We start from the raw sequence: 115343 nt of genomic DNA on the forward strand, positions 1-115343 counted from the left end.
AACAGCTCCCCAGAATTTGGGGATATCGCGCGCAAATCGACTTGATTCCGTGTTAGGGAAGTTAAGAAGCTGTTGCGAAATTAGTTAAACAGAGGCTTTAGGCGCGTCCAGCAAATTAAGGCGCAAGCCAAAGACAGGAATGCTTCGTGAACATGCGCATAGCGTTCGTAACGAATCTTGAGCCGTCGAAACGAGTGAAGCCACGCGATCGAACGCTCGACTGGCCAACGCGTTTTTCCAAGCCCACTGCCATGCGACGAGCCGATTTTTGCGAGCACTGGCGTGATGCCTCGCTCGCGCAAGCGCCGCCGATGGGGTTCGGAACTGTAGCCCCGGTCGCCCTGAACGATTTGCGGCTTGTGCAGGGGACGGCCCCGCTTGCCCCGGATGTGTGGAATGGCATCGACCAGCGCATCAAGCTGGGTAATGTCGTGCCGGTTCGCCGCGCTCAGGATGACCGCGAGCGGGATGCCTTGCGCGTCGACGATGAGGTGGTGTTTGCTGCCGAGCTTGCGCCGGTCCGTGGGATTCGGGCCGGTTTTTTTCCCGCCAGCACGGCGCGAATCGATGAGCTGTCGACGAGCGCACGCGAGAAATCGATTTCGCCACGGCGACGCAGTTCGGCGAGCAACGTTTTGTGAATGTGTTGCCAGACACCTGCCTTTTGCCACGCGACGAGCCGTCGCCAGCAAACTGTGCCTGAACCACATCCCATTCTTGCGGCAGAAGGTTCCACGCAATGCCTGAGCGCAGCACGAACACGATGCCGGTCAGCACCGCTCGGTCAGGTGTCGGTTGGCGGCCCGCAAACTGGCGATTGCGTGGTGCTCGCGCAGGCAGCAGGGGTTCGATGAGTGACCACAATTCGTCGTCTATCAGTTCTTTAGGCATCACTTCCTGTCAGGCAAAACAAGACAGGAAGTTAACACCAAGCCGGAAAAGGTTAAGGAAGGTCTGCACAACCCGCTTTGAAGCCGTACCTTTCGCATCGAGCGCGGCCTTGGCGTTCAGATCTTTGTTGTTGAGTTGATTGTCAGGTTTTTTCCGCAAGCCGGAGCGCTTCAACCAGACATGTGGCCTTCATCGGCCCGGTGTTTCAAGATTTGCGCAAAGCTCTGCGCGCCATCCACAAATTGCCCAAAGCAAACAGCGTGGTGATCTGGGCGGTGTTTTTCATCAAACCACGATAGCGGGTCTTCGTGTAATCGAACTGCCGCTTGAGGATGCGAAACGGGTGTTCGACCTTCGCCCGAATACCCGCCTTCAGGCGTTCGATCTGATCGTATATCGCATCCAGCGAATCATTCAGATCCAGTTTCCTGCGTTTTGCCGGTCACATTGCAACATGCCAACGAATCGCGTCTGCCTCACAACGCTTTTCGATACCCTGATACCCAGCGTCCGCGTATACATCCGTTTCTTCGCCGTGTAGCAACGCTTCGGCGACGGTGATGTCGTGCACGTTAGCGGCCGTTCCAATGATTGTATGAACCAGGCCCGAGTCGGCGTCTACGCCGACATGTGTCAACGCCGACTGAAACCTGCTCCACATTTCGAGGGTGGGGGTGCGGCTAAATACTTGGACTGGTTTATGCTGCAATTCCCAGGCTCTCCCGGTATTCGAGCGGGCTGAGAGCGCCTAGCGAGACCTTGATCCGCTTCGCGTTATACCAGCGTATGTAGGAGTCAAGTACCTCAATGAATTGCTCGACGGTCGTAGTCCGCCAATCACGGGAATGGAACCACTCCGTTTTGAGCCGCCCGAAGAAGCCTTCGCAGGCCGCGTTATCGGGTGAGCATCCTTTGCGTGACATCGAGCGAACTAGTTTGGCATCACGTATGCGTGCGAGCCATCCAGGCCAGCGATAGTGCGCCCCGCGATCAGAGTGGACCACAGGCCGTTTATTACTGTTGGCTACCGTCTTGATGCCCTCATCAAGCATGGTATTTACAAGTTCGGCATCCGGTCGCGTGCCGATTGTCCAACTCACCACCAGTCCATCGAAGCAGTCGATCAACGGAGACAGATACACCTTGCCGGCCGGGATCTGGAATTCGGTAATGTCGGTGAGCCACTTCTCGTTCGGGGCTCCTGCGCGGAAGTCACGATTGATGATGTTCTCCGGCGCAGGGCTTATTTCTCCGCCGTAGGAGCGGTAGCGACGTCGTCTTGCTGTGGCAGCGGTCAGCCCATCCTGCCTCATCAAACGTCGCATCACTTTCTCCGAGATAACGACCTTCTGCCTGCCCAGTGCAGCGCGTATCCGGCGATAGCCATAACACCGGTGATTGACTTCAAAGATGTCTGCGATGACTCGGCGAGCGCCAGCATACTTGTCGGCCACGAGCAGACGCGCACGATGATAGAAGTAGGAACTGCGAGCTAGCCCCAATACGGCTAAAAGCTCTGACAACGTGTAGGTGTTTTTCAGGGCATCAACCAGCATCGTCTTCTCCCGGTTGCTCAGGAGTTGCGGGACGATGCCCCTTCCTTTTTTTATCAGTTCGTTCGCCTTCTTCAGGATGTCGTGCTCGAGCTGCAGTTGCCGGACGTCGCGTCGAAGCGATTCGACCTGCTGTTCCAGTTTCGCACGCTCACTGTCAGGCGCTGGCTTCTTCTGGCGTTTCATGGATGCTGGGGCTTCACGACCGAGTAGCTGGTTCTTCCAATTGTAAAGCGTTGGCCTGCTCACGCCTGCTTTCTGCGCAAGCAGGCGCGCGCTTTCCTCTCTGGTGCACAGTTCGATGACTGCCGCCTGCTTCACCGCCGGCGATTTCGGAATGCTGCCAGTTGCTCTGCCGACAATGCGTTTTCCGATTTCGGGATGCAGTTCTTCGATCCAGGCGGCGAGCGTCCCGCGACTGGGATATCCCAACGCCCTCAAGGTTGCAGCAGCACAACGGCCCTGGCCTAAGTAATGATCGACGGCCACCTTCTTCCGTTCGGCCGAATATACCGGCCTGGAACGAACATAGCCGGTCTGCAAATCATGACATCGCTCGTATTCGAGATGCCACGATTTCAGAGAATTCTTGGTCGGATAACCCAGCTGTCGGATGGTCGCCCCGACGCGCTTACCCAACTTCAAATAAAGCCGGACCGCTCGCATGCGGTCTTCGTACGAGTACATGAACTACCTCCAGGTAGTCCAAGTTTTCGTCCGCAGCTCCTCCGCAGCTCCAAGGGGTCATTTTTACATCGGCGCTAACAGACATGCATTTTCATCCCAAAGTACCAGTTGCCACCTTTCTGCGTCGATTTCATTTCTGGATCCCGCGTGCCAGAGCCGTTCTTTGTCGAACTGGGCGCGGCAATCAGGGTTGCGTCAACCGCCGATCCAGCCTTAAGCATCAGGCCTTTCTCCGTGAGGATCTCATTGACCAGCGACAGCATTTGCGCCGCCAGCCCATGCGTTTCGAGCAGATGGCGGAACCGCAGTATCGTGCTTTCATCCGGCAGTCGCACCATGCCTCCGTCGAGACCGCGAACTCGCGATAAAGCGGCACTCATAGAGTGCTTCTTCCATAGCAGGGTCCGACAGACCAAACCATTGCTGCATGAAATGAATCTGCAGCATCGTTGCAACCGGGAACGGTGGTCGACCGGTTTTGCCCCTGGGATAGTGCGGTTCGATCAGCGCAATCAGCTTCAGCCAGGGCACAACGCGTCGCATCTCATCGAGAAATTCCCGCTTGCGCGTCCACTTCGTCGACAAATCCAGACCAAGACCAAGCTGCGTCATCATGTTGCTCCTCACAAAATCCGCTCCGTTTCCAGGATAGCTCGGCAGCAACACAATGCCAGGACTTTTGCAGACCCTCCTTAACAGACCCAAAATTTAATTTCGCAACAGCGTCTAAGTCATTACCACGTGCGCCTGGCTTTTTATGCCGGAAGAGGGGAGGGTTTCCAGCTGTAGGGATGGGCACCGCCCAAGCCTGAACAGCGCGTCTAAACATGGGTTTGCAACTGGCATGCGTTGAAGCTGACCAAACCTGATCATCGCGTTTAAAAAAACAGGTTCTACACGGTATATCTTGTAGGGATACCGGATGCGACTCTTATCAACTGGCGAGGCCACGGCAGAGCCGAGCGTCGCGGTGGGCACGCTGCTACGCTGGCATCGACAGGGCCCGCTGATGCCCCTCGGCCGCCCTCCAGATCATCAGCGACGGTGCGGGCCATCTGAGCGCTGTGCAAGCTATCGCAGGTAAGACCGCCTGTTACGCCCATGTTTCATCACGTGAGCAAAGCGAACAGTTCAGGACTTAGGCCGCAAGGCTCGAAGGATATTGGTGGACAGTAGAACGAGCAATCAGAAGAAAGGCTTGCAGCATTTGCCGCTGGATCTCCCTCGGGGTCGTGTCGCTCGACTGGTGCCGGTCACGAAGGATCAGTTACCGCACTTTGGTAGCGAGTTGACGTCGAAGTTATCGTTCTCGGCGCGGCACCGGATGCGAGCCGCGAACAGCTGTTCACCGAAGATTTGGTCGAAACCCTGACGGTTATATCGCCGCTCCTGTACGGCGTGCATTGCCGTAAGAGTCTGCGAGCACTGGCCGCCTGATGCAGTCGACAGCGCAGACCCGGCTGTCGCTGTCATCGGTCGACGCCAGCTTGCAGGACGAGACGACCGGGTTCTATAGCACGATGAAACGCAAGCGATACGCACACGCCACTGCCCAACGCTGCAGTCGCACAAGGCCGCCTGATGCTGTGAGCGCGGCATTTCAGTGCGCGCCTTCAACGCAGTGGCCGCCGAGCAGCAACCTTAAGGCACTTATGTTTCGTTTCTGCGGTTTGCAAAGCGACGCCGGATGTTGAAGATCCGCCAAACAGTGGGTGGAGCGTTCCAATTGCGTGCGATGCGTCGGCTCGCACAAGTTTGAGTACTCAAAGCCGGTAGTAGCGTTCTGGATACTACCACGCGAGATGCCTCAAATCGTGGGACGCCGACGCGTAGATTAGTTGATTATTAGGTCGGTAACATCTGCTGGATTATAGTTGATATCCACGGTTTTGATTGGAATGTAGGCGCTGATGTATAGCCCATGTAACCAAAAGTTAAGCAACTACATCCAAGCGTGCAAGCGCAATCTTTGGCTCGAATCAACACAATCAAGAGCATCTATTTGCGGTTTGAGCGATAATCAACAGCAAGTTCTTTGTTCGGGGAAATTGTGGACAGTTCACATCGACCATATCCGGCTGGATATCGCTTCTCGGAGCAAGTGGGCCACCTACTGCGCCGTGCCTACCAACGGCATATGGGCATATTCCAGCAAGCGATCCCTGACGCGCAACTCACTGCCGCTCAATTTATTACCCTCTGCGCGCTGCGTGAGTTGGGTGCGAGTTCTCTAAACGATATCGTTAAGTTCACGGCCATTGATCAGGCAACGTTGCGCGGCATAGTCGACAGACTGAAGGTGCGCGAGTTGATCACGGTCGCTGCAGACCCGTGGGATGGGCGAAAGGTGCTTGTGACTAACACGCCTGCCGGCGAAGATCTCATAGACCAGATCACCCCATTTGGCTTCCAGATATCGGAGCAAACGTTTGGAGAGTTGAATCCCGCAGAGCGGGTAGCGTTGCTGTTTTTACTAAGAAAAATGATTGAGACGGACTGATAGGCGCTATCACTCCCGTGCGCGCGGCGCGTCATCAATTGACTAAAATTGGGCGAATTTCTTCGGTAGGCCGCTGCGCCACCAGTCGGCTGTTGCGGTTTATCCGCTCTCCCTCAGCCAATCACTCTGCGAACCGCCGATAAGGCGCTGCCTAGGTCCTGTCAGGCCAGGCAGGTCGCCCTCGTACGAGTGTGTCGCATCATGTTTGGCGGCGCCAGTTTTTCATTGCTCAATTCTTCGTAAAAAGAACAATGAAAAATCGTTATCAGAAGATTTTGTTGGATTTATGTTTAACAATTATGCTTCAAGGGGCATATTAAATTGTTCGTGTTCTTGCGGAGATAAGGTGTATGCACTAGGATGTCGTGACGGGAACGTTCAGTTTCATTGATTCATTTCGCGTTTGTGCAGCACGCGGTGAACGAAGAAGATGTCGGCCACTGAGCTGGAAAACCAGCCGGAGCAAAGTCCGGAAAGCTCCATGAAAGAGCCCAGCCGAATGAATCAGTAAGCAATCGGTCATAAGCAGATTGAATCGGTAGGGATGTTTGTGTTGAATTGCGTCGTTGTTCAATTGGCCATGGACATAGCAGTGCGATGCGGGGAACCTTCTACGATACGAGCTGAAACATGAAGATGTCTGTTTGATCGGCACGCATCGCTGCGGCAAGGTCGAACTTGATAGCTGAGGAAGAAACTCGAATCGTTCTAGATGTTGCAGCGTCGCTCTTTTCTGAGTCCCGGCTGGCCACTTAGGAGTACTAATTGAGATCAATTTTCGATCTGGAAAGATCGGAAAAGTACTGGCGGAGAGGATGCTATGAGAGAAGATCAGCTAATCAGTGTCTGGCAACGTATTTTGGACGAGATTTGCTCAGCCGGTTACCCTGACAGGAAAGGCTCTAAGCGGATCCAACGGCTCAATGTTCGAGCAAAATGTGGTCGCCCACCTGGAAATACGGCACGTGACGAAGAAAGTCGAACGTGGGATGCCGGTGGAATCGCTGATATAGAAAGACGTAGCCGAGGCACTATCGCAATGGACTGGGCTGATGCAACGCTTGGCCACTATGGTGAACAACTCTGGTCTCTCGGTGTAGCACGTAGGAAGGCGACATGCGCGCTCTCTGGAGAACCAATTAAACGCGGCGACAGCATTTATAGACCACGTCACATGGGCGGAAAAGCTCCGTCGAATGCGACGGCAATGATCCTCGCTTCTTTCCTGGATGCACGTTATTTTTCGAGCAATAGATCGAAGGATTACATGGTGGCAAGTCGCTAGTCGTCGACTGATGTGTAGCTAGCTAAGCGAAATGGATGGGTTTACTGCGCTATTTTCGTGAGGCTGGCATACTGAACCAGCTCGCTTGCACAGGAGTATTTCATCCCCTCTTAGGCCCGCTCTTCTCGAGCGGGCTCTTTTTGCGCATCGTGAGTCGTATGTAGACGTTGATAAGAGCCGCCAATGCGAGGTTTGGACCGGTCAACGAAACAATAAAGTTATCTGCCGATCAGACTGAAGCTAGCGGTTGTTATTTTGTGGCAAGGAAAAGGTGTTGCAACTGACGCATGATTCTCATGCTATCTGACGGTTACGACCGAAGCTAACGTGTCCGATGATCTGTCGCGTGAGGAACGCTTTTCGTGCCTGCGAGTGTTCGTGTGATCGGATAAGCACAACCGACAGGAGTTTTGATGCAACGAACTCGCAGCAAGACAAGCCAAATCGTTAGACAGAAATAGGGTGTTTTATTCGGTTACCGCCCCCCCGTACATGATTACGAAGACAGCAGGATCTGAACTGACGATTGAGTGCCTGGAATTTGGTGCGAGCTCAATGTAGATCGCTCAAATGTATTTCAGGCGTCTGCTGGAGAGCGCGCGACAAGAAAGCGACCGCCAAACCTCAATTATCAGAGGCCAACTGCAGCACAAGCTTCGACAGAATGACAGTCTTCGACTCGTCGCCGCCAACCGGTAGTTCGTTGGTAGTTCGTCGTCACCGAAGTCCCCCATCTTGTTAGCTATCAATGCAGATACGTTGCGATAGAGAGGGTCTTTATTGCGCGGGGTTTGTGCCGCTTTGGGAAAAAAGGCGGGGATTTCTGCTTTAACTTCTAAACATCGCTAGGATCAGTAGGAAGCTGTTTCTTGATGCCGTTCAGCACGCTATGCGCGACAGGACTGAGACGTTACGCCTCCAAGCTGAAACGGTTAGGCGCGTTACTCAGAGATGTTGCCAACACTTGGAAAAATTCGCGTGTGACTTGCTCGTCGCCGACGACGCTGCCTGTTTCGCAGTGGGCGCTCACGAAAGAGGGGAGTTCACATTTGTCAGTTTGGCGGTCGGGTCGATGGGCTCGCTGGGCGGGTCGCGGGCCTACAGTTCAAGGTGTGTGTCGACATGCTTAAAGAATATGATCTTCGGTCAGATGTTCTCGATACACTCATTGGGTCTGCTGCGGTATCGCCTCGTCACGATCGGCTCCGCTCGCGCCTGGCGGAACGATTAAGTTTTGATCGAATTGCGTGTGTCAAGTCGTGTGCCCAGTATTCTCCACGACCTGGGCGGATACTTGATGCTAAGCAAAGAGAAGTCGCTGCTGATTTTCGAGCATGGTTACCAGGTGAGCTCGAGGCGCGGGGAGGCGATGTGGAGTCGGCCAGAAGCCATTTTCATCAGTCAGGTTTCGCCCTCACCGAGATACGAAGGGTGCTGCACTACTTTACGCACGACCGGGGCGGCGATCAAGATGACTTTGTGCAGTTTCGAGTGTGGGAAGAACAGGAGTTCCTCGCGCAGGAGCCATTTGAGCGCAAAATCTGGTGGCGGTACGGCGGAGTAGACGATTCTGAAATCAATGCCGAATACGGTCCCCAGCGATTCGCTAAAGTGCCGCTAGGTCCGCCCGGATATCGTCTGCATGATGCTATCGACATCAAAGTATTCAACCTCGTTGCCAATAGTTGGTATGCCTATGAGAGGGCGGTACGCAGTGGAACCTGCATCAATTTCTCCCCCATTGACGTTGCGGTGGTCTGTGCAGTGGCTAGGGAAAGTCCGAGGCGAGATTTTTATCGCTGCGCGAGGGATGGCCAACGATTTTTCGATGACTGGTCCCAGTCGAGTCTTGCTTCCGCTGGAGCGCGGGTCGGTAGTCGCTGGTGTTTCGATATTCTTGAGTACACGGACGCGCGTAACATCCGCTCTTTGACGTTTTTTCCTCAATGGACTCACAGACAAAATATTTCGTCGATAAAAAAATGCACTGCAAGCGACATTCGTGGCTTGTATGCACGCTTGCAACGATTCGACGAACGGGTGGGTGGACCGTTCAGCTGGTTTTTCTATGGACTGCAAGGCGATCTGGTCAAGCAGATGCAAATGGATCTGATCGGAAAGGGTGCGCAAGCTGGACTCATCGTTCTTCCGCCAGAGAATCGAGTCATCTTACAGCGGTGGATGGACCAGCCTTATGGGTTCTGACGTGCCGAAGCTGGTGCAATTTGGTCCTCTCGGGATTTCAAAGAACTGGCCTTGGGTCAATGCGTGGCTGTGGCAAGTGTTGACTATAAAAAAAATATCACGAGTTCGGCATCATTGGGCGGTTGCAGCTAGTATAGAACCACCCTCAATTTTTGGCGCTTTAACCTACCAATCTGAAAGGACGGCGTGATGAAGAGACAAACTTCTGGTCACGTAAAAAATCATCGCTGGGTTGGAATCACAAAAATTAGGGTGGAGCACGATGAGGCGCACCAAGTGCCGAGCGTAAGCTCAGCAGACGTTGAAGACCTTAGGCGTCGGTTGAGCGTGATGACCCATCGCCTTCAGGAAATTACGACGATGACGATAAAGATGGGGATGTTTGGCACCGAAATACGAGGCAATAAAAAATATGATGATCTCAACCGAGAGTACGATCGCCTTGTGAATGACTCGCAATCTGTTAGGGGGCAGTTGGCCGCGCTCAACGATGCGTAGCAGGACGCGATGGCAATGGCTTGCTCGGTTTCGGAGAATAAATACTGCGAGTGAGGGTGGTCGTGTCTATTCGGGCCTCGCCGGGCATGCAGGTGCCCCGCCGGAATTTGGCGGGCCGAACCGCGACGGAACTCTGCTTGAGGTCGTGGCGTGGGAGGAGGTGCATTCAATCCGATTGCGCCATCATTCCTCCGACTCGCGACCAATGCCGAGTGAATGTTGGCGAGCCGTAAGCAGCGAGTTTAGACATACCGGGCCACTCTCGTAGAGCGCAAGATCTTGGCAACGAGGATCTGTTCCGGCGCTGGACTATTCAGTCGTGGCATTCGATGTTAGGATTATGATTGCTTACTACAAGTGTTTACCTGTTTTGGCGATCAAAAATTGGGGCTGAGGGAGGCTTGTCGTGGCGTTATATCAAGATGTTAGCGTTGTAACTCAGATGGACGATGCTGCGTTTACGGCAACTTACAAGCCGGGAACGAGTGCTCCGTATGCGGGTATTTACCGGTGCACCAAGTGTAGGCATGAGATCGGGATTGCAGAAGGACATATACTTCCTACTCAGACACATAGCAAGCACCCGCCGGCGCTTGGCGACATCGTGTGGCAGCTAACAGTATTTGCGCAACATAACCGTTGATGTGCAAGGCCTGCGCGATGTTGGTTTCCCCCAAAAAAAATAGAGCCGCGCATCGGGGCGACAGGCTACTGCCACGATAACCCCGGGACGGGGCTTGACGACGGAGCTATGCTCTCGGCAAAGAGCCCATCAAAATACAACGCCCCCCTCAAGAACATCAGCGCTCTGCCGATATTGCGTGTAGGACGCTTTGATCGAAAAGTGCGCGTTGGCTGATCTGCGACAGACGGCACCTCGATGGTCGCACTAAACGCAACTCAATGTCGGAGAGTGGCACAAGCGTCACGTCTAAAAACAGAATACGACATTAAGAAGCTGTTGCGAAATTAGTTAAACAGAGGCTTTAGGCGCGTCCAGCAAATTAAGGCGCAAGCCAAAGACAGGAATGCTTCGTGAACATGCGCATAGCGTTCGTAACGAATCTTGAGCCGTCGAAACGAGTGAAGCCACGCGATCGAACACTCGACTGGCCAACGCGTTTTTCCAAGCCCACTGCCATGCGACGAGCCGATTTTTGCGAGCACTGGCGTGATGCCTCGCTCGCGCAAGCGCCGCCGATGGGGTTCGGAACTGTAGCCCCGGTCGCCCTGAACGATTTGCGGCTTGTGCAGGGGACGGCCCCGCTTGCCCCGGATGTGTGGAATGGCATCGACCAGCGCATCAAGCTGGGTAATGTCGTGCCGGTTCGCCGCGCTCAGGATGACCGCGAGCGGGATGCCTTGCGCGTCGACGATGAGGTGGTGTTTGCTGCCGAGCTTGCGCCGGTCCGTGGGATTCGGGCCGGTTTTTTTCCCGCCAGCACGGCGCGAATCGATGAGCTGTCGACGAGCGCACGCGAGAAATCGATTTCGCCACGGCGACGCAGTTCGGCGAGCAACGTTTTGTGAATGTGTTGCCAGACACCTGCCTTTTGCCACGCGACGAGCCGTCGCCAGCAAACTGTGCCTGAACCACATCCCATTCTTGCGGCAGAAGGTTCCACGCAATGCCTGAGCGCAGCACGAACACGATGCCGGTCAGCACCGCTCGGTCAGGTGTCGGTTGGCGGCCCGCAAACTGGCGATTGCGCGGTGCTCGCGCTGGCAGCAGGGGTTCGATGAGTGACCACAATTCGTCGTCTATCAGTTCTTTTGGCATCGCTTCCTGTCAGGCAAAACAAGACAGAAGTTAAGGAGGGTCTGCAAAAGTCCTGGCATTGTGTTGCTGCCGAGCTATCCTGGAAACGGAGCGGATTTTGTGAGGAGCAACATGATGACGCAGCTTGGTCTTGGTCTGGATTTGTCGACGAAGTGGACGCGCAAGCGGGAATTTCTCGATGAGATGCGACGCGTTGTGCCCTGGCTGAAGCTGATTGCGCTGATCGAACCGCACTATCCCAGGGGCAAAACCGGTCGACCACCGTTCCCGGTTGCAACGATGCTGCAGATTCATTTCATGCAGCAATGGTTTGGTCTGTCGGACCCTGCTATGGAAGAAGCACTCTATGAGTGCCGCTTTATCGCGAGTTCGCGGTCTCGACGGAGGCATGGTGCGACTGCCGGATGAAAGCACGATACTGCGGTTCCGCCATCTGCTCGAAACGCATGGGCTGGCGGCGCAAATGCTGTCGCTGGTCAATGAGATCCTCACGGAGAAAGGCCTGATGCTTAAGGCTGGATCGGCGGTTGACGCAACCCTGATTGCCGCGCCCAGTTCGACAAAGAACGGCTCTGGCACGCGGGATCCAGAAATGAAATCGACGCAGAAAGGTGGCAACTGGTACTTTGGGATGAAAATGCATGTCGGCGTAGACGCCGACTCGGGCCTGGTTCATACAACCATTGGAACGGCCGCTAACGTGCACGACATCACCGTCGCCGAAGCGTTGCTACACGGCGAAGAAACGGATGTATACGCGGACGCTGGGTATCAGGGTATCGAAAAGCGTTGTGAGGCAGACGCGATTCGTTGGCATGTTGCAATGTGACCGGCAAAACGCAGGAAACTGGATCTGAATGATTCGCTGGATGCGATATACGATCAGATCGAACGCCTGAAGGCGGGTATTCGGGCGAAGGTCGAACACCCGTTTCGCATCCTCAAGCGGCAGTTCGGTTACACGAAGACCCGCTATCGTGGTTTGATGAAAAACACCGCCCAGATCACCACGCTGTTTGCTTTGGGCAATTTGTGGATGGCGCGCAGAGCTTTGCGCAAATCTTGAAACACCGGGCCGATGAAGGCCACATGTCTGGTTGAAGCGCTCCGGCTTGCGGAAAAAACCTGACAATCAACTCAACAACAAAGATCTGAACGCCAAGGCCGCGCTCGATGCGAAAGGTACGGCTTCAAAGCGGGTTGTGCAGACCTTCCTTAACACCAAGCCGAAAAAGTTAACAGACCCAAAAATTTAATTTCGCAACAGCGTTCAAATCTATCTTCGTACGATACGAGACGCTGTGATTCAACATGGTCTTTTGGGGCTAGCGATATCGCTACTTTTTATGAGCAATGCTATCGCAGCAGGCCCCGAATGTTCGCGTTCGTTTGCGCTCGCGCTACACGATCACGGTCTGCTCTATTCGGCCGAGACCGGCACCAGAATTGACAGGGATTTTGCGAGCGAGTTGATTCGCCGTAGCGGTTGCTAGATCAGAGTTAGTCTCATGTCGCGGGCCCGGATCTGGAAGTTGATTGAATCAGGTGGGTTGGATTTCAGCCTGTCGCGCATTGCCGATGATAGGCGCAATGAGTACGCCGACTTTGCTTGGTATTTCAGGGACAAATACTATCTGTTGGTACGCAAGGATGTCATGCCTTCATGGACTTCCTATCCGAGCTTGGCAAACCGTCCCGGCGGGACTGGGCGGCTTTGCGCTGCACCTTAACACCTCCGAGGGCGCGACACTCTTCCTCCAACGCTGCTAACCGGTCCGCCGGGGTGGTGGCATCGCATGCGGCGATTGCGTCCAGCATGGTTGCAGTTGTAGCGGAATCGAAATCAAGGAATTCCTGTGACAGTTCTGCGAGCTGCGCCCGCGCTGCGCCTTGGTTTCGTACGGCTTCGACGTCGCTGGACAGATCGAGAATCCGGCTATCAAGCAGCAGGGACTGACGCGCCTGATTGGCTCCAGACTCAATCGAGCGCAGGCGCTGCACATAATCGACGGTCCTCTCACCGCCCAATACCGTTTGCGCCTCGGCTATCTAAACGTCGACTCGATCGAACATGAGGTCAAGAGGTGAGGCCGTGCGCCGTTTCGCCTTCCATACTTCAAACTTTGCTCTGCGCTGGAGTCTTTGAGCCGCGTATCCAGTAGTCGGACAGAGTCGTTGATGTCGTTTCGGGCTTTGCTTCTGTTGAATTCATGAGTGAAACTCCGCGTTCGATAGCTAATTCGAGCACCACACGAAGCATCATCCAGAAAACCGAAAACACGCTGGAGTGCCGTAATCCGGTCGGCTTCGAACCTGCCCGTTCGTCGTTGTGTATATGCTCCGTACGTTGTCAAGATTGCAAAAAAGGCAACTAAAGTCGGCCCGCGTGAGACGGAATATTCTGCCGTCGAGAGGACCAACTTACGGAGGCAGATGGTGCCATCTATCGACCCGCAGATTAATCCGCTAATATAGAGCATCATCTTTTCGAAAAGTGAGAAGCCGATTGGACCGCCTTGAGGCAATGGCTATGCTGCTCACTTCTGTTGAACGAGGGAGTTTTTCCGCTGCCGCTCGAGACTTGGGTATTCCGATCCCGACGCTCATCCGCAAGATTAATGACCTTGAGAGTGGTCTACGTACGCAACTCCTAGCTCGTTCGACCCGTAAGCTGACCCTGACAGATTCGGGGGCTGTGTACGTTGAAACGGCTCGTCGCATACTGGACCTCGTAGATGAGCAGGAGCGCGAGGTGACAGGCGAATTCAAGGCTCCCCGGGGGGCGCTTGCAATCGCTACCCCGGTACTATTCGGGCGTCTTTATGTGCTTCCCGTAGTTCTGGATTTTCTCGCACAGTTTCCGGATATTGATGTCACGCTTCTGCAATCGGACCGGAACGTTGACCTCATCGAGGATCAGGTTGACCTTGCAGTTCGCATAGGAAGGCTGCCCGACAGCAGTATGATAGCGACACAGGTCGGTTCGATGCGCACAGTCGTCTGTGCTAGTCCGTCACTCCTCCGTGAAAAAGGTGAGCCGCAAACACCAACCGACTTGGCATGCATGCCATGCGTGATGTTTAACGGGCCTCGGCTATCGCCCAAATGGCGTTTCCGGACGTCGGAATCAGATGCGCTAGCGACAATTTCAGTCAAACCTCGATTGCGTGCAGCGACACCGGATGCAGCCGTGGAGGCGGCGGCTCATGGACTTGGCTTTACATATCTGCTCGATTATCACATCGCTGACGCTGTCGACAGAGGCGAACTTCGCGTAATCCTTGAAAAGTACGAAGTTGATCCGATTCCTGTTCATCTTGTCCACGTTGCGCGTGCGCAAATGCCACTCAAGCTGAGGAGTTTCATAGATTTCGCGGTACCTCGGCTGAGAAAAACTCTATCGAGATTTGGCAAATCTTCGAGTTGAAGTATGCAGATTCCAAGCCGCCGGACATTGAAAAGATGGTGTGCGGCCTGTCATTCGTTGAGCTATGACAGCAATAACTTACAAGGAAGACAGGCGCAGTGAGCTCCTGCCCATCCGGCTTTGCAAAACTCCATAGCTGTTGTTTCTTAAATTTATGCATCATCGTCCTCAGCAACATCATTGGACTACGTTTTCAAACATACCGTTTGTTGCCCAAGGGGCGTTCGGGCGAAAACCGTCCGAATGGGCACCAGGATACGGCATCGCTTCACAGGGGCACCCGCTACCATCCTTTGTGCTCACGCGACAGCAGGTTCGCGATGAATGCCGAAATCCCGACAGGTCTGTCTTGCATGGTTAAATATGCGTCATGTCATGGGGTCTTCAGGGTGCAACAGGCAGAGGAGCTCATGCGGCACAACGCGCGGAGAAGAAGGCACGCGTGCGTGCGCTTCATGCAAGGATAATGATTCACGGAAAGACCAGCTGCACAAGCTTTCCACGGCGCTCGTCGAGGAGTACGGCGCTATCTTCATCGGCAACGTGAACGCTTCCGCGCTTGCGAGGACACGGATGGCAAAATCCGTGCTGGACGCAGGCTGGAACCTGTTCCGGACCATGCTGCAATACAGGTGCGATTACGCCGGCGTGTGGTTCGACGAGGTCGATGAAGCGTATTCAACCGTACCCTGTGGCAGCTGTAAACGGCGCACAGGCCCTAGCAGGCTGTTGAATTTGGATCCCGTGTAAACGGGGTTTGAGGGACGGGCGTTATGGATATCGTGTTCATGATTTTTGGCAGCGGATGCGATGCGCGGAATGGATGAGATGCAGGAACCCCTGTTCACGACAGTCAAGCTCGAGGACTTCGTCCCGGCGGATCACCCGGTGGGACCGATCCGGTTGCTGGTGAATGATGCGTTGAAACGGCTCAACGGGCTGTTCAGCGTCATCTACGCGGACACCGGCCGTGCCTCGATTGCGCCCGAGAAGCTGATGCGGGCGCTGCTGTTGCAGGTGTTCTACTCGGTGCGCAGCGAGCGCATGCTCATGGAGCAGATGCGCTACAACCTGCTGTTCCGCTGGTTTGTCGGGCTGGCGATTGAGGACACCGTGTGGGACCACTCGGTGTTCTCGAAGAACCGCGACCGGCTGCTGGAGCATGAAGTCGTGGAAGCGTTCTTCACTGAAGTCATGAGCCTGGCGGACAAGCGGGGCCTGCTGTCGAGAGACCATTTCTCGGTGGACGGCACGCTGATTCAGGCGTGGGCCAGTCACAAGAGCTTCCGCCGCAAGGACGGCCCGGACGATGGTCCGCCAGCCGGCGGTGGCCGTAACGCCGACACTGACTGGAAAGGCGAGCGACGTAGCAATGCCACGCACGAGTCGACTACTGATCCCGAGGCGCGATTGTTCAAGAAGAGCCACAAGAGCCCGGCCATCCTGTGCTACCACGGACACATCCTGATGGAGAACCGCTCGGGGCTGGTGGTCGGCGCCGTGGTCAGTCACGCGGATGGTTTTGCCAAGCGGGCGAGCGCGTTGCAATTGCTCGACTGCGTGCCAGGCGCTCATACGAAGACAGTCGGTGCCGACAAGGCGTATGACACCCGCGACTTCGTGAACGATTGCCGGGCTCGCAATGTAACGCCGCATGTCGCGCGCAACGATGATCGCCAAGGTGGTAGCGCGATCGACGGTCGCACTTCGCGGCATGCGGGCTACAGGATCAGCCAGATCATCCGCAAACGTATCGAAGAGCATTTCGGCCGGGGTAAAACGGTCGGTCGGATCCGGCAGACGGTCTATCGTGGCATCCGGCGCGTCGACCAGCACTTCAAACTGACGATGGTTGCGAGCAATCTGACCCGCATGGCCCGAATGCCAGGTGTGGTGCCGCAAGGAGCGACGCGTTGAGCCGCCACGGCGCGAAGACTGCGCGCCAGAAGGGCAGCATGCGCGCGCATGCCCCGCGCGGACAGCGCGGCAAACCGGTAATTCAGCGGGAAATTGCACGCGCAAGTCTCCTGAACATAGCTTCGGTCGTCATGACGGGGCGCTTTTCAACAGCCTGCTAGTCTTACTGTGTCACATAAGTTGTTGTGTGGTCTTTCGCTACCCAGGAAGAGTGCCATCGCCGCATGAGCCGTAGTCCAAGCAGGATGCGCAACGTAGTTATGGAATCAGGAACGTGACGTTGAGCGCGCTGGACTGCCCCGGGGGATGTAATCCGGGGGAAGGGAAGGCAGCGTGCGTTCAGCGACGTTTTTTTTACCGCGTTCATCCGAGCGCATCCTGAGTCGCTGAGCCATCAGAAACCCATATGCAGCGATACTCAGCGTGGCGTGGTGGTGAAAGCCACGCCAGCCTCGCCCTTCGTAATGGCCGAGTCCGAACTCCTGTTTCAGGTCCTGGTAGTCGCGCTCGATGCGCCAGCGCATCTTGGTTACGAACACGAGCTGCTCAAGTGTCGCCTCCTCAGGGGCGGTAGTGAAAAAGTACTTGAGTGGCTCCGCATCGCCGTCAGGCCATTCAATGAGCAGCCATTCTTCGTCGCGAACGGTACTTCGCCAGTAGTCGCGATGTGCGGGACGAACCCGTACGGCGGCAAAGCGTGAGGAAAGTGCTGAGTTGCTGCCTTCCCGCCAGGTTACGGTTTGCCAGGCGTTCACGGGCAATTGCATGGCCAGTTCCTTCACCGCGAGCGGTTCGTGGCCGGGTGCACGGCGCAACAGTGTCGGCGGCTTGCCGCGCCCGCTCCAGGGTTTGGGCGGAAGTGGCGCCGTACCGCGCGCCCACACAGAGGTGCCAGGCCGGATCCCTACCGCGTACAACAAACCCAGTTCAGTGATGCCATCGCGGAAAGCGGTTTCGTCGCCGTACCCAGCATCGGCCAGCACGATGCCCGGTGCAACGCCGGATGCTATAGCCTCCCGAAGTTGGGCCAGCGCAATCTCGGGCTTGGTCTCGAAGGCCAGATCGTCGGGAATGCCCGCACGACGGGCTCGTTCCCGGTCGTCAATCCATTCCTGGGGGACATACAGCTGCCAGGCGATCGGCAGGCTGCCGCGTTGCGTCGCAATCGACAGGCTCACGGCGACCTGACAGTTGTCTTGTTTGCCGAGTTGCCCACAGTACTGACGTGTCACCCCGACCGAATGACGCCCCTTCTTTGGAAAGCCTGTGTCGTCAACGATCCAGTAGTAGCCGGTTTCTTCTGCAGCGTGCGCGTCTAACGCGGGCATCACCCATTCGTGCACCCGCTGCAAGACAGCCCGGTCAGACCATTCTGCCTTGGCCACAAAGTGGTGGAGTGACTGGTGCTTCGCACTCGCGTGAAGTGGGTCAATATGCGCGGCCATCGGTTCGACACTCTTGCGTGACAACGGCAATACCAGGCCCGAACAGTAGCCCTTGAGGCCGGCATGGCGATCGGCGTGACCCAATACCTGCGTCAGATGGTTAAGATACGAATCAAATTCGTCGACATCTTCTCTCATCGCGATCGCCCGGAGTTTGCATTATTCAATAGTACCAGGTACCACGCCACTGCGAATATTCTTTATGACACAGTCAGACTAGGGGTCTGGAAGGTTTGCGAATAAGCGAATGGGCCTGTCATGAGTGTGGTGCGTATCATCACCGCGACATTAACTCGACAGACAACATTCTCGCGGCGGGACGTCGGCGTCTGGCAGTAGGAATCTGCGTCCTTCCCGCGTCTTGCGCGGCAGCCGTAGGCTGAGGGCGGGGAGGACGTCAAACAATGAATGGCGCTTGGTTGGATGACGTAAGGGCCGGTTCTGCAACTAGCCAGAACCGACGCACTTTCTGTAGGAGGTATCGTCGATTTTGCCGTCAGAATTGACGCCGCCATGGTGACGCGCGCTATATTTGAACCCGGCCATTGGCGCACTCCATCCGATCTCCTTTGGCGAAAACATGGCGTCGTACCAACCGTCTCCGCTGGTCAAGCGGTGGCGGCAGCTTTAATGCCTTTGGTGTTGGCAACCGCATTGATGCGCACGGTGGCGAGTTCCGAGACGAGTAGTGCAATGAGGACCATCACGCTTGCAAGGTAGCCAAGATTGTGGCTGCCAATAATCGGGATCGCTGCAGCGCCGATTACGCCTGCGATTGATACTCCGATGTATGTGCCCGAGGTGTTGAGTCCCACCAGCACCGGAGCCATCGCAGGATTCAATGTCACGAGGCGGAACTGTTGCGGGACAAGTAGGCCCCAAGCACAAGCGCCCCAAACAGTGACGGCGATTGCCGCGCTCCACAGGTGAGTCCCGGACCAAGGCATCGAAATAATGACAGCCATCACCGCGATGAGCATGACAATGATCACCTTGCGCGAGCCGATCCTGTCAAGCACACGGCCCGTAAGCAGATTGGTGACCGTTCCTGCCAAGCCCCACAACACGAGGAGCATCCCCATCATGGTGGCGCTGCCCCCGATTGCCCGGTCGAACACCACCGAAAAATAGTTATAGACGATAAAGGTACCGATCTGCGCAAGAACCGTTGTTGCGAGGACCATCACGACCCGCGAGTCAGTAAGCGGAGAAAGGCGTCTCCCTAGGGAAATGGCAGGCTGCAGCGGTACTTCTGGTAGGAGTGCCCAGATGCCAGCAAAGCCCACAGCGCCGAGTAATGCGACGAATAGCAACGGCCAGCGCCAGTCGGCAAGCCCGCCGATAACTGCGCCGATAGGAGTGCCTAGTGCGGTCGCGATCGTCAGACCGGCGACGATGATGGATAGAGCAAAGCCGCGCCGCTCAGGCGGAACCAGCATCGTGGCAGTCCCGCTCGCAGTGGGAGAAAACATGGCTGCGCCCACGCCTGCCAGTGCTCGGGTAGCCAAAGCAATACCGAAGCTCGGCGCGAAGATGGTCGCAAGATTGGAGATGACAAACAGCCCCATGCCGCCCATTAACAGGCGTTTGCGGGGCACGGCTGCCGCGAGTGCAGCGACGGTGGGCGCTAGAAGCGCGTAGGTGATGGCGTAGACGGTGGTCATCTGACCAGCCGCGCCGATGCTCACATGAAAGGCGCGAGAGATTAGCGGCAAGATTCCCGCGAACATGAAGCTGTCAGAACCTAGAGCAAACATGCCCAAGGCAAGTGTAAGGAGGCGGCGGTCCATAGCGATTTCCTGAAGCAAACAGATGCGATTAAGTTGCGTGACGAAACTATAGACAGCAGAGTTTTCTCACGCAACTATTTAAAATGACGAACAGTTTGTCGGAATCCGGTAAGTTGCATGATGCAACTAAGTATGGTAGAACGTCCTTCATGTATAGAAAACGCCTTGATGGAACGAACTGCTCGATTGCGCGCGCCCTCGATGAGGTCGGCGAGTGGTGGACGCTGCTGATCGTACGGGAGTGCACCCAGGGAACTGCACGCTTCGACGAATTTCAGAGCCAACTCGGCATAGCTCGAAACGTTCTGGCCTCTCGCCTGGAACGCCTGATTGAGCTGGGAATAATTGAACGCTATCCGGTGGCAGAGCGGGCCAATACTTACGCATACCGATTGACGGAGAAAGGCAGCGAACTATATCCCGTGCTGGTTGCGCTGATGCAGTGGGGCGATCGATGGCTTGCGCCAAATGGAAAGCCACCCGTCACTTTAGTTGAGCATTCCAGTGGTGACCCAATCCAATCGTTAATCGTGCAAAGCAGAGAGGGTCGACCATTGAGTTTTCATGAGGTGCGCTTCGCGGCGGGATCTGGCGCAACTTCGACTACCCATGCGGTCATCGACAATCGCAACCAACGGGTGCTTGGTAAAGCGAGCGGAGAATATTGACAGGTTTGCAGCAGGAAGCGTTAAGTCAGCGCAAACCTGAGCATCCCGTTTAAAAACGGGTCCTACATCCGGTATCTTATTGAGATATCGGACACGATTTCTATCAATTGGCAAGACGGCGGCAGAATTGGGTGTAGCGGCAGGCACGCTGCGGAGCGGGCATCGGCAGGGCCTGTTGATGCGTTTCGGCCGGACTGCCGGAGGCCATCGGCGATACCAGCATGACACGGTGCGCGCCACCATGGGTGCCGGGCCAGTCGTCGCAGGCAAGACCGTCTGTTACGCCCGCGTTTCCTCGCACTACCGGATCGGACAGCTGAAGTCGCTGGCGCACCGGCTCGAGCGCCATTGCATCAACTCAAGTTTCGCTGATATCGAGGCCATTACCAACCTGCAGCGGATGGAGGTGTGGTGTGCAGTGATTCGTCACCCAGGACGGCAAGCCGCGCCGAAGTGCGACAGGTACCACGGGCGGCGGTGACAATGTAGTCCCAGTCAGCAGGGACTGCCGTTATCCCTGCGACAACAATCTGCATGTGCAGGTTTGTGTGCCATTAAGCTAACGGTAGGCGCGCCTGCAAACCACCGGCTAAACCGAAGTCGATTCCGTTCGTGGTCCCGTCGCATCGCCAACGATGTTCGTTCTGGCCGGAGTCTGTTCACGACTACGCTTGACTGGCAGTGCATCAGCAATGTCTGCCTTTGAAGAATTATCTCCAAGCTTGAAGGTCGACACGATCTCGCGCAGCTTGCTGGATTGCGCTGACATCGATTGCGCCGCAGCTGAGGCTTCTTCAACCAATGCGGCGTTTTGCTGCGTCACATGGTCCATCTGCGCCACGGCAGTATTGACCTGTTCGATGCCAGTATGCTGTTCGAGAGAGGCGGCCGTAATCTCTCCCATCAGGTCGGCGACCCGCTTGACCGCCTGGACTATGTCGCCCATGGTCATGCCTGCTTCGCTCACCAGATCCGAGCCGACCTTCACCCGATCGCCTGCGTCTGTAATGAGCACTTTTATCTCTTTTGCAGCGCTGGCACTCCGTTGTGCAAGGGTCCGCACTTCGGCGGCGACAACGGCAAAACCACGCCCCTGGTCGCCCGCACGCGCCGCTTCTACCGCCGCGTTTAGCGCGAGAATATTCGTCTGAAATGCGATGCCCTCGATCACAGCAATAATATCGGTAACCTTGGCCGAGCTCTCCGATATCGCATGCATGGTGTCGATCACCCGGCTCATCACCCTGCCTCCACGCTGTGCGATACCGGATGCGTTTGCTGCTAGCGTGCTGCCTTGCTGGGCATTTTCGGCGTTTTGCCTGACCGTTGAAGTCAGCTCCTCCATGCTGGCTGCGGTTTCCTCGAGTGACGCAGCCTGTTCTTCGGTACGCCGACTCAGATCGACATTGCCGGCTGCGATTTGTGCTGCCCCCGTTGCAATGCTCTCGCTGCCATATCGTACTTGCCCAACCAGTTCTGCTAGTCTCGCATTCATATGTTTGAGCGCTCGCAGTAGCTGGCTCGCTTCGTCCTTGCCATTTACTTCGATTCTCGAGGTGAGGTCGCCTTGTTCAACCGTCTGGGCAATCTTGATGGACACACCAATTGGAACCGTGATGGAGCGAATGATGAAGAACGCAACAATGAGGCTCAACAGGATGGCTATTCCGATCAGCGCACACGTAAGCACCAGCGCTTTATGGAAGGCTGCTGCAGCGTCCGTACTGGAGTCGTCCGCTCCCTGACTGTTGAGCGCAATGTCCTGTGCGATGAGTGCAGTGACTTTGCCGAACGCGCGCGAAGACTCGCCTTCGGCGAAAGCCCGGGCGTTACTGAACTGCTCATCCCCGCTGTCGGAAAGCTCGTTCAGTTTTTTGTCCAGACCGAGATAGGTGTTCCATGCTGTCTTGATCTGGTTCGACAGTTGCAACTCCTCGGCGGAGCCGACCACTGCCTCGTACTGTGGCCACACCTGCGAAAGCTCCTTCAGTGCTGCGTCATCTCTTGCCCGCTGGGACTGACGTTCCGAGGAACTGGTTGCAATCAGAAAACTCAAGGAGGCTTGTCGGGTCTCATCAGCCAGTGCCCGGATATTGCCTAGTCGCTGGACACTGGGAAGCAGCTCCGTTGCAAGGTTCTGCGTGCCGTCATAAATGTGAGAAGCCTGGACCAGGCCCAACGCACCTATCAAGCATAGCAAAACAAGCATCGCGCCAAATCCGATGCCAAGGCGAACGCCGATTTTTAGGTTGCCAATAATTTTCACGATTTTCCTTCACGTATAGGTTGCGACGAGCGTTAAAAGGATCCAAGCAACACGTACAACCCATATTGACCAGGAAATTTGCTGTCCGGTGATGGGACTCCACCTTGCGCTCTTTCCGGGCTACCACCGCAAATAGAGCGAGCCAAGCAGGGCACCTAAACCAGCGGTTATGCTGATGCCCAGCACGTACCAGACACCCCAGAACGGTATCGACATCTCTGAACAGTAAAGGGAATACACAAGCAGACTCTGCGCACCAGCGAGCAGTCCGGCCCCCGTACCCGCCAGTATCAGACGGGTAGGAGCAAGTCCCTTCAACGCGTGCATCACAGCGGCAAGCGATGGCAGAGAGAGCAGAACAATATTCGCTGTGGTGACTCTCCACGTTGTACCCAACATCAGTTGCAGGCGATAGCCAGGCGGAGTCGCGAGCACTGTAAACGTGGCAACGAGCAACATGACAATGAATAGCAGTGTCACCGCGAACCACGCGAGTCTGACGGGTGCGCCGGGCCGCCCGAGACGTCCGGCGAGGTTCAATCCAGTGATGAGTGTCGCGACCGGAAACGCCAGCCGGACCCAAAACATCGTCGTAAGTAGTAATTCCGGCATGTCGCTGCGGATGCCGTAAAGCACCACCAGCAATGCCGTGCTGCTGGCCAGGCCAATACTTAGCGCATGATTGAGCCTTTTCGAAGCGTAATTCGGCTCAATCGGCGTCAGATTGTTACCGAGTCTGAGTATCAGATCTGAAGTTCTCATCTTGCTCAGTGGAAAACATTCTGACGCTCCGAAAGCGATACTCGGTGCAATACGGATGCACGATGTCGGACATGATCCTTGTTTCGGGCGCGTAATACTTCGAACCTGACGTTCTGGCACTGTACAGCCGTACGCTTGCCGATCACGAACACTTCGGGTCGGGATCTGAACGACCTGTCACCCAGCAGATAATCAATGGATATTCGACCAGGTCCCCAAGCAGCAATACCCAACGCCATTGCCACCCAGGTCAGGTGAATCGGCCAGCCATCAGGCACCGTCAGTTCGACGATGCAGGTCATGAAGATCAGGCCGGCTACGGCGAAGCGGGCTCCGAGGCCAAGCATGAGCATCAACGGGAACGTGACCTCGCCGCAGCCGGACAGAAATGCAAAAACTGTGGGTGCTGGAAACGGATAGGGACCGCTCGGCAGATGCAGCTGGAACTCCTGCGTGAACAAATCGATGGCCGTATCGCTAAGCTGAAAGAATCCATGCCATTTCAGAATCCCCGATTTCCAGAACGGCACGGCCAGTGCGAGCCGCAGCACGAGCTGGACCAGCCACGGTTGTGCGAGCGTCTGGATCAGCCTGTTCAACGCACTGATCGCGGAGACGAGTACGGCCGGAAGGGGCTGCTTCATGTTCTGTTGGTCCGACATTCTGGTCAATCTCCGTGTTGAATGCCGGTAAAGACGCCGGCTGAATGCATCCCTGCCAGGTGGCCTGGATATCAAAGGAGGGGGCCTCCTGAAGTGCTGCTGCGACCGCTTCGCCCAGTGACGCATCCTCAAGAAGATGAATCAGGAAGCTCGCGCCGCCTGCCGGCAGATGCGATATCAGCACCTCGTGCTCGGGGCGCGTAACGAGTGCATCTTCTGCCTCGCTCGAGCGCAGCGGCGAAACGGGACCATCAGCGCGATTCATCGCAAAGATTGAGATGGCGGGATAAGGCGAGCGTACGACCCGCGCAGCAGGGTGTGGTGTGAAACGTATTTCGGCGAGAGATGTCGGGTCGATCTCGGCTAACGCTTCGGCAGCAAGCACGGGCAGATCACCAGCGTGATAGGCATCCAGCCACGCTCGCTCGATGCGTGCGGTGTCCGCGAGCCAGGGCATTTCGCGGGCATATTCATAGGATTCGATGAACGCAGGGAAGTCCCGTCCATACTCGAACAGCAACGGAGAAGTTGGAGGCATCGCGCGGATATAAAAACGCGCCATCGCCCTGAAGAAGTTGACGCCAGTGATGCGTTGAATCGCAGGATAGACTGCTGCGAGCGCATCAATGAGGCTGACCGTAACGTTGTTGCGATACACGTTGTATCGCTTGATCACACGCTTACCTGGCGCGGCAACCACATCTTCTGGCGCTGTGATAGATGGGTCCATCAAACCCAGTGCAAATTCGGTGGCGTATCGGCGCGAAGAGTTTTCAGGCGGCACGGCTGGCCTCCGCCAAGAGCATCGGCTCTTGTACCGTCATGATTTGCCACGCAGCTAGCGCCTGAGTCCTCAACTCGGGCCGCGCAGGAAGGTTACTGTCCCATTCGAGCAGTGTCGGACGTGGGCCAATCCGTGCAATGAGATTGCGATAGAGGTTCCAGACGGGGTCGGAAATCGCGCAATCGTGACTATCGATGAGGAGCAGTTCGTCTTCGTCGTCGCGTTGCTCGCCATGTCCGGCGAGATGAATTTCGCCCATGTGTTCGAGCGGCAATCCGTCGAGGTACGCCTGCGCGGAAAAGCTGTGATTGGTTGCCGAAACAAAAACGTTGTTGATGTCCAGCAACAGGCCGCAGCCGGTGCGCTGAACGACTGCACGGATGAATTCGGTTTCGCTCATTATCGAAGACGCAAACGCAACATACGTGGACGGGTTCTCAAGAAGCATCGGGCGTTTGATCGCTTCCTGAACCTGGTCGATGTGTTCACATACGTTATCGAGCGTTGCTTTCGTATACGGCAAAGGCAGGAGATCATTGAAGAAGGCACCGCCGTGCGACGACCATGCCAGATGCTCGGACACCAGCATCGGCTCGTAACGCATCACCAGATCACGAAAGCGCCTGAGATGCGCGACGTTCAGCGGGTTGGGTCCGCCAATCGACATGCACACGCCGTGAACAGAGATTGGATATGCCTCGCGGATAGCCGCGAGCGCACGATGCGGGGGGCCGCCGGCACCCATATAGTTCTCGGCGTGAATTTCGAAGAAGCCATCTTTCAGCCCGTCCGCAAGAATTGCGGCTAGGTGTTCATGTTTGAAACTGGTTCCGGCAGGCTCTTGTGCGCCATGCATCATGCCATGGGAACGGCCTAGTTGACACACCACCGTTGGCCGGAGGACATCGTTCATGGCCGCTCCCGTTCATCAGGTCGTCGTGGTTTGAATCAGGACTTCAGTGCAGTGAGCGAGCCGTGACCACCGCCCGGCACTTCGATGCTCGTGCACGTGCCGCCCTGAACGAACTTCCACGAGTTGCCTTGGAAATCCATCGCGGACGTGCCTTGGCACGTCGTGCCGGGACCGGCGGCGCAGTCGTTCTGCCCCTTCAGGGCGACGCCGTAGCACTTCTCCTTGTGAGCAGCGATAGCGGCGGTCGCTTCGGCCTTCGTGAGCGGCGCGGCGTGTGCCACCGATGCGAGCAGGCTTGCAACGACGCCGGCGAGCAGCGTGGAACTAACGGTCTTTGCGGACATTGAAATTCTCCAGGTAGGGATGGAAGGTATTCCGTGGTGGATACAGATGTTAATTCTTGGGATAAGGGGATTGGGTTACAGCGAGGCGCAGATTTTTCTTCCTGCTGATGGCGTGCTGAGATCGGCCTTCAAATCAAGCGGGTTATATTGTCCCGTTGACAGTGCACCACTCACCAGCGAAGGAGTTTGGGACCAAGGATTGCCCCTAGCGCGGATGGAAGCAGCATGCCAGCCACATACCAGACGCTCCAGAACGCCGGGTTCATCTCAGGACAATGAAAGCAGTACGCGACTGTAGCAATCGAGCTCGCGAGCATTCCTAAGGAAGCGCCGGCGAGCCGTAGACTGATGGGCGCCAAACCTTTGACAGCCCAGAATACGGCGACGAAGCCAGGAGCAGCGAGCAGAAGAATATTAAACGGGCACGACCGCCAGGAGTGTCCGAGTATGGCAGGCAGCCGGTCCTGTGGCGTGGCGGCGACGAGGGTCAGTATTGCTGCGATCCAGACGGCAAGTACCGGTAACGCCATGATGAGCCATCCGGCTCCAACCTTCGCGCCTGGGCGCGCCAACCGTGCCGTTGCAATCAGGGCGCCGATTGCAATGCATAGCGGGAGCGCGAGCTTCTCCCAAAAAATCGTAGTTCTGACGACAGCGCCCAGATCGGGGCGGATGCCAAACACAGCAATCGTTAACATCGTCGCGCCAGCGCCAGCGGCGGCGATCGGCAGTGAGGCGCTGAGGCGACGATTCGCGCTGCCGCTTTCTACGGGCGTTATGCCTGTCGCGAGCAATCTGACAAGATCATCTGTTCTCATGCAATTCCCCGGACGTATGTGGCCAGAGCCTTGATCCCTCTATGGATACTGACCTTTACGGCCGACTCCGATAGCCCCGTCAACCGGGCAGCTTCGGCAACCGAAAGTCCCTGCAGCTTGACGTGTACGATCGAGAGTCGCTGTTTGTCTGGCAGGTGACCAAGCAGTTTCTCGATATCGCGACGTGCATCGGTTGGTTCCGCGTCGGACTCGGCGAAGATGTCTTCGTGTTCGTCAAGCGGCTGGTGCAACGACTCGCGCCGCGCACGTGTCCTGAAGAAATCCATTAGCTTATAACGCGCGATTGCGTGAACCCATGCGGTCAGAGGTTCATCCGGACGATACGTATGACGCGCACTATGCACGGCCAGCAGGATTTCTTGAACGATATCCTCGGCGTCGACGTGAAGTTCCGGAATCCGCCTGCGAAGATAGCCCCGAAGGTGGCCAGCCAGTTCGGACAGGAACGCGCGATACTCGGATGCGTTGCCTGCCAGCCCAACGACAAACAACGTTTTCAGACGCTGCTCTGCGGAATACACGAATTTGACTCCCGGATCAAAGGGCAGAGTGATCCCGGACAGCATCCTCAAGGTCGGCTTTCATTCCGGCAAAGCGTCGGTCCAGCGCAGAAGGATCGTTGTGATTCAGTGCAATCATTTGCGCTCGTGCCTCACCGCCCCGGATGACGTCGAATGCATTTTCTTCAAGCCCGCAGCAGATTGCAGCGGCAACGGCCAATGCCGGTTCACGTACGAAACCCAGTTCGACCCCGGCTCGCGAAGTCTCCATCATGGGTGTATCTGTTGCCCCCGGATATGCTGTCATGACGTGGATTCCTTCTCCGGTAAGCTCGCGTCGCAAGGATTCACTAAAGCGTGCGAGTCCTGCCTTGACTGCTGCGTAAGTCGTATAGAACGGCATGCCGATCAAAGCAATTCCCGAAGCGACGTTCACGACAGCGCTATCGCCGCTCTCACGGAGGCGTGGCAGAAATGGCTGGATGAGAAGGATGGGCGCCAGGAGATCGACTTCGATCATCGTCCGGATTTCGGATTCAGTGGTCTTCTCGAGCCTGCCGGCTCGCACGCCGCCGGCGTTGTTTACCAGTATATCGAGACCGCCGAGCGCTACGAGTGCCTCTGCAACGGTCACATCACGTCCCGACTGCGTGGTAACGTCAGCAACGATGCCTTTCGCTGCGACGCCTGCCGCGCGCAAGCTCGCGATCGCCGAATGGAGTCTGTCGTTCTGCCGGCCGCTGATCGCCACGTGTGCACCTTTGGAGCCCAGAACCTGAGCGAGCGCGAGACCAATGCCACTGGAGCCGCCAGTGATCAATACCCGCTTGTTCCTGATTTCCATTCCTCGTGTTCCTTGTTTGATGTGATTACTCGGGGCTATAGGATGGATTTCCCCTGCGATTACGTGCGTTACGGGGTTGGGTAGTTAGACGGGAAGAGGGCGCGTCGCGCATCCTCATCCATCTCCTGCTTGAACGCATGTCCGGTCCCAACCGTCCTTGCACGAATCGCCGCTGGGCGAGCGTCAATTTCCGTGAACCAGCGCTTGAGGTTGATGAATGGCGCCAACGGGTCATCGACACCGGGAAGCACGAAAGTTGCACGTGCTATCCAGCCCCACGCGGACATATCCGCGATCGTATAGGTCTCTCCCATCAGGTACTGGCGACGCGCGAACTGATCGTCTAGTACGCGGTAGTGTCGCTCCGCTTCGCGGCGGAACCGGTTGATCGCATAAGGCAGCTTCTCCGGCGCCGCGTGCTGGAAATGTACCGACTGACCCGAAAACGGCCCGACCCCTGAACTGATGAAGAAAAGCCAGGAGAGCAACTCCGGGCGATCAGTTGCCGCGCCGAGATACATCCCGGTTTTTTCTGCCAGATACAGCAGGATGGCGCTGGAATCGAATACCCTGGCTTCCTTCCCATCTGGGTCGGCCCTGTCGACGATTGCAGGAACCTTGCCGTTCGGATTAACTTTATGGAAAGCATTGAGATGTTGTTCGCCCTTCTTGGTGTCAACGGGTCGCAGTTCATACTCGAGGCCAGTTTCTTCAAGCATCAGGGCAACCTTTGCAGGGTTGGGCGCAGGGTGAAAATAGAACTCAATCATGATGTTCCTGTGCTTTGCGTTCAGACTGTCCGACGCGTACGCGATAGTTGTCGTAAGACCTCAGACGAGGTTTGATATCATCGATCGAGGCGTTTTAGATCAGATGATCTAGAATATCGTAACGTACTTGACGTTGCAATGTCGGCTGGCAAGACGCTACACAAGGCAGAAGTTAATATGGTTCGACCACGGGAATTTGATGAAAGCGCGGTCCTCGATGCAGCGGCCCACCAATTCTGGATTTATGGCTATGGGGCGACTTCCGTGCGCGATCTCGCGGGGAAGGCATGGGAATTACGGACGCAAGCCTGTACAACGCATTCGGGGACAAACGGTCACGATTTCAGCGAGCGCTGACGCGTTACGTTGAAAGAAGCTTCGGTGACCGGGTGTCAAGATTTGAGCAGAACCTGCCGCCCCTGGATGCCATCAAGGCATTCTTCGGAGAGGTTGTCGAGCGGTCTGTCTGCGACCAGGACCGTAAGGGATGTCTGCTGGTGAATTCTGCACTTGAGGTTGCACCGCACGACACCGACTTTCAGGTGATGATCGCAAATATATTGGTGGAGGTCGAAGCGTTTTTCCGGCGTGGTGTAAATGCGGGTCAGCAGACTGGCGAAATTTCGACTGCACAGCCTGCTGATGATCTTGCCCGGTTGCTACTGGGAGTACATCTTGGCATACGGGTGCTCGCCCGGACACGACCGGAGCGTGCGCTGCTAGAAGGCTTGTTGCGTCCCATCTATGCGTTGTTAGATGGGAAGTGCCTTTAGCGGTGACGGTTAGAAATTTCAGCGGTGATCTGTCCGTTAGTGTCATGGACGTCCGTTTCGCAGATGTCGTCGAATCTGCAGGTATAGCGCGCATCTTCCTATGCCACGCAAAAGTGTAAAGATCGGGGCGCGCATGCGTGCGCGCCTTAGCCAACGCATGTGGCAATGAAGTCAGATCCCTGCGAGGCCTTGCAGTGAAATCCTGGACAGCGTGTTTGCAGGTTGCTCGCCGATTTTTGTGAGTGAACCGTTGGTACCAATCGAATACTCGACAACCTTGTCATCGCCAGGAAAGTCTTCGTATAGATATTTGCTGTCGGGACTGACCCAAGAGTCTTCTGCAAGGCTCGTAACTCCGGGTGTTACTGGTGGCTCGCTTGCCGCAATTCCGTTGAGCAGGGTAAGGCGACCAGCCGAATCAATCGAGTACGAAGATATGATCCCGCTTCCATTGCCGACATATGCAAATCTGTTGTCTGGTGTGAGAGATAGCCAGCATGGTGCCCCGTTCCCTGGGACGACCAGAGGGCCGCTGATTACCGTTAAGGCGCCAGTGTCGCCCAATTGATACGACGCAGCGCTATTGCTAACAGTTTCGGCGGATACGACTGCTCGACTTTGTGCACCGCTGCCGAAGCGGGCGGCGAACGGCCCCTGACCAGTCGCGGGTGACGAGACTGCCGCGCCAAGCGTCCCATCTACGTTGATGGGATGGGCGATCAGGGTATTGTTCGGGGTGGCGGTTGCTCCACTTGCTAGGCTTCGAACGTCAACGAGAACGAACTTGCCGTCAGGTGATACTGCGACCTGCGTCGGTAGCACATTTGCCTGAACGGTCGCGTACTGCCCAATCTGTGTCAGTTTGCCGTCCGTGCCGACGCGGTAGGCACCCAGTTGTTGCGTTCCTTGCTGATGAGTGACATATAGTACGCCGTTCGCAAATGCCAGCGAAGTCGGAAGGACGCCACCCGTCGATGACGTGGCGAGTAACGTCGGATTGCCACCATTTTTGTCGATCGAAAATACACTGACCGTATTGTCCCCTGCGTTGGTCACAAAAAGACGTGACCCGTCGGAGCTGACGATAACGCTGTTGTCGCTCGTCAGGGAGTCCGGCCCGACTGTGCCTCCCGTCGCGAACGTCACGCCACCCGTGCCTTTCCCTCCTGTCAAGACTGTCGAGCCGGGGCTTAACGTTCCGTCCGGGTTCCGCGTGAAATGAAGTACCGCGTTCGCTGTATCGTTTGTTTGCGCGAAGAGCTGCGGCTTGACGGTGCTGCTATTCCCGTTGTTGTCAGAGCCGCCGCATGCGGCAAGCACGACCGACGATATCACTGCAGCTGTCACCGTTCTTTTTAGCATGGCCTTTCCTCGGAGTCTGGAGCGAGCCGGCCTTGTTCGCCATCGGGCGACAGCAGGCGGGTTCGCGATGAATGGGAACGTGACCGTGTCGTTGGATCACAACCGGTAATTCGTCTGATGAATTCGACCGGTTACGCCCGAGGTTGAATTTTTTGTTCTTAGTGGCCACAGGGCTTTCAAGGCAGGTGGAGGAACCGAGGCGAAACGAGGGGGCGCGCGCTTCGAGTGCCTTGCGGCCGACACAAAGCAGACTCTGCTCCCCGGCAGGAGACTCTTCGTGAAGGGGAGGCGGCACAACCAATGGTTGCCGAAGATCCCGATTTGAACGGCGCAAGAAGGCGACGATGCGGCGAGCTATCGCGCGATGTGGGAGGTCACGGGTGCATCGGGGGCACCGTCGGGCTTTCTCAAGCCAGATAGCGCTCTAGGCGTGTGACCGATCGGAATTTCCTGCATAGCGACGAACGGACGCTGGCGACGATTGCGCTGCAAGTTCACAGAAAGCACCTTCCGAGAAGATGTTCGCGAGCTCAACATCGAGCGCTTGCCAGCTAACGAGCGCCTGCAAGACAGAGTTTAGTCCAATCTCGGTCAGTGCAACGCGTCGGATCCGGCGATCTTCTGGGGGAGCACTGGTAGCGATCAACCGTCCTCTCGCCAGCAAGCTGACCTGGTCCGATACTCGTGACATCTCTAACTGGCACGCGGTCGCGATGTCTTTCACCGTTGGCGCGCTGTCGTCGAGAAGCATGGTCATGATGCAAAACTGCAGGACGGAAAGGCCCGTCGGTCGAAATGCATCTTCGAGTCTCTTTCCCAGATTCTTCATGCCGCGTAGAGCCAACAGATAAGTCTGGCCGAGGGTTTTGGCGTCGGCCAGTTGATCCGTTCTGACGGCGATCTGGTGCATTTTGATCCTTTCGACGTTATCAACTGCACGTGTCCAAAGGACCACGCTCACGCCCAACCTTGGTGTGAAAGACCCGTCTGCTAATCATAAGGCACATCGAAAGGCGGCGCTCAAATCCGCCGTGATTTCGACTACGGCTGTCCCAAACCCGACTGGCGGTTGGTCGACGCAGGAAGCAGGAGCCTCTGCAAGTCAGGTCCGCAGCTTAACCGTGCTCACCCGTCGGACGCCTGCGCTCGACGCTTCTAATCTGAGAGATGTCCGTGTGTCAATAGATATTTTGTTTCCGAGGCTGGTCCGAAAATGTTTCGATGATGTCATCTGGATAATATGTAGAATCCTGAGTTTTCCGACGTTGCTGTAGCGAATCCGTTCGAGGGCGCTGCGGTCGATATGGATACAGAGTGGCGCAAGCATGAGTGGCGAGCAGATTGACCCCGTGCCGATCCTGCTTCCGGGGGCGGGGCGGCACAGTGTGAGGAGACGAGCGTCGTACCAATGGCGCATCGGTTTTACCTAAATATTAATAACCAGGTTTAATTATGTTTCGCGAAATGTCGTTCAGGTCGAAGATTATTCTTCTCGTCGCAGTGGCAGTCACGGGCATTGTCGTCATATGCATCGGTAACTTTTTTCAGACGCGACGTCTCATCCTGGACGCACAGCGCGTCGAACTTCGAACTGCTGTCGAGACCGCTTACAACATCGTGGCGAACTACGAAGCGCTCGCAGCGAAGGGAGTCATGAGCCAGGAGGACGCGAAGCGCGCTGCAGCTGACGCGGTCCGCGCTTCCCGCTTTGAAGGAAAGGACGGAAAGACAGAGTATTTCTACATTTATACGATGGAAGGTGTGGGCGTCATGCATCCTTTCCATCCCGAATTCGTCGGTCAGGACGTGACGGACAAGATACGTGACGGCAACGGTCACCCAGTCATCCGAATTCTTCTGGATGCACTTGCACGATCGCCCAATGGCAGGGCATACCTCGACTCAGCGTTTTCGCGGCCAGGACAAACCGAAATCATCGAGAAACTGCAGTATGTGATGGCGGAGCCGGGCTGGAACTGGATGATCGGTTCTGGACTTTATATGGACGATGTGAATCGGCGGGTATGGCTCGGGGCCATCGAGAATTCAGCCGTCGGTGTCGTTATGCTTCTTCTCGTGATTTCGCTTGGCGCGCTGGTGTCGCGGTCTGTGCTGTCGCAACTCGGCGGTGACCCTCGCGTCGCCGTCGCATCGATGCGGAAAATTGCGCAACGTGATCTTTCAGGCAGACTGGAAGGATACCCGGCAGGCAGCCTGCTCGGCGAGCTCTCTTCGATGATGGACGGATTGCGGTCAACGGTATCGAGCATCCGGGAGAGCATCGGGACGATTGAGTCAGCGAGTACGGAGATCGCATCGGCCAGCGGCGACCTTTCTGCACGGACTGAGCGCGCTTCAGCAAGCCTGCAGGAGACTGCGGCTTCAATGGAGGAGATCACGAGTGCAGTTGCACAGGCTGGCGACTCGGCCAACTCAGCAGAAGGCCTTGCGAAAACGGCGCAGCAGTCCGCGATTCACGGAGCAGAGGTCGTAACAGGTGTTATTACCAGGATGCAGGACATCGATGAGAGCTCGCGACAAATATCGACGATCATCGGTGTAATCGACGGAATCGCGGCACAGACAAACATTCTCGCGCTCAATGCGGCCGTTGAGGCCGCGCGAGCCGGAGCACACGGCCGGGGGTTCGCGGTCGTCGCCGCAGAGGTTCGCGCACTGGCGCAGCGCTCATCGCAGGCCGCGAGAGAAATCAAGGTACTCGTGGCGTCGTCGGCGGAAGCCACGAAAGCGGGGGCCGAACTGGTTGGCTACGCCGGTGAAGCGATGAAGTCGATCGTAGAGCAGGTCGATGCAGTGTCGGCGCTGATCCGCGAAATTAATCGAGCCGCACTTGAACAAAAGGACGGCATCACCCAAGTGAACGCTGCCGTAGGACATATCGACAGCATGACCCAGGAAAATGCGTTGCTCGTGCAGAAATCGAGCTCGGCCGCCGATGACTTGAAGATTCTTGCCGAATCGCTTTCTGACGAAGTCTCGGACTTCCGGCTGCACTAGATCTGACTCCCATGTCGGAGCGACTGCCTCCGTCCGTTGAGTAGTGGTAACTGGCAGGCAACGTTCCGAAAGGTGCTGTTCCCTGCGCCGACTCAGGCGTTGACATCAAGTTCTGGCGCGCGATCAGGCAGGGTAGTCTCGCGCCATGATCTCTGTGAGAAAAGAGGCGACCGCGCGTATTCGCGGAACGCGTTGCAGATACAGGTGTGAACTCATCCACACGGCACGCTTCACGTCGATATGGTCCGCGAGTATCTGGACGAGACCAAAGCGCTCCGCCTTGGCGAACGCGGGCAGCATGACAATTCCGCCGCCAACCGCTGCCGAAAACATCTGGGAGAGCATGCTGGTTGAATGAAACGCGATAGGTGGATCAACAATTGCGTCGTCGAGCCAGCGTACGGCGTCGAGCTGGATGAGATCGTCGATGTAGCCGACAAATTGGTGGTCCCGCAAATCAGCGACCGTTGTTGGAACGCCGTGCTCCGCAAGGTAGTCTCCGTGCGCATAGAGATGCAACCGGAACTCGCCAATTTTCTCAATTCTCAGATTCGTTCCCTGGGGCTCGAAAAAACCGAGAAACAGATCAGCCTCACGATGGGAGATGCGCACGTCCGTCGCTGAAGTCACTAGCTCAATGGTGATGCCAGGCTGACGGCGACGAAATTCGACGAACTGCTCGCTGAGATAGAGGGACGCGATCCCCTCCATGGTGGCGATGCGTACGTGTCCGGAGAGGCCTGGCCGGTCACCGCTGAGCGTATCCCCGAGCGTCATGATGCTTGCTTCGACTGCTTCCACGTACTCCAGCATTTCCCGGCCTTGGGCGTTAAGCCGATACCCGAGCCGGTCGCGCTCGAAGACTGGTGTCTCAAGCGCAAACTCGAGCGCAGAAATGCGCCGGCCAACCGTCGCGTGGTCCATCCCGAGCATGCGACCGGCCTTCGAGAGATTGCCGGCTCGTGCGAGAGTCAGGAAAACCCGCAGATCGTTCCAATCCAGGTGATTGAGATTCACGGGAAGCCTCCACTGGCTGGGCATCCATTGTCCCTGTGCAAAATTGCACAGACCAGAGATTCTTTTCCGGTTCGCCGGGAAATCTGGCTTTCATAGACTTGGTTTCAGTCGCCGGGAGCCCCCGGCCCCCGACCTGCACAGGAGGAATTCATGGCTGAGACCGACGTGGACTGGGATGCGATCCTGTCGAGCGAGCGCTTCAGGCGCCTCGCCCAGAAACGACGAAACACCGCTGTTGTGCTGGGCGTCCTCGCCGCGATCTACTACTTTTCGATTCCCGCGCTGATCGCGTGGGCGCCGTCTTTCTTCAAGATTCGTCTGATACCGGGCATTAACCTCGGAACCATCTTCGCGGTTTCGCAGTACCCCTTCGGTGGCGCGATCGCCTACGCGTTCTTGCGGCGCACGGCACAGATCGACCAGGCAACGTCGGACGTCAAGGAGCAGGCGGCTCCGATTCCGGCAGCCGGGGAGCAGCGTCATGCGTACTAGGCACCTGCTCGCACTACTCATGGCGCTTTTAGCGCCAGCAGTTCCAGCCTTCGCGGCAGAGGCGGGACGAACCGCCGTCACCCATCACTTTCTGACTTTCGCGGTCTTTGGCCTTGTCATCGCCTCGACACTTCTGATCACCTGGTTCGCCTCGCGGAGCAACCGTACGGCGGGCGACTTCTACACGGCTGGAGGCGGGATAGGCCCAGGGAAGAATGGCCTGGCCATCGCCGGTGATTACCTGTCGGCCGCTGCGTTTCTCGGAGCGTCCGGTCTGATATCGCTGTATGGCTTCGACGGGATGATCTACCTCGTTGGTTTCTTCGCTGCTTTCATCCCCGTTCTACTTTTCATCGCTGAGCCGTGTCGGAATCTGGGTAAATACACAATCGGTGACGTGCTGGCGATGCGCAACAGCTTTCGCTCGACGAAGGCGGTGTCGGCTGTGTCGAGCGTTGTGGTGGCGCTTGCGTACATGATCCCGCAGATCGTCGGCGGCGCGGTCATTGTCCGCGCGCTCGTCGGTATCGACTACAACGTATCGGTTGTCGGTGTCGGCGCGCTGATGCTCATCTATGTCGCCTGCGGCGGAATGAAGGCGACAACCTGGGTACAGGTCATCAAGGCAGTGCTGCTCATCGGCGCATCCTTCGTTCTGGTCGTGCTCGCATGGCTTCCTTTTGGCTTCCAGGTTCCAACGTTCATGGAGGCGGTCGTTCATAGCCAGTTCGTGCAGGCGCATGTGAGTTCGATGGCTGCTGCGCGAGACTTGACGGGCGATGAGCTCGGCTGGCGCTTCCTCGAGCCCGGGTTGTTCCTGAACAAGCCTTTGGAGCTGTTTTCACTCGGACTCGCTCTCGTTCTCGGTACGGCGGCCATGCCTCACATCCTGATGCGCTTCTTCACCGTGAAAGATGCGAAGGCGGCGCGCCACTCAGTGATGTGGGCGATGCTCGGTATCGGTGCCTGCCACCTCTTCATCGTCGTGATTGGTTTTGCGGCCGCATATTACGTCGGAGCACCTCTGATTTCCCTGGCAGACAAGGGCGGCAACCTGGCGGCTCCATTGCTCGCGCAGGCACTCACTGGCGGCCCAGGCAGCACGGGCGGAGACCTGATGCTTGCCTTTATTGCGGCCGTCGCATTCGCAACCATCGTGGCGGTCGTAGCCGGGTTGACGCTAGCGGCCGCCTCATCAATCGCACACGACGTGTACGTCGGCGCCGTGAAGAACGGGGACGCCACGGATCGCCAGCAGGTTATCGCCGCGCGAATTGCGACCCTGGCCGTCGGGGCGATCGCGATCGCGGTGAGCATCATGGCGCGCGGCCAGAACGTCGCACAACTGGTAGGGCTGGGTTATGCGGTCGCTGCGTCCGCGAATCTTCCAGCTCTCGTGATGACGCTTTACTGGCGTCGGACCACAACGCAGGGAGTCATCGTTGGCATCATCGGCGGAACACTGGCCGCGATCGTGCTGGTCCTGGTGTCGCCGAACATGACGTACCCGGCATTGGTACGGCAGGAGGCGATAGCAACCGCGAAGCGAGTGGAAGCTCAACTGGCGGTCACGAACGATACAGGCGCCCGAAGCGCGCTTCTGGAGCAACACGGGCGCGCGCTATCAACGGCGAAGGCGATCTCTCCTGACGCGACCAGCGTCGTCGGGCTGCGCGAACCCCTCGTCACACTGCGTAATCCTGGCATCCTTTCCATTCCGGTTGGTTTCCTGCTTGTCATTCTTGTGTCGCTGATGACCCGCGATGCGGCAGCCCGCTCACGCTGGGCCGAGCTCGTTGTCAGACGCGAGACAGGTCTGGGCGCCGCGACGGCAAGCGACCACTAATCACAGCCAACTCCCTGAGCGAGAGCATACACACCATGTCCTATCTTCCGATCGTCAAGGTCGCAGCCGTTCATGCTGCGCCGGTATTTCTCAATAAGACCCAAACCGTTGCCAAGGCAATATCGTTCATCCGCGAAGCGAGTCGAAACGGGGCGCAGCTAGTCGCGTTTCCTGAGTCATACATCCCGGCGTTCCCGGTGTGGGCATCGCTCTGGGCACCCATTGACAATCACGACCTGTTCGAGCGGTTTGCCGGTGAAAGCCTGTACGCGAACGGTCCCGAACTCGAAGAGATTGCTGCGGAGGCGCAGCGTTGCGGCGTGTTCGTTTCGCTAGGGTTCAGCGAGAGATCCCATGCAAGTGTCGGCTGCCTCTGGAACTCGAACGTTCTGATCGACGATCAAGGCACCATCGTCAACCATCATCGCAAGCTTGTGCCTACCTTCTACGAAAAGCTCGTTTGGGCGGCAGGCGACGGAGCAGGGCTGCAGGTTACGGATACACGCATTGGCCGGATTGGTGGCCTTATCTGCGGCGAGAACACAAATCCGCTCGCACGCTACTCGCTCATTGCTCAGGGCGAGCAGATTCACATTTCCAGTTGGCCGGCGCTATGGCCGACGCGCCGCCCGGTAACGGGCGGCAACTTCGACAACGTCGCCGCGAACCGGTTGCGCGCCGGAGCGCATTCGTTCGAAGCGAAGGCGTTTGGCATCATCTGCGCAGGCTACATGGACGCCGAGATGCGGGACTATCTTGTTTCAAGAGATCCGGCCGCCGCTGCGGTGCTCGATGGCTCACCGAGGGCCGCCACCATGTTCGTCGATCCGACTGGCAGCCAGATCGGAGACATGCTGAGCGACGAGGAAGGCATCGCGTACGCCCAATTCGATCTGAACCGTTGCGTCGAGCCGAAGCAGTTCCACGACGTCGTCGGCTACTACAACCGCTTCGACGTTTTCTCGCTGGCGGTTAACCGGAAACGGCTTGAGCCTGTGACATGGCGCGAGGTCGCAAATGGTCCGACCGCCCGGACAGACGCCGCATCTGCGTTGCCCGTCGAAGGCTAGCGCCAGGATCGTGTCTGTGAGCCACCGTTTCTCGGTCGGTGGCCCGCAGACACTATCGATAAAGCTGATCGCCCTCCGTCGCTCGTTAACCGCTGGAGCGTCGCCTCCGAAGGAAGCGTCTCCGACGGGACGAGTACGGGAATTCCTTGAAGGCGATTCGCGGAGAAGTGGGCCGTAAAGCGGATGGACTCTACGATCAGCGACAGACGTAAGGGCAACAGCAACACGCGGAAAAACCAGATGAGAAACAACGATCTCGGTCACTTAAGCGAAGGGCTCGCCAGCCTGATGTAGGCGCATGCACTCTCGAAGAATTCCGATGAATTGCTCCGCTGCCCGTGATTGCACCGAGAATTTCGCGCAAACCAGATTCACATTGAAGGTGATCGACGCCGTAAGCGGCCTAACCACCAATCCTGCCCAAAGGTCGTTGGCTACGGAGAATTCATCGACGATTGCAACGCCGAGCGCACGCTTCGCGAGGGCACATGCGAGCTCCGCTCTGGGGACATCGATGGTCGGGGTAATGTCGATGCCGTGAGCTTCGAGCGTAGAGTGAATGAGCCTGCCGAAAGCGATGCTCGGTGACAGAAAAATCGTCTTGTGCGCGCCAAGATCATCAAATGTGATGGCTTTCCGGGACGCGAGGGGATGATTATCTGGCATCGCACATACCATATTCCCCGTTCCGAGTTTTTCCACAGTCAGATTCGGGTTGCTCAGCGGTAGCACTGTAACGGCAAGGTCAATTTGCTTGCTGAGCAATTCATTCGGAACGTCTTTCGTCAATGTGGTGTGAAACCGGATCCGGGTCTTGGGACTTCGCTGGTTGAAGAGTTCGATAACGCGTGGCATCAGGCTCAGACCGAGACTTGGGCTGCAGCTTACGCCAATTTCGGTGGTAGGTCGGCTCGCCAGATGTTCCACAAAGCGGTCGACGCTTAACGCCGCATCATAAACCTGCTGTACTTCTTCGAAGAGCGAAGCCGCTGCGGACGTAGGAAGCAGCTTGCCGCCTGTTCGTTCGAACAATTTGATGCCCAGGCTCGTCTCGGTATGGTTGAGTAGCCGGCTGACGGCAGGCTGCGAAACATACAACATGCGCGCTGCGCCACTCACTGTACCGGTGAGCATCACGGCGCGGAACACTTCCATCTGTCGCAACTTGAATTTCACCGAGTCTCCCTCGCTTGACTTTTTCAGCTGTGTCCGGCGCACCCATGACCGGCCAACCGGTCCAAAATGCTCCAGTGCTAGACGGCCCTAAGCAATCGGGATATTCCTGCATGTCGCGCGTCCGTTAATCGATCTCCCACCCGATATTTGCCCCATAACCTTTAGGCATGGGTGCACTTATATCGGCATAAATGGCAAGACGACCCGCTGCTAACATCCATTTAACCGCTGTGCCGACGTAGTGCTCGATCCCGGCAACGCGCAAACAAAATGGAGACAAGCACATGAGTACGACCCACATTTTCCACGTCGATAGCGTACCGGCTATCAGTCGGGGAGGCGGCGTCACGACGACACCGCTCACGACACATTTCACAGCGCCAGAATCGCGCTTCACGACCGGTATGAGCGTTTATCCGGTCGGGAAGGGTGCACCGCTGCACGTGCACAACTGCGACGAGCAGGTGACGTTGCTGGAGGGAATTGGCGAAGTCGAAATCGAAGGGAAGATCACGCCGCTCAAGCAGTACGACAGCACTTATATCCCGGGCGGTGTGGTGCACGCGTTCAGAAACAAAGGGGACGTTCCCATGCGCATCCTGTGGATCTACGCGGCGTCGCGTGTCACGCGAACATTCGAGGGAAGCGACGAAGAGGTTGAACATCTGTCCGCAAAGGACATGATGATCAAGGCATGACACGCCGATGGGCACGAACAGGCTGAGCGTCAACTTGTCAACGCTTTTCACAGAGGCCCCGCTCGCGCAGCGATTTGGACTTGCGTCTGCGTCAGGCTTCGCTTGCGTGGAAATGCAGTACCCATACGAACTTCCTGCGCATGAGGTAAAGCAAAGGCTCGATAATTTCCATCAGACGGTAGCACTCGTCAATGCGCCACTCGGTTCTGAGCCGCAACGGCGTGGACTGGCGGCTGTCATCGGTCAGCGCGAGGCATTCCGGAGCGCATTTCTACACGGACTGGAATACGCGAACACGCTTAACTGTGGCTTGCTCCATGTTCTGTCCGGCGTTGTCGACCTGGTAGACCACGATGCGGCGCAAGCGATATGGCTGGACAACATGGTGTGGGCGGCAGGCGAAGCGGGTAGCGCAGGCGTAACCACGGTCGTGGAAGCGCTGAATCCGGTCGACGTGCCGGGCTACTTTATCCGGTCGCTAGCACACGCAGCATCACTTATCGAGCAGGTCGAGAGCCCGTATCTGAAATTGCTGTTTGACACTTACCATTGCGCGATGTCTGGAGCCGATTGTGCAGCGGAGCTCTCGCGCTGGATACCTCGCGTTGGCCATGTGCAGATTGCTGATTGTCCTGGACGTGCCGAGCCGGGTACGGGGGCAATCGACTGGGCGAGGCTCTTCGATCAGCTCCATCAATCTGGCTATTGCGGAGCAATTGGCCTCGAATTTCGTAACCAACAGAGCGTCCCACGGTGCTTTGACGCTGTAAATCATTTCGTTGACCATTCGAGGCTGCGTGTCGGGGCTTCTTCCTGACAACCCGCCGGCGTGTGCTGGCAAGGAGAATATCAAGTGGCTTTCATTTTCAAACCCAGTGAGAAAGTTCAAAGTCCGGATCGTCCAGTCAGAGTCGGACTGATCGGCGCAGGCAAGTTTGGCTCAATGTTCCTTGCGCAAGTGCCAACGACAATTGGTCTCATGGTGACGGCCATTGCGGACCTCTCGATCGACAGAGCACGAGACGCATGCCGCAATGTCGGCTGGAACGAAGAGCAGATTGCGCGCGTGCGATTCGGTACCGACGCGATGGGTCTTATCGAATCGGATGATGTCGACGTTGTCGTCGAGGCGACCGGACATCCTGGAGCAGGGATTCGTCATGCACGCGCCTCCATTGTCGCTCGCAAGCACATCGTCATGGTCAATGTTGAAGCCGATGTGCTAGCGGGTCCGCTCCTCGCGCGTGAGGCAAGGGATGCCGGAGTCGTATATACGCTGGCTTACGGGGATCAGCCTGCGCTCGTGTGCGAGATGGTTGAGTGGGCGCGCAATTGTGGCTTTGAAGTGGTTGCAGCAGGCAAAGGAACGCGCTACTTGCCGTCATTCCACGCGTCGACTCCAGATGATGTCTGGGAAAATAGGGGGGTCAACCCGGAAGATGCGAAGAAAGGCGGAATGAACGCCCAGATGTTTAATTCGTTCATCGACGGAACGAAGGCTGCGATCGAGATGGCGGCAGTTGCGAACGCAACGGGTCTCACGCCCGCGCCAACGGGGCTTGCAATTCCACCGGCTGCTGCTGACGAACTCGTGAGCGTCCTCAACGAGCGCACGTTGCACCATCGTGGCCAGGTGGAGGTCGTTTCGAGCGTCGAGCGTGACGGAAGCGTGATTCCCGGCAACCTGCGATGGGGCGTGTATGTCGTTTTCGCGGCACCGAACGAATACTCTATGCGGTGCTTTCGCGAGTACGGCGTGAAAACTGATGAAAGCGGCAAACTGGCAGCACTATATCGGCCGGTCCACCTCATAGGACTTGAGCTCAATGTATCAATCTTCGCTGCAGCGTTGCGACAGGAATCGACTGGTTGTCCGCATGGCTTCGTCGCAGATGTCGTGGCAACTGCCAAGCGCGATCTCGCGGCCGGCGAAGAACTCGACGGCGAAGGCGGATACTTGGTGTGGGGCAAGCTTATGCCCGCGCCGGACAGTCTGAGAATCGGTGCTCTTCCGATTGGCCTCGCTTCGCGGTGGAAGCTCGTCAGGCCGGTGAAACAAGGCGAGTGCCTGACCTGGGACGACGTCGCGGTGGACGGCGATGACGACGCTTACCAATACCGACGCGCCATGGAGCGGGAGTTTGGGCTCGTACCACAGCCCGCCTGAAGGGCGCCAATCGGTGCGGTGACTAGCGGTGGTGGTTTGAAGCAGCGCAGACAATAACCATATCGGAGACAGACATGCGAACACATACGCGCCTTTTTATCGATGGCGCTTGGGTGGAGGCGACAGGAGGCGGTTACACCGATATTTACGACCCGACAAATGGCGAGATTGCCGGACGACTCACCCATGCCGGCAAGGCTGATCTTGCCACTGCAGTCGCGGCCAGTCAGGCGGCCTTCAAGGTGTGGCGCGCCCGATCGGCCTTCGAACGATGCAAGGTCATCCGGGCGGCAGCTGAACTGCTGCGCGAGCGGGCGCCGCAGATTGCTGCGCTGATGACCCGCGAGCAAGGCAAACCGCTCAAGGAAGCGCGCATTGAAATCGAACTCTCGGCAGACCTGCTTGATTGGTTTGCTGAAGAGGGCCGACGGGTATATGGCCGTGTGATTCAAGCGCGTGGTCGGGGTATCAATCAGGTTGCGTCGCGCGAACCGGTTGGACCGGTCGCGGCTTTCACCCCGTGGAACTTCCCAATCTCGCAAGCGATTCGCAAGATTGGTCCAGCACTGGCTGCGGGTTGCTCAATGGTAATCAAGCCGCCCGAGGAAACCCCCGCGACGACCGGTGCGCTGGCCGACATTTTTCAGGACGCCGGGCTTCCTGCCGGGACGCTCAATTTCGTGTACGGCGTCCCGAGCGAGATCTCAGAATATTTGATCTCGAATCCCGCCATTCGGAAAGTCTCGTTCACTGGCTCGGTTAGTGTTGGAAAGCACATCGCAGCGCTCGCCGGTATTCACATGAAACGCTGCACGATGGAACTGGGCGGTCACGCGCCCGCGATAGTGTTCGATGATGCGGATATCGATGCGGCCGTGAAGCTGTTGACGTTCTCCAAATACCGTAATTGCGGTCAGGTGTGTGTGTCGCCGACCCGTTTCATTATTCAGACCGGGGTGTACGACGAATTCAGGCGAAAATTTATTGAGGAGGCTGCACGCGTTCGTGTCGGCAACGGCGACCAGCCAGACACGATGATGGGGCCGCTGATTAGCGCGCGACGTCTGCATGCGGTTCAAGAACTGATCACTGACGCGGTTGAGCGTGGAGCAAAGCTCGAACTGGGCGGAGGCCGGGTCGGGCAGTCCGGGCATTTCCTTGAACCCACGGTTCTGTCGGACGTCACCGTGGCGATGCGTATCATGAATGAAGAACCGTTCGGGCCGGTGGCGCTACTGAGTGCGTTTGAGTCGACAGGCGAAGTAATTGAGGAGGGGAACCGGCTTTCCTATGGATTGGCCTCGTATGCGTTCACCCGGTCAGCCGCGACGGCATCAAGGCTGTCGTCAGAACTGGAGGTAGGCATGCTTTCGATCAACCATCTTGGCCTCGGTCTGCCCGAGACGCCGTTCGGTGGCGTTAAGGACAGTGGATACGGCTCAGAAGGCGGCACCGAAGCGATCGAAAGTTATCTTGTGACCAAATTTGTGTCGCACGCAACTGTGTGACATCGGGAGCCAATCATGATTTCGCAAAGCCGCAGAACTCTCCTCAAGACTGTAGTGGTCGCACCCTTGGCCGCTTCCATTGCCGCACCGACTCGACTCATGGCCGCATCCACTTACACGCTGAAGCTTGGAACCGACGCGCCAGCAGGGCATCCGGTCAACAACGCGATGAATGCCGCAGCGCAGGCGATCAAATCGGCCACCAATGGGCAGGTCGTCTTGCAGGTATTCCCGAATAATCAGCTCGGGAGTTCGACTGACCTCATTGGTCAGGTGCGAGCCGGTGCAATCCAGCTGCTGTCCACTCCGACATCCGTCCTTTCCGCGCTTGTACCCGCTGCGGGTATTTGCGGCGTCGGCTTTGCGTTCCACGACTATGACAGTGTCTGGAAGGCCATGGACGGTGATCTGGGCGCATACATTCGCGCGCAGATTGCAAAATCGGAGCTGTACACAATCGACCGGATTCAGGACAACGGCTTCCGGCAAATTACAACCAGCACCAAGCCGGTCAAAGGGTTGACCGATCTTCAGGGTTTGAAAATCCGGGTTCCCGTCAGTCCCCTATGGACGTCGCTGTTCTCAGCGCTGCAGGCCGCCCCAACCAGCATTAACTTTTCGGAGCTTTACTCTGCGTTGCAGACGCGAGTCGTTGATGGGCAGGAGAATGCACTACCTATCATCAACTCCGGTCGCCTCTACGAAGTCCAGAAGTTCGTCTCAGTAACCAACCACATGTGGGATGGATATTGGGTTGTCGCGAATAACGCAGCGTTCAATGCACTTCCCGCGAACCTCCGAGCCATTGTAGAGCAGCAACTCCGCGCAGCCATCATCAACCAACGGGCGGAGATTGCCAGCCTGAACAGATCATTGCAAACAAAGCTGCAGTCAGTCGGCATGACGTTCAATGCTGCCGACACGTCGGCTTTTCGATCAGCACTGACGAAGGCGGGGTTCTATGCCAGCTGGAAATCGAAATTTGGCGACGAGGCGTGGGCGCTACTTGAGCGCTACTCAGGCAAGCTGGCCTGAAGAATCGCAACCGCAGCCCGCTGAGGAAGTGTGTGTATGACCACGCACTTCGCGGACTGCTTGCGCATCCCGTACTCGAACGTGACATGAGGTGTTCCAATGGCTCACACCCTACGTGTTTTCCATGCCGAGGCGAGTTCGACAGCCGGCAAATGTGAAGGCGTCCTGGAGACGCTGCTGTACGTTGGGGCAGGTGTATTGCTGGTAGTTGAGGTCATCCTGCTGGCCGCTGGCGTGCTTGCTCGCTACGTTTTCGACAAACCGCTTGTGTGGTCGGACGAACTTTCGTCGATCCTGTTCATCTGGCTCGCTGTATTTGGCGCATGCATCGCGTTCCGGCGTGGAGAGCACATGCGTATGACATCGCTTAGTACACGTACGAGCGAACGAACCCGGCGCTTTCTCGATGTAATGGCAGTGGTTCTGCCCATGGTATTTCTGTCGCTCATTGTTCAGTCAGCCTACGACTATGCAGCTGCCCAGTCTTTCATGACGATGCCTGCTCTGGAGATATCAGGTGCATGGCGAGCAGCCGCGTTGCCCGTCGGCCTTGCACTCATGTGGGCGTTCGGCCTGCTCGAGCTCATCCGGCATCGACATTTCGTTTCCGTGTGCTGGGCCGTGGGTTTGTCTGTAACAGTGGCTTATGGGCTGCATCTGGGGATGCCACTCTTTGCGGAGTTTGGCAAGTGGAATCTCGCGATCTTCTTTGTAGGTTTCGTATCAATGGGTGTGTTTAGCGGCATTCCAATAGCATTTTGCTTTGGTCTTGCGACGGTGGCGTACCTGCAGCTCACGACACCTGTGCCGCTCATGGTACTCATGGGACGTCTTGACGAAGGCATGTCGCATCAGATTCTGCTCGCCATTCCGCTGTTCATTTTCCTTGGTTTTCTGATGGAAGCCACAGGTATGGCGCGGCGCATCGTGGAGTTTTTTGCGTCGGTGGTTAGTCATCGCAAGGATGGACTTTCGTATGTTCTGGTCGGAGCCATGTACACGGTGTCGGGTATTTCCGGCTCGAAGAGTGCAGACATTGCCGCCATTGCACCTGCGTTGGTTCCCGAGATGCGCCGCCGAGGCGAGAGCGATGGCGAGGTCGCGGCGCTACTGTCTGCAACGGGCGCTCAGACGGAAACCATCCCGCCAAGCCTCGCGCTCATCGCAATCAGCTCAGCTGCGGGCGTATCGACTTCCGCGTTGTTCACAGGTGGAATGCTGCCGGGTGCCGTGATGGGCCTGCTCCTCTGTTGGTACGTCTGGTGGCGCAAGCGCAGGAGCGAAGCGACTGGAGGAAGCAGGTCGAGCGTTCGTGACGCAATGACCAAGCTGATGACGGCGCTGCCCGCGCTGGTGCTGCCTTTTCTCATCAAGTCTGCGGTTGTGGAAGGCGTCGCAACAGCGACGGAAGTCTCGACCATCGGTATCTTCTACGCGATCGTCTATAGTGCAGTGCTTGGCGGTGGCATGAGCTGGTCCACTGTGGGCAAGATGCTTGTACGAACAACTTCCCTCGCGGGCGCAATCCTGTTCATCGTCGGAACGGCGACCTCGATGTCGTGGGCGCTGACACAATCGGGCTTCTCACAGGACCTCGCATCGGCACTTCTTCATCTACCTGGAGGCGCGATCACGTTCTGGATCGTCAGTATTGCGGTCTTCGTCGTCATAGGCAGCGTGCTTGAGGGGATACCCGCGATCGCGCTTCTTGCTCCGCTGCTGCTGCCGATCGCAAAGGGTCTGTCCATCAACGAGGTGCACTACTCGATGGTCATTATTCTTTCGATGGGTATCGGTTATTTCGTGCCACCCTTTGGCATTGGCTACTACACCACGTGTGCAATTGCTGGTGTGGACCCGAACGCAGCCATGAGGCCGATGCTTGGGTTCATCGTCGTGCTGGCATTGGGCGTGGCGATCATCGCGGCGGTGCCGTGGCTTTCCACCGGTTTCCTGCACTAGCCCCTCTCTAGAGCTAAAGGAACTCTCAATATATCCATATGAACAGCTATCAAATCACCCGCTTTGCAGAACCGTTGGAAAAGCGAAGTTATCCGATGCCGCAGCTGCAAGGCCGTGAAGTGCTTGTAAAGGTGCAGGCGTGCGGCGTTTGCCATTCGGATCTGCATCTTTGGTCGGGTTTCTATGACCTCGGTGGCGGTAGGCGGATTTCATTGATTGATCGGGGAGCCACGCTGCCACTCACGATGGGGCACGAGGTCGCTGGGGAAGTCGTGGCGGTCGGGCCGGCAGCGGATTCCTCAACCATTGGGCGGGCGGGGGTGGTGTTCCCGTGGATTGGCTGTGGGCAATGCGACGCCTGCCGGCACGGCAACGAGTTGATGTGCGAGACGCCGCGTACGATCGGGACGCGCAAGAACGGTGGTTACAGTGATTACGTGGTGGTTCCCGATGCGGAATATGTCGTCGGTTATGGTGCTCTTGATCCCAAGATTGCTGCAATCGCGGCCTGCTCAGGCCTCACAGCCTACAGCGCGATTCGCAAGTTGCCGGATCTGACAGCTGACGACCATGTGCTGGTGATTGGTGCGGGGGGGGTTGGGCTGGCAGCTGTGAGCCTTCTGTCAAATCTGACCCCGGCGAAGATTGTCGTTGCAGATCTTTCCGAAGCGAAACGCGACAGCGCGATGAAGGCGGGCGCGCAAGCTACGGTGAGCAACGAGAATGAGACGAAGTGCTTCGAGGACGTTCGTCGGATTTGCGGTGGGGCGCCACGGGCCGTTATGGACTTTGTCGGCACTCAGAGCACAGGTCAATTGGCGCTCAATCTGCTGGGACGTGGTGGACACATGATTGTCGTCGGTCTGTTCGGCGGCGAAATTGCTGTTTCCATTTCGATGCTTGCAATGCGCAACATCACGATACAAGGTTCGAACGTCGGTACTCTGCAGGAGCTGAAGGAGCTTGTGGCGTTGCTGCAGAATGGAAAGGTAGAACCCGTGCCAATCGTTAGTCGCTCAATCACTGAAGTGAACGATGTGCTCGTCGAGCTGGCTGAAGGCCGGGCGGCCGGTCGCATTGTGCTGACTCCATGACGTCAACTGATACCGCGCTCATATGATTTACGACTATTGCATCATTGGCGGTGGCATTGTTGGACTTGCCACTGCCATGAAACTGCTCGAAGCCGACCCGGATGCCTCTCTTGTCTTGCTGGAGAAGGAGCAGCGGTTGGGGATGCACCAAACCGGGCACAACAGCGGGGTGATTCACGCGGGCATCTACTATGCGCCCGGGAGCCTGAAAGCCGAACTATGCCGTCGCGGGGTGACAGAGACCAAGGCCTTCTGCGACGAGCATGGCATCCGATATGAAAACTGCGGAAAGCTCGTTGTTGCGACGAACGCGCTTGAAATGACGCGTCTCGACGCATTGGCGAGCCGCGCGGTGGAAAATGGCATTGGAATCGAACGCCTCAATTTTGATGCCTTGCGGGAACGGGAACCAAACATTGTCGGCTCCGCTGCGCTGTTCGTAAGAGAAACGGCAGTCGTTGACTATCTGGATATCTGCGATGCCATGGCAAAAGTGATCGTCTCGAAGGGAGCACAGATCGCCTTGGGCAGCAAGGTTGTGGGCATCGCGGAGGAATCCGACTGCGTGATAGTGGACACGGAAGACGGGAAGTGGTGCGCTAGAAAAATTGTCGTCTGCGCCGGGTTGCAATCGGACCGCATTGCACGGCTGGCGGGTCTACGTACCGGGCACCAGATTATCCCGTTTCGCGGGGAATATTTCCGGCTTCCGGAAAGCAAACGCGATATCGTGAAGCATCTCATTTACCCGGTTCCCGATCCGTCGCTGCCGTTCCTGGGCGTCCATCTTACCCGAATGATCGATGGTTCAGTCACGGTTGGTCCCAACGCAGTCCTCGGCTTCTCGCGCGAAGGCTACGGCAAGTTTTCGTTCAGTGCGGCTGACGTGGCCGAATTCGCGCGTTTTCCTGGGTTCTGGCGCACCATGCGCGCGAACCTGAATCACGGCCTGCGCGAGGCACGGAACTCGATTTTCCGTCGGGGCTATCTCGAAGAATGCCGGAAGTATTGTCCCAGCCTGAGGGAAGCCGATCTAATGCCAATGGAACCTGGGATCCGGGCGCAGGCGGTCGCCGCGAACGGCTCGATGATTCATGACTTCCTGTTTCTGGAAACACCCAGAATGCTACATGTATGCAATGCGCCGTCTCCTGCCGCGACATCGTCGATACCGATTGGCGAGATGATAGCGAGGAAAGTATGTGCGACGCCGTCACGAGCCAGGTCAATGCACGCGGCGCGAAAAACAAGCCATCAGGCGGAAATTCGCACAAACGGGGTAAAAGCATGATTCTTGAGGTTGCCCAGTTCAGGCTTAAGCCAGGTTCCGGACCAGGCTTTGAAGCCGGCGTGACAAAGGCAGTTGATTTGTTTCGGCGGGCAAAGGGCTTTCGAGGTTTGAGACTGCTGAAAACGATTGAAGACCCGGATGCGTATCAATTACACGTCGTGTGGGAGACGCTGGAAAATCACACGGTCCATTTCCGCGAATCAGAAGACTTCCGTGAATGGCGGCGACTCGTCGGCGGATTCTTTGCTGAACCACCGAAGGCCGTTCACTGCATGGAGACCGTCGCAGCGTCCCCTAAACCGTGGTCAGATCACACTTGACCGGATCGTTGAGGATGCACACAAAGACTTTCTTCTGTCTGTCACCCGCGACTGCCAGCCGTCCTACAGCGCGCGCCTCCAGCAGCTACGTCTCATACGAAAATACGGTCTGCGCGCCTCCATTCGCCTTAGCCTGGTACATAGCGCGGTCCGCGCTATGCAACATCGCCGAGACCGGGACGCGATGCCTGGTCGCACCGGTGCTACCGGGAACTGGACAAATCCCGATGCTTGCCGAGACATCTAAAGACCAGTCGGTGGGTCCAATGCAATCGGTCGCCTGATGAATCCGATTGGCGACAGCATGGAGTTCGTCCAGGCCGCACAGGTTACGTGCAAACACGGCGAATTCATCACCGCCCAATCGTGCAATCACATCGCCGCGACGACACGCGCCCGGCAGTTTGCTTGCAAAGCTTTGGAGCAGCGTATCGCCAGCTCGATGACCTAACGAGTCGTTCACGTTTTTGAAACCATCGAGATCGATCAGCAGAACGGCCGTCTGCTCGCCGTTTTGAAGATTGGATTGGGTGCGCTCAACGAGATGCTCAAAGCTGGACCTGTTCAGCAACCCGGTCAAAGGATCCGTGGCGGCCCGGCGCTCAAGCTTATTGACCAGCACATATAGGTAGAACGAGGTGGCGACTACCGAGAGCAAAAGACCTACACCAACCTGCCGATTGGCGACCCACCACGGCTGCCAGATCATCAGGCATGCAAACCCGATGAAGGCGATCGAACACGACAATATTAGGGGCCGCTTGCCGTATCGACAGCCTGTGCCCACCAGAAACCAGAAAACTATGAAGAGTAAGGGCAGCGCGGCTCGACCACCTAACGCGAGCGCAACCGCAGCCATCCCCTGATCGATGATTGTCGTAATCGTCAGGCGGGTCGTGGAAAGGGATGGGTGGAGTGATACAGCAACCCACGTCGCCAATCCGAAAGCGACGTAAAGCGCGATCATCAGCAAGGTGACGCGCGTTTTTTCGTCCATATTGCCGACCGCGTAGCCGAGATAGATCAGAAATACAGCGCTCCCAAGCGTCGATCGGAAGACAGCCTGCTCGCGCTCAGGCCTGCTCTCATAGCCTCCGATTACCGTCGGCCCGTGCCAAAACCCCGTACCCAGCCATTCCATGGTTGTAATTCCGCTTTTTCTTCGCCACGCGAATGGTATCGCGACGAGCGGGGATTTAATGTCGTTTTTTGGTCGTCACCGTTCGAACGCTTACAGCAGACCTGACGTCAGCCGCCTTGAGCCGTTTGTGCTCGTCGAGAACGTGTTCTTCGTCCGTCGCAGGCGCCAGACCTTACAGAAAGCAGTTAAATCTCCCTTAATCGTAAATGTTGGCCCGGCGACAGAAAAATTGATAAACTGAATTGATGGAAAATGAGTATCCTCCAGACTGGTTGACTGTCTTTGCGTAAAGTCTCGCGCTTGCACGGCGCGTCGATAGATAACACAATGTGAAATGGAGATTGTGCGTGCCGTCGAAGACTCGAAAGACACTGTTCACGGCAATCAAGATAAGTGCATCGATCGCAAGCATCTGATAGTTTTGCCCGTCCTTAGCCGACCGCGCGTCCATTGGCCTGGTGCGAACACCAGCGAACTGATGCGCGCCTACCAGGTACAGCGCGTACCAGACGACGGTCTGCTAATCACCGAGAGAACGGCCATCGCGTCGGAGGGGCGTTCATACCATGCTATGCGCGGTACCCGGTATTGCAGCGAAGAACAGGTCGAACACTCTCCGACTGAATATAGCCCGAGTAGATTGGACGAATCGGAGGATCAGCGTGGGAACACTTGAAGGAAAAACGGCTCTCGTCACCGGTGGCGAGAGCGGCATCGGGCTCGCGATCGTCAGGCTCTTCGTCGCAGAAGGCGCGAAGGTACACCTGCTCGGACTGGACCGGACGAGACTGTCTGCTGCCATCGAAGAAATCGGTGAGGAACGGGTGATCGCCACCGTTGCCGATGTCAGTAACGAAGATGCTGTACGGGACTCAATCGCCACTGGTGTAGCGCGACTAGGTGGCTACGATGTCGTAGTCAGTAACGCGGGAATCACCGGAGCCGTCGCATCGATCGCCGATTATCCGTCCGAGGAGTTCGCGCGCACGTTAGCGGTTCACATTCTGGGTGGCTTTCATATCCTCAAGCATGCCGGCGTGCACGTGCGCGCGGGAGGAAGCATCATCCTGATGTCCAGCCTTGTAGGGCTGATTGGATTTGAGGGTGTCTCCGGCTACGTCGCGGCGAAGCACGGTCAGGTTGGGCTGATGCGCAGCGCCGCAAAGGAGTTCGCGGCGAGGCGGATCCGGGTGAACACGCTACACCCCGGTCCGACGTCTACAGCGTTTCAGGACTCCATCGAAACACGTGTCACGGGTCAGTCGCGAGAAGAAGCTGCGAAAGCGTTCGACGCATTGATTCCTTTGGGGCGTCACATGACGCCTGAGGAAATTGCGCAAGCGGCGCTTTACCTCGCAGCGGACGCAAGTGCAATGGTAACGGGATCCACCTTCCGGATAGATGGCGGGCTCGGTGGCTGATGTGGCGAGGCTCTTGCCGATCCGGAAACCGGCGACTTTGCAACGTGGCCTCGTTACGAGGCTCTGGGCCCATGATCAATGATTTTTAACGCAAGCCATTAATCTGTCTCTCTGGTTTTTTGCAGCAGGCCGTGAGCGGGGCTGCAGTTGCGATCCCGGTTTCCGGGAAATCGTCGTCGACGTCGTGTTAGTCCGTGGACCGTCGTAGGAGCGTCCAGCTCAATGCAGCCGATACCACGGCGACGGCAGCACCGGCGATAAGTGCTGCGGCAAAACCTTGTGCGGCGCTATGACGTACGGTACCCTGGACAGCGGCTCGAACCGCAGCCGGCAGGATAGACAGACCTCCTTGCGGGTCGCCACCGACGATCCGCAGGCTCGCCGAATGCCAATCGACGTTTAAATTGTTCCGGAACAGTGCTGTGTCGGACCGGATGAGCGCGGTTTCGGCCGACGCCGCCAGTAAGGCGCCGAACCCTGCCAAACCGACAATAATCCCTACAAAGCGTGTCGCGCCCGCGATACCAGCCGCCATGCCACCGCGCTCCGGCGGAACGGCACTTATCTGAGCCTTTGTCGTTTCGCTGTTGAGTAATCCTGCGCCCGAACCTGTGATGTAAGCGCTGACAACCCACTCTACGTCGGTAAGTTCACCGCGCAAATCCCGAGCAATGGAGGGTAGGGACACTGCGACGATATTCGAATCCAGCATTATAGAAACGGTGCGCCCGCGCAACATAGCAGCATCCGAGCTTACGCCCTGATCGCCATCCGACTGGTTTGTCTGAGGTTGCGTCTGTCGTTGACTGAACCACACTGCCTCCAAGATGGCATTTTTTTCACCGAAGGTCATTTCGCAACCCTTCGAGACCCAGTGATTCAATCTGGCGTATCCCCTGGTTCATCCTACGGTACAACTATACGCCTCGAAAATCCTGCCGTCATTCGACCTGCCTGACGCGGATTTCCAAGGCCGTTCTGGATGCTTTGCAAATTGCAATATCAATCTCCAGTAATCTCATCCGACAGCGGTGCGTCTTCTAGGCACGGAGTTCTGAGCAAATGGCATTATTCTATTCTAGGGTGGTGTTGCCAGTGGACCAGCTCAAGCTGCAGCGTCTACTTGTGACCTGGTTAACGGAATACTCCGCGTGTGAAGTGAACAACGCGATTTCTCTGGAATGGGGCGCGGGAAAAATGCTCGTCACATGCGTCGTGGTACCTTTCAACGTACACGTCGTTACGGAGAGCCGACCATCATCGAATTGTCATCTGGAGTTCGACAACATTCCAGGATTGCGAGCAGATCGGGCCGCTCCACCATTCCGGGAGGGCTGGTGCGATTGTCTCTGGCGCGCGTGCCCGGACACAAGGTTGGTCGGGAAAGTAAGAGGGCAGAATTTTGAGATGAAGCTCGAGCTCACGCTTGAGGATCAAAAATCAAAGCAGCCAAATGCCAGGCTGATGCGAGGACCACAGCGGGCCGTCATTTTCGGTATCCCGTGTTCGTGAGTCAGTTGCGATTCGTAACTCATCACCGAAACGCTCCCTGCCTCGAGGTCGATGTGCGCGACTCGGCCCGGACCATGCCTTGACCGGATTGACATGCGGCGGGTCGCGCCGAGCGACAGAACGGCAATCGGCTGGCCCACAGCGAGTTTCTCCACCTTGTCGCCATGTGGTGCGACGCTGTCATTTTCGCCACGGTAAAGGTTCAAGCCGACGCTGTTAAACGGTGCGCCGACCAGAGAGCGCATTTGTGCAAACGCCTCGACAAGTGGTTCGGGTAACTCGGACTTCCCATCATCCCAGTACCCGGCGGTCAGTCGCGGGACCGCCACCTCACGCTCGTACATCATTCGGCGGTAGGTGGCCCACTGCGCGTTGTGAATCAGTAGCTTAAACCAATGCTCCGCAAGACTGGCGTTGACGGCCCCCGGCAGATACCGGACGCCGCCCTCGTCGTCCTGCACGACCGAGAGTGGTCCTTCCTCGAATAGACACCGCTGAAACGTCATCACACGCTTTCCTTCGCTCGCTGGCCGATGCGCCAGATCACCCGAAGGAGATTGTACCTGTTTATCCGTACAGTATAGGGATCTGGCTTACGCATGAACGCCAAATGGGCATTGAGCCACCGACAACGTTCGATTCCCATTCTCCTCATCTGCGGGAAGCAGTTACCCAAAGAGACCTTCTAGACGGACAGACCGACGAGGACTATCTTTCACACATCAAATCTATCGATAGATAGTTCTCACAATCTGAAAAGGAGAGTTGAAGATGGTCTCGAAGACGAAGGCACAAAAGACGTTGTTCACGGCAGCCAAGATTGGCGCGTTTGATCTGAAGCATCGCATCGTGTTACCGGCATTGAGCCGACTGCGCGCCCAGTGGCCCAGTGCGAATCCGAGCGATCTGATGCGCGACTATTACAGCCAGCGCGCCTCCAGTGGTGGTCTGCTCATCGCCGAGGCCACCGCAATCACCTCTGAAGGGCGCCCGTATCACGCGGCCCCCGGCATCTACACTGAAGAGCACGTCGCGCGCTGGAAGCAGATCACAGATGCCGTGCACGCAAAGGGCGGCCTGATCCTCCTTCAGTTGGACCACGCGGGCCGTGCCACGAGCACCGCGATCGGGCAGGTCACGCCGATCACAGCATCTGTGAACGAGACTTTCCTGGAAGACGAAACGGTCGTTGTGACGACACCGGACGGCCTGGTGCGTCCGTCGGCGCACCGGGCGCTCGAAACCCGCGAGGTTGCTGGTGTTGTTGAGCGGTTCCGTGTCGCAGCTGAGAGGGCCAAGCGGGCGGGCTTCGACGGTGTCGAGCTTATCGCAGGTCAGGGCCACCTGGTCGAACAGTTCCTGCAGGACGGGAGCAACAAGCGCACCGACATCTATGGCGGTTCGATCGAAAACCGTGAACGCTTCCTGATCGAAATCATCGGAGCTGTTTCGACCGTGTGGGGCGCCGACCGCGTCGGCGTTCGCGTTTCGCCGAGCAGCACGTTCAACGGCATGGGCGATAGCGATCCTCGTGCGCTCTTCCGTCACCTCGCAGAACGGTTGAACGACCACGGTATCGCTTATCTTCACGTCATCGAGCCGCGCGTCAGTGGCGCCGACACGGTTGACGAAAATCAGGACGCCGTTGCCGCGAGCGAGCTCGGGCAAATCTTCCACGGGCCGATCATCGCCGCAGGCGGTTTCACCCCGGCAACTGCCGAAGACGCTGTCAACAGCGGTCTCGCAAACCTCATCGCCATCGGGCGCCACTTTACATCGAACCCGGATCTCCCGTACCGGATCGAGAACGACCTCCCGCTGACTCACTACGATCGGAGCACGTTCTACGGCGGTGATGGCCACGGCTATACCGACTTCCCGACGTACGAAGAAACACGCGAGGCAGAACTGCTGGCCTAACTCGATTCGAGTGGTAGTTCAATGCCTGCGTACTCTGTCCGGCATCGCGCCGGGCGGAGTTCACGTGTTTCCCGCTGGTATGGTATTGGCGATACCTATTGAGTTTTCGGACTGAAAGCGTAACTTTTCTATCTAACGATAGATCACTGGGAGATTTCCATGAGTGATATTGGTGTGGCGATCATGGACGCCGCTGAGCGGCGGATGCGGATTGGAGGGCTCGCCGGGTTCAGTTTCCGCGAGATTGCGGCGGACGTTGGTATCAAGAGTTCGAGTGTTCATTACCACTTTCCCACGAAAGAGAACCTGGCGGCTGCCGTTATTCGACGGTACACCGATCACGTCGCAGAAGTTATTGACCAGCAGTTCGAGCTCGACCCTGATCCGATTCGTGTATGGATCGAGGTTTTCAGAGGGACTTTGTTCTCAGAAGACCGTATGTGTCCTGCGACTGTGCTTGGCGCGGCTGCGCTTGATTTGCCTGCAGAGGTCGCCGCAGAAGTGAAATGCTATTTCACGATGGCCATCAACAAGCTCGTCAAAGAAGGATTGTCGGACAACGCGGCGACGCAGTTTCTGACAACCCTCGTCGGCGCTCTGGTTGTGTCAAATGCGCTTGGCGATCCCGCTGCGTACGATCGCGCCACAGAAGGTTTGCTTGGCGAACGTAACACGCATACGTATTGATTGAGACAAAGGCATAAGACGTCTTGCTTCCAAGGCAATGCATAGGCGCTCGGGCGCTCAATATTCGTGTGTGAGAAACGTGCGCCGCGAGCAATAGGCATGCAGAAGGGATCCCGTCCTTTCGGCTCGTTTCTAGCAGCTGAAAACCCCGATGAAGGAGGGAGCCAGCGGCGCGTACGCAGATTGGGGATCAACACGACGGGTGCTTGCGAGCCTCAACCGTTCGCCTCGCGGCTCTTCGCTCCTCGATCGGTGGTACTTGGCCATGAATACACTCTCCAAAGTGGTGGGTGACATGTGTGTTATCGACAAGCCGCTCAGGTTTTTAAGGTTAACTGATTTTGATGCCTTATGGCTCTTTCGGTAGTGAGGGCAATCAGTAGCCGATTTGGTGCCCACCAGGCCGATAGTAATCATCGTGCCTGGGTGTCACAACGATGGTGATAGCGACGCCCCGTACAGATGCAAATGGCAAGTAGTTTACCGAAAACTGGATGAGTTGCATCACAAACCTACGCAAGAATTCGCTATGCCTCGACGAGGCTAAGGACGGCGAAATAGCGATTAAATGCTAGGCAGGTCTGAAGATAGCGCCGTTATTTTTCATCATTGAAAGAAGGGAATCATGAAGTTGCTTTATGTGAAAGGATCTCCGCGTGGCGACCGCGCTCGCACGGCAAAAGTAGCGGCAGCTTTTCTCGATGCGTATCGCGAAAAGCATCCGCACGCAGAAATCGAAGAGCTGGACCTGTGGCAGGCAGCATTGCCGGAATTTGACGGCGATCGCGCAGCCGCAAAACTCAGTTTTTTCGGCGACGATGCGATGAATGGCGCTCAAAAGACCGCGTGGGACGAGATTGTCGAAATCACCAGCCATTTTAAGAACGCAGATGATTTCCTGTTCACGGTGCCGATGTGGAACAACGGAATTCCGTACCGCCTGAAGCTCTACATCGACATCATCAGCCAGCCTGGGCTGACCTTCGGATTCGAACCGACGAAAGGTGCCTTCGGCCTACTCAAGAATAAGCGTGCGACGGCGATTTATTCGAGCGGTATCTATGCGCGAGGCATGCCAAAGAGTTTTGGAACCGACCATCATTCAACCTTTTTTAACGATTGGCTCGACTTCATCGGTATCGAAGACGTCAGCAGTGTTCGATACCAGCCCAATATGCTGACGGATGATCCGGAGGGCGTCCTGCGCGAGGCCATCGATGCCGCTAAGGCAGCAGCAATTCGCTAACTCCGCAGTTTGCCATATGTCCTCTGCCGCCTTCCGATAGCCTGCGTAGCGTCTTCATGCCGCCCGCGTTCGCCTGTCGGGATCATGCATCACTGAGAACGATAGCTGCCACTGGCAGCCGTCATTCCACGTACATACTAGAAGGTAATCTCTCAACGTTTCAGAACGGTCGATGAGCCAACCCCGATGCAACCAATCCAACCTGTCGAAAGGATTTTATATTGGCTGGGCGCCGAACTCGCAGGGGATATCCTGACGGCGCTGGATGCAGTACTTTACCGCTTGGACCTCCCGTCCGCTGATGACGTCGCGGCTGGATTCGCTGACGATATGATCTGGCACTATTCGTATCCCATCATGGCGGGATTGCTGGCCCGGTACCGGTCAGGCGCAGGCATCCGCGACGTACCGCTCGAGGTGCGGCGCACAGCGCTGTTGCTCTGCCTGAACAACCGAGGTTTGAGCGGTGACGAGGACGTGGAACGACTGGGTGACTCGCTTGAGCAAAGCGTTATTGTCTCGGAGCATGACCGCCTTACCTTTGCCAGGGCCTGGATTGAACCTTCGCTTGAGAAGGGTGTTTCGAATGTCCCTGGGCTGTACAGGTTGGTTCATGACCAAACATGGCGAAAGGTGGGTGCAACGCTAGCCGAAGAGTGGCTCACTCGAATAAACAAGCTTTGCAAGCGAGCAGAAGTTAGCCTCGTTGAATGCCTGATTCGTGCGAATGCGTTCGAAGCACTCGAGTCGGTAGCGACCGCCCGCGATTCGGTCATTTTCGAAGACGAAGACGATCTGCTGATGTGGCTGGCGATCGATGTGTTGGTGCGGTTTGAACGTACGCTACCGCATCTGGATGGAATTGGCGCTGAACGTCCCGAGTTCATATGGTGTCTGCGTGATATCTTCCAGCCCGAGCGTCATGGGGCGCTGATTCGGCTCTCAGCCGCACAGGCAGCGTGGGCTGTCACAGAATTCAGGAGATGCTGGCCCTACGCCATTTTGGTTGGTAGTGGCACAGGTACCAAGAATGACTATGATGCGACCGACTTCCTGACGGCGGTCATCAATCGAATTGCTAGCGATACAGGCCCTGAGGCCGCAGAGGCGATTCGTGAGCTGAGTGCGGCAGAGCCGGATAGCTACACGCAGTTTATCCAGCACATGGCGGCGGCGCAGGTTCAGAAGCGAGCGGAAGCGGAGTTTTCACCTCTGGCTCCTTCCGATCTGGCTCGCCTGCTAAAGGATGGCTCGCCTGCGAACACAGATGACCTCAAGGCGCTTGTGTTAGAAGAACTTGGTGTGGCGCAAGCCAAACTGATAGGCGATGACATTGATCAAATCCGCGACTTTTGGACCGATGCCGGCGTGCCACGCGACGAAAACCGCTGCCGGGATCGCCTTGCAGCGATAATCGGCCCGGAGCTGGACAAGTACGGCGTGCATCGCATTACCGAGGCTGATATGCCGAAGACGAAGCGAGCCGACCTGGCCTTCGCTTACGGAACGCTTCAGATTCCGATGGAAGTGAAAGGCCAATGGCACTCAGAAGTTTGGCGGGCGGCCGGTGATCAGCTGGGTCGCAACTATCTTATCGATTGGCGCTCGGAGGGGCGCGGCGTGTATTGCGTGCTGTGGTTCGGCGACGTGCCTTCCAAAACCGGCAGGCGGTTACAGCAACCCCCGACAGGAATTAAAGCGCCAAACTCGGCTGACGACATGCACACGACGTTGACCAGCCAGATCCCGGAGGAGCGGCGCTCAATGATTGACCTCGTTGTTCTAGACCTGTCCGCCGGGGCGCCAAAGTCGTAAAGTCCAGCTGGACTCCTCCCAACAGGGGAGCAGCAGTCTTGCAATGGCGCATGCTGCAAGTTTGTCTCTCGCGTTGCCCGTTGCCTCCAGTGCGCCCAGCGAGGGGTGGAAGCGCCATCAGCGGACCACGCCATATATCATGGCCGTGCAGCACATCCGCTGATGTTCCGCGCCTTTCAAGGCGCGGACAGACCGTGAACCGGCTATCACGGTGTTCAGGGCTCCCGCTTCTCATCAGTGTCGCTCCAGTTCATCCGATGTCGATCGACCGTCTCCCGGTGACGTTCATCATCCTCGGTGTGCAGGTATAGGCTCGTCGTGTTCAGAGAGACATGCCCCAGATTGTCGCGGATCGTCCGCAAGTCCACGCCGCCATCGGCCTGATGTGAGCCTGCGGTGTGGCGTAGCCAGTGTGCAGAAGCGCGCTCCAGCTCGTCTGCGCGATCCGCGAACTCCGGACCTCTCGACCTTAACCAGAGCGCAGCGCCGCTGAACACGCCTTTGATGGCGTCATGCACTGCAGAGCGCGAAAGACAGCGCTTCCTGCCCTTGAAAGGGATGATCAGCGGCGTGTCCTCGGACCGGACGGGCAGGGCAGACAGGCCATGTGACGTCCGATAGCTGCGCAGTTCCTGAATGAGCTCGATTGAAACGGGAACAATCCGCTCCTTGTCGCCCTTTCCCAGCGTCTCCAGCCACCACTGATCCCGACCGTCCGGGCCGAGCCGGCGGAAAAAGCTCCCCATCTGACCACCCGCCACTTCGGAAATCCGCATGCCCTGCAGATAGAACAGCGTCGTTAGCCAGCGGCAACGGGCGTAGTAGGCCCGTTGTGCCTCCGTTTCCTGCGGCAGCTGCTGGACGAATTCCTTGACCTCATCCCAAAGCGACACTGAAAGGTAACGCGTGACACGCGGCGCCGACCGCTTGGCGCGCTGACGCAGGAGCGCCATCGGGTTGCCGCGTAGGTAGCCGGCATTCACCAGCCACGTAAACATCGCGTTGAGGATGATCAGCGCCTGACGCTGGCTCGCTGGCGACAGCGGGCCGTTGAACGGACGCCAGCGTTCGTCGCCGCGCGGATACTTGCCGCCCGTCGACGACACCCATCGGGCCGCCGGCTGCGGATCGACCAGAAACGTCTTGAACAGCAGCAGATCTTCGTGCGTCAGCGACGACAGCGGCTTGCCGAGCTGGACAACGGCCCAGAGCAGGAGTCGCTCAGCTTCCTTGCGGTAGTTATCGAAGGTGATCTTCGTGTCGGCAAAGTTCGAGAGCCATGCTCGAATGGCGTCCAGATCGTTACGCGCGGACAGCTGTGAGTGTTCGACCGAACCACGGTTGGTGCCGTCGCGGCCGTCGAGCATGTCCGGCACAACGAGTGTTTCAACAGGCTGGATGGTGGCGATCGGCGTATCAGACACGGTCGGAGGCTCCGGAAAAACTGGATTTTTCTGGCGAAACGCCAACTATACGATACACGACATTATAGGAATAATGTCGTGTATCGTATAGTTGCGTTGTGAATTTATTGTATTACGTTGTATTATCAACACATTTTCTGGCATGAGCCGCCGGGCCGATCATATGAGCCTCGAAAACGACATTGAAGCCCTGCGGGAACGTGTTTCCGATACCCAGGCGGTGTACCGCGAAGTCTGCGGCCTGATGTTCTTCCGCTACGGCGAAACGCCGACCGCGAACAAGCTCTATCAGCTGGTGCGTAAAGGCAGCATGAGCGCGCCGGCCAGAGCATTGCGCGACTTCTGGAGCGAGATGCGCGAAAAGAGCCGCGTCGACGTGGGGCAACCGGACCTTCCGGCAGATGTCGCCGCATTGGCGGGTGAACTCGCCGCCCGCCTGTGGCGACTTTCGCTAGATGCAGCCGACGGTTCGTTTGCGGCGTTTCGCGCCGATGCGCAGGCAATTGTCGAAGCGGCGCAACTGCGGGCTCGTGAAGCAGAAGCTCGAGTCGAAGCCGCCGAGACAGCCCAACGTGAAGCCAACGCGAGATCGGATGAACTGCGTATACAGGTAGGTGCTCTAGAGTCGCAACTAGCCGGGCAGCGGGCAGCTAACGCCGCTTTGCGTGAGCAGCTTGCGGCTGCCCGCAGCGACGCAAGTACCGCTACCGCTGCCCTGGGTGATGCACGCCGCGACTTCGCGGTCGAGCTCGAAAAATTGCGAGATTCGCTTGCTCAGAACGAACAGCGTCTTGCCGCTGCCGAGCGTCGCGCCCTGCTCGAAATCGACGCGGAGCGCACGACCGCTTCGCGTGCCCGCAAGGAGCTGCAGCTGGCAAATGACCGCATCGGAGCGCTGGAGACGGCGCATCGGCAGGAGCGCGATGCACTTCGGGACGAGCTTGCGGGCGCGAAGACGCGGCTAGCATCGTGGACTAGCCGGTGCAGCGAGCTTGAACGAACCCTCCAGGTGCAAACCGAGGAACTGGACCGCGCGGCGACGACGACCGTAGAACTTCGTCAACGGCTCGAATCCCTATCGGCGAAACTCGATGCCGGACGTACCCCGGGTCACCCAATGGCCAGGATTGCGAGGCGGCGCAACAAACCCGCCCGCCCTCTCGCCCTATCGACGGGGTTTGCCATAATGACGCTCCCGAGAAAGCGGTAGCGCTGCGTATGTTTTGCCAGCAATTCAGGTCGTGTTCGACGGCGAGCGCGCGAGTCATTGGAATCGGCATACTGTCCAGTCGTGAATGATCGTCAGGTTCTGCAAGTCTTCCCATCGGTGAACCGGAACTCGCCGGCTGTGTCGACGGGCTTTGCATCCCTCGCCTCAATTCGCAATATCGTCCAGCTTGGCGACTTGGGCTCAGGCAAGACCCATCTCTTCAAATCTGCTACGCAAGCCGTCGGTGATCGTTACCTGACCGCCAGACGCAAAAAGGCGGCAGTTGGTACTTCGGCATGAAGGCACGTATCGCGGTCGATGTGGAGTCGGGGCTGGTGCACACCGTGAAGTGCACGCCGGCGAACGTTCATGACATCACGGTGGCGCATGAACTCTTGCATGGCAAAGAGCAGGTTGCGTTTGCCGATACCGGCTATGTGGGCATCGAGAAGCGAGGCGAAACGGGTGCGGTCCAGCGATACGCCGCGATGAGACCGAGCAAGCGAAACAAGCTGGACAAGAGAAAGCGGCTGGACAGGATCTACAACAAGATCGAGCGGCTCAAGGCGGGCGTGAGAGCGAAGGCGGAGCACCCGTTTCGCGTACTGAAATGCCAGTTTGGATGTGAAGGCGCGATATCGGAGGCTGGCAAAGAACACGACGCACATCGCAACGCAGTTCGCCCCGGCCGACCTGTGGATGGCGCGCAAGATGCTGTGAAGCGGCGCGATAAAGGAAGAAAGTGCGCCGCATGAGCATAGCGCCGGCCAGCAAAGATGCGACTGGTAGTGATTCAGCAACGTGCGGATGACGACGCGATCTTCACCTCAGGTGTTCGGTTAGAAGTCCAACGCAAAAAGCGGATTATTCAGACCTCCCCTTCCAGCTCTGTCGTCACAGAGAAGTGTCCTCGGAGGATTGCGTTGTCACCCGTCGCGGTGGTTGCCGTATGCGTCGGGTCGATCCGTCGACAGCGAGTCCGTCCTCTGGCGATGCTGTCGACAGAGGCTGCTTGGATTTGTATGGTGCCGTCTGACTGGCCCTAAGACAGACTATCGTTTGTCAACTCACGCATCCTACTCGGGTCGCCCGCCATCATTGCTGCCGTTAGATGATACATCGCCTCATTAACGGCATATTCATCGACGATACTCGCCCACCTCGTGGCCGCACTTCGAAAAGGACTGAAAACATCGCGTCCTCCTGCGCACATATTGTGCGACTTCGGTAGAAGCCAAACTGGTCGGAGCCCTATCTGATTCGCGGGGTTCCTGTGTCATGGAAGATGATAGTCGCAATCCAAGAACATTGCTATGGGATGTCCGTCGTTCGAATGATGCCGAAAAATGCGCGGCGCCAACCTAAAAGATTCCGGCGTCTCGCATGAGCAGGTGCGCTGGTGCGAACTGGAATTTCATCCAGCTTCTAGAGGGTGTTAGGCACTTTTGTTAAGGGCTGCAAAGTGGACAAGCATAAGCACGGAGAATACGACGAAGTGCAAACCAGCCAAGGTTTCGGGCAATCGCTCGTAGTCTCTGGCCAGCCGGCGGAAGCGGTTGAGCCAGCCGAAGCTGCGCTCGACCACCCAGCGGCGCGGCAACAGCACGAAGCCCTTTTTCGCCTCCGACAGCTTGATTACCTGAAGCTCGATTCCTTCGTCGAGTGCTGCCTGCGCAGGCTCTTCGCCGGTATATCCCTGATCGGCGAACGCCACCTTGACCGTCTGGCCCGTGGCCTGCTGAACCTGACGCGCCAGTTCTCCGACCTGCGCACGTTCCTGTTCGTTGGCCGGCGTAACATGCACAGCAAGCAATTGCCCCAACGTATCAACCGCCATGTGGACCTTGCTGCCACGTTTGCGTTTGTAGCCGTCGTAACCGGCGCGAGGTCCACTCTCGCAGGTCGACTGCAGGGTCCGCCCATCGAGAATGACCGCGCTGGGTTGACCACGACGCTCCTGGGCGATCCGGATGATCGAACGCAGGTCATTCACCATGGCCTCGAAACAGCCGGCCTGAATCCAGCGTTGCGTCTGCTGGTAGACCAGTTCCCACGGTGGAAAGTCATTGGGCAACAAACGCCAGGTGCGCCCGCGCGTACGATCCAGCGAAGCGCGTTGAACATCTCACCCAGTTCGTAGCGGCGCTGCGGTGCGTCCTTGTTCATCAAGGTCAGGTACGGAGCGGCGAAGTACCACTCTTCATCCGATACATCCGTTGGGTAAGGCCTGCGTTTTTTCATCCCACCAGGATACGAGGTCCGACAAAAAGTGCCTAACACCCTCTAGCCAGTTCGTCCAGGCTCTGGCCAGCTCTCGCACGACGATTTTTTCCGTACACTCGCTCACGTCGGCGCCACAACTTTTTGCGCAGCGCATACAACAGACCGTGCTTGATATCTCGTAGTGCACATCTATAATCCAGCTTGTGTTGCGACACGATTACCTTCGATCTGAGACCGCCGATAATCCGCGTGTTTATCCTCGTGGCCGGGTGCAGTGCCGTAGCTGGACATCATGAAAAAACTGATCCTCGTCGTTGCTGCGATGGTTTCCCTTTGTAGTTTGTCGGCGCAAGCTTCCGGCGACTACGAAGTGAACGATGCTGTTCATCATCTAAACACAGCGATGATCAACGGGGACGCGCAGGCGCTGGAAGATTTGACTCTAGCTACGCTGACTTATGGGCATCCAGACGGAAGCGTACAAAACCAGGAGACCTTCGTTGGCAACATAACGAGCGGACACGTTGTCTACAAACGGATTGACCTGATACACGCAGTGACAACTGTAAGCGGCCAGAGCGCGGTTGTTCGTGAACACTTTTCCGCTACCGAGCGACTTAACGGACGCTTCGTCGAGGTTGATCTCGACGAACTGATGGTGTGGCAGAAGCGCGATGGCAAGGGGCGGCTGGTTGCGCGACAAGGGTACAACTATTGACGGTCGGTCCAGCCATTCTGGTTATGCGAGATCGTTATTCTGCACTGGCACCCTGGCACGGGAAGCGCACACAAGAATGCATGCCGCGACGAGGCTAGCCATCGCGCTTGCGACGATAGACAGGCTGTAGCTGTGCCGCATATCAAAGGCGAAACCCGCAAGGCTTGGCCCGACCAGAGTGCCGAATGCAACGCTGGTGTAGAGGATACCTATGAGCCCGCCGACATTCTTGCCACCAAAATCGTCCATAACTAACGCAGGAAGAAGAGCAACGAATCCGCCATAAAAGATGCCGAAAACAGAAGCGAACACTGCAAGCATGATAAAGCCGGTGGAGGCAAACCAGATGATCATGGATAGCGCAATTCCCACGAACATCGCCAACACCGCTATCACGCGTTCCATCCGGTCGGCGAGTCCTCCCAGCACGAAGCGGCCTGCGGTGCTGCCAATCCCTATCATGCCGAGCAGCAGTACCGCATTCGCGGGCGTGATCCCGTGGTCCTGTGCGTAGGGTACGAGGTGAACGAACGGGATGAATAATCCAAAAGAGCCGATCAGGCAGGCAGCATACAGACAGATGAACCGCCGGGACGTGACCGCTACCTTGATAGACACGCCCTGTGCCTGTGGGAGCTTTGCTGAATCCATGACGGCATCGCCATCAGGCGATTGGCCTTTTTCATACGGGTCGTTCGCAATCAGTAAGGCAAACCCACATCCCACGCTCGCAGCAAGCAGTCCCAGCACAAGATACGCGTGCCGCCAACCTGTAGCCGCCACAAGGAATGAAGCCAGCGGTGGCATGACAAGCGTACCGATGCCGATCCCACTGACTGCGAGGCCAGACGCAAGTCCTCTGCGCCGTATGAACCATCGCTGGACCGCACCCAGTACGGGAACGTAAGACAGTCCCACGCCCAGGCCGATACCTAGACCATACGAGAAATAAACCCCGGTCAGGCTCGACGCGAAGCCTGCCGCGATTAATCCTGCTCCCGTCACCAGCATCCCGAGTACGGCAAGCCGCCTGGCGCCCCACCGGTCAGCGAGCGGGCCACTGAATGCACCCAATGCAAAGTAAAGAAATCCGGCAAGTGAAAACACGATGGACACAGAGCCGCGCGACGCCCGAAAATCATGCTCCAGTGAGCCCACGAAAGCCCCAAACGTATAGGCGCTTCCGAATCCGATGAGGGTGACGACGAAGGCGGCAAGAACAACGTACCATCCGTAGAACGACCGTCGATGCTTCCTCGTTTCTGCCACATCCGTCAGGCTACGAGATTGGGACGAGATCATTTTCGGTAAATAGTCACGCACTCAAGTGGGACACGCGCCCCTCTGCCCGCTTAAACAAGGCCTCGAAAGCCCACCATCAATTGACCTTCAAGACGGTTTTGCCCACAGCATGACCTTCCGGGATTCTCTTCAGCGCTTCCACTGCCCGTTCGAGAGGGAGGATTGAAGACACTTCGATTTTGAGGGCTCCGCGCTCAATCAGCTCCGCCAGTCCTTCGAGAGCGACATAATCTGGCTCGGCAACGAACCAGGTCCCTTTGACTCCCAAATTCGATGCCTCGGTCCGGATCACAGCAGTATCAGGAAGTTTGCGGGCACTGATCAGCAGCCCACCCTTGCGTAAAGCCCTGAGCATCTGCAGCGTCGTGTCGCCCCCAGCGAGCTCGATGACCACATCGGCATCGTTGACTTCATCGGTGACGGACGTCGTCGTGTAATCGATCACGCGATCCGCCCCCAGCGTTTGAACGAAGGCGTGTTTCTCTTTTCTCGCGACCGCAATGACGAACGCTCCCCGAGCCTTCGCGATCTGCACGGCAAAATGACCGACGCCACCCGCCGCGCCGTTGATCAAAACCTTTGTGCCCGCTCCAACCTTTGCGACGTCAACGAGCATTTGCCAGGCAGTGAGGCCTGCCAGCGCCACTGCAGCGCCCTGCTCAAAGCTAATCGTCGCGGGTTTCAGCGCCAGTTGGCGTGCAGGTGCCGTTACGTATTCGGCATAACCGCCGGCAGCGCGCGGGAAATGGGGAAATCCGAAAACTTCATCTCCCACCTTGAACCGGTTCGTCCCAAAACCGACCTCCTCTACAATCCCGGCGATGTCCCAGCCCGGAATATGCGGGAGCTTCAACGCATTCATGTATCCCCTGCCGACAGCCGTATGGTAGTCGATAGGATTCACACCGACCGCCTTAACCCGAACCAATACCTCGGTCGGTAGCAGTTCGGGTTGAGGCACATCGAGCACCCGTACACTGTCGAGCGTTCCCCATTCGCCTTGTTGCACGGCGCGCATAGTCAGCCTTGAAGTAGTCACGGCATCCCTCCAATTTTGAAAGCAATGAGAGCATGGACCTTTTCCGCAGTCAGGATCTGGCGCAACGACTACTTTGTTACGCGTCGCGGTGGGTGCACGCTGCCATCGTTCAGATTGGGACCGGGTCACCGCTATAGAGTTCCGGTTGGTTATGATTTTCTTGATCCGCGCAAGCTCAATTGATGAATTTGGATGTTGAATATTATCTTCAGTATGGACAGTGCTAGCGACGGTGCGCGGCGCGGCTTCCGGGCCAAGCAGCTACAGCTGACCTTCGATACAGTTCGCGACCGCCTTCGTCGCGTCAGCAACGTTCTGCACCCAGTCCTTGGTGAAAATTTCCAGCTTCGTGCCTTCAAGATCGTAGCCGTTTCTGTGGACACAATCATGTCTGTATTCAACAGCCTTGAACAATTCTGCCCGAACGGTGCGTGACGGCCAGATATTGATGTCGAGCACGTTCTGATACAGTGAACTCACCTGATCCAGGCGGTGATATAGCAGGCTCTTCAGATAGCTTTTGACTTCGCGGCGGACGATGTCAGGCTCGTCGAGCATGTCTGCAAGTCCGAAGCTTCGCGTCATTAGCGCCCGGTCGGCACGCACCAGACGTCCAATCGCCTTCATGTCTGCCATTACCTGTTTAACGAGCGTGTCACCCAAGTACGCCTCCAAAGCCCCAAACTGTTGGACAAAGACCATCCGATTAATCAGACTGGCACCGACCGCTCCTCCATGGTTTGCAAGTATCTCCCCTACGTGATGGTACGAATCGAGAAAGATCTGGTGCGGATTTGCCGGAGCCTCTGTGTGCGCCCACCAATCCGTATCGAATGACATCAAGTATCCGGCGGCCCCGGCCTGAACGCGTGTCTCGGGAAAATCATCAAGGGCGACCGTTGCATCGACGCCGCTGTAGGCAGCTGTCGCGTTGAATGTACGATAGCAATGATTACATTGAGGCTCGACGTCCGTTGCTCCAGACAAGTGCGAAAGCTGTGTAGCGCCATCCCATCGCGGCTCAGGCAAGCGCACGGTGTTCTGTGAAAGCTCACCGCAGGCGGGGCATTTAAATCCGACTTCAACAACAAATGGCTGCATGTTCCTCTCGCAAGACATCTTGGTCGTGGCCATCGTCATCGCTTCCGCTCTGCGGGCAGCGCCACCAACCCGCTCCCCGGGGAAGCTGCGGAAGCCGCTCTGCGCGACTGCCCACATGCGACACTGACAGCCACCAACATGCACACTGGCTACGGTGTTGCAGTTGAGGGCGAACGTTGAGGGCGCTCGTGCGACCCATCATACATATCGCAGCTGGCGTTTTCGGCGCCTCCCATACCGCCGTGCGAAGAGCGGATGCAGAATGAACAGGTCGCGGCAGCGTACTACATTTCTGCAAAACGGCGAATATTTCCTCTCGATCCTGCGCTTTTCATGTTTAGCGTCGGCATGGTCACCATTGCGCGCTACCGGTGCGCATCTGGCTCAGTGAGGCAAGCCGGCCTGAATTTTGGCTACGCCAGCCTTCGCGCAAGCTTCATCCTTGTCGCCGCCAGGTGACCCGCCGACGCCGATGCCTGCGACGATTTCGTCGTGTACCTTGATCGCCGCGCCCCCAGGCAACGCGAGTATGTCCGGGGTGGCTGCCAGCCCTTGCGCAGCCAACGGGGGATATTTCGCGAGCGTGTCGAGAAATTGGCTCGTAACATCGAGATGGAAGATGGGGCCCATGGTCACGATCGTGTACGCCTTCCTGTAAGCCGTGTCCTTCGTGTGAATCGTCGCATGGTCGCCCCGCAACACGACCTGGGGGGTTCCAGCGACGTCCACCACGGTCGCCGTGACGTCATAGCCCTTTGCGGCACATGTCTGGACTGCTTCGAGCGCGCCCTGGAGCGCCAGGTTCATGGGTAGAACGTAGCCGCTGGTTGAAACTTGCGCGCCTGCCGAGAACGCAGCGGCCATCGAACTTGCAGCAAAGACCCGTGCAAACAGCTTCTGCTTCGTTTTTGACATATTTTCACCTATAGGCGTGATTACGCGGACGAAATCAGGTCGGATTGGAATTCTCGGATAAAGAACCAACATTTGCTGCTTGCCCTGCCTCGTTGACGATGGATTCGCGCGTACCGGTGAAGGGACCAACCCGATGCCGGGGTATTTGCAAGCTATACATGATAGAGACGTACAAGATAGTGATCGAAATCCAAATGCCGAATCCATGACCGTCTGCTACTATGCAAACAGTTCCGTTAGCAACCGTATGGTTGCCAGAAGATCGATGCACAGAATACTGCCCGCATGAATTTTGCGCAGAAATCTCGCTATTAGGAAGTGTAAATCGTCACTCTTCGCTTGCAGCGCCTCACGCGTTTGACACGTTAGCCAGTCGACGAGCCCGAACCTGGAATTGACGCACATGTACCAGCTTTACAAGCGAGTCGCCTCGCCTGTCGGCATCCTTACGCTCGTGGCGAAAGGTCCAGCACTGACCGCGATATTGTGGGAAAACGAGCGACCGGGAAGAGTTCGTCTCGGTCTTATGCGCGAGGCAAAAGACGACCCCATCCTTACGAACGCAGAGCGTCAGCTGACGGAGTATTTCGCGGGAACGCGTGAGCGATTCGACCTGGCGCTGGACTTCTCGGGCACGGAGTTTCAAAAAAAGGTGTGGAGTGCCCTACTCAGTATCCCGTATGGCGAGACTCGTACCTACGGCGATATCGCCAAACAGATTGGCCAACCCACCGCTGTCCGGGCGGTAGGCGCGGCAAACGGTCGTAATCCTGTCTCCATCATTGCACCGTGTCATCGTGTCATCGGATCCTCTGGGCAATTGACTGGCTTCGCTGGTGGCCTCTCAGCGAAAGAAGCCCTTTTGACTTTGGAGGGTGCTAACTGGGGCTCTCGGTCAAGCGGAAGGCTTGTCCTCGTTTCGGGACATGATCGCATCGGACTACCGCCAGATGCCGACTAGCTTCATTTTTTTGAACAACGAACCCGTGACGGGTGCATTTGACAGGGCGCTGCACCTCAAGAATCGCCGAGTGACGAATCTCTGCCGCGCTGTAAGTCAAATAACGCGTTTGAAGTTTTTCCGAAACGATCTTTTGAAAACGTCATGCCTGCATTGAATCCTGTCACCGATTCGGAAAAAATCGCCGAGCGCCTCCGGACAACCAATACCGTATTTGTCGCCTGCCTCTGCGCCGATTGGTGTGGAATCTGTCGCGAATATCGAGACGGATTCGACAGGCTGGCGGATGCACACCCTAACATGTGCTTCGTGTGGGTCGACGGTGAAGACCATGCTGACCTCTTCGACGAACTCGACGTGGAAAATTTCCCGACGATTCTGATTCAGGACTCGGACGCGACACGATTCTTTGGCACAGTCCTTCCGCAGGCATCGATCGTCGAGCGCATGCTGGCCGAGATAGCTACGCTGCCCAATGCGGCCAATGCTCCGCTTCTGCGCCGGGCCCTTTCAACACCTCAGTCAACAGGGATACGAGCGTGAGCAGACCCGTATTAAAACGCCTGAACGATGCAAAGTACTTCAATCAGAGGAGTTGCGATGAATGCACGTGAAATAGTGATTGCGTACCCCGTCAGAACGCCAATCGGCGCTTTTGGCGGGTCCTTAAAGGACGTGCCTGCGACGGAGCTTGGGTCGGTCGTGATACGTGAGACTTTTCGGCGGAGCGGGCTGGACATCAAAGACTTGTCCTCGGTGGTGATGGGCAACGTGATTCAGGCAGGCAACAAGATGAATCCGGCGCGTCAGGCCGCGATGGGGGGCGGCGTACCCATATCCGTGCCAGCGTTGACGGTGAATCGCGTATGTGGATCCGGCGCGCAAGCGGTTGTGTCTGCGGCACAGGAGATTGCGCTCGGCTTCGGAAACGTAGCCATTGCGGGGGGGATGGAGAATATGGACCGGGCGCCGTATCTGCTGGAAAGCGGCCGCTGGGGCAGCCGCATGGGCGACGTGCAAATACACGACAGTATGTTGCGCGATGGGCTCGTTGATGCTTTCTCTGACGAACACTCAGGCTGGCACACAGAAGACGTTGCGATGACAGCAGAACTGACGCGCGCAGTTCAAGACGGATGGGCGGCACGCTCTCAACAGCGGTTTGCTGCCGCGCAGGAACGCGGCGTATTCGCCGAGGAACTGGTCTTTGTTGAGGTCAAAGGGCGCAAGGGAACGACGGAATTCGCGCGGGATGAACAACCTCGTCCTGACACGACCGTCGAAACGCTTGCGAAATTGCGTCCCGCTTTTCGCCCTGGCGGCACGATCACTGCTGGCAACGCGCCCGGCCTTAATACCGGCGCTGCGGCAATGATCGTGGCGGCGCGTGACTATGCGGACGCACACGGAATCGAAGCTTCCGCGCGCCTTGTTTCGTTTGGCGTCGCGGCCGTCGAGCCGGGTATGTTCGGCCTCGGTCCCGTACCCGCCGTTCCGATTGCACTTGAGCGCGCCGGTTGGAAGTTGAGTGATGTCGAGCGCATCGAGATCAATGAAGCGTTTGCTGCCGTGCCGCTTGCAGTTTCGCAAAAGCTGGGGATACCGCACGACATTATCAATGTCGAAGGCGGCGCGATTGCGCATGGCCATCCTATTGGCGCAACGGGCGCGATACTTACTACTAGGCTCATTCATTCGATGCGTCGCGACGGGCTGAAGCGTGGAATCGTGACGCTGTGTATCGGTGGTGGACAAGGGATTGCGTTGGCGCTCGAGATGATCTGACGCACAACCACTCTTTGATGCCTCAGAATCGCCTTGGGGAACAGATTTTTGCGTGGGCGAGCGCGGGAAGTCTACGCCCGCCTTCAGCCTCCCCTTGCAAACATTCAAATAGCAGCGTCAAGGCGGAATGCGTCTAACGGGTCGACAGTAGCCGACGAGAGCAGAAAATGGGGGGGGCAGACAGCAGGCGGCTGAAAACAGGCGCGCGATCGTGGCGGCGGCCGAGAAGCTGTTTCGCGAGCGTGGAATTGATGCAGTCGGGCTGGCAGAACTGATGAAGGCAGCGGGCTTCACTCACGGCGGCTTCTATAACCACTTCAAATCAAAAGACGCGCTGATCGTCGCAGTAATGTAAAAGGCGATGGAAGACGGAATACAAGGCTTCGCCGCCCTTTTTGAAAGCACAAGGTCGACCGACGTCAATCCCGTCAAGCAAGTTATTAAATGGTATCTCTCCGGAACATCGCGCGAAAATCAATGCCGGTTGTACTTGGTCGGCTTTCGTCGGCGACGCACGCCGGTTGGGAGACATTGCCCACCGCTCATATTCCGAGGGCCTCGCAGCGAACCTGGGACGATTCGCCAAGATCATTGCAGAGACCGAGAGCACTAGCGAAGGCAGCCACCAGAAGGCGATAATTCTCCTCAGTCAGATGCTCGGTACGTTGCTGCTTTCGCGTGCGGTCGCAGACGTTGACCCGATACTTTCGGATGAGATTCTCAACGAAGGGCGTCAATACCTTCTCAGATGATGCGTAACACAGCGATGGTGTTCGGATGCTTGCGCCAACCTCGCGCGCGTGATCGCAAAGTCTAATGCTCGCGTCCGGCCTCCAGTCTGGTGATGGTTGATGAGTTCGCTGGACGGCTGTGCCTGAGACACAAGTCAAAGATGATTTGACGCTTTCATCCGAGCTTCGAGCGTAGGCGACATCCTTGTGCTTGCGAGGACACTTTGCCTTCTTCAAATCTGCGCATGTGCGATCTGGAGAAAGGTCCGGATGACCGCCTCGTTGCGTTTGAAGAACACGCATTGACTGATGCGTCTGGATGTTATCAGTTCGGCGTGCAGCAACGTCTAGAGGTGTTCCGACACTGTCGACTGGGCGAGACCGCAGCGTCTATCAATGCTTTTCGTGCAAGCACCAAAATCCAACGGTAATTCTTGGTCTTGAAAGTTGCTTCGCGGCGCACGCAGCCAGCTTAGAATGTCCCGGCGAACGGGATTCGCAAGTGCCTTGGGGATCGCATCGATGTTGATTTCATTCATGATATGAAACTCAACCCGACCACTGAACAACCGATCATGACGTAGAAGTGCGCCGGTTTTCGTGGCGTCGGCATGTCAATCGCTTGAGAGTGGCCGTAGCCCGCACTTCGGGACGCGTTTCGAGCAAAATAACCCCAGATATCATTGCGTCGCGCGGCAGCCATAGCGTAACGCCTGGGGTTCACAACATCACAGATTGGCGTCAAGGAATGCCGCAAGCTGCGACTTGGAAAGTGCGCCGACCTTTTGAGCAACGGCGGTACCGTTCTTGAAGAGAATCAGCGTGGGGATTCCGCGTACACCAAACTTGACCGGCGTCATTTGATGTTCGTCCACGTCGATCTTGGCGACCTGCAGTCGATCACCGTAATCCTTCGCGACTTCGTCGAGGACTGGCGCGGTCATTTTACACGGACCACACCACTCTGCCCAAAAATCAAGCAGGACGGGCTTATCCGATTTGATGACATCTTGTTCGAAAGATGCGTCGCTGACATGCTTGATTGATTCGTTCATTATCTGAATACCTCTATCAATTTGAGACTAGCGTCTGAGTGCTCTCCCACCCCAAGGAAGGTGGAAAATCTTTACTGGTCATGATTTCACTCTCATTGCAATAGCGGCCAACTTGTCTTCGTTTAATTATTGGATTTCACTGATCGCTTGACGATCAGCTCTCCAGCGCCAGTGCAATCAGGTATCAACGAAATCGATTGCACCTAGAAAATCCATTTTGCCAACGCCAACGCCGTTCTGACGCAGTATGGCGTAAGCCATCGCGACATGAAAGTAGACGTTTGGAACTGTCATTTGCAAAAGATAAACCGGTCCCTCCAAGGCCTTACCTGGAGCCCAAGACAGTTTCACTTTCTGCTCATTTGCGTTCGCATACTGTTCTGCCGTCACGCTCTGCGCGAACTCCACTGTTTTTCTGATGCGCACACGCACTTCATCGATTGTTCGCTCGTTGTCCTCATGCTTTGGCGGCTTCTGCGCCGACAACCAGGCGGCTCCCGCTTTCACGTAGTCGCAAGCACTCTGAACTTGGTAGGTGAACGACATCATGTCAGGAGCCAATCGGCCCGACATCAGGACGTTAACGTCAAAATTCTTCTCCTGAGCATAACGCTCTGCCTTGTCGAGAAAGATCTCAACCGCCTTCAATGCATGCACGCATTGCGAAATAGCCTGGTAATACATAGGATTCCCTCATCTAGGGTACTTTACGTGTGGCGCTGCCTCTACACGCTCCGATCGGCTCGGTGCGGCTCGATCTGTTATCACTCGACAACTAAGCGATGTTGTCAAGAAGCGGCAACAACCCGCCGTCGCGATCGAGTGCGACAAGATCATCGAAGCCCCCCACGTGCGTTTCACCGATGTAGATCTGCGGAACTGTCCGACGGCCCGTGCGGGTCATCATCTGTTCTCGTTTTCCAGCGTTCGTATCGATCATGATTTTTTCAATCTGTTCGACACCGCGCGTCCGCAAAAGACGTTCAGCCATATCGCAGTAAGGGCAAATTTGCCGACTGTACATCATCACCTTGCTCATGTTTCCGCTCCTTCATTATCCGTGTATCGATTTAGCACGCATATCCCCCGCTTACTCTAGTTGTGGCGGAATATGTTAGCCTCCGGCCGCCAGCCTCGTCGTGCACCCGCGTTCCGGATGCACTCAAACTGTACTCCGTCAGGGTGTGGCCAATCAGCGCCGAATTATCATTATTGGCGGGGAATACGTGCTCACCGTCATCTCGCGGCCTTCGCTGGTCTGAGTCGATCCCGTTGCATTTGCGCTATGCGCCGCATTCGGCTTTGACGAGGCGTATCGCACATCAGTCATGCCCTGATTCTCCGGAACACGCCTTTCGTCATTCTGATTGTAGTCTTGCTGGTTGACACGAACCGAACTTGTGCCGTCCTCAGTTTGAGTGGCCGCATGGACTGCTGGCGCCAGTGATGCGAAAGATACGACAACTACAATGGCAAGCTTGCGAATTTCCATCAACGTCTTCATGGTGTTCACCTTCGGCAGGTACTTTCCGAGATCGATTCAGGCGGCCTACAGAGCGTTCGATCTCGAATTCGCTCTGCATCTTTAGTTATCCAGAACTGCCCGACTCAAATCGTTCAAAAATCAGCAAAATTACTCTTGAATGGCGCGACTCAGTCGGGTGCCGCCCGCGCATCGAGTCTCAGCTACTTTTTGACGCCAGGCGAAGCGACTCCGTCCATAGCTCCGTCCGTGTGTCGTACAACTACGCTGCCAGGACTGCGCGCACATCATGTCGGCACCTCGTTCTGTGTCTTCGTCTGAAAATCGGATGCATCGTGGCGCTCTGGAAGCTGTTTGAAGAGATCGTCTCCCCATGTCCGATTGACCATACAACCACGCTGCACGGCTGGCCGTGCCGCAATCACTTCGGCCCAATGGATAACATTCGGGTACTCGTGCGCCGAAAGAAACTCCGCTGCCGTGTCGTACCAGCCCATTACCATGCCGCCGTACCACGGAAAAGTCGCCATGTCCGCAATACTATATTCGCGGCCCGCTATGTAATCGTGCGAAGCAAGTTGACGGTTGAGCACGTCGAGCTGGCACTTTAACTCCATCGCATATCTGTTAATCGTATATTCGATCTTGATAGTCGCGTACGAGTAAAAGTGCGTAAAGCCACCTCCGAAAAATGGCGTGCTACCTACTTGCCAGAACAGCCAGTCGAGTACAACAGTGCGACCCGAAATCTCCGTTGGGAGGAACTCGCCAAATTCCTCCGCTAGATAGAGCAGAATAGAGCCGGTCTCAAAAAATCGAAATTGGCTCAGACGTGTTCCAATCGATGAGAGCCGGTATCTTCGAATTTGGATTGATCGCTACAAAACCGCTGTCAAACTGATCGCCCTTCTTGATTTTGATTAACCATGCATCGTATTCAGCGCCAGAATTCCCAAGCTCAAGGAGTTCTTCCAGCATGATCGTGATCTTGACACCGTTGAGCGTTCCCAGCGAAAAAAGCTGCAACGGATGGCGGCCGACAGGCAGTTCCTTGTCATGCGTGGGCCCGGCTACAGGCCGGTTAGTGTCTGCAAAAGTTCCACCATTCAGCTTCGTCCAGGTCCAGACCTTTGGGGGCACATAGTCCAGTTCTTCACTCATCGATAGCTCCATTTACGCAATAACTTTTTCCTATGCCGTCAACCTGGTCCTAGGTGCCTGGCTCGAGGTCTTACAAAAAACAGCCACCGCACGACTCTCATAACCGAGATCAGAGGGCAGTCAGCCGTCTGAACCCCTCATTTACTGACATCTACACACATTCATGCCATCGCAACTTCGATGGCTGTGTAGCCAAGCCCAAGCACACTCAGGAGATCCTCGGCATTGAAGGCCTCGCTAGGCGCGTGTGCGCCGGCGCATTTGAATTTCCCTCGAAGCAGACGCTCTGCCGCCTCACAAATCAGCGGGGGGGGGCGTCATAGACGTCTTGCCCGTGCACGCTCGCGCCACGTTGTTTGTTGTCTCGCGTGACTAGCACCTCGACCACGAAACGTTGCGCTGAACGCCCCGCCTCATCAACCGCCTCAGGAGCACTTGAGCACCGTCGAACGCCTTGTCGAGTGAGGCCGCATCATCAACCGTAGCCTGGCAGGTATCCATCCTCTCGGAAGAACTCGCTACTGACCTGCCAATGTTAATGCTACATACAGGTCTGTATCACGTCAAGCCCGTTTGTGCTACAGTGTGAACATGTGTAATCCACCGGGGGCTATTGCAACATGTCAAAAAACGCGGTTGGCCGGGCCAATCAGGCCGGGATGGATGTTAAGAACAAGATACTGGAGACGGCTTCAGATCTGTTTTACAACATGGGAGTGCGTGCCGTCGGTGTCGATCTGGTTGTCGAGAAAGCAGGTGTCGCCAAGACCAGCCTCTACCGCCACTTTGGCACGAAGGACGACCTCGTCGCAGCCTTCCTGCAACGGGAAGACCGGGTATTCTGGGAGACGTGGGATCGCGTCGCGCGGCGGTACGCAGATGACCCGAAGGGGCAGCTTAGCGGCCAACTCAAGTGGATTGGAGAGCGCGCTGGGCAAGCAAGCTATCGTGGTTGCCCTCAACTTAATGTCGCTGCTGAGTTTCCCGAAATCGATCACCCTGCTCGAAAAGTCGCAACCTCCCATAAGCGCGAGTTGCGTCGGCGACTGAAGGTCATTGCGGGGCAACTCAATGTCGCCACTGCCGACATGCTTGCGGGACAACTAGCTGTACTCATAAACGGAGCATTTGTCAGCTCGCAGAGCTTCGAGCGCGGAGAGGCAGTACAACTGCTTCAACAGGCAGCAGATGCGCTCATCGCAGCCAACGTCGCCGTCCACAGTGGCTAACATACGCAAGCTTAACTAGTCGCTGCGCCAGCCGATAAGATGCGCAATGAGTTCGTTCGTGGTTCGCACGCCATACTTGCACATCAGTCGTGTTTTGTGTGCTTCGACCGTTCGATGGCTGATATCAAGGTCTCTCGCGACCTACTTGCTATTCTTGCCATTCACCAGAAATTGCGATCTGCCGCTCCCTGATGGTCAGTTCTGTAGTAATCGGCCTGATCGCTGACATGTCTCGAACGTCCATACGGCTGGGGCGAAAGGATCTTTTCGATCAATGGCCCGCCCGGAAACAGCAGACGGTCATCAACGCGTCTCATGATGCGTTCGTCTGAATAAAACCCTGTTTTCCGCATGATCATTAAAGCACGCGTCCCTACGTGAACAAACTCGTCACGTGAAGGATAGAGAAACTCCAGGGAGCGTCCTGTCAAGACATCCATCTCACACCCGAACATCCCGCAAAACTCCTGATTGTACTTATCAACCATACGTTGACGCGAAACCAGCATTCCGACAGGTGCCATATTGAATGCAAGCGCGAGGTCTCCGCTACGGTTTGCGCTTCCATTAGCGTCCGTGGACGCCTCATCGGCACATGTAACGGCCTGCTTTGCTCTCCACACCCGCTGTTTTGCGCCCGACGACGCTATATTTGGCCAACTGAAGCGCGCGGCTGGCGGCAACGCCCCACCGTCGCTTACATAACTGCGCATCGCAGCAAGGAGCTTGGGCGGCACCCGGAGTTCATGTGACATGCGCCTGTCCCGCATAAGCACCTTGAACGCACGATCTAGCGCCTCTTCCCACGGACCACCTTCAGCGAACGGATGAGCTACGAGGTTCCCGCGCCGGTCTGGCGTTCGGACGACATGCTCCATCCAACTCGCACGCGCTCCAAAGCAGAGCAGATGTACGGTATCAACGTTGGAAACGGCGCGTATTTCATCGACGAATGTCAGGACGTTCTCGATAGTCTTGTTTGGCTGGCTAGCTCCTGCAAAACGATCGACGGCCAGGAGTAACGTTTCAACGGTCTCCGGAATCAGGGATTTCTCAGATCCTGCGGGGAGTCTGCCTTCGCTCCCTGCATCCTACATGGCGACGCATTCTCGCGAGTCTATCGCGATGATTTTTAGGTTGCGATCGAAGTGGGCTCCGAAATTCTCAAATCGAGTATATCTGACACCCTCTTTCGGAGCTGATTCTGGGGCTTGTATCCGGCGTGCACGGACTTCCTTCCAAACTCGGGTGACAGTTGACCTTGATACGCCCAGCAGTCTTCCCATTGCCTCAGCGCTCGGACGATCCTCGCGTGCGCGAGTACCTGTTTCGACCAATGTCTGCAAGGCTCGGTCAGTAATGCGCCTCGAGGCTCCCGACCGCCGCCTATCCTGGAGACCATCGATCCCGCTGTTTGCAAAGCGCATGCGCCATCTTGAGACAGTGTGCTCGCCGATGCCGAATGAGGCTGCAACCCTCTATTGCTAGCACCCTCAAGGCACGCGAGGACAAATTTCGCGCGCATTTTCACTGATTCCTGCTCCGACGTCGACTCCATGACTTCTCGTAATCTGTCGATATGTTCACTTGGCACGAGCACTGGAAGTCGGGGCCTTCCTCGTATAGGCATACGTAAGCTCTTGACGTGAACATTATGAACACTTTCTTGAATAATGAAGCGAATCTATGAAGCAAAAAATAAGGGGCAACCGTAATGTAGTCGGACGACTGCCGGCCCATGTCTCGCAGATATACATTCTTCAGTGCGTCGCTGGAAAGTGATAGACCTGAAGAGCCCCGTCCCCACCGACGAGGCTAGTAGACGCGGGGAAGCCACGACATATGTGGAAAGCAGGCTACATAATGGGGAGCCATCGAGGTAAGGAAAATGGGTAGCGGTGTATCAATTGTTGCGAGTGCTCACACCCCGTTCGGCCGACTGAAGGACCAGACGCTTGAAGATTTGATCGTAACCGTTGCACGGGACGCACTCCGGGACGGACACATCGATGCAACGGAGATAGATGCAGTGTTCCTCGGACACTTCAACTCTGGAATGGTGCCCGACGGATTTCCAGCATCATTGGTGTTGCAAGCGGATCAGGGTTTGCGATTCAAACCCGCAGCACGTTGTGAGAATGCGTGCGCATCCGGCTCCGCTGCGATCCACGCAGGTATCAATGCGATCCGCTCCGGGGCGGCAGATCTGTTGCTTGTGGTCGGTGCCGAAAAGATGACTTCGAACTCGACAGAACAAGTCACTCGCGCTCTCGCGGGTGCGGGATACCATAATGATTGGTACGAGGCATCCCAGAGCTTCCCCCAACTTTTTGCATCTGCTGTTCATCAGTATAGACATCGCTACAAGGATCCGCGCTATGACATGGCCCGGATCGCCGCGAAAAATCACGAAAACGCCTTAGCAAACCCTCTCGCACAAATGCGTCGGGAAAAGACGGTAGATCACTGCAACGTGATTTCAGACACAAACCCCGTCATCCCTCCTCCTCTACGTTTAACAGATTGCTCGCTTATCTCGGACGGTGCCGCTGCCATTGTGCTGACCTCGACGGACGGAGCAAAGGACTTCTCGCGCGAAGTCGCTATCAAGGCAGCCACGCACGTGAACGACTTCCCGCCCGTTGCTGGTCGAGACATCCTTGCATTCGAGGGTGCGCATAGAGCTATTTCCTCGGCACTCCAGCGGGCGGACGTCACGCTCGCAAACATTGACTTTGCAGAGGTTCACGACTGCTTCACCAATGCCGAACTTCTTATCTACGAGGCAATGGGCCTTGCTCCACGCGGCGAAGGCTTCGAGGTACTTGACGAAGGAACAGTGTTTCCCGATGGGTGCCTCCCGGTCAACCTATCGGGAGGATTAAAAGCGAAGGGGCATCCAGTCGGAGCAACGGGTGCCTCCATGCATGCCCTCGCCTTCAGTCAACTTACGGGTTCGCCAATCGGCATCCCGGCCACGAATGCGGAGTTTGGTCTTGTCTTCAACATGGGAGGCATGGTCGTAGCGAACTATGCGAGTGGGTTGCAGGTCGTGAGGGCATAGCAGTGTTCCGGTGCGGAGGGCTCACAACGCCCTCAAGAGCTACCTGAAAGGATAGTAGGAGATTCGCGGGTGAGCACCTGCCACAGTGCTCATGCAGCGTAAGAAAAGGTATGGTGCGCAGGTAGTGACTCGCCACTTGGGGCGGTAAGCCGCGCGGGAGTGCGACAGGTACCACGGGCGACGATAGCAATGCCGCCCCCCTCAGCAGGGACTACCGTTACCCCTGCGACAACGATCTGCATGTGCCGGTTTGTGCATCATTAAGCTAACGGCTTCAAGTCATAGCTGAAACTCCTAGCGCTGATGCCGTTCGCTCGATCTCCACACCTAGCTAACGATCGGCGACGAGAACAGATTCGGCAGTTCTTCGGCGGGAACTGGGCGACTTATCAGATATCCCTGAATTTCATCACATTCGAACTCTTCAAGCATCTGCCTCTGCGCAGCCGTCTCGACCCCTTCGGCGGTCACAGCCAGATTCAGGTTGCGGCTCAGCTGAATGATTGTCTTTACAATGGCTTCTGCGTCGGCCTGCCCCGGTATGTCGTGGATGAAGGACCGATCGATCTTCAGGCGATCCACTCGCATAGTTTTCAGGTAACTCAGGCTTGAATACCCGGTCCCGAAGTCATCTAGCGATAATTTTACCCCGAGGGTGCGCAGGTCGCGCAAGCTCTGGAACGCTAATTCTCCGTCCCCGAGGAATGTACTTTCGGTCAGCTCGAGCTCGATCTCGGGCGCGCAGAGGCCACTCTGCCGCAGAGCGTCCGATACGGTCTTCAATAGATCTCCGCGACGGAGTTGGACCGCCGAGATATTGATTGCAATCCGTTGTAGCGGTAGCCCCGTCTTTTTCCAGATAGCGAATTGCGTGCAGGCTGTGTCAATCACCCAATCACCAATCGGCACAATCAAGCCAGTCTTTTCCGCGAGTGAGATGAAACTTGCTGGCCCAATAAGTCCATGGACAGGATGTTGCCATCTGATCAATGCCTCAACGCTAACAATCTTCTTCTGTTGGACGTCGTATTTGGGCTGGTAATGGAGGACAAACTCCCCCCTGCGAATCGCTTGTCTCAATTGCGCAAGAAGTGCTCGCTGCGCCTCTGCCTCAAAAGGCATATCTTCACTGAAGACATGATACCCGCTCTTCCCCGCTCCTTTAATGCGCTGAAGAGCGGCATCGGCTGCCCGTGTTAAATCGATTAAGGTCTCTGCATGTGCAGGATGAATGGCCACACCAATGCTCGCCGTCACTTCCAGCAAACTACTCACTGCAGCGTATGGTTCATTCAACGCTGCCAATAGCTCCTGAACAAATCGGTCGAGTCCGCGCGCAGCATCGAAATTGTAGAGAAGTATTGCAAACTCATCGCCCCCGTGTCGGCAAACGATTCCCTGGCTTCCTACATGTGCTACCAACCGCTCCGTGACCTCCACGAGGATTTTGTCGCCGCAGTCATGCCCCCATGCGTCGTTGATCTCCCGAAAATTGTCAAGATCAAGTAGCAACATCGGTGATTGCCTACCCACGGACACTGCTGGCTTTGTCAGCTCCGTGAATTGTGCCTGAAGTCGAAATCGATTCGGGGCACCCGTAAGGTGATCGTGATACGCGAGATAATCAAGCTTCTTCTTCGCCGCTTCATGTTCTTTTCGCGCACGAAGCGTTTTGATCCCAAAGGCGAGATCTGCGGTCATTGCCTCGAATAACCTGAGCTCCTTCGATCCGAAACCACTGGCCGCTGCGGAATAAATCGATAGCGCGCCAATGGGCTTGTCGTCGCACAGTAAAGGAATTGCCACTCCAGATCGGAAATCTGACGCGATAATTCCCTCATCGTCCTTTCCAGGCCTCTCCTCGCAGTCATCATCCATGGTTGTGACTTGCTGCTGCAGCGCCTCTGTCACGAGGCAACGGCGAAAATATCCGCGTCCGGCACTCACAAGCCTCATTAGCGAGTCGGCGCCACTTGACCACGAAACTGGCATGACGTAGCCAGCACGTGTTGGGTCAGGAAAGCCAACCCACGCCATCGTATATCCGCCGATGTCGACGGCCAGTTGGCAGATTTCGTTGAGAAGGGTCTGTTCGTCGGCAGCATGCATCATTGCATGATTGCAACTCACGATCAGGCGTAGGGCACGAGTAAGCGTGTCGCTTCGCAGGAACATTTCGTCGAGAGCGGACGAATCTCCGGCATCGAGACTTGGGCTACTGTCGTGTTTTATCGAAGCAGACATCTCCGAATCCCCGAGAACCGGCATAGTTTTCAGTGAACCTTTTCGTGGATCATGTCGCGATGGGCACCGTCGTACGGTGTCTCGATGCTTCTTGCGTCACGTACGTGCTTCCCGCTCGTTAGCAGGACGCCCGAAGCGTCTCCCGGTTGAATGCGCGTTTCTCTGGTCCCTTCCGGTACAACGAATGCAGTCAAGCGAAACACGTGGACGGTACGGATAGCTATGGTCAGGATTGAGATGCAAATCTGGTCGAAAACTAGCCAGCCAGAGTGAGATTCGGACGGCGCAACCAAGGGCAGAATTCGATACGCATATGATTGCCCGGTTCCGGCAGATTCCGTGGACGGGCGCCGCTGCGAATACGCAACAATTTAGCAGATATTTGTTATCCAGGCCCGCGTGCCGCCAGTCAATGTTCACAGCTTAGGTGCTGCTGTGCGGCGCGCACCGTTATTCAGACCGCAACGGACACTGAGCGGCAGCATTCAGATGGTCGCTACTGTCCCACTGCTTGCCCACCTAGTGCAGGCGCCTACATTCAGACTATTTCAATAGTGTGAGGATGTTTACTAAAATCCTAGGATTCCTAGCTGCTTGAGTCCTGCCATCAGTGCTTTCAAAATGTGCTGTTACACAACAAGAAAACAAGAGAATCACTAACGTTTCATCATTCCCTCCGTGAACATCTACAGGACAAGCTCACGGAATCCATAAAAATGCAACCTGCAGAGTGAAAATATCCGTTAGCCTTGCACTCGGTTCCGGAATGCTCCTGACATTTCTTGTCTTCATATCAGGCTTGACCGCTACGCGGAATCCGCGCTGTACGTTCGGCTCGATAAGATCGCGCGCGTCCGAAATCAGAAGGTGAAACTGGCGACTCAGCTAAAGTCTTCGGTGCGAGATAGAGTCATCATTTTGCGAAGCATCGCCCTGCTTGACGATCCACAAGAGATCGACGTGCAGTTGCCGAACATAAGCGCGAGCGCGACTACGTACGCCGAAACATACCAGACGTTGGATACACAACTTCGACAGGAACCTGGAGTCAGCGGTCGGGAGAGAGAACTCTTCACACAAGTTAAGGAAGATGAAAAAGCTGTGCTCCCCCTCTGGGACCAGACAATTGCACTTGTTTGAAGCGGCAATCAGAGAGCGACCGGGCAACTGCTCATGAAAGGCAGGAAAATTTTCAAGCGCGTGGACTGCACAACTCGATGAGCTTTCCCACTTTGAGACTGAGCAGACCGAGCAGATGGTTTGCGCTCAGCGGTCCCTGTTTTCGTTCCGAATACTTAACGTATTGAGCGGTCACCACATTGCTGCGTCGACGCATCAGATGAAAAAAAACGCCCGGCGAGTTCTCGGGCGAATCGGCGTGCAACGCGCGCCGCAATCGAACTGACGCGATAAGCCACTGCGCCATCTCAGACCGTATAGTGGCCAATCAAATGAGCATCGATGTCTTGCACGGTACCCTTGACAGTGAGTTCCTTTATCCGATCACGTCCCCCGCGTAGCTGCTGCCACTCACGGTAGCTGTAGAGATGCGCCGGCGCAAATGTAGATAGACCGCGCCGAGCGGGTCGTCGAATGGTAGATCCAGTATTGATGGCGGCAAGCTCTATCCTCTTGTTACACGTGCTCACGAGACTAAGCGTGTCAAATTCAAGGACGACCCGCTGCTCCCCGTGCTTTATGTTGGCCCTCAGGTGGCTGTTCAGGCTCTTTTCATCGACCCAGAAAAAAACGCGCTCATTCAGCAAGCGAATCCAGTCCCACGGTTCCAGATCATCGTCCAGGCATTTGGAGAGGGCTACTTCGCTGAGCGGCGCATTATCGGTCAACGTGACCTGCCCATAAGCAGGATGCTTGATAGTCACGCTCACAGGGCGCCGTCGGGTTTCTAAAAGTTCACGCTGTGCGGACGGGACATCGAAGAGCGTGAGGAGATCGCTTGCCGGTAGCAATCCGTGCTCCTTGATGCTTGACAAAGCGCTAGGTCGGGTGATGTGATAAAGACGCGGGTGGATCGATGAGAGTTCTTCGGGGGACAAGATGATTCTCGAAATAATCAAGACCAGAGCGGTCTAAGACTACGAAAAGGATGCGCCTTCCCATCGTTCGCGTATGTCGAAAGTAGGCTCAGACCGCAACGCACATCATTATTGCTTCGGTGCGCGGGAAGCTACTCGCGCACCGAAGCAGCGGGCGACACGAAGACTTAAGAGTTCGCCCGCCCGCCTGTTTGTTTTCACCTGAGTATCAGCCGCGCCAGCCAGACCGGACCTGACAGTGAAACGGCGGAAACACCCGACAGTCGGAACGATCTCACAGAGCTTTCGTATCCGGCCGCGAGAAGCGCACAGCGCGTTGTCGCAAACCGGCTCAAGCGAAAGTCCTGCCCGCCGCATTCTCAAGATGAAGCAGCCGCCCGAAGCCTAGTCTGCTGGAAAAAGGCGCTGTAACTGAGCGTAGGACGTAGCCCCTTCGAATACAGGGTCGGAGCTACCGCTTTGTAGGAAGTCGCGGGCGAGTTTCTCTGCTTTGCCCCACAACGCTTGGGAAATGCCAGATCCAGCGCTCAGGCGGCGTACTCCCAGTTTTCCGAGCTCTGCGGCATTTGCAAGTCCTGGCCAAGCCATTGCATTCAGAGGCAAAGAAATCGCATTGACGACTGCTGTGATGTCTTCGGGTTTGACGATTCCCGGCAAAAATAGGCCATCAGCTCCGGCCTTGGCATACAGATCGCCCCGATTGATTGACTCGTCCGCCAGCTTCGAGTCCTCGGCGAGTTGCGCGAGAAACACGTCGCTTCGCGTGTTCACAAAGACGTCTACGCCGGCCTTGGAGGCCGCATTTCGGATTGCCTCGATCTTCGAGGCAAGCAACGTAGCCTCATCCTGACCATCCTCGATGTTGATTCCCGCAACGCCGAGATCGACCAGCCGCATCACGTTCTCAGCCACTACATGAGGGTCATCAGAATAGCCGTTTTCGATGTCGAACGAGAGCGGCACTGTCAACACGCGCGCCATGCGAGCTGCGGCGGCGACCACTTCTCCAATCGGAAGAAGTCGACCGTCTTGATAACCAAGCGCCCAGGCGACACCTGCACTGGTAGTCGCTATCGCAACTGCTCCTTGACTTTCAAACAGGCGAGCGCTTCCAGCATCCCATGCGTTCGGAAGCCGAAGTGGCGTAGTGTTGTCATGAAGCTTTCGGAAAGTTGCAACTGCATTCGTCATGATTCCCTCTACCTAAGTTGTCTGCTAAACAGACCATGTTCAAGCGATTGCGCAGCTCGTTTCACCTTGTCAGGCTGGATTCTTAACTGATGGACGTTCGGACACTTTTGCATGCCACGCCTTGACCGCCTGGCACTCGTCGGGGATGTCGATTTTCGCAAATGCCGCAAAATACAGTCCGGCGAAAAGCGTGATGTCTGCCATCGAAAATTGATCACCGGCGACGTAGGGCTGGTTAGACAAAATACGATCGAAATAGTGCATTCCGGCTATGGCTCGTTGCCGCTCGAAGGCTCCCCATTGCGTACGCCCTTCCCACTGAGGCAGCTTATATGCCTCAACTGCGGGCCCCGCACCAGGTGTCCCATAGTGAAAGTAGATGCCAACGGCATACAGAACTTCCCGTTCTGCGCGTTTTTGCATCATATGAATGACAGCTTTTTCCTTTGGTGTCACACCCGTTAAAGATGGCTTGCCGGCCAAATTGTCAAGGTACTCGGTGATTGCGGTGCATTCCGAGATGTACGTCCCGTCGTCGAGTTGTAAGACTGGTATGGTGCCCTCAGGGTTAATGGCCAAGAATGGAGGCTGTTTGTGCTCGGCTGCGGGCAGATCTATTGTGACGAACTCAACCTGGCTCGAAAGACCCTTTTCCGCTAGGGCGATTCGTACACGAAGTGGATTCGGAAATCCAGGGTAGTCAAGAATGCGCATCATGTTCCTTGGTGTCTAGGGTGGTTGGAGGCGGGTAGGCAGAAGATAGTATCCCGTCTCGTACCAACCCGCACGCTGATCAACAACATTTATAGATTATACTAATAATCGTCATTTTGGTCGATCGATGCATCAATCTTGGTCTCATAGACTTAACGTGCGATCCTGCGCGGTCGACATCTAGCGTGCGCGGCAGTTGCCGAGCTGTTCTCAGCCGAGAAGCGGGCGCTTAACAACATTTTCTTCATACAGGTTGCGGATGGTCTGCTGGGGCGTGCGATACACTTTTGTCGACGAGATGGTGTCATGCAGAAAGCTTGACAGCAGTGATGCGATCACGATTTGCATACACTGTCACGCAGATCAGAATGGGCGCATTACTGGTTTCCTCAGTTGGAGGGAACTGCTGCAGGCCTGTGGACCTTCCCTGCCATACAGTGCTGCAAGCTTCCTCGATCAGCAACACTGCACTCAGCATGGAATAGTTACTGCCACTGTACGACACGACGGTGATAACACTTGTCTGGCGAGTCCGCTTGCACACAATGTTTCAGGGACGGCCACTCGCGGTGGCAAGTTGTCGGTCAAACGGTCGAAACGACGGGCACCATCTCTGACTCATTGCGGCGTATTGGAAATACTCGGCGTGACTGGGCGCATTTGCTTTTCAGAATCTGCTTGGTAGCGAAATTAAGAGGCTTGTTACAGAGAAGCGCGGCCGCAACGAAAGAGATCAAGTTGCCGCTTTAGCTTTCCATATCACAGATTGACAGCGGTGGCCGCATTCCACATCGGGCCGGCATGATAAATCTGGAAGTCCTGCAGGCTGTGAGGCGCGTAACAGACGTTGCGGGCGAGGTCAACGCGACGCATTCCGAACAAGGCACCGGAATCACGAAGGTCAACATCGCCGTTCCCAGTGGACCAAACCACACGGCGAAAAGCTGCTTTAGTCGAACAGGCCGGCGCGTCTCCTTACATTCTGAACAAACCACCCGACCTGTCGAAGCAAAAAGGGGGCGTCAGACAGACTCTTGCATAAGGCAGCTACTGATTGGCCGCTCCATCGACAAGCAACTATTCGTTTTAGACGAAGAATAAATTCAGACAGCGGGTATGTATTTCCATTCTTAAATTGGGTATTCTTTGCCGTGATCAAACCCATGTGCGATGTGTCTTTCAATCTCCTGCATGCGCAGAGGTGCGATCACATGCGAAAGGCTTTTCGACAATTGCTGCTCCTCCAAACCCTGTGGCTCGTGTCGAGTGGGCACAGCATCTGCTGTGCCTTTTTTTTCCGCTCGGCTCGAAGATCTCGGCCGTCAGACCGAAGATAAGAGTCTGAGATAGGGAGAGTCGCTTGAATGCTGTCGTTTTAAGAACAATCTTAAATGTCGAGGCACGCTGGGGTCGATGCTATGTAAAGGGAGTGGGATGCTCTAGCCCAAAGGTCGTATCGACGAAGGATTGACCGACTGTGCTGCAGTGGGTGCTGGGAGCACAGTAGGCCGCTGATTGCTGCGATGTTAACCTGGGCTTGAAGATGGGCCTGAAAACATGCAGAGCACATGGAAGATGGATCGAGCGGTAGGCCCCCCGAAGCCAACGAATCACAGAAATACAACTACATCAGCTTACATCGGCGGCTGTCGCGGGATACAGTGTCATGCGTGTTGACAGGATGAACGCGCAACGCGGGCGTCGACGGAAACGTCCGTACTCGGCGCGGTTTCGGATCATCTTGCATACGAGACCGTGGGTGATCGCAGAAGCCGGCGCAACTTTAGCGCTGTGGATATGCGTAGACCGAAGGGCTATCGAAGTTTTGAAATAATGGAACGGAGGCTGCTTCACGGTACGCCCCGCGTCGATTCGGCGCAGGGCGTTGTCCGGAAGAATATCTCAATTTGAGAGTGAGAGTCTCGTCACTCCCGCATGGTACGCTAGGCGGCGACTAAGCGCGGAGAGGACGTCAAGCCGCTGTTTAAGTACGAATTGAGAACGCCCGCCATAAAATGACGAAGCAGCGCAGACGCTGTAGGAGCGCCTGGCCAGCGTCACTCCCGCAACAGAGGTCGATGTTCAGCAGATTTTTTGTGACTGAACAATCGCTGTTACTACATCTGTGGCATGCACAGCTAGCTCGTTCTGCCCCGTTCTTCACACATTTTCTTTGTGCTGCACTACGGCTGCTAGAAGACCTCCGGCGATGACAAACGTCATGGCTGAAGCCACGTCTACCGCCTAGCGGCGACGGCACGTTCCCTCTAGCCGCGCTTGCCCTTTGCTGTCATCGGCACCGCCATCGCCGGACCTTCGATCAGGAATTTACTGCGGTCCTTAGCATCTTTAATCCAAGCTGGCGGTCTTGCTCTTCCGCTCCAAGTTGCCCCAGATACAGGATCTCTGTATTTCGGAGAAACTTTCACTTGCGGAGCCTTCGTGGCTGCGGCGTGCACGCCATTCTTCGATCCTGCTGGTCGACCTCGCTTGCGCAATTCCGCTGTCTCAGCCTCAAGATCCTGCACTGAAAGTCCATGGTCAGCCATCATCTTTTTGATGCTGGAAATAACCGAGGCGGACTTCTTGCGACGGAGATCGTCGGCCTTCTTTTGCAGGTTCGCGATCCGTTGCTCAATCTGGGATAACGTAGCCATCGTGTCTTTGGACTAAAAAAGTTGGGAAATAACGACTCCGTCTCACAAGCACATCTCGCGCACCAATCGAGCCGGATTAGGTTGGACTATAGCCCGCTAGACGGACAAAGAAAAGAATTTTATGAGAATTCGCTAATAGTATACGAGTTTTTGACAATACTATTTTCGTAAACAAGAAGAATGTAGCGGGCACTAGGCGGTGCGATCCTAGTCCTTCGGCTTGCCGTTCTAGCTCGGAGCAGGTCGATGTTTGCCGTCAACTTTCGGCAGTAGCCTTGACACCGTAAAGACGGGATCAGCTTCGGTGCACACTTGGGAAATCTTTGGAAGATACCCTTCGCGCCTCCTTACCGCTATTCTTAAGGAATCGCCTAGTCGGGCATCCTGATGGAGGCGCCACGATTCAGCTTTAGGTACGCTGAGAGGCTTGACTCTTCGATAAGCACGAAACGCTGAAGGCTGCGCTGGTAACCGCACCGACTGAGACGCGAAAGCTGCTGGCTAGATGCTCGTCACATTCAAGGCAGGCCCACCACCCTATTCAGGGCGCTTTCAAGCCTCCTTGCCTCGCCCCACAGCTTTTTGCCTCCACAGGCTTGGAAGCGTCCCTTGGAGTTCGTCAGACCGCACGCTGGCGTGATCGGACGCCTACCGCAGCATGGTCTAGAACGTGATCCAACGCGTAACAGGGCACGGGCTTCGCCATCTTTGCCTTCGCGAGCGTCAGCGCGGCCACGTTTTCAATGATGGTGGTCACGGTGCTTTCCGACGGACGCCGAGGAGAGCTTGTGCAACTGCGCTATCTTAAATTTCTTGTCCCACGCCGGGCTTGAAGATCGAGGGCCCCAGGCCGGGGACGAAAATCTCTTTGCAAAAATCGAAGCCGGATTCTGCTGATTTCCCATGGAGAATTGAGGATGTGCTTATACGGAAACAGCCGTATCGGCACATGTAGTGCGCTTCATGGCACTGTGAAGGCGTGGCGCTACATCAGGATAAGCGTGGCTGGTGCGCCGTTGGGCGCTCAACCACCAACTGGCAGCGAAGACCACGCTGGATGTGGCGCACGGCGCGCTTTGGATTGCTTTTCATGTCGACCACGTGGCCGTGACGGAGAGTGAGCCGCTTGGCAACATTTTGCGACCGCTGCGGTTTCTATTGCTGGAGGAATCCACCGGCTCAAGCCCGCGCAATGCGTTAGGCTCAGATGCGCTGACTGCGGCAGCTACGTGGGCGAAAGATGCGCGGAAGCCATTGGCCGCTGAGGACCTCAACTTCACGAAAAAAATGCAGCTTCACAGCTCAGTCCGCAGGGCACACGCATGCCTTTTGGGGCTGCTCTACGCAAAATACCGGCAACTGCGCGAGGCGAAGTACTTCTGAGTAAGCGTCGAACCGGTCAGAATTGATCCAGTCTATACGGCGACCATCAGCGCGGCGAAATACACATCGCGACGCGCCGATGTCTGCATGCTGCTGCGACGAGCGCGGTCGCCCATCGTGCGCAGAAGTTGGCTGAACGTCTGCCTCGCCCGAATACGGCTGTCCGTGTTCCGGTACGAAGTGATCACGCTCTCGATCTACCCGCAAAGAAAAATCGGGAGTCGCGTGTGGCTGTCCGGCGCGGCGTTCATGCGGCGCACAGAGGTATGGTACGCGAGCGCTGATTTGCTGCCCTGGCTCGGGGCGCTCGCCGCGCCGGTGTGTGGAAGGTACCTTTGGTTACCGTGGCATCACCGCGCCATTCGGCAGCGGCGCCCGCTTACCCTGCGAAGACAATCTGCATATGCAAATTTGCGCACATTGAAATGAACCCCAAAAGGTTCCGGGCGCTATCAAGCTACGGCGAGGTCCAGATGTACCCGTCAGGCGACCTGACAAAAGCCCCTCCCTTCCATTTCAAAAAAATGTCAGCCTTCAAGCAGAAGATTAGCGAAATAAGCTTCCTGAAGATTGTAGGTAAAATCTTACCGATATAATGTTTCGAAATAGTTTGACGCTCGCATTCAATCTGACCCTATTTGCGGGCTCGTTTGGAGTCCATCCCCGGCGAGTGTTGCCTTCGATCAGCGACGCGCATGATCTGGATTATCATGTTGTTCTACAACACTTTTTACCCCTTTGGAGCACACATTATGGGACATTCACAAGCGGAAAAGGCCGAAACTCATCAGCGGATTGTTGATGTTGCTGCCAGACGCTTTCGTGAGCTTGGGATTGAGGGCATTAGCGTTGCGGATATCATGAAAGAGGCAGGCCTGACAGTCGGTGGCTTCTACAAGCATTTCACTTCTCGCGACGACTTGGTTGTCGAGGCTCTGATGGCGTCGTTTGCCGAGATAGAAGAGTCTGAACTGACCCAGCAGCCGACGCTCAAGAAAACCATCCAAGCATATCTGTCGGAAAAACATCGGGATGAAGTGCATAGCGGCTGCGCGCTATCATCGCTAGTTAACGATGTCTCGCGAAGCACAGATGATGCGAGAGAGGTCTATACCCAACGGCTGGAACGTAGCTTGTTGCATATCGAAAATCAAGTTCCACCGGAGATCGATGGCAATCATCGAGCTAAAGCGATTCTGGCTTATAGCGCTTGCATCGGCGCTATGGGTCTGTCGCGAGCAGTTTCAGATCCCAAGCTGTCACGCCAAATTCTCAATACTGTCGCAGCAGAGCTCATATCTTTGTTTTCAGCAAAGCAGTCACAGGATTCGGTCGCGTAGGAAGTTATGCCCTAGACTAGTAAGTTGCCTGCTTTACTGTGCATCTACACACGTGGCAGATTTTCGGTGGGGTATGCGGCCGTGCCCACGACCCTACTTCTCTGCTACAGGAGCCAGCGCGCCAAACAGCGACAAGGATATTCGCGCCACCGCGCATCCCAATGCGCGCAAAAACTGTTCATGCTGACGGCCTGCGCGGGGCAAACGGCTGTCCCGCTAAGAGTTCTTTTCACGCTCCAGCGTGGTGAGCCGCTCCTGGTGGCAAGCCATTCCTCACACGCATATCCGCCTGTACGCTGCTCGATCGTCGGGCCAGGTAGCCATGCGCCCCCCTCCCTTTCCCCTGCTGGTAGCTTCACAGAGTGATGGTCGCTTCGCGCCAGACACGGTAGCAATCTTGACGCGCGGCAGGACCGTCAGCCAATTTCAGCTGGTGACTACGACGGGCGACAACTCGCTTCGCTGTAGCATGCACACTCGAGCTGTGTCGAGATTCACATCTCGCCGCATTGATCGTTGATGGGCGGATGGAACAATCCCGATCGACACGACCGGCCGTGCGCAGTGACTCTGCTTCAATTGCCTTCTTTTCTTTCCGATGAAACCCCACTCCTCGGCGCTTACCGGTTAAATGCCGTCTTAGGCTAAGCCCTTCCTCAGTCGAGGTATCTGAGCGCACCGTGGCAACCTGCCCAGAGTCTGAATCTTCCTGTGCTGCAATGAAAACTGCAACTCTGCAGCAGGCTGCTAAATAGATTGGCCACGCTCGCTGCGAAACGGCGGCGTCTCATCGCAGTCCAAATCCAAGGCTACCGCTGCGCGTCAGGGTGCCCCTTTGCGTTCTCTTGCGGTGCAATACAGCTCACGACCTTCGTCAGCTTGGGGACACGGTATTGATGACTCGCACCAATCATATGACCAAAACCAGCCAGTCGCCTGACTTAATTGAGATAAATGGTTATAATCCAGAATACAATTCGCATGGATTTGAGTAATCCGCGTTTCCCTAACCCTTCAACATCGTTGCGGCCGACCTACAGTTGCCGCGCAGGGAGTGGCATGGACCGGCTTCAGGCAATGCAGACGTTCATCAAGGTCGTCGAGATGAACAGTTTTTCGCGAGCTGCAGATGCACTGCAACTGCCGCGAGCGTCGGCTACGACGATCATCAAGAACCTTGAGGCGCACTTGAAGGTTAGCCTGATGCGGCGGACGACCAGGCGACTGAACCTGACACCGGAGGGTGCACAATATTACGAACTATGCGTCCGCATTCTTTCCGAAATCCAGGAGTGTGAAGACGCTATCGCTAATACAGGTAACGGTCCGCGCGGTCAGTTACGAATCGATATGCCAGGCTCCATCGGCCGATTAATCGTAGCTCCGAAGATCATGGAGTTCCGCGAACGCTATCCGGACATCGATCTGATCATTGGATTTGTCGACAAACCAGTATGCACCGCGCAAGACGACGTGGATTGCGCCATCCGCTCAGGCGATATGCACGACTCAAGCCTCATTCGACGCCGCCTGAGTGAAGTTCCGATACTTACGGCCGCAAGTCCCAAGTATGTGGAGCGCCACGGCAAGCCGACCAACCTCAGTGATTTACAGAATCATTTCACTGTCCATTATCACTCAGATGCAACCAGCCGAGCTGCCGCCTTGAATTTTGTGGTCGAGCAAGTCCCGCGAGAAGTCGAAATGAGACGAGCGTTGATGCTAAGTGACATTGAGGCATACGTGACATGCGGTGTCACAGGTGCTGGGATCATCCAGGCTCCACGCTTTCTGATCCAGGCCCACCTGGACTCGGGACGGCTTGTTGAAGTTCTTCCTCAGTGGAAGCCTCTTCCTATATCAATATCGGCGCTATACCCGCCCAATCGACATCTGACCGCGAAGGTGCGCGTCTTTGTGGAATGGATTGCCGCAGTTTTCGAGAGCTGCCCGACCATGCGTACATCTGAAGTCACTGCGCCATCAAGTTTTGACATCTCGACATTCAATGATGTCGCATCGTCTCTGTGATCTCTTTGGACTCAGCTACAGGTGTTCTTCTCGCTGGACGGTGCGCAAATTGGCTTGACGACATCAGCGCTTGCGTGGATGCGCCAAAAAAGAATGTTGGACGCTGCAGGAAGTTCGACACGGTCACGGCGTGATCTGCCGAGCAACCGCTTAGGCGGTGGCCCAGCGACTTATCCTTATTATTTTGCTAGCAAGGCTGTGAGCTGCCTTGCTGCGAGTACAGTAAGACATTGAAATCAGCGACATTGTGAACTTAGCACCTAAGCAGTATTGTGCGAGAATTGGCAGCTCCTCGTTTGACTACTGTTTTCATGCGCCAACGGATAGTCACGCATGCTTCTAAAAAATGATGATCAGACTCAAACCGTGCATGATGAGAGACTCAAAGACATAGACGACAGAATTTTACGGCCGGCCCAAAGAAACCAGAGCGCCATGTCCGAATTTCAACATGAGTCGCTGTCGACACGGCTGCAGCTTTCACAGAGCGTGGCGATTGGCAACTTCTGCGTCAATTGAAAGTTTGCTGCGGCCAGCGTCTTGACCGCTTGATGCACGCTCGCGTTGGCGACCGGAAATTTTCCGTGCGGCCTCCAGGCATAATCGCTAGCATCATGTCGCGCCCTGCCCGCCATCGCCAGCGCAACCTTCCCGCAGGCGAGCTCACGATCTCTGAAGCCAACTAAGGACAGCTAAAGCGACTAGCGTATTTACCGGCCGAGACCGGCATAGAAAAATGCATACTTATGAGCCAAAAAAAACGTTAGATGCTATATTTTTTGCCCGTCGACATTCATGTCAACAAGGGCAGCATGACGGCTGAAGCGAGAATCCGAACTGAAAGCCGGATTGCAGACAATCTGTATCTCTGTCACACCGCGATAAATAACTTGACTGCCCGAGCGAGATATTCTGACGCGCCGCGCATCTCAAAAAAAGGATAGCCATGTCTATGGAATTTGACGTTGTCGTGATCGGCGCAGGGCCGGGCGGCTACATCGCAGCGATTCGCGCAGCGCAACTCGGCAAGTCAGTAGCCTGTATCGAGAACTGGAAGAACCCGGCCGGCAATCCAAAGCTGGGGGGCACGTGTCTAAACGTGGGCTGCATTCCGTCGAAGGCGCTGCTCGCTTCGTCGGAAAAATTCGAGGACGTCTCACATCATCTCGGAGATCACGGTATCACCGCGAACGATGTGAGGCTTGATATCACAAGGATGCTTGCGCGCAAGGAGGCCGTCGTCGAAAAGATGACAAAGGGCGTCGAGTTTCTGTTTCGCAAGAACAAGATCGTCTGGCTCAAGGGTCACGGCAAGTTCAGCGGAAGGAGTGACGCAGGCGTTCGGATCGACGTGTCAGGTGACACCGGCGCTGAAACTGTGACCGCGAAAAACGTCATCATCGCTACAGGCTCAAAGGCGCGCCATCTCCCGAATATTCCGGTGGACAACAAGATTGTCTCAGACAACGAAGGTGCTCTTTCGTTCGATTCCGTTCCGAGAAAGCTTGCGGTGATAGGCGCAGGCGTAATTGGACTGGAACTGGGTTCCGTCTGGCGGCGCCTTGGCGCGGATGTGACATTGCTTGAAGCGCTTCCCGCTTTTCTCGGCGCTTGCGATCTATCAATCGCCAAGGAAGCCGCAAAGCAATTCAAACAGCAGGGATTGGACATTCACGTGGGAGTGAAGGTCAATGAGGTAAGCGCGACTGACAGCAGAGTCTCAATTGCTTACACCGACAGCGACGGCAATGCGGCGACGCTCGACGCCGACCGCCTGATTGTTTCAATCGGGCGCGTGCCGAATACGGACAATCTGGGTCTGGACGCAGTTGGACTCGCGGTAGATTCGCGCGGCTTTATCCCCGTAGATGAGCAGTGCGCGACGTCTGTACCAAACATCTACGCAATCGGTGACGTGGTGCGCGGCCCGATGCTCGCGCACAAAGCCGAAGACGAGGGGTCGATGGTTGCGGAAGTGATTGACGGCCAGAAGCCGCTCATCGACTACAACTGTATTCCGTGGGTGATTTATACCGAGCCAGAGATTGCATGGGTGGGCAAGACCGAACAACAACTGAAAGCAGAAGGTCGTGAAATCAAGACCGGCCAGTTCCCGATGCTGGCCAACGGCCGCGCACTCGGAATCGGCAAGTCCGACGGCTTCGTGAAGATGATCGCTGATGCGGAGACCGATGAGTTGCTCGGCTGCCACATCATTTCGGCGAACGCATCTGACTTGATTGCCGAAGCAGTAGTGGCGATGGAGTTCGGAGCCGCATCGGAAGACATCGCGCGAACTTCACATCCGCACCCATCGTTGTCGGAGGTGATGCGTGAAGCCGCTCTTGCCGTCGACAAACGTGCACTGAATATGTAGATTCCCTTTCTGTGCAGGGTGACTCCGAGGATCGGGCGGCACGAACGCTCGATCTTGTATCATCCCCTCTTGAGATGTCGGATAATGACGCTACTGTCGCATCCGTTGCATTTTGCGCGATCTCCAGATCCATTGCGGCAGGCCCGGGATCAATGCAGATTGCCAGTTCGTCTTCCCGCGCGGCCTTTGCGCAATCGAAGCTGGTGTTGTACGTAACGTGTGCCCGGATGGGTGATGCTTCAATGGATGCCGGTGCCGCCAATTGGGAGGGCTTGCTTGATCGATTGGGACAGAACGGAGACACCAATCAAACACTTTAATCTAGAACTGAGCCAATGCGCGGTAGACACAACGACGGTGGCGCCGGAATAGCACATTTTTTTCCGTCTCAGCCGACAACGTCGCTCAATCTGGTTAAACAATTGAACTTCCCGTAATCGTAATTAGAATATTTCTGGTAAAAATAACCATAGAGGCGAAGAATAAACGCGACGAGCCTATGGCACGCTACGTTATCCGGGGAGCTGGACCGTACCCAACAGGCACCCGAAACGCGGAAGTATCTCGCAGTTCTTTCGTCCTCGTCTAACAGGCCGTTGAAATACCTGATGTGGCGGTCATCCGTAACGAAGGCGTAAACGTTGAACTGAGGTCATCAATGAGAGCGAGATGGAACGGATGCGTGGGCCAGATGGTTTTACCGAGTCAATGTTCACGGTGCTGAAGCTGGACGATTTTGTGCCGAAGGACCATCCGTTGCGTCCGATTCGCGCGTGGCTCAATGACGCGCTTGAACGCATGGACAATGTGTTCGCGCGAATGTACGAGGCTGACGCGAAAGGAGGTCGCCCGAGCATCGCGCCGGAGAAGCTGGTGCGAGCTCTTTTGTTGCAGGTGCTGTACTCAATTCGTAGCGAGCGCATGCTGGTGGAACAGATTTCCTACAACATGCTGTTCCGCTGGTTCGTTGGCCTGCCGATGGACGGGACCGTGTGGGACCACTCGACGTTCAGCAAAAACCGCGACCGGTTGCTCGAACACGATGTGCTGGTGTTGCTGTTCAACGAGACAGTCGAGACCGCGCGCGAGCGCGGATATCTTTCCGGGGAGCACTTTAGCGTCGACGGTACGTTGATTCAGGCATGGGCCGGGCATAAGAGCTTCATGCCGAGGGCAAGTCCAGACGAAGACGACACGCCTCCTGACGAACCGCCAGCGCCGAATGACAACTGGCACGGACAGAAACGCAGTAACGAGACGCACCAATCGACGACGGACGAGCAGGCGCGCCTGTTTCGCAAGAGCAAAGGAACCGGAGCGATGCTCTGTTATATGGGCCACGTGCTGACCGACAACCGGCACGGCCTGGTGGTCAACGCACAGGTGACGCTGGCGACGGGCACCGCCGAGCGCGACGCGGCTGAGCTGATGCTTGCTGATGCCGCAAGTGTTGCGCCTCTCAGCATCACCGTCGGCGCGGACAAAAACTACGACACGGCCGGCTTCGTAGCCAGTTGTCGCGCGAATCGTGTCACGCCGCATGTGGCGCAAAACGATGGACGTCCAGGAGGTTCAGCAATTGACGAGCGAACTACGCGTTGGCCGGGTTACGCGGCCAGCCAGCAAAAACGTAAGCGCATTGAGCAGGTGTTCGGATGGGGAAAGACAGTCGGACGGATTCGACAAGCGATGTATCGAGGACTTGAACGCGTAGACCAGCTCTTCGTGCTGACGCAGGTCGGCTACAACCTGACGCGTATGCGCACACTTGCCGGTTGAGGGGCAGGAAGCAATAGACAGTACCGATATGGTGAACCCGCGAGCAACGTCGAATGCCCGCGAACGTGTTCCACGTTTCAAAAGTGCGAACCCAGCATCCGTCGCAATGCATCTGAGCGCCTCAACGACGGATATTTCAACGGCCTGCTAACCTATGAAGCAGCATCCCGTATCTACATTCCGCGCTCGCTTGCGCCCGACTTCGCAGGTCGAGCTCGTAATCGCCGCAAGGCATTGCGGAAGTCCGTGCCGGAAATGGCGGCGCTCGTCGATGTCATGCCGTTGACTGTCGCCAGATGGGAGTTGGGTAATGTGCCTGATAATAGGCTCCGCACGAGAATCGACGCGTGAGAGGTCGCATTACTAGTGGCAGCCGGTTGGCTACTATCGCCAGAAGACAATATCTTGTCCAAGCCTGCAATTTCGGCGTCATCGCCTACGCCCCTTTGGTCTCGATGGCTTACGACCGCTTGTTCATTTCAGCGGCCGCCGGTCGCGCATCCGGTTCTCGCGCTCGGGCCCGTCGACGTAGTCTCGGGCTTTCATTAGCACAGGTCGCAGAACGAGTTGAAGTATCCGTGCCGACTTTAACCAATGGGAAAAAGGAGAGCTTCCCCGTTCAATGCACAGCAGTCGTCTGCTCGCATGGGAAACGGCTCTCGCCCTACCCGCTGGCGACCTTGTTGCTCCAGACAGCGAAGAGCCAGCGGTTCCAACTCCCAGGCGACAGCGCGTGACGATCGCAGCCGATACCGTGACGGATGCAATCTGGAAAGTTGCAACCTGTCTGGCCACACGAGGTCGAAATCTGGTTTTTCCTGATCAACCCATTGATGTGGCAGCACAGCGCGACGCGAATCTCTTTGCCCGTCGGTATGGTGTGGACGGCGAGGAAGGCACGACCTTGACAGCACTCGGCACGCCCTTGGGAATTACCAGAGAGCGGATGCGTCAGATAGTTCAGAAATCGATCGAGCGTTCCGCTCAATTTGAGTTTGATATCCCAGTACTTGACGCCCTCGACCTCGCCTGTGCCTCATGTCTTCCCTGCCCAGTGTCCGTCCTGAACAATCATACGCGTACGCTACTGGGTGAACTTCTGATTTTCGAACATGCGTGTCTTTTTGCTGGTGATCTGCTTGGAAGGCGCATTGCCCGCATGAGCGAGTCGGTCATGCGGCCGGGTAGTCTGCGCATTGATTCCTGGGCATGTGCTCCGGACGATGACGATATTGCAGAAGTCGAAGACGTCAAAGGAGTCTGAAGCCTTGCGTACGCAATGATCCGCTCTTGCGCCGTGGCTCATCTCCCCGCTGTTGCCGGCACAGCATCACTCATTTACGGGCAGCAAGGTGCGAGCCTCGCCGGTATACTGCAGTCGGTGAGGGCTTTGAATGGCTTGATGTGGATAAGACGTGGTTCTGGTTTGGGCCAGAAAAACCCGGTCACAACATCATCCTTACCGTCGCTCGAAAGGTTTTCACGGTCGCACGTGAACGGGTTGACATTGCTGATCTGCTGGCGGCGATCATGCGCTATCGGAGCAGGACAGCAACTCCAGAATTTACCGCAACAGCTCGTTGATGCTGATTCCGCCGATCCATATTACGCGCGCGGTTCTTGATGGACTTGCCTAGCTTCAAGTTGTCCAATACGACGACTATTGGGCGAACATTCCACTGGATCCAGTGGAAGAGCTGTCAGAGACGGAGTTGCGACTGGTGGCTGCGCTCGAGGCGAACGGTGGCGTGGCGAGCCGTTCTGAGCTGAGATCCGCACTTACGGACATCAAGCTCATCACCTATCCAACTGCGCTCATGACGACACCGATTTTCCGTCTCGTCAATCACGGCATTTATACCGTTGTGGGAAGACCGCTCGGTCCCATCGCGTTTATGCGCGCCATGTCGAGGCGCGAAGGAATGTTGAACCGCATCGAGGCTTCCCGTCACCCTGATGGAAACGTGAGTTTTCCTTACATCATCGCGGAGTTCGCCGCAAAGAGTAAGGTGTGCACTATCCCGCCAAGTGCTGTATCGCACGTGCCGGCGGGCGAATATCGCATACGAGATTCCTCGTTCGATTGTTGACTGTGTCAATCGCTCGTCAGGGGCGACGGTCTTTAACCGCCTGGTGCAAGAAATGCTTGTGCAAGACTATGACTGTGGCGATGTCGTGCGAATCAACGTTTATCCGGAGAGCAGAATCATCGAGCTCGCGCCGGACGATGCAATGATGGCGGCTTAGCCGCTTCGAACCTGGGGCGCTCATCACACCGCTCCGAAGCCGGCAAGCTCAGGAGTCTGGCTCGTCGGTGTTGCTCAGCTAGCTGCCTGATCCAACGACACGTCTGCCGCGCCTACTCCGTCCGATCATACTCATCTGGCGAGACGCGGCCGCGTTTCATTCGGCTCAAGAAACATCGTCGACGATGGACAGCTCGCTGATTCGAACGATTGAAAGCCTCGCCTTGTTGGCCACTAGCGCCGCCGAGTACTCCATGATGCGAGCCGTTTCCGACGCCACCTCCTTACCCAGGAATCGCTCAAGAAGGTAGAACGTCGTGTCGATTCCGAGAGTAACACCACCGCCAGTGACGATATCGCCGTCGTCGACGACAAGTGCTCGCAAACCCTTGGCGCCGTACTCCGCAGTCAATGCTTCGAGCGGATTGATTTCGGGGGGGACAACTTGCGTCTTGGTCGTCGCGGGACGCGCCTCTAACAGGCCTGCGGCCCCCAGCAACATCGATCCTGTGCATACACTGGCAGCACAGATACTCTCAGCCGCCCGCTTTCGCAGGAAAGCGAGCATCCGCTCATTTGTAGCTTGAGCCTTCCAGCCCGGGCCGCCCGTCACGATGAACACGTCTGCGTACGGCGCGTCTTCGAAACTGTAGTCCATCAGAACCTTCAGGCCATTTTGCAACTCAACTGTGCTGCCGCCCTCGGAAACGGTGAAGTATTCAAGATCGGACGTCACACGCTTCGCCATCGACAGAACGCCAACAACACCAAGATCGATAGGCTCTACGCCATCGTAAAAAATAGCCGCTACCCTCATCTCTGTCTCCTTGAAATTGGCTACCACTCACAGCATAGGGCAAAGTTTCTCAATAGACAACATAAAAGGAAGATTGTTTACTTTTCGTCTCAATATATTTCCAATGAGGAAACCGGCGTCGAACGTCAGTTAGCCGCTCGATCTTCCTCATCACCAGCTTGGACTACGACCAGCGCTTGCGCTTCGGCGCCGTCAATGCTGTGCCCCCGGTGACGCAGACTCGAATCGAAGTACATGCTGTCACCGGCCTCAAGCGTCCATCCGCGAAGTTCGCCGTTCAGCACAATTTCAAATCTGACTCGGCCGGACATCACGTAGATAAACTCTTCTCCGCTATGCTGGAAATATTGGTCGGCATCGGTCTCAGATGGAAATGTGAAGATGAAGGGGTCCATCAACTTATGAGCCCTCTTATGGGCAAGACTGACGTAGTCGTAACCGAAAGCCGTCCCGCCCCGTGCCACGGGCTTGCGCTCCCACTTGTGCACAACAGAGACTTTCGATTCGTCAGAACTTGCGCTGCCGGTGTCTTCCAGAAAGAAGTACCCGAGCTCTTCGCCCAATGCCCGCGCGAGCCGCGCCAGCGATGCAATTGGAGGAGCTTTTTTCCCGTTCTCAATGCGGGACAGATAACCCTTCGTGAAGCCAGATAAGTCGGCCAGCGTCTCCAGAGTCATGTCGCGCTTCTGGCGAAGCTCCCGAAGCCGTCGACAGACCATCTCCTCATCTCGGTCTGCCTCATCCATCTCTCGCAGTGTTGGCTCGCCCACCAATTGGGCGGCCTCTTGTCGTCGTTTAGTCATTGCAATCGCCCAGAAGTCAACGCGCGCCCGGTCCTCCTGCCTGTAAACGAAAAATCGGGTCACCGTGCGCGGTGACCCGATTCTAGCTGTTGCGCGCTTGCGAGGAAACCTGCGAAACAGGAAGTTTCCCCGCACGTGCTTGGCGGGGTGCTTAGTGGGGATTCTTCTCAAACCCGGCAGCATTGAAGAAAACGTTCGGCTTGCGGTAAATCGCGAGCAGCACGCAACCCTCATCTGTGTGCGTCTGGTGGAGTGACCCGGGCTGGCGCCACACGAACTCGCCCGCCCGACAGATTCCGTCGTGATCGTAGAAGGAGCCCTCAAGCACATAGCTCTGCTCGATCTCGGGATGACGGTGGAAAGGCAAGGTCGCGCCCGGTTCCCACTTCAACAGAACCGTCATCTCGCCAATCTCATCGTTGCGGTACAGCACCTTCATCCAGATTTTGTCGAACTGGGATTTCTCCCACTCAATCTTGCTCGGGTCTACATACACAGACCCGCCGGGGGTCGGTTCAAGCTTGCCCTGCAGCCGCTGCGCGAAGTGCGGTTTCGTCGACGTTGCATCCATGTCATCTCCTAGATCGTCAGTGAATGAAGCCACCGGGGAGGCGGTTGTAGACAAATATAGGTCAGTGTTTCCCATTAGGCAACTTATTATTGCAAAAGTTTTTTTCCAGGCTAATCTCAACTCACGTTCGGTAAACATTCGGACGCCTTTGGACGTGGACAACGCCGAACCCGGCTAGGAGATCTGACATGGCAATTTTGCAAAGTGACCAGCTAGATGTGCTTTCAGCTGGCACATCTGATGAAACCAGTGAGAAAACGCGGATGCGGGTCATCATGATTTCCAGCGTGATTGGAACGACCGTCGAATGGTACGATTTTCTTCTGTACGGCACTGCAGCCGCGCTGCTCTTTAACAAACTGTTCTTCCCTGCGTTCGACCCATTTGTTGGGACTATTGCGTCTCTAGCTTCGTTTGCTGCCGGGTTCATCGCACGTCCGCTAGGTGGCGCTATTTTCGGCCACTTTGGCGATCGAATCGGTCGAAAGACCATGCTGATGATCACAATGTTCATGATGGGCGGAGCCACATTCCTCATCGGCCTCCTGCCTACTTACTCGCAAATTGGCGTCTGGGCACCGGTGATTCTTATCACGCTGCGAATCCTTCAGGGAATTGGCCTCGGTGGCGAATGGGGCGGCGCAGCGTTGATGGTCGTCGAGCATGCACCGCCTAATCGGCGCGGTTTTTTCGGCGGAATTGTCCAGGTAGGCTTCCCGCTCGGGATCGTACTTTCTACCGCTGCCTTCGCCGCTGTCAGCCGCCTTCCCGAAGCGCAGTTTCTCGCTTGGGGATGGCGCCTTCCCTTCTTAATCAGCATCGGACTCGTAATGGTCGGGCTGGTCATTCGCCTCAGGGTCTCTGAATCGCCAGAATTTCTTAAAGCGATGAAGCATGATGCGCCGATTAAAATGCCGCTTCTCGAAGTCTTTCGCTCTTACAAGCGCAGCTTCTTCGTTTCGGTAGGTCTGAAGATCTCTGAAGTGGCTTGGGTCTATCTGCTTTCTGTTTTTCTAGTGATGTACGGAAACAAGACAGTCGGCATCCCAAAAACAGTCATGCTCAGCGGCCTGTTGCTAGCCGCGACACTTGAATTCATTACTGTGCCGCTTGCTGGATATCTGTCGGACATCTTTGGTCGCAAGCCGCTCTACTACTTCGGTGCAGCGTCGACCGTCCTTGCCGCGTTCCCGCTCTTCTGGTTGGTCCAGTCAGGCGACCCGATGACTGTGATCATCACAATGGCAGTTTGCATGAGCCTTGGTCACGCCACGCTTTTCGGTCCCCAGGCGGCATGCATACCTGAACTCTTTGGTACGAAGGTGCGCTACAGCGGGTGTTCGCTAGGCGTCCAGGTAGCGGCCGCCATTGGTGGCGGTTTAACTCCGATCGCCGCCACTTCGCTAATGGCCTTCACGGGGCATATCGAATCCGTTTCATGCTTGATCGCGCTCCTCGGAATCTTCACATTGATAGCGACTTATGCCGCTGGCGAAACGTCCGGGAGCGACTTGTCAAAAACCTGATACTACGATCTTTTTTCAAGTATGACCTGCCACGGAACGATTCCTCTGCAAGTCGCTCTGTGGCGTTTCCTTGATTGGCATGATTACCGTTAAAAAGGTGCCACCATGACCTGCGTCGTAACCGAAAGGTGTATTGGCTGCCGATATGGCGAATGTGTCGCTGCGTGCCCCGTGGATGCGTTCCGAGTAGGAAAAAATTTTGTGGTAATTGATCCCCAAGTTTGCGTTAACTGCACAACCTGCACTTTGGTTTGTCCGGTGGGCGCGATCATGCCCACATATGAGCTTCCCCACGATCAGAAACACATGGTAGAAGAGAACGCTCGCCTGGCAAAGATTTATGAACGCGCGGACGGTCCCGTAATACCCCTGCCGGACGCGGACAGTCTCGCAATGGAAAAACACAAGCTTCACCTTCTTTCACAGTGAACTGCCTCTGCCTGACAGGCCGAGACTTCGCTCGTGGCTTAGACAAAACACGTGTGCCCTAAACAGCTCGCGCAATGTTAACGGGCGACGCGCCTCTCGTGCCGCTGATTCACCGCATTGGCGCAGCCCTACACAAGGCACATGTCTAGCATCGTGGCATCGATTAAAAATTTGTCTTCAAAACAATCACATTAATGGCGCGGCGATTGCCTGCTCTCTATGCCTCCGGGACGTGTAGTGGCGTCCGCGAGCAAATCACTGGGGAGCCGACTGCACAGAAGGCAAGATACGCCGTAGCTGCCTACTGTCTTCACGCGCTGACTCGTCGGCCAGACGATGTGTGTAACGCTGAGTCGGTGACCAGTCTTTCGTTTGTCGCTCGCGCAGTAGAACGCCCGAATCGCCTCACAAGACGTGGCAAATGCTTGACTCTACCAGCTCCTGGACGACGTGCCCACGGGAACGTGACTACCCATCCGAGCAAAATGTTCGCTACCGTTACGGCAGATACGCCAGGGCGATTCTGCACATCCGCTTCCATTGCCAGTGTCAAGTACAGGACAACGACGCCAAGCACAATGACAATTTCCACAATCTGCTTCTTCGCATTACTCCAACATCGTTGCGTTAGATACGATGCCTAGCGATCGGCGCGGCATCGAAACTGCAGTCAAGTTTAAGATGGCAGCCGATTTCTCTCGAGGATGGATGCCCCTCTGGACAGGCGTCTGGGTTTTGAAGCCGCTGGAGACTATCTATGCAATGAAGAGCCTCTCTTACCTTGACTGCGCTGCGCTCTACCGCGAAGCTCGTTTCGAAACAGTTGATCTCGCTCACGTTGTAGCCCACATACCAGGATTTCGCGTATAATCGACGCAAGCTGTTTTTAGCTAAGTAGGGCCAGAATAAGATTCATCCTGCAGGCTTCACCGGCGCGAGAAATACCGTCAGCAAGGGACGATCTCTTCGCTGCAATGCCGTGCCGTCAAGCGAATATCTTTGATTGCCACATCTAGCGGCTCACGGGGCGCCTGGTTGCCAATCTTCTCTACTGCATTCTCAGATGTGACATAGTTGTCGAGCATCATCTGCAAGCGGGTGAATGCCAGCCGTGCGCAATCAAGACTGCGCCGATTCTGTTGCGCCGCCTCGACATCATGCAGCCTCTCAGGTTCTGGTTCAGCCCTCGAAATGGCCAGAATCTTTAGCCGACCTTAATTAGTCGGCTTTTTTTTGCCCAACATCGCCAAAAAATCGAATTTTTTCGTGCCGGCGTGTAATTATAGACTCGATATCGCTATGATCGCTGCCTGACGTACGCCCATCGCAGCACATGCCGGACGTGGGAGGGCACGGCTGTTTCTGTGAAAATCTACAAGGATCAGTGAAGGCCAACTTACTGGCGATTATTGCGACAGATGATCGGATGCGCGAACCTAGCAAAGAGCAAAGAGCAAAGCGAATGCAGAGAGCGAAGCCGAGACTCGACGCATCTGCATCACGCAAGGCATCCGACGCCCGAACCCTGAAAGACCGCAATCAGTCGGGGGCTGAGATCAAATCACCATACTCGCGTGGCTGGGACGGGGGCCCCTCCTCTGCTTGAATCAATTGCTGCAATGCAAGACGCACAGATCAAGGCTAAGCGCCTCCGATGAAACTTCTCTTTGATCGTCTCTTTGACCGCCGGCTCAGAGCAACGGGCACTTCAGTCGAAGCTTGCAACCGATGCGAACTTGCAGTGCCAACAGATATTCATCACTGATCATGATATTATTTTTGATTTTCAAAACAAATTTTCTTTATTGAGGATTTTAATTTATTTCCTTCAAAACAAATCATCGCATTTGAAGTGCTCAGCCGCTCACCAACCTCACATAGGCTCTTGTTCCTTGTTCCCACTGTCGCTAGCACGCGAAAAATTGCCGAATATCTGTGCAGCTTCGAGCTAACGCTGCTATCGTTATAACTCGATGGTCAACCAGCGAGGTCAACATGCGAAGAGACAGCCAACTTCTAGAAACCATCTTAACGTCTATGCAGGAGCATGAAGAACCAACTCAGTGCTGTAAAGAGATTGAGCATGCGGTCAGTAAAACAACAGGGCATACTTGGCCAGAAATCAGGCTTCATCTGGCCCTCCTGAAAGACATGGGCCTGGTCGCGGAATGCACGACACCCGCCGAATATCGGCTAACCAGTGCAGGATACGACGTAGTGGAGAGCACAAATCCATTTGAGCAATTGACCGGATGGGCAAAGGTCGGAGGCGGCGCAAACATTGAACTGGCACGTTCATATCACGAGGCACGCCACCCTCTGCCGCCAAGACGCTCCTAGGCAAACGACCCAACTGCTCCATGCTTTCATCTAGGAACTGGTCAGGACACTGACCTACGACTTAGTGCCACACGTCCCTGGCGTATAGTCGCTATCTTGGATTTCGATAGAATCGAAAGCTTGTGATCCAGTTATATTTTTGAGCGTGGGCGCTCGAGTACGATCGCCCACAATCTGTTGCCTGTCTCTTTGTGCGCTACGCGCTACATCACAGCGCGATAACGCAACGACACGGACTGCTCCGAGTATGTGAATGCTGATCAGCTTGCTTCAAGCCAAGGATTGCAAAACCTGATCGTGCAGATGCTCTAGGACTGTTAGAAAAGTGTCGCTATCAAGAAAATTCGATGACTGGCTTGAGTTGGCGGGGCGAAGTCTCCTTTACTCATCGTCTCGCGACTCATTTAATATTTTCATATAAATCAACTAGTTACATTCATCGGCAGCGCGTTTCTATAGTCGAAAATATAATCCGCATGGTCAAAAAATATGAGGAGTTTGGTCATGCGATGGGCTATTCTGTTCCTATTTTTCACTTGCGCGGTCTCTACACATCGCCGGGGCAACGCGCGACACGGCAGTTTTTTCAGACAAATTTTCGACCATTCTACCTTTACAGCACCTCTCAACTGTTTGGCTTATATTTTTTCAAGCGTTCCGAATACGCCGTACATCCCATCCTCGTACATCTCTGAGCTTGAATTGTTGAAAAGCAAGTGGCAGATCTTCCGCGAGGAGGCGCTTGCGCTAGCCGAGTCAAGCCGAATTCAAGCTACAAACCAATATAATGACATAGGTTTTAATTCATTTTTCCGCACTGGCTGGAAGCGGTTTTATCTAAAGTGGTATGACAATCCGCACCCCTCTGCTGCTGTGCTGTGTCCGCGTACGATTGAAGTCCTGCAAGGCATTCCGTCAGTAAGAGCCGCAATGTTCGCCATGCTGCCGGCTGGCGGCAAACTTAATCCCCACCGAGATCCATTCGCCGGATCGCTGCGCTACCACCTCGGTCTGGTTACGCCGAACGACGACCGCTGCGCGATAGTTGTCGACGGCACTCCCTACTCTTGGCGTGACGGCGAAGACGTTGTATTTGATGAAACATATCTTCATCACGCCGCGAATGACACGACGCAGGACCGCATCATCCTGTTCTGCGACATTGAGCGCCCAATGAAATATCGGTGGGCTCAAAAGATGATGAACGTGGTTGGCGGATTTCTGATGCGCGCTGCGACGTCGCCAAATGAAATCGGAGACCGTACTGGCGGACTGAACCGCGCATTCCGATACATCTACGTGGTCCGGCGCGCCGGAAAGGCGCTTAAGGCGTGGAACCGTACCATCTACTACGTAGTCAAATGGTGCCTGTTTGGCGCAGTTGCTATCCTGATTTTCTGGCGTTAATACGCGGCGCGTCCGGCACTCCTCTCGGACATTCTCCTTGCCTAGGCCTACGGCTCTCAAGAAGTCAGTTCCCTTGGGCGCAGCGGCGCCGTCAGAAAGATCCGATTTGTATCGAGTAGTACGCAGCGCAGTTCGTCATCACGAGTGGACGCCTTTGCGACGTTCACGTCGCCATACCTTCGACGGAGTGTTCCCCGCTGTCGTCCAGGCGGAGCAGCGTGAAAGCACCCGTGTCACACAAATCCGCTGAGCTTGTAACAAGTTGCAGCGCGTCGACGAACTAGAGCTGTGATCAACTCGCCCGCTGGTCGAATTAGAGATGTGCGGCAGCTTGCGTGAAGGGCGATGCAAGTGCGTACGTAACCGCAGCATATGAAGAAAGCTAAACAAGCCTAGCCACAAGGAACACCACCGTGAAAGCTCCAATTATTTTGACAGTTGCTGCGCTATTCTTTTCGGTCAGCGCGCAAGCTGCTGCCTTGGAATCAACCTCAGTTACGACCACCTATCACAAAGTAACGGTCGATGGCGTCCGTATCTTCTATCGGGAAGCTGGTCCTCAAAACGCGCCTACAATCGTTCTCCTGCACGGGTATCCGTCCTCATCGCGCGAGTTCGACACACTCATTCCTCTGCTCGCTACTCAATATCACCTGGTGGCTCCCGATTTTCCAGGTTTCGGTCAAAGCGATGCTCCGCCACCATCTTCTTACGCCTATACCTTCGATCATCTTGCACAAACGACCAACGATTTTCTCGAGCAGCTTGGCATCGACAAATACAGTCTTTATCTGCATGACTATGGCGGACCTGTCGGTTTCCGGATCATGACGGCGCATCCGGAACGCCTGCAGGCTCTCGTAGTTCAGAACGCGAATGCTTATAAGGAGGGACTTGGTCCCAAGTGGGCTAGCATTGCTCAGTACTGGTCAAGCCCTGATGCGCACCCAGAGATACTCGATGCATTCATGTCCCTATCGGCGACCGAGCAACGCCACACAGCACGCAGCTCTCATCCTGATCGATACAACCCAGACACCTGGACCGACGAGTATGCTCACTTGTCGAGACCAGGTCAGCGCGAAATCCAAGGAGCGCTGCTATACGACTATCGAATGAATGTCGCCTCGTATCCGGCATGGCAGGCTTGGATGCGCGAACACAAGCCGCCGACCTTGGTAGTCTGGGGTGACAATGACCCCTCGTTCATCGCTCCTGGAGCGAAGGCTTTCAGGCGCGACCTACCGGACGCAGAAATTCACTTGCTTGACGCAGGCCACTTCGCCTTCGATGAGAAAGTCGATGAAATTGCTACGTTGATGCTGCAGTTTTTGCAAAGACATCTCAAGTAATACGATTTCACGCATCCTGTTCAGCTAGTTCCGGATGGATACGATGCGCTGGAAATCACATCGTCGCAGATTTTATAGTTGTGCCGTGCCGAAGCAGCCGCCCCGATCGACTCCGTAGGAAGTATGGTTGGACTACGTCCGGTTGCTCGTCTTGAATAGTGACATTGCAAGATTCGACACCAGTCTATTCTTGGAGATATTGTGCCGAAATCTCGTCATCAGAAAGGACTTTGTAGACCTGTACGAACTCCTCTTCCGTTGGAAAACGCGAGAATACCCCACGCGTATGAGCAAACAGCATGCTGCTAGCGTTGAAGGACGTTACGAAAGCACCGCCTGATCGAGGTATAGCTGGGCCATCGCCGAGAAGCGCACCCCTTCAAGATTCGCCCGGGTAACAATCAGCGAGTCAGCAAAGTACGGAATGGCGACCGGAACTTCGTCAGTGAGCAACCGCTCGATCTTGCCGCCGATTTCCTTCTGCTCACGGACCTCCAACGTGGCCGTATAACGGGCGACCAACTGATCGTACTGAGCATTCGTGAAATGGGCAGCATTCCAGGCCCCTCCACTCACCAACGGCCCTCTGAGGAACGAGTCCGGCACGCCACGATGCCCGTAGTCGGTCATCCCCATCGGCGAGTCGAGCCAATCCGATTTTCCCGGAGTGCCTGAGCCGTAGTATGCCTCCTGAGACTCGACACGCAGCGAAATATTCGCCCCAATCGATTTCGCAGCGTTCTGCACGACGACGGCCAGATCCGGCATTTCCAGGAACGCCTCTGTCGTCAGCGTTGCAGAGAAGCCATTACCGACGCCTGCGGCAGCAAGACGCGCCTTCGCGCCCTCAAGATCTTTCGATTTTTGCGGGACAGATGGATCAAACGTGGGAAAGACTGGCGCGAAAGGATGATCGTTTGCTGGCACCCCTCGCCCCATCAGAAGACCACGCACCATGGCTTCGCGATCCAGGCTCAGGGCTAAGGCTTGCCGTATGCGTTTGTCCTTGAATACACCTTGGTCCGCGCGCATGTGAATCTGGCGATGCGTGCTTGACCGCGTCCCTGCCACCTTAAATTCGGCGTTGTTCAACAAGGCCAGCCCGCCGTGAACGGTGAAACGCGTGAGCAAGTCAACCTCGCGCCCTTGCATTGCCAGAATTTGACCTTGCTGATCCCCGTAGAACTTGAACTCCAGGCGTTCCGTTTTCGCTTTGGCGCCCCAATAGTTGTCGTTGCGAACGAACGTCGCTCCGACGCGTGGCTGGAAACGCTCGAGCCTGTACGGTCCAGTGCCTGGAAATGACTGCTCGTAAGCGCCCTTGAAATCGAAAGGCAGAATCACAGTGTTAATCGTGTCTGATGAGACGTACCACGGGAACGATCCATTCGGAGCGTCCAAATGGAATTCGACTGTGTTCTCGTCACGTGCCTGCGTGCCGCCCTTTGACAGTACTCCACGAAACGTCGCCTTCGCAGCTGAGCCGGCCGCAGGGTCCGTCAGCCTGTCGAAGGTTGCTGCAACATCTTTGGCTGTTAGGAGCTGACCGTTCTGAAAGCGAACGCCCTTACGTAGCCTGAATGTCCAAACGTCACCCTTGCTGTTCGGCATCCAGGACAATGCCAGTGCGGGACGCAGAGTTGCAGCCACACTATCAGAGTTCACGAGATATTCACCACTCTGATTAAGAAGCGCCGGACTAGCTACGTCGAAAGCCGTAATCGGATCGATAGCGCCTGACGGCATGGGATGGCCAATGCGGATCGTACCTGCAACTGGACTCGCTGCTTGAGACGAGAGCGAAGCAATAAGTCCGCTGCCGCCTAGTGTCCACAAGCCAAGCATGCTGCCGGCACGAAGCAGCTCCCGGCGCGAAAGCCGGCCAGAGAGGAATTCATCGATTACGTGGTTCTGGATTTCGTTACCGTTGTCACGGATGGTATGGAAAGGATCGTTTTTCTTGGTCATTTGAAAAAAAAGTGTTCTCGAAATCTCTGAAATAGTGCTCGGACCGGGTTCAATACGGGCGCGACAGAGCTATTGCCCCGCCGGCGCTCTGTGCAGTCCGTCAGAAGCGAACTGCGAGGCTATTAGGCGAACGTATCAGCCCAAGCTTGTCGCGCAATGTGCCAGGTCGGTAGCTGGTTTGGGCAAGACCGCGTCGCTGGAGCTCTGGAACCACGCCGTGCACGAAGTCAAACATATCTTCGACAAGGACCGGGAACATCAGATTGAAGCCGTCGCACAGGCCGGCCTTAAACCACTCTTCCATGAAATCAGCAATTTGCACTGCGGTTCCTGCCACTACCGGTGCCGCACCAGAGTTTGTGAGCAGGCGCGCAACCTCCCGGATGGTCATGTTATGTTCCTTGAATGACTTCAACCGCGCGAGGTTACTGCGCTGACCATCATAAGTTTCCTCGTCGGGCAAATCTGGGAGCGGTCCGTCGAGTGGCATTTTCGAGAGATCGACCTGACACCAACTCGATACAAGATCCACGCCCATGCGTTCGGGCACCAGAGACTCGAGCAGTTCACGCTTCTCTTCTGCCTCTGCCTGAGAGGCCGCCAGAACAGGTTGTATGCCGGGCAAGATTTTCAGGCTCTCCTGTGTGCGCCCATACTGCCTGAGGCGCTCGTTCAGATCCTTCCGGTAAGCCAACCCTTCCTCGATGCTGCGACACATTGAGAAATGCATATCGGCATGGCGCGCTGCCAGATTCTTGCCATCTCCGGACGACCCCGCCTGCACAATAATCGGATGTCCCTGTGGCGGACGAGGCACATTGAGTGGACCTCTCACCGAAAAATGCCGCCCTGAATGCTCAACGCGATGTACTTTCCCGGGGTCAGCGAACAGGCCAGATTTGCGGTCGAGCAGCACCGCGCCATCTTCCCAACTGTCCCATAGCGCCTTGACGACTTCCACGTACTCGGTAGCACGCTCATACCGATGAGCGTGCTCGAGGGTGGAATCGCGGCCGAAATTCATTGCCTCTTCGTCCATGCTTGACGTTACGACATTCCACGCAGCCCGACCGTGACTGAGATGGTCCAGGGATGCAAACATGCGAGCCACGTTGTATGGTTCGCTGAACGAGGCGGACAACGTGCTTATTAAACCAAGGTCTCGTGTGACGGCGGAAAGTGCAGACAGCAAGGTTATGGGTTCGAGACGAGCATTGGCATAGTGAGCCACATTGCTTTCGAAGGTATCCCACATCGCAACATGATCAGCGATAAAGAGAGCATCAAGGCATGCAGATTCTGCCAACGCAGCCACATCGCGGTAATACTGGAGATCGAATATCTCTTCACCAGGAGCACGAGGATGTCGCCATGACATCCGATGGTCGCCCTGCGGATTGAAGAAAAAAGCGCCAAGTATCATACTTTCTCGGTTCATGCCTGCTCCGTGTCCTGTTGTCTGCCGCGCAACGTCATTTGATACCCAGAAAGCTGAGGTTGCGAGATTCGCTCTAATTCTAGAGGCAGCGTAAGAATCGTGCAGGCCAACTCATTTCGAGACAATTACGCGAGCGCGTGGAATAGCTGCTTCATGGCGAAAAACATAGAGATGGAAGACCTGTGCGCCTCGGTTAGGTCGCATCGCCACAGATAACAAATGTTCCGTCTCGAAGCGGACCGGGCTTTCTGGACATGATGTGTTCTGTTCATCCGTGAATACCTGGTTTCTCGGATGGTCGGCCTTGCTTTCGTCAACGTCAGGTTCTCGCCTCTTCGGACCTAAGCATCCACCACGAACAGGCTGCACCCATGAGGGCCAGTCCGGCGGAACTGGCCATCAGGAGCCGGAACGCGCCGACGAAAGATACCTGAACGGCATGCTCAACGGACGACGCAGCGTAATGCGCAGCGGCAAGCAGTGGTTTTTGCTGGTCGACTTGCGCCTGTAGTTCAGGTGTGAGTCGCAGTTTATGCAGCGCAATATCGAGGCGATAGTTGAAGGCCAGCGACAGAAAGAGGCCAAATACAGCAATGGCGAGTAATCCCGCCATACGCGAGATTGCGTTGTTGATTCCAGAAGCGATCCCTGACTGACTGTCAGGCGCTGAATTCATGACCGTTGTCGTTAGTGGCGATACACAGATAGACATCCCCACTCCGAGAATCAGCATCGGTACGAAGAACGTCGACCAGTAGCCCCCTCCCACACCAGGCACACATAGGCCGAGGTAGCCGACACTCGCGACACAGCATCCGACTGTCAAACACCAGCGGGCTCCGAATCTCGGCAGCAGGCTTCCGGTCCAGGGCGACAGCACAAACAGCGCGAGAATCATTGGCGCGAGCGCGGCTCCCGCTTCGGACGCCGCATAATGCTGGACCTGGATCAGATTCAAAGGCAGAAAATACATCGTTGCAGACAACGCGGCGTAGAGGAACAGCGTAATCACGTTCACCCCAACAAACATAGGTGCCTTTAACAGCGCCGCAGGAAACAGTGGCGCCTTTGCGCGGCGCTCGCAGTTAGCAAAAAGAAAAAAGAATACGGCGCTTGCTAGTGCGGCAAGCATCGCACGCTCGCCCTCACGTTGCGCCTCGAGCAGCGAATACGTCAGAGTTACGAAGGCAGCAACCATGCTCGCGGCTCCAGCCCAGCTTGGCATACGCCCATCTTCCAGATCACGACTTTCTTCGACTCGGAAAGCAAAAAGTGCGGAAAGGACGCCAATTGGAAGGTTGATGTAAAACGCGGCTCGCCAGGAAAAATGGTCGATTACCCATCCGCCGAGAAACGGACCGATAGCGCCCA

The 115343-nt window shown here is 56.1% G+C and carries 90 protein-coding genes and 13 pseudogenes (1 of these 103 only partly in view); 49 read left to right on the forward strand and 54 right to left on the reverse strand.

What is annotated here, in order from left to right; translation table 11 throughout:
- Nucleotides 1–80: 80 nt before the first annotated feature.
- The 5 genes and pseudogenes from B0G81_RS11015 to B0G81_RS11030 all read right to left on the reverse strand — a co-directional run.
- Nucleotides 81–891: pseudogene (locus B0G81_RS11015) on the reverse strand (IS5 family transposase).
- Between the two features lie 9 nt (nt 892–900).
- Nucleotides 901–1065 (reverse strand): hypothetical protein, encoded by a 165-nt coding sequence (locus B0G81_RS43585; protein ID WP_166678959.1) that lies wholly within the window; start codon nt 1063–1065, stop codon nt 901–903.
- Between the two features lie 31 nt (nt 1066–1096).
- A pseudogene (locus B0G81_RS11020) lies at nt 1097–1522 on the reverse strand (transposase); the annotation flags it as partial.
- Nucleotides 1523–1589: 67 nt separating this feature from the next.
- Complete coding sequence (locus B0G81_RS11025; RefSeq protein WP_134135275.1) at nt 1590–3131, reverse strand: IS3 family transposase; 1542 nt, start codon at nt 3129–3131, stop codon at nt 1590–1592.
- Between the two features lie 80 nt (nt 3132–3211).
- A pseudogene (locus B0G81_RS11030) lies at nt 3212–3743 on the reverse strand (IS5 family transposase); the annotation flags it as partial.
- Nucleotides 3744–5178: 1435 nt separating this feature from the next.
- Between B0G81_RS11030 and B0G81_RS11035 the strand changes: the two are divergent.
- From B0G81_RS11035 to B0G81_RS11050, 4 genes are all read left to right on the forward strand, one after another.
- The gene (locus tag B0G81_RS11035) at nt 5179–5631 is read left to right on the forward strand and encodes a MarR family winged helix-turn-helix transcriptional regulator (protein WP_243856758.1); all 453 of its coding nucleotides are present in this window, start codon (nt 5179–5181) and stop codon (nt 5629–5631) included.
- Nucleotides 5632–6451: 820 nt separating this feature from the next.
- On the forward strand, nt 6452–6916 hold the full coding sequence (locus B0G81_RS45360) for a DUF3331 domain-containing protein (protein WP_134135277.1): 465 nt from the start codon (nt 6452–6454) through the stop codon (nt 6914–6916).
- 1122 nt (nt 6917–8038) lie between these two features.
- Entirely contained in the window at nt 8039–9121 is a 1083-nt protein-coding gene (locus B0G81_RS11045) for a hypothetical protein (protein WP_134135279.1), read from the forward strand.
- A gap of 189 nt (nt 9122–9310) precedes the next feature.
- Nucleotides 9311–9619, forward strand: a complete 309-nt coding sequence (locus B0G81_RS11050) for a hypothetical protein (protein WP_134135281.1) — start codon at nt 9311–9313, stop codon at nt 9617–9619.
- 969 nt (nt 9620–10588) lie between these two features.
- On the opposite strand, the pseudogene B0G81_RS11055 reads toward B0G81_RS11050, so the two are convergent.
- Nucleotides 10589–11399 (reverse strand): annotated as a pseudogene (locus B0G81_RS11055) (IS5 family transposase).
- Between the two features lie 114 nt (nt 11400–11513).
- Between B0G81_RS11055 and B0G81_RS11060 the strand changes: the two are divergent.
- Nucleotides 11514–12465 (forward strand): annotated as a pseudogene (locus B0G81_RS11060) (IS5 family transposase).
- A gap of 280 nt (nt 12466–12745) precedes the next feature.
- Nucleotides 12746–13051: pseudogene (locus B0G81_RS44570) on the forward strand (ABC transporter substrate-binding protein); the annotation flags it as partial.
- 1 nt (nt 13052) lies between these two features.
- Here B0G81_RS44570 and B0G81_RS43590 read toward each other — a convergent pair.
- Nucleotides 13053–13400: a hypothetical protein gene (locus B0G81_RS43590; protein ID WP_166678960.1), complete on the reverse strand. Its 348-nt coding sequence runs from the start codon at nt 13398–13400 to the stop codon at nt 13053–13055.
- 523 nt (nt 13401–13923) lie between these two features.
- Here B0G81_RS43590 and B0G81_RS11070 point away from each other — a divergent pair.
- Both B0G81_RS11070 and B0G81_RS11080 read left to right on the forward strand, forming a co-directional pair.
- Nucleotides 13924–14826 (forward strand): LysR substrate-binding domain-containing protein, encoded by a 903-nt coding sequence (locus tag B0G81_RS11070; RefSeq protein WP_279590467.1) that lies wholly within the window; start codon nt 13924–13926, stop codon nt 14824–14826.
- An 819-nt stretch (nt 14827–15645) separates the two neighbouring features.
- Nucleotides 15646–16743, forward strand: coding sequence for an IS5 family transposase (locus B0G81_RS11080; RefSeq protein WP_134135291.1), 1098 nt, complete (start codon nt 15646–15648; stop codon nt 16741–16743).
- 266 nt (nt 16744–17009) lie between these two features.
- On the opposite strand, the gene B0G81_RS11085 is transcribed toward B0G81_RS11080, so the two are convergent.
- Together B0G81_RS11085 and B0G81_RS11095 are read right to left on the reverse strand one after the other, a co-directional pair.
- Complete coding sequence (locus B0G81_RS11085; RefSeq protein ID WP_134135296.1) at nt 17010–18326, reverse strand: IS701 family transposase; 1317 nt, start codon at nt 18324–18326, stop codon at nt 17010–17012.
- Nucleotides 18327–18796: 470 nt separating this feature from the next.
- Nucleotides 18797–19978 (reverse strand): MFS transporter, encoded by a 1182-nt coding sequence (locus B0G81_RS11095; protein WP_134135299.1) that lies wholly within the window; start codon nt 19976–19978, stop codon nt 18797–18799.
- 149 nt (nt 19979–20127) lie between these two features.
- Here B0G81_RS11095 and B0G81_RS11100 point away from each other — a divergent pair, with 149 nt between their 5' ends.
- Nucleotides 20128–20646, forward strand: a complete 519-nt coding sequence (locus tag B0G81_RS11100) for a helix-turn-helix domain-containing protein (RefSeq protein WP_134135301.1) — start codon at nt 20128–20130, stop codon at nt 20644–20646.
- A gap of 103 nt (nt 20647–20749) precedes the next feature.
- On the opposite strand, the gene B0G81_RS44575 is transcribed toward B0G81_RS11100, so the two are convergent.
- The 11 genes and pseudogenes from B0G81_RS44575 to B0G81_RS11155 form a co-directional block, all read right to left on the reverse strand.
- Complete coding sequence (locus tag B0G81_RS44575; RefSeq protein ID WP_243856424.1) at nt 20750–20995, reverse strand: hypothetical protein; 246 nt, start codon at nt 20993–20995, stop codon at nt 20750–20752.
- 240 nt (nt 20996–21235) lie between these two features.
- The gene (locus B0G81_RS11110) at nt 21236–22912 is read right to left on the reverse strand and encodes a methyl-accepting chemotaxis protein (protein ID WP_134135303.1); all 1677 of its coding nucleotides are present in this window, start codon (nt 22910–22912) and stop codon (nt 21236–21238) included.
- Between the two features lie 120 nt (nt 22913–23032).
- Nucleotides 23033–23674, reverse strand: coding sequence for a DUF1109 domain-containing protein (locus B0G81_RS11115; RefSeq protein ID WP_134135305.1), 642 nt, complete (start codon nt 23672–23674; stop codon nt 23033–23035).
- A 161-nt stretch (nt 23675–23835) separates the two neighbouring features.
- Nucleotides 23836–24318: pseudogene (locus tag B0G81_RS11120) on the reverse strand (DoxX family protein); the annotation flags it as partial.
- A 23-nt stretch (nt 24319–24341) separates the two neighbouring features.
- Nucleotides 24342–25120 (reverse strand): annotated as a pseudogene (locus B0G81_RS11125) (DNA-binding domain-containing protein).
- Nucleotides 25110–25979 carry a DUF692 domain-containing protein gene (locus tag B0G81_RS11130; RefSeq protein WP_243856760.1) on the reverse strand — a complete coding sequence of 290 codons (870 nt, stop codon included), beginning with the start codon at nt 25977–25979 and terminating at the stop codon, nt 25110–25112. The pseudogene B0G81_RS11125 and the gene B0G81_RS11130 overlap by 11 nt, the downstream one beginning before the upstream one ends.
- Nucleotides 25980–26068: 89 nt before the next feature.
- Nucleotides 26069–26377: a DUF2282 domain-containing protein gene (locus B0G81_RS11135; protein ID WP_134135311.1), complete on the reverse strand. Its 309-nt coding sequence runs from the start codon at nt 26375–26377 to the stop codon at nt 26069–26071.
- Between the two features lie 170 nt (nt 26378–26547).
- A complete protein-coding gene (locus tag B0G81_RS11140; protein ID WP_134135313.1) occupies nt 26548–27195 on the reverse strand; it encodes a DUF1109 domain-containing protein in 648 nt (215 codons plus the stop codon).
- On the reverse strand, nt 27192–27737 hold the full coding sequence (locus tag B0G81_RS11145) for a sigma-70 family RNA polymerase sigma factor (protein ID WP_243856425.1): 546 nt from the start codon (nt 27735–27737) through the stop codon (nt 27192–27194). The genes B0G81_RS11140 and B0G81_RS11145 overlap by 4 nt, the downstream gene beginning before the upstream one ends.
- A gap of 16 nt (nt 27738–27753) precedes the next feature.
- A complete protein-coding gene (locus B0G81_RS11150) occupies nt 27754–28560 on the reverse strand; it encodes an SDR family oxidoreductase (protein WP_134135317.1) in 807 nt (268 codons plus the stop codon).
- 68 nt (nt 28561–28628) lie between these two features.
- Nucleotides 28629–29330 carry a glutathione S-transferase C-terminal domain-containing protein gene (locus tag B0G81_RS11155; protein WP_134135319.1) on the reverse strand — a complete coding sequence of 234 codons (702 nt, stop codon included), beginning with the start codon at nt 29328–29330 and terminating at the stop codon, nt 28629–28631.
- 177 nt (nt 29331–29507) lie between these two features.
- On the opposite strand from B0G81_RS11155, the pseudogene B0G81_RS11160 reads away from it, so the two are divergent.
- A pseudogene (locus tag B0G81_RS11160) lies at nt 29508–30103 on the forward strand (TetR/AcrR family transcriptional regulator).
- 171 nt (nt 30104–30274) lie between these two features.
- Here the strand turns inward: B0G81_RS11160 and B0G81_RS11165 are convergent.
- A complete protein-coding gene (locus B0G81_RS11165; RefSeq protein WP_134135321.1) occupies nt 30275–31465 on the reverse strand; it encodes a beta-propeller fold lactonase family protein in 1191 nt (396 codons plus the stop codon).
- Between the two features lie 424 nt (nt 31466–31889).
- Entirely contained in the window at nt 31890–32375 is a 486-nt protein-coding gene (locus tag B0G81_RS11170; RefSeq protein WP_134135323.1) for a MarR family transcriptional regulator, read from the reverse strand.
- A gap of 542 nt (nt 32376–32917) precedes the next feature.
- On the opposite strand from B0G81_RS11170, the gene B0G81_RS11175 reads away from it, so the two are divergent.
- Nucleotides 32918–34483, forward strand: a complete 1566-nt coding sequence (locus B0G81_RS11175; RefSeq protein WP_134135325.1) for a methyl-accepting chemotaxis protein — start codon at nt 32918–32920, stop codon at nt 34481–34483.
- Between the two features lie 123 nt (nt 34484–34606).
- On the opposite strand, the gene B0G81_RS11180 is transcribed toward B0G81_RS11175, so the two are convergent.
- Nucleotides 34607–35500 (reverse strand): LysR family transcriptional regulator, encoded by an 894-nt coding sequence (locus tag B0G81_RS11180; protein WP_134135327.1) that lies wholly within the window; start codon nt 35498–35500, stop codon nt 34607–34609.
- A gap of 150 nt (nt 35501–35650) precedes the next feature.
- On the opposite strand from B0G81_RS11180, the gene B0G81_RS11185 reads away from it, so the two are divergent.
- From B0G81_RS11185 to B0G81_RS11195, 3 genes are read left to right on the forward strand one after another with little or no spacing between them, the layout of a single operon-like run.
- The gene (locus B0G81_RS11185; protein ID WP_134135330.1) at nt 35651–35992 is read left to right on the forward strand and encodes a DUF485 domain-containing protein; all 342 of its coding nucleotides are present in this window, start codon (nt 35651–35653) and stop codon (nt 35990–35992) included.
- Nucleotides 35982–37838: a cation acetate symporter gene (locus B0G81_RS11190; protein ID WP_134135332.1), complete on the forward strand. Its 1857-nt coding sequence runs from the start codon at nt 35982–35984 to the stop codon at nt 37836–37838. The genes B0G81_RS11185 and B0G81_RS11190 overlap by 11 nt, the downstream gene beginning before the upstream one ends.
- A gap of 35 nt (nt 37839–37873) precedes the next feature.
- A complete protein-coding gene (locus tag B0G81_RS11195; protein WP_134135335.1) occupies nt 37874–38908 on the forward strand; it encodes a carbon-nitrogen hydrolase family protein in 1035 nt (344 codons plus the stop codon).
- A gap of 264 nt (nt 38909–39172) precedes the next feature.
- On the opposite strand, the gene B0G81_RS11200 is transcribed toward B0G81_RS11195, so the two are convergent.
- Nucleotides 39173–40084 (reverse strand): LysR substrate-binding domain-containing protein, encoded by a 912-nt coding sequence (locus B0G81_RS11200; protein WP_134135337.1) that lies wholly within the window; start codon nt 40082–40084, stop codon nt 39173–39175.
- Between the two features lie 284 nt (nt 40085–40368).
- On the opposite strand from B0G81_RS11200, the gene B0G81_RS11205 reads away from it, so the two are divergent.
- From B0G81_RS11205 to B0G81_RS11245, 9 genes are all read left to right on the forward strand, one after another.
- The gene (locus tag B0G81_RS11205; protein ID WP_134135339.1) at nt 40369–40782 is read left to right on the forward strand and encodes a cupin domain-containing protein; all 414 of its coding nucleotides are present in this window, start codon (nt 40369–40371) and stop codon (nt 40780–40782) included.
- 7 nt (nt 40783–40789) lie between these two features.
- Nucleotides 40790–41599, forward strand: a complete 810-nt coding sequence (locus B0G81_RS11210; protein ID WP_134135341.1) for a TIM barrel protein — start codon at nt 40790–40792, stop codon at nt 41597–41599.
- 36 nt (nt 41600–41635) lie between these two features.
- Nucleotides 41636–42949, forward strand: coding sequence for an SAF domain-containing protein (locus B0G81_RS11215; protein WP_243856426.1), 1314 nt, complete (start codon nt 41636–41638; stop codon nt 42947–42949).
- Between the two features lie 74 nt (nt 42950–43023).
- The gene (locus B0G81_RS11220; protein WP_134135343.1) at nt 43024–44457 is read left to right on the forward strand and encodes an NAD-dependent succinate-semialdehyde dehydrogenase; all 1434 of its coding nucleotides are present in this window, start codon (nt 43024–43026) and stop codon (nt 44455–44457) included.
- Nucleotides 44458–44472: 15 nt separating this feature from the next.
- Nucleotides 44473–45492, forward strand: a complete 1020-nt coding sequence (locus B0G81_RS11225; RefSeq protein WP_208328525.1) for a TRAP transporter substrate-binding protein — start codon at nt 44473–44475, stop codon at nt 45490–45492.
- A 99-nt stretch (nt 45493–45591) separates the two neighbouring features.
- On the forward strand, nt 45592–47454 hold the full coding sequence (locus tag B0G81_RS11230) for a TRAP transporter large permease subunit (RefSeq protein ID WP_134135346.1): 1863 nt from the start codon (nt 45592–45594) through the stop codon (nt 47452–47454).
- Between the two features lie 38 nt (nt 47455–47492).
- Nucleotides 47493–48548 (forward strand): alcohol dehydrogenase, encoded by a 1056-nt coding sequence (locus B0G81_RS11235; protein ID WP_134135349.1) that lies wholly within the window; start codon nt 47493–47495, stop codon nt 48546–48548.
- 22 nt (nt 48549–48570) lie between these two features.
- The gene (lhgO, locus tag B0G81_RS11240; protein ID WP_134135353.1) at nt 48571–49839 is read left to right on the forward strand and encodes an L-2-hydroxyglutarate oxidase; all 1269 of its coding nucleotides are present in this window, start codon (nt 48571–48573) and stop codon (nt 49837–49839) included.
- The gene (locus B0G81_RS11245) at nt 49836–50159 is read left to right on the forward strand and encodes an antibiotic biosynthesis monooxygenase (protein WP_134135355.1); all 324 of its coding nucleotides are present in this window, start codon (nt 49836–49838) and stop codon (nt 50157–50159) included. The genes lhgO and B0G81_RS11245 overlap by 4 nt, the downstream gene beginning before the upstream one ends.
- An 85-nt stretch (nt 50160–50244) precedes the next feature.
- Here B0G81_RS11245 and B0G81_RS11250 read toward each other — a convergent pair whose 3' ends face one another.
- Nucleotides 50245–51300 (reverse strand): GGDEF domain-containing protein, encoded by a 1056-nt coding sequence (locus tag B0G81_RS11250; RefSeq protein WP_134135357.1) that lies wholly within the window; start codon nt 51298–51300, stop codon nt 50245–50247.
- 662 nt (nt 51301–51962) lie between these two features.
- Between B0G81_RS11250 and B0G81_RS11255 the strand changes: the two genes are divergently transcribed.
- A complete protein-coding gene (locus B0G81_RS11255) occupies nt 51963–52721 on the forward strand; it encodes an SDR family NAD(P)-dependent oxidoreductase (protein WP_134135359.1) in 759 nt (252 codons plus the stop codon).
- 187 nt (nt 52722–52908) lie between these two features.
- Here the strand turns inward: B0G81_RS11255 and B0G81_RS11260 are convergent, their stop codons facing one another.
- Together B0G81_RS11260 and B0G81_RS11265 are read right to left on the reverse strand one after the other, a co-directional pair.
- Nucleotides 52909–53574, reverse strand: a complete 666-nt coding sequence (locus tag B0G81_RS11260) for an MFS transporter (RefSeq protein ID WP_166678963.1) — start codon at nt 53572–53574, stop codon at nt 52909–52911.
- A 580-nt stretch (nt 53575–54154) separates the two neighbouring features.
- Nucleotides 54155–54739, reverse strand: a complete 585-nt coding sequence (locus B0G81_RS11265; protein WP_134143074.1) for an alpha-ketoglutarate-dependent dioxygenase AlkB — start codon at nt 54737–54739, stop codon at nt 54155–54157.
- Nucleotides 54740–55004: 265 nt separating this feature from the next.
- Here B0G81_RS11265 and B0G81_RS11270 point away from each other — a divergent pair, with 265 nt between their 5' ends.
- The 4 genes from B0G81_RS11270 to B0G81_RS11285 all read left to right on the forward strand — a co-directional run bounded on the left by B0G81_RS11270 (nt 55005) and on the right by B0G81_RS11285 (nt 59901).
- A complete protein-coding gene (locus B0G81_RS11270; protein WP_134135367.1) occupies nt 55005–56153 on the forward strand; it encodes an alkene reductase in 1149 nt (382 codons plus the stop codon).
- A gap of 159 nt (nt 56154–56312) precedes the next feature.
- Nucleotides 56313–56840: a TetR/AcrR family transcriptional regulator gene (locus B0G81_RS11275; RefSeq protein ID WP_208328526.1), complete on the forward strand. Its 528-nt coding sequence runs from the start codon at nt 56313–56315 to the stop codon at nt 56838–56840.
- A gap of 625 nt (nt 56841–57465) precedes the next feature.
- Complete coding sequence (locus B0G81_RS11280) at nt 57466–58086, forward strand: NAD(P)H-dependent oxidoreductase (RefSeq protein ID WP_134135371.1); 621 nt, start codon at nt 57466–57468, stop codon at nt 58084–58086.
- 186 nt (nt 58087–58272) lie between these two features.
- On the forward strand, nt 58273–59901 hold the full coding sequence (locus B0G81_RS11285; protein ID WP_134135375.1) for a hypothetical protein: 1629 nt from the start codon (nt 58273–58275) through the stop codon (nt 59899–59901).
- Nucleotides 59902–60116: 215 nt separating this feature from the next.
- On the opposite strand, the gene B0G81_RS11290 is transcribed toward B0G81_RS11285, so the two are convergent.
- Entirely contained in the window at nt 60117–61268 is a 1152-nt protein-coding gene (locus tag B0G81_RS11290; protein WP_134143076.1) for a tyrosine-type recombinase/integrase, read from the reverse strand.
- 220 nt (nt 61269–61488) lie between these two features.
- On the opposite strand from B0G81_RS11290, the gene B0G81_RS11295 reads away from it, so the two are divergent.
- Both B0G81_RS11295 and B0G81_RS11300 read left to right on the forward strand, forming a co-directional pair.
- On the forward strand, nt 61489–62535 hold the full coding sequence (locus B0G81_RS11295) for a DNA-binding protein (protein WP_166678964.1): 1047 nt from the start codon (nt 61489–61491) through the stop codon (nt 62533–62535).
- Between the two features lie 260 nt (nt 62536–62795).
- Nucleotides 62796–63255: pseudogene (locus tag B0G81_RS11300) on the forward strand (transposase); the annotation flags it as partial.
- A gap of 715 nt (nt 63256–63970) precedes the next feature.
- Here the strand turns inward: B0G81_RS11300 and B0G81_RS11305 are convergent.
- Nucleotides 63971–64776 (reverse strand): annotated as a pseudogene (locus B0G81_RS11305) (IS5 family transposase).
- Between the two features lie 274 nt (nt 64777–65050).
- Between B0G81_RS11305 and B0G81_RS11310 the strand changes: the two are divergent.
- Complete coding sequence (locus tag B0G81_RS11310; RefSeq protein ID WP_134135381.1) at nt 65051–65476, forward strand: nuclear transport factor 2 family protein; 426 nt, start codon at nt 65051–65053, stop codon at nt 65474–65476.
- A 21-nt stretch (nt 65477–65497) separates the two neighbouring features.
- On the opposite strand, the gene B0G81_RS11315 is transcribed toward B0G81_RS11310, so the two are convergent.
- From B0G81_RS11315 to B0G81_RS11330, 4 genes are all read right to left on the reverse strand, one after another.
- A complete protein-coding gene (locus B0G81_RS11315) occupies nt 65498–66778 on the reverse strand; it encodes an MFS transporter (protein WP_134143077.1) in 1281 nt (426 codons plus the stop codon).
- 76 nt (nt 66779–66854) lie between these two features.
- Nucleotides 66855–67817: an NADP-dependent oxidoreductase gene (locus B0G81_RS11320; protein ID WP_243856427.1), complete on the reverse strand. Its 963-nt coding sequence runs from the start codon at nt 67815–67817 to the stop codon at nt 66855–66857.
- Nucleotides 67818–68078: 261 nt separating this feature from the next.
- The gene (locus B0G81_RS11325; RefSeq protein WP_166678965.1) at nt 68079–68951 is read right to left on the reverse strand and encodes a hypothetical protein; all 873 of its coding nucleotides are present in this window, start codon (nt 68949–68951) and stop codon (nt 68079–68081) included.
- Between the two features lie 351 nt (nt 68952–69302).
- Nucleotides 69303–69905 carry a heme-binding protein gene (locus tag B0G81_RS11330; RefSeq protein ID WP_166678966.1) on the reverse strand — a complete coding sequence of 201 codons (603 nt, stop codon included), beginning with the start codon at nt 69903–69905 and terminating at the stop codon, nt 69303–69305.
- A 331-nt stretch (nt 69906–70236) separates the two neighbouring features.
- Between B0G81_RS11330 and B0G81_RS11335 the strand changes: the two genes are divergently transcribed.
- From B0G81_RS11335 to B0G81_RS45575, 4 genes are all read left to right on the forward strand, one after another.
- A complete protein-coding gene (locus B0G81_RS11335) occupies nt 70237–70794 on the forward strand; it encodes a methylated-DNA--[protein]-cysteine S-methyltransferase (protein ID WP_134135388.1) in 558 nt (185 codons plus the stop codon).
- Between the two features lie 144 nt (nt 70795–70938).
- Nucleotides 70939–71337, forward strand: a complete 399-nt coding sequence (locus tag B0G81_RS11340; RefSeq protein ID WP_134135390.1) for a thioredoxin family protein — start codon at nt 70939–70941, stop codon at nt 71335–71337.
- A gap of 57 nt (nt 71338–71394) precedes the next feature.
- A complete protein-coding gene (locus B0G81_RS11345) occupies nt 71395–72579 on the forward strand; it encodes a thiolase family protein (RefSeq protein WP_134135392.1) in 1185 nt (394 codons plus the stop codon).
- Between the two features lie 211 nt (nt 72580–72790).
- Complete coding sequence (locus B0G81_RS45575) at nt 72791–72934, forward strand: helix-turn-helix domain-containing protein (protein WP_347877452.1); 144 nt, start codon at nt 72791–72793, stop codon at nt 72932–72934.
- 609 nt (nt 72935–73543) lie between these two features.
- Here the strand turns inward: B0G81_RS45575 and B0G81_RS11355 are convergent.
- From B0G81_RS11355 to yghU, 6 genes and pseudogenes are all read right to left on the reverse strand, one after another.
- A pseudogene (locus tag B0G81_RS11355) lies at nt 73544–73849 on the reverse strand (helix-turn-helix domain-containing protein).
- Nucleotides 73850–74038: 189 nt separating this feature from the next.
- On the reverse strand, nt 74039–74365 hold the full coding sequence (gene trxA / locus B0G81_RS11360; RefSeq protein ID WP_134135394.1) for a thioredoxin TrxA: 327 nt from the start codon (nt 74363–74365) through the stop codon (nt 74039–74041).
- Nucleotides 74366–74542: 177 nt separating this feature from the next.
- Entirely contained in the window at nt 74543–75049 is a 507-nt protein-coding gene (locus tag B0G81_RS11365; RefSeq protein WP_134135396.1) for a DUF1993 domain-containing protein, read from the reverse strand.
- A gap of 91 nt (nt 75050–75140) precedes the next feature.
- A complete protein-coding gene (gene grxC, locus B0G81_RS11370; protein WP_134135398.1) occupies nt 75141–75404 on the reverse strand; it encodes a glutaredoxin 3 in 264 nt (87 codons plus the stop codon).
- Nucleotides 75405–75557: 153 nt separating this feature from the next.
- Nucleotides 75558–75869 (reverse strand): hypothetical protein, encoded by a 312-nt coding sequence (locus B0G81_RS11375; protein ID WP_134135400.1) that lies wholly within the window; start codon nt 75867–75869, stop codon nt 75558–75560.
- Nucleotides 75870–76135: 266 nt separating this feature from the next.
- Nucleotides 76136–77009 (reverse strand): annotated as a pseudogene (yghU, locus tag B0G81_RS11380) (glutathione-dependent disulfide-bond oxidoreductase).
- A gap of 620 nt (nt 77010–77629) precedes the next feature.
- Between yghU and B0G81_RS11385 the strand changes: the two are divergent.
- Nucleotides 77630–78238 carry a TetR/AcrR family transcriptional regulator gene (locus B0G81_RS11385; protein ID WP_134135402.1) on the forward strand — a complete coding sequence of 203 codons (609 nt, stop codon included), beginning with the start codon at nt 77630–77632 and terminating at the stop codon, nt 78236–78238.
- Nucleotides 78239–78253: 15 nt separating this feature from the next.
- Here B0G81_RS11385 and B0G81_RS45580 read toward each other — a convergent pair whose 3' ends face one another.
- On the reverse strand, nt 78254–78361 hold the full coding sequence (locus B0G81_RS45580; protein ID WP_347877471.1) for a hypothetical protein: 108 nt from the start codon (nt 78359–78361) through the stop codon (nt 78254–78256).
- A gap of 38 nt (nt 78362–78399) precedes the next feature.
- Complete coding sequence (locus tag B0G81_RS11390) at nt 78400–78993, reverse strand: hypothetical protein (protein WP_243856428.1); 594 nt, start codon at nt 78991–78993, stop codon at nt 78400–78402.
- Nucleotides 78994–79065: 72 nt separating this feature from the next.
- Between B0G81_RS11390 and B0G81_RS11395 the strand changes: the two genes are divergently transcribed.
- Nucleotides 79066–79260, forward strand: a complete 195-nt coding sequence (locus tag B0G81_RS11395) for a hypothetical protein (RefSeq protein WP_134135404.1) — start codon at nt 79066–79068, stop codon at nt 79258–79260.
- An 866-nt stretch (nt 79261–80126) separates the two neighbouring features.
- Nucleotides 80127–81302: a thiolase domain-containing protein gene (locus B0G81_RS11405; RefSeq protein WP_134135406.1), complete on the forward strand. Its 1176-nt coding sequence runs from the start codon at nt 80127–80129 to the stop codon at nt 81300–81302.
- A gap of 327 nt (nt 81303–81629) precedes the next feature.
- On the opposite strand, the gene B0G81_RS11410 is transcribed toward B0G81_RS11405, so the two are convergent.
- The 7 genes from B0G81_RS11410 to B0G81_RS43600 form a co-directional block, all read right to left on the reverse strand.
- Complete coding sequence (locus tag B0G81_RS11410) at nt 81630–83546, reverse strand: GGDEF domain-containing protein (RefSeq protein ID WP_166678968.1); 1917 nt, start codon at nt 83544–83546, stop codon at nt 81630–81632.
- Nucleotides 83547–84973: 1427 nt separating this feature from the next.
- Entirely contained in the window at nt 84974–85603 is a 630-nt protein-coding gene (locus tag B0G81_RS11415; protein WP_134135410.1) for a hypothetical protein, read from the reverse strand.
- A 384-nt stretch (nt 85604–85987) separates the two neighbouring features.
- Nucleotides 85988–86794, reverse strand: coding sequence for an isocitrate lyase/phosphoenolpyruvate mutase family protein (locus B0G81_RS11420; RefSeq protein WP_134135412.1), 807 nt, complete (start codon nt 86792–86794; stop codon nt 85988–85990).
- 69 nt (nt 86795–86863) lie between these two features.
- On the reverse strand, nt 86864–87508 hold the full coding sequence (locus tag B0G81_RS11425) for a glutathione S-transferase (RefSeq protein WP_134143080.1): 645 nt from the start codon (nt 87506–87508) through the stop codon (nt 86864–86866).
- 210 nt (nt 87509–87718) lie between these two features.
- Nucleotides 87719–87856 carry a hypothetical protein gene (locus B0G81_RS43595; RefSeq protein ID WP_166678969.1) on the reverse strand — a complete coding sequence of 46 codons (138 nt, stop codon included), beginning with the start codon at nt 87854–87856 and terminating at the stop codon, nt 87719–87721.
- A 1919-nt stretch (nt 87857–89775) separates the two neighbouring features.
- Complete coding sequence (locus B0G81_RS11430) at nt 89776–90165, reverse strand: H-NS histone family protein (RefSeq protein WP_134135414.1); 390 nt, start codon at nt 90163–90165, stop codon at nt 89776–89778.
- A 619-nt stretch (nt 90166–90784) separates the two neighbouring features.
- Nucleotides 90785–90922, reverse strand: a complete 138-nt coding sequence (locus B0G81_RS43600) for a hypothetical protein (RefSeq protein ID WP_166678970.1) — start codon at nt 90920–90922, stop codon at nt 90785–90787.
- A 251-nt stretch (nt 90923–91173) separates the two neighbouring features.
- Between B0G81_RS43600 and B0G81_RS11435 the strand changes: the two genes are divergently transcribed.
- From B0G81_RS11435 to B0G81_RS11465, 7 genes are all read left to right on the forward strand, one after another.
- The gene (locus B0G81_RS11435) at nt 91174–91548 is read left to right on the forward strand and encodes a hypothetical protein (protein WP_134135416.1); all 375 of its coding nucleotides are present in this window, start codon (nt 91174–91176) and stop codon (nt 91546–91548) included.
- A gap of 710 nt (nt 91549–92258) precedes the next feature.
- Nucleotides 92259–92888 carry a TetR/AcrR family transcriptional regulator gene (locus B0G81_RS11440; protein ID WP_243856429.1) on the forward strand — a complete coding sequence of 210 codons (630 nt, stop codon included), beginning with the start codon at nt 92259–92261 and terminating at the stop codon, nt 92886–92888.
- 1059 nt (nt 92889–93947) lie between these two features.
- Nucleotides 93948–94919, forward strand: coding sequence for a LysR family transcriptional regulator (locus B0G81_RS11445; RefSeq protein ID WP_166678971.1), 972 nt, complete (start codon nt 93948–93950; stop codon nt 94917–94919).
- Between the two features lie 946 nt (nt 94920–95865).
- Nucleotides 95866–97296, forward strand: coding sequence for a dihydrolipoyl dehydrogenase (lpdA, locus tag B0G81_RS11450; protein ID WP_134135420.1), 1431 nt, complete (start codon nt 95866–95868; stop codon nt 97294–97296).
- Nucleotides 97297–97974: 678 nt separating this feature from the next.
- The gene (locus B0G81_RS11455) at nt 97975–99075 is read left to right on the forward strand and encodes an IS5 family transposase (RefSeq protein ID WP_134143082.1); all 1101 of its coding nucleotides are present in this window, start codon (nt 97975–97977) and stop codon (nt 99073–99075) included.
- A 733-nt stretch (nt 99076–99808) separates the two neighbouring features.
- Nucleotides 99809–100339: a hypothetical protein gene (locus B0G81_RS11460; protein WP_134135422.1), complete on the forward strand. Its 531-nt coding sequence runs from the start codon at nt 99809–99811 to the stop codon at nt 100337–100339.
- A 457-nt stretch (nt 100340–100796) separates the two neighbouring features.
- Complete coding sequence (locus B0G81_RS11465; protein ID WP_166678972.1) at nt 100797–101165, forward strand: hypothetical protein; 369 nt, start codon at nt 100797–100799, stop codon at nt 101163–101165.
- 322 nt (nt 101166–101487) lie between these two features.
- Here the strand turns inward: B0G81_RS11465 and B0G81_RS11470 are convergent, their stop codons facing one another.
- From B0G81_RS11470 to B0G81_RS11480, 3 genes are all read right to left on the reverse strand, one after another.
- Nucleotides 101488–102138: a DJ-1/PfpI family protein gene (locus B0G81_RS11470; protein ID WP_134135426.1), complete on the reverse strand. Its 651-nt coding sequence runs from the start codon at nt 102136–102138 to the stop codon at nt 101488–101490.
- Between the two features lie 125 nt (nt 102139–102263).
- Nucleotides 102264–102941, reverse strand: coding sequence for an XRE family transcriptional regulator (locus B0G81_RS11475; RefSeq protein ID WP_243856430.1), 678 nt, complete (start codon nt 102939–102941; stop codon nt 102264–102266).
- Between the two features lie 151 nt (nt 102942–103092).
- The gene (locus B0G81_RS11480; RefSeq protein WP_134135428.1) at nt 103093–103512 is read right to left on the reverse strand and encodes a cupin domain-containing protein; all 420 of its coding nucleotides are present in this window, start codon (nt 103510–103512) and stop codon (nt 103093–103095) included.
- Nucleotides 103513–103700: 188 nt separating this feature from the next.
- Between B0G81_RS11480 and B0G81_RS11485 the strand changes: the two genes are divergently transcribed.
- The 4 genes from B0G81_RS11485 to B0G81_RS11505 all read left to right on the forward strand — a co-directional run bounded on the left by B0G81_RS11485 (nt 103701) and on the right by B0G81_RS11505 (nt 110566).
- The gene (locus B0G81_RS11485; protein WP_134135430.1) at nt 103701–105038 is read left to right on the forward strand and encodes an MFS transporter; all 1338 of its coding nucleotides are present in this window, start codon (nt 103701–103703) and stop codon (nt 105036–105038) included.
- A 2424-nt stretch (nt 105039–107462) separates the two neighbouring features.
- Nucleotides 107463–107807, forward strand: a complete 345-nt coding sequence (locus B0G81_RS11495) for a hypothetical protein (RefSeq protein WP_243856431.1) — start codon at nt 107463–107465, stop codon at nt 107805–107807.
- Nucleotides 107808–108311: 504 nt separating this feature from the next.
- Nucleotides 108312–109214 (forward strand): aspartyl/asparaginyl beta-hydroxylase domain-containing protein, encoded by a 903-nt coding sequence (locus B0G81_RS11500; protein WP_134135434.1) that lies wholly within the window; start codon nt 108312–108314, stop codon nt 109212–109214.
- A 413-nt stretch (nt 109215–109627) separates the two neighbouring features.
- Nucleotides 109628–110566: an alpha/beta hydrolase gene (locus B0G81_RS11505; RefSeq protein ID WP_134135436.1), complete on the forward strand. Its 939-nt coding sequence runs from the start codon at nt 109628–109630 to the stop codon at nt 110564–110566.
- A 321-nt stretch (nt 110567–110887) separates the two neighbouring features.
- Here the strand turns inward: B0G81_RS11505 and B0G81_RS11510 are convergent, their stop codons facing one another.
- The 3 genes from B0G81_RS11510 to B0G81_RS11520 all read right to left on the reverse strand — a co-directional run.
- Nucleotides 110888–112534 carry an ABC transporter substrate-binding protein gene (locus B0G81_RS11510; RefSeq protein ID WP_134135438.1) on the reverse strand — a complete coding sequence of 549 codons (1647 nt, stop codon included), beginning with the start codon at nt 112532–112534 and terminating at the stop codon, nt 110888–110890.
- 100 nt (nt 112535–112634) lie between these two features.
- Entirely contained in the window at nt 112635–113972 is a 1338-nt protein-coding gene (locus B0G81_RS11515) for an LLM class flavin-dependent oxidoreductase (protein ID WP_134135440.1), read from the reverse strand.
- A gap of 319 nt (nt 113973–114291) precedes the next feature.
- Nucleotides 114292–115343: the 3' portion of an MFS transporter gene (locus tag B0G81_RS11520; protein ID WP_134135442.1), read on the reverse strand. It continues 703 nt past the right edge of the window; 1052 of the gene's 1755 nt are visible here — the last part of the coding sequence; its start codon lies beyond the right edge, outside the window — the gene reads right to left on this strand; it ends in the stop codon at nt 114292–114294.

Origin of the sequence: Paraburkholderia sp. BL6665CI2N2, from assembly GCF_004366535.1 — a bacterium.
Taxonomy (GTDB): Bacteria; Pseudomonadota; Gammaproteobacteria; order Burkholderiales; family Burkholderiaceae; genus Paraburkholderia.

Excerpts from the sequence above, each read along its gene's own strand:
- B0G81_RS11025 (WP_134135275.1), bottom strand. The coding sequence starts at position 3,131 with ATGTACTCGTACGAAGACCGCATGCGAGCGGTCCGGCTTTATTTGAAG.
- B0G81_RS45360 (WP_134135277.1), top strand. The coding sequence starts at position 6,452 with ATGAGAGAAGATCAGCTAATCAGTGTCTGGCAACGTATTTTGGACGAG.
- B0G81_RS11045 (WP_134135279.1), top strand. The coding sequence starts at position 8,039 with ATGCTTAAAGAATATGATCTTCGGTCAGATGTTCTCGATACACTCATT.
- B0G81_RS11050 (WP_134135281.1), top strand. The coding sequence starts at position 9,311 with ATGAAGAGACAAACTTCTGGTCACGTAAAAAATCATCGCTGGGTTGGA.
- B0G81_RS11070 (WP_279590467.1), top strand. The coding sequence starts at position 13,924 with ATGGCTATGCTGCTCACTTCTGTTGAACGAGGGAGTTTTTCCGCTGCC.
- B0G81_RS11080 (WP_134135291.1), top strand. The coding sequence starts at position 15,646 with ATGGATGAGATGCAGGAACCCCTGTTCACGACAGTCAAGCTCGAGGAC.
- B0G81_RS11085 (WP_134135296.1), bottom strand. The coding sequence starts at position 18,326 with ATGAGAGAAGATGTCGACGAATTTGATTCGTATCTTAACCATCTGACG.
- B0G81_RS11095 (WP_134135299.1), bottom strand. The coding sequence starts at position 19,978 with ATGGACCGCCGCCTCCTTACACTTGCCTTGGGCATGTTTGCTCTAGGT.
- B0G81_RS11100 (WP_134135301.1), top strand. The coding sequence starts at position 20,128 with ATGTATAGAAAACGCCTTGATGGAACGAACTGCTCGATTGCGCGCGCC.
- B0G81_RS44575 (WP_243856424.1), bottom strand. The coding sequence starts at position 20,995 with ATGGCGCTCGAGCCGGTGCGCCAGCGACTTCAGCTGTCCGATCCGGTA.
- B0G81_RS11115 (WP_134135305.1), bottom strand. The coding sequence starts at position 23,674 with ATGAGAACTTCAGATCTGATACTCAGACTCGGTAACAATCTGACGCCG.
- B0G81_RS11130 (WP_243856760.1), bottom strand. The coding sequence starts at position 25,979 with ATGATGCATGGCGCACAAGAGCCTGCCGGAACCAGTTTCAAACATGAA.
- B0G81_RS11135 (WP_134135311.1), bottom strand. The coding sequence starts at position 26,377 with ATGTCCGCAAAGACCGTTAGTTCCACGCTGCTCGCCGGCGTCGTTGCA.
- B0G81_RS11140 (WP_134135313.1), bottom strand. The coding sequence starts at position 27,195 with ATGAGAACAGATGATCTTGTCAGATTGCTCGCGACAGGCATAACGCCC.
- B0G81_RS11150 (WP_134135317.1), bottom strand. The coding sequence starts at position 28,560 with ATGGAAATCAGGAACAAGCGGGTATTGATCACTGGCGGCTCCAGTGGC.
- B0G81_RS11155 (WP_134135319.1), bottom strand. The coding sequence starts at position 29,330 with ATGATTGAGTTCTATTTTCACCCTGCGCCCAACCCTGCAAAGGTTGCC.
- B0G81_RS11165 (WP_134135321.1), bottom strand. The coding sequence starts at position 31,465 with ATGCTAAAAAGAACGGTGACAGCTGCAGTGATATCGTCGGTCGTGCTT.
- B0G81_RS11170 (WP_134135323.1), bottom strand. The coding sequence starts at position 32,375 with ATGCACCAGATCGCCGTCAGAACGGATCAACTGGCCGACGCCAAAACC.
- B0G81_RS11175 (WP_134135325.1), top strand. The coding sequence starts at position 32,918 with ATGTTTCGCGAAATGTCGTTCAGGTCGAAGATTATTCTTCTCGTCGCA.
- B0G81_RS11185 (WP_134135330.1), top strand. The coding sequence starts at position 35,651 with ATGGCTGAGACCGACGTGGACTGGGATGCGATCCTGTCGAGCGAGCGC.
- B0G81_RS11190 (WP_134135332.1), top strand. The coding sequence starts at position 35,982 with ATGCGTACTAGGCACCTGCTCGCACTACTCATGGCGCTTTTAGCGCCA.
- B0G81_RS11195 (WP_134135335.1), top strand. The coding sequence starts at position 37,874 with ATGTCCTATCTTCCGATCGTCAAGGTCGCAGCCGTTCATGCTGCGCCG.
- B0G81_RS11205 (WP_134135339.1), top strand. The coding sequence starts at position 40,369 with ATGAGTACGACCCACATTTTCCACGTCGATAGCGTACCGGCTATCAGT.
- B0G81_RS11210 (WP_134135341.1), top strand. The coding sequence starts at position 40,790 with ATGGGCACGAACAGGCTGAGCGTCAACTTGTCAACGCTTTTCACAGAG.
- B0G81_RS11220 (WP_134135343.1), top strand. The coding sequence starts at position 43,024 with ATGCGAACACATACGCGCCTTTTTATCGATGGCGCTTGGGTGGAGGCG.
- B0G81_RS11225 (WP_208328525.1), top strand. The coding sequence starts at position 44,473 with ATGATTTCGCAAAGCCGCAGAACTCTCCTCAAGACTGTAGTGGTCGCA.
- B0G81_RS11230 (WP_134135346.1), top strand. The coding sequence starts at position 45,592 with ATGGCTCACACCCTACGTGTTTTCCATGCCGAGGCGAGTTCGACAGCC.
- B0G81_RS11235 (WP_134135349.1), top strand. The coding sequence starts at position 47,493 with ATGAACAGCTATCAAATCACCCGCTTTGCAGAACCGTTGGAAAAGCGA.
- lhgO (WP_134135353.1), top strand. The coding sequence starts at position 48,571 with ATGATTTACGACTATTGCATCATTGGCGGTGGCATTGTTGGACTTGCC.
- B0G81_RS11245 (WP_134135355.1), top strand. The coding sequence starts at position 49,836 with ATGATTCTTGAGGTTGCCCAGTTCAGGCTTAAGCCAGGTTCCGGACCA.
- B0G81_RS11250 (WP_134135357.1), bottom strand. The coding sequence starts at position 51,300 with ATGGAATGGCTGGGTACGGGGTTTTGGCACGGGCCGACGGTAATCGGA.
- B0G81_RS11260 (WP_166678963.1), bottom strand. The coding sequence starts at position 53,574 with ATGACCTTCGGTGAAAAAAATGCCATCTTGGAGGCAGTGTGGTTCAGT.
- B0G81_RS11265 (WP_134143074.1), bottom strand. The coding sequence starts at position 54,739 with ATGACGTTTCAGCGGTGTCTATTCGAGGAAGGACCACTCTCGGTCGTG.
- B0G81_RS11270 (WP_134135367.1), top strand. The coding sequence starts at position 55,005 with ATGGTCTCGAAGACGAAGGCACAAAAGACGTTGTTCACGGCAGCCAAG.
- B0G81_RS11275 (WP_208328526.1), top strand. The coding sequence starts at position 56,313 with ATGAGTGATATTGGTGTGGCGATCATGGACGCCGCTGAGCGGCGGATG.
- B0G81_RS11280 (WP_134135371.1), top strand. The coding sequence starts at position 57,466 with ATGAAGTTGCTTTATGTGAAAGGATCTCCGCGTGGCGACCGCGCTCGC.
- B0G81_RS11285 (WP_134135375.1), top strand. The coding sequence starts at position 58,273 with ATGCAACCAATCCAACCTGTCGAAAGGATTTTATATTGGCTGGGCGCC.
- B0G81_RS11290 (WP_134143076.1), bottom strand. The coding sequence starts at position 61,268 with ATGCTCGACGGCCGCGACGGCACCAACCGTGGTTCGGTCGAACACTCA.
- B0G81_RS11295 (WP_166678964.1), top strand. The coding sequence starts at position 61,489 with ATGAGCCTCGAAAACGACATTGAAGCCCTGCGGGAACGTGTTTCCGAT.
- B0G81_RS11310 (WP_134135381.1), top strand. The coding sequence starts at position 65,051 with ATGAAAAAACTGATCCTCGTCGTTGCTGCGATGGTTTCCCTTTGTAGT.
- B0G81_RS11315 (WP_134143077.1), bottom strand. The coding sequence starts at position 66,778 with ATGATCTCGTCCCAATCTCGTAGCCTGACGGATGTGGCAGAAACGAGG.
- B0G81_RS11325 (WP_166678965.1), bottom strand. The coding sequence starts at position 68,951 with ATGGCCACGACCAAGATGTCTTGCGAGAGGAACATGCAGCCATTTGTT.
- B0G81_RS11330 (WP_166678966.1), bottom strand. The coding sequence starts at position 69,905 with ATGTTGGTTCTTTATCCGAGAATTCCAATCCGACCTGATTTCGTCCGC.
- B0G81_RS11335 (WP_134135388.1), top strand. The coding sequence starts at position 70,237 with ATGTACCAGCTTTACAAGCGAGTCGCCTCGCCTGTCGGCATCCTTACG.
- B0G81_RS11340 (WP_134135390.1), top strand. The coding sequence starts at position 70,939 with ATGCCTGCATTGAATCCTGTCACCGATTCGGAAAAAATCGCCGAGCGC.
- B0G81_RS11345 (WP_134135392.1), top strand. The coding sequence starts at position 71,395 with ATGAATGCACGTGAAATAGTGATTGCGTACCCCGTCAGAACGCCAATC.
- trxA (WP_134135394.1), bottom strand. The coding sequence starts at position 74,365 with ATGAACGAATCAATCAAGCATGTCAGCGACGCATCTTTCGAACAAGAT.
- B0G81_RS11365 (WP_134135396.1), bottom strand. The coding sequence starts at position 75,049 with ATGTATTACCAGGCTATTTCGCAATGCGTGCATGCATTGAAGGCGGTT.
- grxC (WP_134135398.1), bottom strand. The coding sequence starts at position 75,404 with ATGAGCAAGGTGATGATGTACAGTCGGCAAATTTGCCCTTACTGCGAT.
- B0G81_RS11375 (WP_134135400.1), bottom strand. The coding sequence starts at position 75,869 with ATGAAGACGTTGATGGAAATTCGCAAGCTTGCCATTGTAGTTGTCGTA.
- B0G81_RS11385 (WP_134135402.1), top strand. The coding sequence starts at position 77,630 with ATGTCAAAAAACGCGGTTGGCCGGGCCAATCAGGCCGGGATGGATGTT.
- B0G81_RS11390 (WP_243856428.1), bottom strand. The coding sequence starts at position 78,993 with ATGTCACATGAACTCCGGGTGCCGCCCAAGCTCCTTGCTGCGATGCGC.
- B0G81_RS11395 (WP_134135404.1), top strand. The coding sequence starts at position 79,066 with ATGAGCTACGAGGTTCCCGCGCCGGTCTGGCGTTCGGACGACATGCTC.
- B0G81_RS11405 (WP_134135406.1), top strand. The coding sequence starts at position 80,127 with ATGGGTAGCGGTGTATCAATTGTTGCGAGTGCTCACACCCCGTTCGGC.
- B0G81_RS11410 (WP_166678968.1), bottom strand. The coding sequence starts at position 83,546 with ATGTCTGCTTCGATAAAACACGACAGTAGCCCAAGTCTCGATGCCGGA.
- B0G81_RS11420 (WP_134135412.1), bottom strand. The coding sequence starts at position 86,794 with ATGACGAATGCAGTTGCAACTTTCCGAAAGCTTCATGACAACACTACG.
- B0G81_RS11425 (WP_134143080.1), bottom strand. The coding sequence starts at position 87,508 with ATGCGCATTCTTGACTACCCTGGATTTCCGAATCCACTTCGTGTACGA.
- B0G81_RS43595 (WP_166678969.1), bottom strand. The coding sequence starts at position 87,856 with ATGCAAATCGTGATCGCATCACTGCTGTCAAGCTTTCTGCATGACACC.
- B0G81_RS11430 (WP_134135414.1), bottom strand. The coding sequence starts at position 90,165 with ATGGCTACGTTATCCCAGATTGAGCAACGGATCGCGAACCTGCAAAAG.
- B0G81_RS11440 (WP_243856429.1), top strand. The coding sequence starts at position 92,259 with ATGTTGTTCTACAACACTTTTTACCCCTTTGGAGCACACATTATGGGA.
- B0G81_RS11445 (WP_166678971.1), top strand. The coding sequence starts at position 93,948 with ATGGACCGGCTTCAGGCAATGCAGACGTTCATCAAGGTCGTCGAGATG.
- lpdA (WP_134135420.1), top strand. The coding sequence starts at position 95,866 with ATGTCTATGGAATTTGACGTTGTCGTGATCGGCGCAGGGCCGGGCGGC.
- B0G81_RS11455 (WP_134143082.1), top strand. The coding sequence starts at position 97,975 with ATGCGTGGGCCAGATGGTTTTACCGAGTCAATGTTCACGGTGCTGAAG.
- B0G81_RS11470 (WP_134135426.1), bottom strand. The coding sequence starts at position 102,138 with ATGAGGGTAGCGGCTATTTTTTACGATGGCGTAGAGCCTATCGATCTT.
- B0G81_RS11475 (WP_243856430.1), bottom strand. The coding sequence starts at position 102,941 with ATGACTAAACGACGACAAGAGGCCGCCCAATTGGTGGGCGAGCCAACA.
- B0G81_RS11480 (WP_134135428.1), bottom strand. The coding sequence starts at position 103,512 with ATGGATGCAACGTCGACGAAACCGCACTTCGCGCAGCGGCTGCAGGGC.
- B0G81_RS11485 (WP_134135430.1), top strand. The coding sequence starts at position 103,701 with ATGGCAATTTTGCAAAGTGACCAGCTAGATGTGCTTTCAGCTGGCACA.
- B0G81_RS11495 (WP_243856431.1), top strand. The coding sequence starts at position 107,463 with ATGCGAAGAGACAGCCAACTTCTAGAAACCATCTTAACGTCTATGCAG.
- B0G81_RS11500 (WP_134135434.1), top strand. The coding sequence starts at position 108,312 with ATGCGATGGGCTATTCTGTTCCTATTTTTCACTTGCGCGGTCTCTACA.
- B0G81_RS11510 (WP_134135438.1), bottom strand. The coding sequence starts at position 112,534 with ATGACCAAGAAAAACGATCCTTTCCATACCATCCGTGACAACGGTAAC.
- B0G81_RS11515 (WP_134135440.1), bottom strand. The coding sequence starts at position 113,972 with ATGAACCGAGAAAGTATGATACTTGGCGCTTTTTTCTTCAATCCGCAG.